The sequence below is a fragment of the Halorubrum vacuolatum genome, from assembly GCF_900188065.1.
Classification (GTDB): Archaea; Halobacteriota; Halobacteria; order Halobacteriales; family Haloferacaceae; genus Halorubrum; species Halorubrum vacuolatum.
The window spans coordinates 1-112371 of record NZ_FZNQ01000002.1 but is presented as its reverse complement, the minus strand read 5'-3'; the positions used below and the strand labels follow the sequence as shown (position 1 = coordinate 112371).

The following is a 112371-nucleotide window of genomic DNA, read 5'->3' as shown; positions in this document are numbered from 1 at the left end:
CGATCCCCGACGGATCGCCGATATCGTCGCCGGCGAGGCTCCCTATGCCGGGCTCGTCTCCGGCGAGCTCGACGTGGATCGGATGGACTACCTCGTTCGCGACGCCTATCACACCGGCGTGCCGTACGGCACGATCGACACCGAGCGGTTCGTTCGCGAGCTGACGTTCACCGACGACGACGGTTCCCCGCGGCTCGTGCTCGATGAGGGGAACGTTCAGACGGCCGAGAGCCTGCTTCTGGCGCGGGCGCTTATGAATCCGGTCGTCTACACACACCACGTCGCCCGGATCTCGAAGGCGATGTTGCGCCGCGGTGCGCGGCGGCTGCTCGATGAGACGGGCTTCACCGCCGAGCGGTTACGCCGGATGGACGATGCGGACTTCCTCGTCGCGCTTCGAACGAGCGAGGAGACGGCCGCGATCGCGCGCCGATACGACGAGCGCGACCTCTACAAGCGCTCGGTGTGGGCGGAGTACGACGACGTGCCCGAAGCCGTCCACGAGGCGGACCGGGAGGAGGAGCGCGAGTTGGAGCGGGAGATCGCCGAGGAGGCCGGCGTGGCGCCGGGGCGGGTGATCCTCGACGTCCCACCGGAGCCGTCGATGCGCGAGTCGACCGCGCGCGTGACCGTCAACGGGGAACTCAGGCGGCTCGAACGGCAGTCGCCGCTGGTCAAGGCCCTCCGAACCGTCCAGCGGAACCAGTGGCGACTCGGGGTATATACCCCCGCTGGCGACACCGAGCGCGTCGGGCGGGCCGCAGCCGCGGTGCTCGGGATCGAACCGGACGGGCTCGTCAGCGAGGTCCGCGGACGGATGCCGACGACGCTCGACGAGTTCGAGTAGGATACAATCACGGTCGACGCTATTTATATACGCCACGCAGATCGCCCGATATGGATCTACCGCCGGTCGGCCTCGGCACGATGGGGATCGACGACCCCGAGACGGTCTCGCTCGCGCTCGAACTCGGCTATCGCCATCTCGATACGGCACGGATCTACGACAACGAGGCCGTCGTCGGCGAGGGGCTCGCGAGGAGCGCCGTCGATCGCGACGAGGTGACGCTCGCCACCAAGCTCTGGGTCGATGACCTCGCACGCGAGGACGTCGCGCCCGCGGCACGTCGGAGCGCCGCGCGATTGGACGTCGAGGAGATCGACCTCCTGTACGTCCACCGGCCGTACGAGCCATACGACCCGGTTGAGACGATCGGTGCGCTAGCGGACCTCCACGAGGAGGGGCTCATCGACGCGGTCGGCGTCTCGAACTTCGAACCCGCGGAACTGGATGCGGCGATCGAGACCCTCGCGGACCGCGGGCTCACGCTTGCGGCCCACCAGACGGAGCTGCATCCGCTCTGGTACCGACCGGAGCTTCTCGAACATGCCCGCAAGCACGGCTACACGGTCGTCGCGTACTCGCCGCTTGCGGGCGGGGAGGCGGGGAGCGTCGACGCCCTCGTCGACATCGCGGACCGCCACGGCGTCTCACCGGCGACGGTCTCGCTCGCGTGGGTTCGCTCGAAGGAGCCGACCGTCGCCATCCCGAAGGCGTCGAGCGAGCCACACCTCCGGGCGAACCTCGCTGCGACCGATCTGACGTTGCGGCCCGAGGAGATCGACGCGATCGATTCGATCGAACGAACGGTGGAGCTGTACCCGGAGTGAGCGGGGGCGTCGCCGAGCGAGTGGGCGGGGGCGTCGCCGAGGGAGTGAGCGGGGGCGTCGTCGAGGGAGTGAGCGGGGGCGTCGCCGAGGGAGTGAGCGGGGGCGTCGCCGAGGGAGTGAGCGGGGGCGTCGCCGAGGGAGCGTCTACGACGATCCGTCGCCGCCGATCGGCGACTCGATGCTCGTCGCTTCGGTATCCCGATCCCCGTCGCCGCTGTCTTCGATCTCCATGCGAAGCTTTCCCGCGAGGAGATCGACGGCGACGCTGTTTGCCCCCTCGGGGATGATCAGGTCCGCGTGTCGCTTCGATGGCTCGATGAACCGTTCGTGCATCGGTTTGACCGTCGAGAGGTACTGATCGATGACGCCGTCGAGATCGCGACCGCGGTCACCGACATCCCGCCGGATGCGACGGAGGATGCGCACGTCCGCGTCCGTCTCCACATAGACCTTGAGATCGAGCAGCCCGCGGATATCGGCGTCATACAGCGCAAGGATACCCTCGAGGACGATGACCTCGGTCGGCTCGACCCTCACTCGCTCGGACGTTCGATCGTGGGTCTCGAAATCGTACTGCGGCATCTCGATCGGCTGGCCGGAAACCAGGGTCTCGAGATGTGTGTGAAGGAGATCCCACTCGAATGCGTCGGGGTGGTCGTAGTTAAGCTCACGCCGCCGCTCGAAGGTCAGGTCCGAACGGTCAACGTAGTAGTTATCGAGCGGGATCCGGGTGACCGCGTCCTCGACGTTTCGCGTCACGAGCCGGGAGATGGTGGTCTTGCCGGCTCCGGTCCCGCCCGCGATGCCGATCACGAACGAGGGGGTGGACATGTCGTGACCTCCGGCGGCCGACCCTTTCAACCCTCCCCTTCTCCCCGAAAATCCGATCCGTATTGTAGATTCTGTAGGGGTATAATAATGACGGGGGCAGCTTTTACACCCTCCGTGTGGAACGCAAGAGTATGCGTACCGATACCATGGTCCGGGACGTGATGCATAGGGAGTTTCTGGGGGTGAGCGAATCGGACGCGCTCCCGGACGCGGCGGAGCTGCTGATCGACGAAGGGACCGACTGTCTGATCGTCGTGCGTGGATCCGAGCCGATCGGCTGTTTGGAGGCGCGGGACGCGCTCGCCGCGGTCCTCAACGGCCACGACGACGCGACCGTCGACGCGGTCATGCGGGATCCGCTTCCGACCGTCACGCCGGCGGACCCGTTGTCGGTCGCCCGCGAACGGCTCGTCGCCGAGGGCGTGAGTCGGCTCGTGGTCATCGACGACGGCGAGGCTGTGGGCGTCGTCACCGAACACGATGCCCTTGCGGCGGAGATAGCACGTGAGGCGGATCCGCGCGACCCCGAGCGCGACTTCGGAATCGGCGTCGATCCCGCTGGCATGGAAGCCAACGAGATGCCGGGCGGTCAGCGCGAGGAGCGATCCATGTCGACGACGATGGCCGCCGATGAAACGAACGCCGCGGAACCGGTCTCACAGGGCGTCTGTGAGATGTGTGGATCGCTTACCTCCTCGCTGGCCAACTCGAACGGCCAGGCAGTCTGTCCGGCCTGTCGAGGGGTCTGAGTTCCGGAAGAAATCTCGCTGCTCGTCATTCTCTGGTGCTTCCCGGCCGGCAGGCTCAACATCCGCCGACGCGAAGGGCAACCATGGCGGCCGAGAACACGGTCCATCTGGTTCCGGCGCAGCCCGCGGATGTCGACGTCGTCGCGGACCTGTGGGTCGAACTTGTCCGCGACCAGCGAACACACGGATCGGAGCTGCTCGGGGCGGCAAACCGGGCGGTCGTGCGGGATTCCTTCGCGCAGGCCGCCGTCGCGGGAGAGTTGCTGCTCGCCCGCGAGAGCGATGACCTCCTCGGGTTCGTGAGCTTCTCGCTCGATCACGGACGCTACGAACGCGAACGGACACGTGGGACCGTCACCAACCTCTTCGTCGTCCCCGAGCGCCGTGGCGAGGGCATCGGGTCCCGGCTCCTCGATGCCGCCGAACGGGCGCTTCACGGTGCCGGCGCGACGACAATCACGCTCGAAGCGATGGCGGAAAACGAACGGGCTCGGGCGTTCTACCGGACACGCGGCTACGCTCCTCACCGGGTGACGTATACGAAGGACGTCGAAACCGTGGACCCAGACGGGACGGCGGGCGAAAACGACGATGACGGCGCCCCGGACGGCGGCTGACCGATCGACGGGACGATGAAAAACGATACCCTCTCAAAGGTGCACCGAGTAGCACCGTCCGCGCCAGAGGAGCATGGGCGGTTCATGCACTCGACTTGTAATCGAGACTTCCGGGGTTCAAATCCCCGCTCTGGCTTCCGAACCCGCTTCGTTCACGCTCAGGCGGTCGCGGTGACCGATCCCGCCGCTTCGACCGCCTCCAGGAAGATGGAGACGCCCAAGTCGATCTCGCGCTCGGTCGAATCGAGCGGCGGCAACAGCCGGATCGTCTTTTTGCCACACCCCAACGTCAACAGCCCGCGGGACAGCGCCTCCGCGACGACCGCATCACGTCGCGCCGGCGTGTCGAACTCGACGGCGAGCATGAGCCCCTTTCCCCGCACGTCGACGACCGAGTCGTGTGCGCCATCCCTGAGAAGCTCCTTCGCCTGTCGTCCGCGCGACCGCGCGTTCGCCAACAGGTCGTGTTCCTCGATTGCCTCGATGGTGAACGTTCCCATCATCGATCCGAGGAGGTCCCCGCCGCCGAACGTCGAGCCCAGCCGGTTCTTCTCGGCGGGGAACAGCTCCGAGCGCGAGACCGTCGCGCCCACGCGGAGCGCCTTCGCCGCGGCGATGACGTCCGGCTCGATGTCGTAGTGGTCGGCCGCCCAGAACTCGCCGGTCCGGCCGATCCCGGACTGGATCTCGTCGACGATGAGCGGGATGTCGTACTCGTCGCTGACCGCGCCCACCTCGCGCATGAACGCCTCGCTCGGGAAGCGGTAGCCGCCGACGCCCTGGATCGGTTCGAGGACGATGAACGCTACCTCCTCGGGGTTGACGTGGCCGCCCTCCGGCGAGAGCGACCGTCGGAGCTGTGAGCCGGATTCCGAGAGGAAGCCACACGCACACGTCTCGGCGGTGCACGTGCGGTCCGCACAGAACGGCACGGTTTCGATCCCGGCGATCTGTGGGTAGTGGCGGGTGTAGACCTCCTTGGATTTGGTGAGCGAGAGGGTTCCAAGCGTTCGCCCGTGGAAGCTCCCGCCGAACGCGTAGCCGTACTTCGCGGCGGGCTTGTGGTCGTGTGCGACCTTCATCGCGTTCTCGACGGCCTCCGCGCCGGAGTTCGAGAGGAACACCGTGTCCATCCCGTATTCGGCGGAGACCTCGGTCAGCCGCTCCATGAGGTGGCTGGATCCGGGCACGAGCGAGTCATCGGGGTCCGGACCCGCCCCGAAATAGAGGTCCTGACCCGCGATCTTCATCGGCTCGACGAGGTCGAACGCGGCGAGTTTATCGAGCACCTTCGGGTTGTTGTAGCCGAGCGGGGCGGCCCCGATGTGGCAGGTGAAATCCAACAGCACGTTGCCGTCGACGTCGGTGACGAACGGGCCGTCCGCCTCCCGAGTGATGTCCCAGACGAACTCGTGGGAGTACTCGCTCGGCGCGGCGTGTGTGCCATGGTATTCGACCCACCGGGCCGCGTTCGGCCCCGGTAACCCCCCGGTGTCGGGCTCCGCTGTATCCCTATCCATACACAGTAAGTGTGTACGGTGTCACCTAAAATGTTCTCCTCGGCAGCCAGCGAACGGCTGTGGACGGATCAGTCGTCGTCGCCGGTCGCGACCCGATCCTCCTCGGGTGGTTCGCCGAAGAGCCACGAGCTCTCCTGTAACAGGAGCGGCTCGCCGTCCTTCGAGAATCGGAGCAAGAGCCCGATCATCGCGAGCAGACAGACGAACGCGAACGGCGCGCCGGTGATGATGGCGGCCGACTGCAGCGCGTCGACCCCACCGAGCGTCATGAGGATCGCCGCGGTCAATCCGAGGATCGCCCCCCAGAAGATCCGGTTGATGTTCGAGGGAACGGCCTTGCCGCCGGTCGTCATCATCGAGACGGCAAGCGTGGAGGAGTCCGCCGAGGTAACGAAGAACGTCGTCACGAGGATCATAAAGGCGATCATGAACACGGTGCCGAGCGGGAACGCCTCGAAGAGGATGAACCCGGACACCTCAGCACCCAACTCGAAGGCCATCACCTGACTGAAGTCGGCGACCCCCTCGTGTTGGAAGAAGACGGCGGTGCCGCCGACGAAGACGAACCACGGGATCGTCGCCGCCGAGGTGGCGAAGATGCCGGTGAACGCGACCTCACGGACCGTTCGGCCGCGCGAGATCCGCGCGATGAACAGGCCGGCGAACGGTGACCACGAGAGCGCCCACGCCCAGTAGAACACGGTCCACGCGTTCATCCATTCGGTGCCGCCCTCGGTTCCTGCACCGGTGAAGAGGCTCATCGAGACGAAGTCGTTGAACATCCCGCCGATCGCCTCCGTGCCGACGAGCACGAGGAACGCGGTCGGGCCGACGATGAACGTCGCGAGCATGAGCGCGACGAACAACACCATGTTGAAATTCGAGAGCCGCCGGATCCCGCGATCGACCCCGAGCACCATCGAGACGGTGAAAAGCAGCGTCATGCCGGTGACGACGAGGATGATCCCGGTCGTGCCCAGATCGAGGCCCCACTGGAAGGCCAATCCCTCGACGAACTGGCTGCCGATGAACCCGAGCGAGGTCGCGACGCCGCCGATCGTCGCGAAGACGGCGAGCACGTCGATGAGCTTCGCAACCGGGCCATCGAGGTTCTCACGGCCCAAAAGCGGCGTCAGCGCGGAGGAAACCCGCAGCGGGACGTCCTCGTAGTTGTACGCGAAGTAGCCGATGGCGATCCCCATGATCGTGAAGACGGCCAGTTGGGGGATCGCCCAGTGGAACAGCGTCTGCTGGATGGCAATGGGGATCGCCTCGGCGGTTCCCCCCTCGACGGTGAAAAGCGGGGATGGGTTGTCGTAATAAAACAGCGCCTCCGTCGGCCCCCAAAAGACCACACCGGCGGCGAACCCGGCGGAATACAGCATCGCAAAGAACGAGAAGAAGCTATACTCGGGGTCCTCATCGCCGAACCTGAGCCGACCCCATGGCCCGAGGATGAGGAACACGAGGAAGGTCACGACGAGGAAAACGATGACGAGGAGCGCCCAGTTGAAGTAATCGAGCATGAACGCGTCGGCGACCCCGATCGCCGTCTCGACCCGCGCGGGGTCGATGAAATAGAGGGCAATAAGCCCGAGCGTGAGCCCCGCCCCGAAGAGGAACACCACCGGATCGAGCTCCTCGCGGAACCGTCCCAACGCCCCCAGCTCGCTCCCCGCCTCCGCGCCACCGTCGGTTCGGACTGCCGGCGAAGCCGTCTCCGTGGAGGCCTCCCCGACCGAAGACGGCTCCGCTTCGGTCGTCCCCGGCGTCTCCTCCCGTTCGCCGTCGCCCGCCACGGTTCCGTCCGACTTCTTTTCGCCCGTTCGATCAGCCATCGTGTCTCACCCCGAATGAATGGCCGCCTATCGATCGGTATCCTCTCGACTTTCGGTTCCCCCGCACAGATTTCGTGCCCTGCTGTGCCATACCACTGTGCTCGAAATTATCACACATAAGCGTTTCTGATTTTGTAGTTATGATCCACATTTTTCGTGTATCTATCTCCGATATCAACTCCGAGGAACGCCATGGAGCGCCGCACCCGCGGCTCACCGAGTTCATACCACGGGTAAATAAGGGAATGCTGCGTCCGCCCGCGCTGTGACGGGGAGTTCAGTTCGTCAGCTCCTCGACGGCGCGGTCACGGCGATCCTCACTGTCACGGATCTCGGTTGCGAACTCGTCGACCCGTTCTTTGATCCCCTCACGAGCGGCCTCCGGGGAGAGTTCGCCCGACAGCGAGAGCAGGCGGACGAACGCGCGAAGCTCCTCGTCGGTGATCCGTTCGAACTCGTCGGCTTCGATCTTCGCTATCACCTCGTCGACGTCGATCCGTCCGACCGGTTCGACGTTGAACTCCACCGTGACCATCCGATAATCCGAGCCCGCGAGCCGCTGTTCGGACTTCGCGACCCCCTCCGAGAGCATGTCTTTAAACGGGGTGACATAGCCCATCGTCCCCAGATGGAGGAACGCGAGCATATCGGTGATCCCCCGGGTGTAGGCGTCGCGGTCGGCATCGTCCGGGTCGAAGACGGTGCGGCGATCCCGGTCCTCCAGACATTCGTAGAGGATAGAGAAATCGAGGATCGCGTTTCTGACCCGCCGACGGATCCGGTTGCGTTTCTGTTTTTTCGAGTGTTCGGTGTAGTCGGTCTTCCGCCCGAGGAGGAAGTCCCGGTCGGAGGGCGTCAAGATCCCGCGCGGCCGCTCGGCGTCCGCGGCCGTCTCGAGCGCCGGAGGCACCTCGTCCTGTGACATACCCGGAAGGCGGGCGCTCTCGGGATTAACTGTTGGGGTCGATCTAAGGGTCGCGAGAGCGATGGAGCCCCATTGATGTCGAAAACGAACCAGTCATCGTCGGTCACGGCCGGTTCGCCGCGACGGTCACGAATCACGGACGGTTCGCTCCGACGTTTACGATCGCCGATGAGAGTAGCTCGACGGCGACCCCAAGCGATCGCTCGTCGACATCGAACGTGGGCGTCTGATGGGAGGTCGGGTGGTCGCCCCCGACGATGACGTAAGCGGCCCGTCCGCCCCGGTCGTGGACGTGTTTCATGAGGAAGGTCACGTCCTCGCTCGCGCCGAGCGGCGCCTCGGGGACGACCGAGTCGACGCCGTCGACCCCCCGAGCGACGTCCGCGACGAGGGCCCCGAGGACGGGGTCGCTATCGACGCGGATCGACTCGCTGATTCGGCGAATGACGACGTCACAGCCGTGGACCTCCGCGGCCGCATAGAGGATCCGCTCCAGTTCCGAACGGGTGTACTCCATGAGCGCGGTCGTCTCCCCGCGGACCTCGCCGTCGAGGGTGATCTCCTCGGCGATGACGTTGCTCGCGGAGCCGCCCGCGACCCGGCCGAAGTTCACCCGCGTCATTCCGTCGCCGTGGCGGGCGATCCCGTAGGCGTTCTGGACGCCCGTCGCCATCGCCTGCATCGCGTTCGTCCCGCCGCTCGGGTCCTTCCCGGCGTGGGCGGCAGCGCCCTCGAACGTCGCCGTGAGGTGCGCCATCGCCAGCGGCTCGGTCGCGCTCGCGACGACGGTTCCGGTCGGGTAGCCCAGCCCGAGATGGCACGCGAACAGGTACTCCACGTCGTCGACGTGTCCGCTCTCGGCCATCGGTTTGCCGCCGCCGGCGACCTCCTCGGCCGGCTGGAAGAAGCACTTGAACGTCCCCGAGAAGTCGCTCGCCTTCACCGCCTCGACGACGCCGAGTCCGATCGCGGCGTGGGCATCGTGGCCGCAGGCGTGCATGTAACCCGCCGTCTCCGAGCGGAACCCCTCGTCGGCGGGTCGATGGCCCGGCTCGTCGGATTCGACCATGGAGACGGCGTCCATGTCGACCCGGAGCCCGACCGTCGGGCCCTCCCCAAGCTCCACGACGGCGACACAGCCGGTGTGGCCGTCCGCGGTCGCCGCCAACACGTCGTCGTCGACGCCCGCTGCCGCCGCCCGGTCGTGCCATTCCGCGAGCGTCTCTTCGGAGGGAACCGCCATTCGATGATCGGAGGCGAGCGCGTCGCGGCCGATGGCGACCCGATCGACGCCGATCCGCGAGAGTTCCTCGACGATCCGCGCCGTGGTTTGGATCTCACACCAACTCGGCTCGGGATGGCGATGGAACTCCCGGCGGATCGCCGACAGTCGGGTGCGCACGTCGTGGGACATCGGTCGGTCGGCGGTATGCCATCGAGGTATATAACCTGTCCCGTCGGCCGGAAGCGGAGGGAGGCCGTGGGATCACGTACAAACGCTCACGACGACAGCTGCTATCACTTCCGCCATCTACCGAGCGTTTTTATACACCGATCGAACAGCCGCTGCTCGATGACTATTGAGCGGGTGATCTTGAATGACTGGACGATCGATCCGAGGTGTGCCGTATCGGATATAAAAGGGTTGGCGATGCGCCGCACCGAGGATAAAAGGCGAACCGTCCCGCCTACAGCGTGTGTTCGCTGCCACCGGCCCCGCCGACGATCGCGGCCGGGTCGGCCGTGGCGTGTTCGATCGCCTCGACGATGACGTCGAGCGCCGTGTCGGCGAGGTCCTCGGTCAACACGAGCGGCGGCAGGAGCCGCAGCACGTTCTTGTGCCGGCCGGCCTTCCAGACGAGGACGCCGTGTTCATAACAGTACTTCTGGATCGCCTTGACGATCTCGGCGCTCGGCTCGCCGTCGTCGTCGACGAACTCCGCGCCGATAAATAGCCCCTTGCCGCGTACGTCGCCGAGGTGATCGTTTCCGGCGGCGACCGCATCCAGGCGACCGCGGATATGGTCGCCGAGGTCGCGGGCGTGGGCGAGCAGGTCGTGTTCCTCGATGTATTCGATGGCACGCGAGCCGGCCTTCATCGCGACGACGTGCCCGCGGTAGGTGCCGGCGTGCCCGCCCGGCCCCCACGTGTCGAGGTCCTCGTGGTAGATCGTCGCCGAGAGCGGGAAGCCGATCCCGCCGAGCGCCTTCGCCGTCGTCATGATGTCGGGCGTGACGCCGTGCCACTCACAGCCCCACCACTTGCCGGTCCGGCCGAATCCGCTCTGGATCTCATCGAAGATGAGCGGGATGTCGTTCTCGGTGGCGATCTCGCGGAGCCCTTTTAAAAAGCCCTCCGGCGGGACGATGATGCCGCCCTCGCCCTGGATCGGCTCGACGAAGATGCCCGCGGGGTTCGCGAGGCCGCCGTAGGGGTCCTCGACGATCTCTTTGACTTCGCGGAGCGCCCGCGCACACGAGACGGCCCCGCAACACTCGCTCGCCGGGCGTGAACAGATCGACGCCGCATCCCCGGACTCGTGACGGTCGGCGTACGGCGACGGGTATTTGGCGTGGACGACGTCGGGGATGAGCGGGGTGTAGTCGTCTTTAAAACCCTTGTTCGAGGTGAGCGCCATCGCCCCGGAGGTCGCACCGTGATACGCCCCCCGGAACGCGATAAGGCCCGTTCCGCCGGTGTTGTACTTCGCGAGTTTGATCGCGGCCTCGACGGCGTCGCTGCCGGTCGGCCCACCGAAGACGACCTTGCTCTCGCCGCGCAGCCCCGGCGGCACGATCTCGCCGAGCTTCTCGATGAGTTCGAGCCGTTCCTCGGTCGGGAAGTCGACGGTGTGAACCAGCCGGTCGGTCTGTTCGTGGACCGCCTCCAATACGTACGGGTTCGAATGGCCGACGTTTAAGACGCCGATGCCCGCGAACATATCGATGAAGGTGTTGCCGTCGGCATCCCGAAGCGTCGCCCCCTTCCCCTCCGCGAAGGCGATGGGGATGTCGTTCGGATACGCGACCGCGCCGCTGTCGATCGATTCCTGTTTTTCCAAGAGCCGCGTGCTCTCGGGTCCCGGAACCGCGTCGACGTTCGGCGCGTCATCGAAGTGGATCTCCTCGATCGGTGGTCCTGCCGTCATACCCAGATCCACGGCGAACGCGGATAAATAGCTTATCCACGATTACGGAAAATAGTGTACACAATTATCGTTTTCGTGATGATCGGTCGGGGGTCCCAAAACGACCGATCGACTCGGCCGCTGGTCGGGGACGGATGATACCTCCTGGCCGCTTGCAACCCCTGCCCGGGTGCGGCGATTTAAGAACCGTGAGCGCGACGGGCGAGTATGAGCCAACAGCCCCCCCGATCGGAGGCCGAGTCGTCGGCCGACGGGGAGACGGACGAGCCGTTTGTCGGAAAAAAGGACCCGTCCCTGCGGAGCAACGACGTGACGGCGGGCGCCGAACGCGCCCCACACCGATCGATGTTCCGGGCGATGGGTTATGACGACGAGGACCTCGCCTCGCCGATCGTCGGCGTTCCCAACCCCGCCGCGGACATCACGCCCTGTAACGTCCACCTCGACGACGTCGCCGCCGCGGCCATCGACGGGATCGACGCCGCCGGCGGGATGCCGATCGAGTTCGGGACCGTCACCATCTCCGATGCCATCTCGATGGGAACCGAGGGGATGAAAGCGAGCCTCATCTCCCGGGAGCTGATCGCCGACTCGGTCGAGTTGGTCTCCTTCGGCGAGCGCATGGACGCGCTCGTCACCGTCGCCGGCTGCGACAAGAACCTTCCCGGCATGATGATGGCCGCGATCCGGACCGACCTCCCGTCCGTCTTCCTCTACGGCGGCTCGATCATGCCCGGCCAACACGACGGGCGCGACGTCACCATCGTGCAGGTGTTCGAGGGCGTCGGCGCGTACGCGCAGGGTGAGATGAGCGGCGAGGAACTCGACGAACTCGAACGCCACGCGTGCCCGGGGGCGGGCTCCTGTGGCGGGATGTTCACCGCGAACACGATGGCGTCCATCTCCGAGGCGCTCGGGCTCGCGCCGCTCGGCTCCGCCTCCGCGCCGGCCGAGGACGCCGAGCGCTACGAGGTCGCCGAACGCGCCGGCGAGCTGGTGCTCGACTGTATCGAGAACGACCGGCGGCCCTCCGACATCATCGACCGACGCTCGTTCGAGAACGCCATCGCGCTTCAAACCGCGATCGGCGGCTCGACGAACGGGGTCCTTCACCTGCTCGCGCTCGCCGCCGAAGCCGACGTCGACCTCGACATCGAGGAGTTCGATACGATCTCGAAACGCACCCCGAAGATCGCCGACCTCCAGCCGGGCGGCAGCCGCGTGATGAACGACCTCCACGAGGTCGGCGGCGTCCCGGTCGTGATCCGCCGGCTCCTCGACGCCGGACTGTACCACGGCGACGCCATGACCGTCACCGGCAACACGGTCGCCGAGGAGATCGAACGCTTGGAGGAGGACGGGTCGCTCCCACCTGACGAGACGATCGAGGCCGACTTCCTCTACACCGTCGAGGAGCCCAAAGAGGAGGAGGGGGCGATCAAGATCCTCACGGGCAACCTCGCGCCCGACGGCTCCGTGTTGAAGGTGACCGGCGACGACGAGTTCCATCATGAGGGGCCCGCGCGCGTCTTCGAGAACGAGGAGGACGCGATGGAGTACGTACAGACCGGCGCGGTCGACTCCGGTGACGTGATCGTGATCCGTAACGAGGGCCCCCGCGGCGGCCCCGGCATGCGTGAGATGCTCGGCGTCACCGCGGCCGTCGTCGGCGCGGGTCACGAGGACGACGTGGCGCTGCTCACCGACGGCCGCTTCTCCGGCGGCACCCGCGGCCCGATGATCGGCCACGTCGCGCCCGAAGCCGCCGTCGGCGGCCCGATCGGTATCTTAGCGGACGGCGATCACGTCGTCATCGACATCCCCGATCGCACGCTCGCGGTCGATCTCACCGACGCGGAGATCGCCGAGCGCGCCGACGACTGGAGCGAACCGGAGCCCCCCTACGAAGGCGGCGTGCTCGCGAAGTACGCCCGCGACTTCGCTTCCGCCTCCGAGGGGGCGGTGACGAATCCGCGGTTGACCCGGGAGTGACCCGGGCGTGACCCGCGACTAAGGTCAGAACAGCCCGCCGACTTTCGCCGCCAGCTTCGGGACCTCCTCGGCGATGGCGTGTCGTTTCAGGAGCCCGAAGCCGGCGACGATGACGAGGAACCCGAGGATCGTAAACGCGGTCACCGGCTCGGCGAGCAGCACGACGCCGGCGACCGTGGCGACGACGGGAACGACGTACGATACCAAGTTGATCTGGAAGGCGCCGAGACGCCCGAGGAGCGTGAAGTAGATGCTGTATGCGAGCGCCGAGGAGAAGATACCGAGGAAGACGAGCGCGACGACGGCTGGCAGCTCCGTGGCGGGGAGCCGCTGTCCCTCCCCGAGGCCGCGGCTCGTCGCGTGCATGACCACCGCGCCGAACAGCATCGCCCAGCCGGTGAGGGCGACGCTCGAGAAGCTCGTCTCCACGGTCCGCAGGCCGACGCTACCGATCGAGACGGCGATCACGCCCACGAATATCAGCGCGACGCCGATCGTCACGCCGCCCGCGAGGTTCGCCGGGTCCGGTTGGGCGACCAGTGCAACCCCGAGAAACGCGAGCACGACCCCGATCGATCCCCGAAGGTCGAGGCTCGACTCGCCCACCCAGAGGGCCGCCACCGCCGCGGTGACGATGGGAACGAGGCTGTACGTGATCGCGGCGATGCCGCTCGTCGTGTACTGCTGACCGACGAACAGCAACGTGTTGTTGGCCGCGACGGAGAGCCCCCCGCTGAAGAGGATGGCCATCGCGTCCCCACGCGTCCGTGGAAGCGGACCGGATTCGGTGAGGAGGACGTACGTCACGAGCAACGCCGCCGCGAGATAAAACCGATACGCTGCATACAGCACCGGTGGATAGTACTCGAGGCCGACCTCGATGGCGACGAACGACCCGCCCCACAGCCCCGCGAGCAGAAAAAAGAGGACGACGTCTCGGTACCGTGACACAGCCAAGAAAGGCGGCACGGATATAAATCGATGTTCGTTCCGGTCGAACGAGTACTGTCCGACCGGGAGCGTACCGCAGTAGCATCGCGCGGCCAGACCGACGGTACCCCGCGCAATCAGATGATCGGAAGCGCGTGATTAACGAATCAGAGATTCGCGGTCAGGTGATCAATAGCCCCGTGCGATCAGGTAGTCCGCGATGTCCTCCAAGAGCCGTCGGGATTCGTTCTCCGGCAAGACGTCGAGGTGCTCTTTGGACCGTTCGGTCAGGTCCACCGCCATCTCCCGCGCGAAATCGATGGAACCGGCGGCCGAAAGCGCGTCGACGGCCGCCTCGACCTCCGCCTCGGTGACGGCCGCCGGCGTCTCGGCGTCGACCAGCCCGTCGACGTCGACGCCCTGCTCACGGGCATGTAAAGTGATCAACGTCTCTTTCTCCTCGACGAGATCCGAGCCGCGCTGTTTGCCCAGCTCCTCGGAGGGGACGGTCAGGTCGAGGACGTCGTCCTGGATCTGAAACGCCCGACCGGAGTCGATCCCGTACTGATAGAGCGCGTCGGCGACCTCCTCGTCCGCGCCGAGCAGCACCGCGGGGGTCGCGGCGGCCGCGCCGTAGAGGACCGCCGTCTTCAACTCGACCATCTCGAGATACTCGTCGGGTTCGATATCGTCTCTCGCTTCGAAGGCGACGTCGAGCGCCTGGCCCTCACAGATCTCCGTACAGGTCGTTGCGAGCAGCCGCATGGCCTCCAGTCCATCGGTGGGATCCGCCCCGGTTTCGGTCATCATCTCGAAAGCCTTCGAATAGAGGGTGTCGCCCGCGAGGATGGCCGTTGACGTATCGTACTGCTCGTGTACTGCCGGAACCCCACGCCTGAGGTCGTCCTCGTCCATGATGTCGTCGTGGATCAGCGTGAACGACTGGATCACCTCGATGGAGACCGCAGCGCGCATGACGTCGACGGGATCCCCCGAAAGCGAGGGGAAGGATCGATAGTCCATCGACAGCGGATCGACGTCCGTCACCGCCTCGGCGGCCAGCATCGTCACCGTCGGCCGGAGCCGCTTTCCGCCCGCTTCGAGGATGTACCGCGACGCCTCATAGAGGCGTTCGGGACGCCGTATGGGAAGCTCCTCATCGATAGCGGCGTTGACTAAATCACGCCGCTCGCGGATGGCGTCCAGCACCCGCGCCTCCGTGGTCTCGCTCGTCATTCGACGAGCTGGATCGTGTTTCCGTTCTTCGTGACGTGGATGTCACGGCCGAGGCTGTACCCCTTCGAGGAGGCGAGATCGACGTACGGGGCGAACCCTTTGAGGTTCTGGTGGGCCGGGATGACGTGCTGGGGCTGGAGCGCGTCCAGCATCTCGTAGTGCCCCTCCTCGCGGAGGTGCCCGGAGACGTGGATGTCGTCGTAGATCCGCGCGCCCTGCATCCGAAGCAGCTGTTCGGACTGATACCGCTGTCCCTCGTTGGTCGGCTCCGGGATCACCCGCGCGGAGAAGACGACCTTGTCGCCGTCGTCAAGCTCGTAGGGCGTCTCGCCGCGGCCCATCCGGGTCAACATCGCCCGTGGCTCGCCCTGGTGACCGGTGACGATCGGGAGGAAGTTGCCCTTCCCCTCCTTCATGATCCGTTTGAACGTCCGGTCGACGGACTTCCGGTGGCCGTACATGCCGAGGTCGCCGGGGAACTCGACGAAGTCGAGCCGTTCGGCGGTCCCCGAGTACTTCTCCATCGAGCGGCCGAGCAACACCGGCTGGCGGCCGATCTCGCGGGCGAACTCGACGAGCGACTTCACGCGGGCGATGTGTGAGGAGAACGTCGTCGCGACGATGCCGCCGGAGTAGTCCTCCATCGATCGCAGGGTGTCACCTAAGTGTTCCTTCGCGACCGACTCGGAGGGCGTTCGACCCTTCCGACCGGCGTTCGTACAGTCCTCGATGTAACAGAGCACGCCTTCGCCCTCGCGACCGATCTCACGGAAGCGCTTCATGTCGATCGGGTCGCCGATGACCGGCGAGTGGTCCATCCGCTTGTCCAGCCCGTAGACGATGGCCCCCTCGGGCGTGTGTAACACCGGGTTGATCGCGTCGATGATCGAGTGGGTGACGTTGACGAACTCCAACTCGACCTGTTCGGAGTCACCGATGGCCATCGTGCCGCCCGCCTCCATCTTCACGAGGTCGTTGTCGACCTGGAACTTGCTCTCGCCCTGGATCTGCTGTTTGACGAGCTCGATCGTGTACGGGGAGGCGACGATGGGCGCGTCATATCGGTGCGCCAGTTTGGGGATGGCTGCGATGTGGTCGAGGTGACCGTGGGTGGGGACGATCGCCTGCACGTCGCCCTCGAGGTCGCTCATCACCCGGTCGTCGGGGATGGCGCCCATATCGATCAGGTCCAGACTGTGCATCTTCTCCGTCTCCACGTTGTCGTGGATCAGGACCTTGCTCAGGTTGAGGCCCATGTCGAAGATGACGATGTCGTCGCCCGCCCGCACCGCCGTCATCTGCCGACCGACCTCCTCATAGCCGCCGATTGTCGCGATTTCGATTTCCATAGTTGGTGTGTCTGGCGCCGCGAAACGGCGCGTTGTCACTGAAACCCGCATGGAGGGGCCGTCTGCCCCGGCGTTTTATCGCGCGTCGGTTAAGGCCCCGCTACGGCCGAGCCGCGATCGGCTCACCGTGTCCCGCGGGAGTGTGATGTGCGAGGGTACAGGGGCGCATCTTAAAAACTACCGGGTTCTACGACGGACGGGTCGCTCCACCCCGTCGTGGCGACCGGCCGCTTCGTCCCGCCGTGACCGCCGGCGGGGTCGGCCGGGTGTGCGGTCCTCCGTGGATCGGGAGGTTAAATACGGTCACGGTCCGACGGTGCGGATATGAGATCGAACGCGGACGACACGTCGATGAGCCGACGCGGGTTCTTCCGTGCGAGCGTCGGGGCCGCCGCGGCGACGGGCGCCGTGGCCGCCGGGAGCGGAAACGTGGCGGCCGCATACGACGGCTATCTAGATGATGTGTCGAACTACGAGGGAACGGTCGACTTCCGCGAGGAGGACGAGGTGACCGTCGAGGTCGGCGCGGGCGACGACGGATTGCTGTTTGAACCCGCGGCGGTCCTCATCGACGAGGGCGCGACCGTCGTCTGGGAGTGGACCGGTGAGGGTGGCGAGCACAACGTCGCCGCCGAGGACGGAAGCTTCGAGTCCGATCTCGTCGACGACGCCGGCCACACCTTTGAACACACCTTCGACGACGCCGAGGAGGGCGATTTCTTCAACTACGTCTGTACGCCCCACGAGGCGGTGGGCATGAAGGGAACGGTCGCGGTCGGTGACACCGAGGACGAGATCATCGACCCCGACGGCGACGAGAACGGCGCCGGCCGACAGCTCACCTCGGACGATATCGGCGCGCTCGCGCTCGCGTTCGGCGCCGCCGGCGCGCTGCTCGTGCCGCTGTTCTACGCGGCACACATAAAGAGCCAGCACGACTGACGCGACGTGGCCTCCTCATAAGACGATCGGAGCAGGGAGGGGTCGTGTGGTTCATTGTCATCTATCCGCTCCCGCGGTCGGCCGTGTACCCCTCTCGTTCACGCCTCGGTTTCGTCTTCGAGTTCCAGGCGTTGTTTCAGATTCTCCAACGCCGTTCGGAGCTCCCGTTCGTTGTACTTGATCGCGAACGGCTCCACCACCGCGTTCAGCACACGGCCCGGAATCTCATACGTTGCGGTGTATGTCACCTCGGTCCCGCCGTTCGCCTCCGCGAACTGGAGGTCTATCTCCCCGTCGACCCCACTGCGCATATCGAAGACCATCCGGTGATTCGGCTCGTGTATCGTCTGTTCGAGGACCGTCTCCAGACCAATGCCCGCCATCTTGTACCGGCAGTCCAATCGTTTTCCGCCGTTGTCGAGACGTTCGACGTTCTGTACGTCCGACACGCTGGGAGTGACTTCGGCGTGATTGTGTGGGTCGTCGAGATACTCGAACGCCGTTTCGACCGGCACATCGATCCGTATCGACTCGCTAACCACGGTCATATGCGACAGGTTTGTGATCGGCCTACTTTATATTTCCCTCGGAGCGGAAGGTGGACAACAGCACCGACCGGCCGGAAGCAACGAAGCACCTGCGTTATAGGCGACCTCCGGATCGTACACGATAACCGATTTCATGTCCCTGGTCGATATAAATGGGGCGCGGAAGCGCTCGCATCCGACAGCGGTATCCCTTCGACGGCCTAATCGACTCCAATGGACCGGCGCGTCCTCTTCGCGGGCCTGATCCTTTTTGCCGGCGGTGCTGCCGGCGTTGGCGTCGCCGTATTTGCCTTCGTCGGCCTCGATGCTGACACTGCCGGCGCCGAGATCATCTGGGAGTCGGATCCCGCAGAAGGCGACGACGGAACCGGGGCCGTCGTCGCCACCGTCGACGGCGATCCCTCGGTGATACAGCCGGCCATCGATGACGACGCGGCCGCGATCCGGGCGCTCGATATGGCCGGGGAAGTCGCGTGGACCGTGTCGGTCCCCGGAGACGTCGAACCTGACGGGACGAGCGATCTCGTCGCTACCGAAATGAACGATGAGCCCGTCATCGCGTTCACCACCGAGGCGGGCGACCTCGTCGTCCTCGATGCCGCCGATGGCGAGGCGCGCCTCACGGTGTCGCTCGGCTCCGGTTCGACGCTGGCACCGGTCGCCACCGACCTGACGGACGACGGCGAGCCCGAGTTCGTGGTGCTTCGCGACGACGGGACCGCCCTCGCTATCGGTGGGGACGGCGAGACGTTCTTCGAGACGGAGATCGAAGGCGACGCGGCGCTGCAACCGCTGGCCATCACGGGCGAGGAGTCGGCGGTCGACGATTCGGCCGACGCTGACTCCGGGACGCTCGTCGACGACGGGATCGCCCTTCTCACCGATGGCGACGGCGTCCAGCAGGTCACCGTTCTCGACGCGGCCGGCGAGGTCGTTTGGGCCGAAGCGCCCGAGGGGACGACGTTGAGCTGGAACGCAGCGGACAGCCGTCGGGGCGGGATCATCGCCCTCGGAAGTTCGGACGGCATGCTGGAGACGATGGAGGCGTCGGACGGCTCGACGCGGTACGACGTCGGCCTGCAGGACGTGCCCGTCGACGTCGGGGACGCGGATTCGGGGCGGGTCCACGTCGGCGGCGTCGGGGACATCTGGGCGGTTGATCTCCTCGACGGCGAGGTCGTCTGGAAACAGCAGTACGGCGGTGAAACCCGGGTGAACGAGCCGGCGGTCGGCGACGTGACCGGCGACGGATCCGCCGAGGTCGTCGCGGTCAACCGGGGGGGCGAGGTCACGGCAATGAACCGAAACGGCGAGGTGGTTCTCCGCGGGGACGCCGGCTCAGTCGTCGTCTACGCCGCCCCGCTGTTTGCCGACGTGACCGGGGACGGGACCGATGAGACGCTCATCGTGACCGAGGACGGAACCGTCATCGCATTGGCGGCGTGACGACAGGATCGAGGTGTGAACCTATGTATCACATGTATCACGGACTGATTTTTCGCTGCTATTTTACCCCCTGCATACTTACACTCAGTTGTCATGTACGACCATATCTGTTACCCGACCGACGGCAGCGAGGGCGCGGAAGCGGCCGCTGAACACGTCGAAGCGCTCGCTTCGAGCTTCGACGCCACCGTCGACGTGGTCTATGTGGTCGAGGATCGGCCGGTCGATTTCGGCCTCATGGCGACCGGCATCACCGACGTCTCTCCCGGAATGAGCGGCGATCATCACGGGGCCGATGCGGTCGCGATGGGGGGCTCACAGGCCGACCCTGAAGCCGAGCGGGAACAGCTCGTCAAGGAGTCCGAAGTGGCCGTCGCCGAACGTGCCGAAGCGCTCGATGCGGACGCCGAGCCCGTCGTCCTCACCGGTACCCCGCACGCCGCGATCACCGAGTACGCCGACCAGGAGGACGCCGATCTCATCGTGATGGGCACACACGGCCGGACGGGACTCGATCGGATCCTGATCGGCAGCGTGACCGAGAAGATCGTCCGAACCGCCGACACGCCCGTCGTCACCGTGCGACCGGACGGTGACGTGAGCGAAAGGTAACGACGCGCGCCACGAACGAAGAGCGTACTCGCGGAGACGTCGGATACAGCGACACGAAAACGGCGGATCGGGAGCTATTCTTCGTCCTCGTACACCCAGACCGCGGTGTCGAGGTCGTACTCGACGAGTTCCGACTCGTCGAAGAAAAGGGCGATCTCGCGCTCGTTCGCGCCTTCGTCCTCGTGATCGGAGGCGTGGATGACGTTGTGGCCCAGATCGAGGCCGAAGTCGCCGCGGATGGTGCCGGGCGCGGATTCGGCCGGATCGGTCTCGCCGACCATCGAACGGACCTGCCGCGTCGCGTCCGCTCCCTCCCAGACCATCGCGAAGACGGGTCCGGAGGTGATGAACTCGACGAGCCCGTCGAAGAAGGGCTTGTCCGCGTGTTCGCCGTAGTGATCGTGTGCGAGGTCCTCGTCGATCTGCATCAACTTGCCGCCGACGAGCTTCAGACCGCGCGCCTCGAACCGCGAGACGATCTCGCCGATCAGTCCGCGCTGGACGCCGTCGGGCTTGACCATCACGAAGGTGCGCTCGTCGTGGTGGCTCATTCGTTACCGCCCTCCGCGCGTCCCTCCTCGGTCCACTCCAGGTCGCGCGCCTCGCGGCCGAGGAAGTAGTTCTTCTCCGCCTTCGAGTCGACGAAGTGGAGGACCGTTCCGTCGACCTTCACGTACATCGTGCCCGTGCCGGGTTCGATCTCCTCGCCGGTGAAATCGCAGGTGCGTTTCTCGACCATGTTATCGTCCTCCGATGGAGTCCGCATCACGCTGGGTCTCACGCAGCTGAAGCACGTCGCCCAGCCGCACGGGACCGATGACGTTTCGGGTGATGATACGTCCCTGGTTTGATCCCTCCTGGATGCGGCATTTGACCTGCATGGCCTCGCCGTGCATCCCGGTTTTGCCGACGACCTCGATCACCTCCGCGGTGGTCGAGTCGCTGGTTCCCTCTTCTGCGCTCATGGTGGGTTATCGAAGCTCCGCGACCTTTTCGGCGATGTCCTCGACGTCGTCGCTCGCGTCGCCGGCGTCGACGATGGCGGCGGCGGCCGAGCCGACTTCGAGGCCGGCGGCGAGGCCGACTTCGTCCTGCGTGTCGACGAAGACGACGCTGATCCCTTTCTCGTCGGCGAGTTCGGGGAGGTGCATCACGATCTCCTCGGGGGAGACGTCCTCGGCGACGAAGACGAGGTCGGCGTTGCCGCGCTCGACCGATTTGGTCGTCTCGTTGGTTCCTTTCTTCACGGTACCGGTGTCTCGGGCGACCTCGAGCGCCTCGAGGGCTCGCTCTGCGAGGTCGGCTGGGGTGTCGTAATCTACGTAAACTGCCATGGTTGTTCACCTATCCTCCCCGCGGGCTCGCGTGTCCGTCCCGTGGTCGGTCCCTAACGGAACGGCACATCATCAACCCCGAAGAGGCTGTAGCCCGGAATTGGCAAGGGCATCATAAAAGCGTGTCCAATGCGATCCGGGCATGTGAGCCGGACGCACGCCGTCCGTTGCGTGCGGTTTCGTCCGCTTCGTCGACATGTCGATCGACTCTCGCCGCCGTCCTCCTTCGAGTCCTTTGCCCCCCGTGCCGTCCTCCTTCGAGTCCTTTACCCGCTTCGGGCGACTCGATCCGGGTAGATGGCCCGGTTGGTCCACTACTCCGATATCGAGAACGTCTTCGACGCCCCCGAGCGTGCGGCCCGACTCGCCGGGCAGATCCGGGCGCTTTCGGGCCCCGACACGCTCGTCGTCGGCACGGGCGACACGACCGCCCCGGGCGTGCTCTCGCTCGTCGCGAAGGGACGGCACATCCTCGAGTTCTACGCCGCCACCGACACCGCCCTCGACACCTTCGGCAACCACGAGTTCGATTATGGGCCGGATCCGCTCCGCGAACTCGTCGCCGACGCACCCGTCGAGTTCGTCTCCGCGAACGTGCGCGATGAGGAGGGCGGGCCGTTCGGCCGTTCCGAGGGCGTCGTGCCGTGGACGACCCGTCGAGTCGACGGGACGAGGGTCGGATTCGTCGGACTCACGGATCCGGCGACGGACTCGTTGAACCCGATGGCCGCGCCGCTCTCGTTCGATGAGCCCGTGACGGCCGCCCGGAAAGCGATCGCCGACCTCCGTACGACGGCCGGCGAGCCGGATCGCCTCGTCGTCCTCTCCCATCTCGGCGGGGGCGATGACGACCTCGCGGCCGCCCTCGACGTCGATGCTATCCTCGGCGGACACGTTCACAGCCGACGAAACGAGTACGTCCACGACACGCTGCTCGTGCGGCCGGGTGTGAACGGCGAGACGGTGATCGAAGTCGACCTCGACGGGTCACGCGCGACGGCGACGCTACACGAACCGACGGGTGCATCCCCGTATGAACCGCTCAAAGGGACGCTCGAAGCGCGGATGGCCGCCGCCGACCTCGACGAGGTGATCGGCCGGGTCGAGACACCGATCGAACGAACCGGCGCGGTCGTCCACGGCGGGGAGTGTCGCGTCGGGAACTTCGTCGCGGACGCGTTCCGATGGGCCCACGACGCCGATGTCGGCCTCTCGAACGCCGGGGGGTTGCGTCAGGGCGATCCGTGGCAGGGCGAGGTGACCAAAGCCGACCTGATCAGCCTGATCCCCTTCGAGGAGCCGGTGGTGCTCGTCTCGCTCTCCGGGCGGGAGCTTCGGGCGGTGTTGCGGGAGATGGCGGCCCCCGACGTCGACTTCGGCGAGGCGGACTGGTGGCACGGACACGTCTCGAACGCCCGGGTCGTTTGGGATGCGACGGCGGACCGGCTCGTCGAGGCGACCGTCGGCGGGAAGCCGATCGATCCCGACGGCCGATACACGCTCGCGACCTCGGAGTACCTGTTGCACTCCGAACACGAGTTCCCGACGCTGCAACAGCGTCACCGGATCGGCGAGGCCGACATCCAGTACGAGGTGCTCGCCGACTACGGCCGTGAACACGGCATCGACCCGGCCATCGAGGGTCGGATCGAGATCCGCAACCGCGTCGAGGGTCACCCGCACGCCGAGTGAGTGGCTCGATTGCGAGGGCCACCCACGCGCCGGCGGGCGGACCCGGCCGTGACATCCTCTCCCAGTTGGACGCCGACGACTTTTGTACTCGGGCACCGATCCGTACGGTATGACGCTTGACCGCTACGCCTCCGCCATCGACGGCCTCGATCCCGAGGAGGGGACGGCCGAATCCGCCGAACTCGTCGTGACCGACGACGTCCTCGTGAAGGCGTTCGTCCTCGCGCCGGGCGGGGAGATCAACCCCCACGAACACGCCGACTCGACGAACGTCTTTCACGTCATCGAAGGCGAGCCCACGGTGATCCGCGACGACGAGACGGAGACGCTCGCGGCACCCGCGGTCGTGTTGAACGAGCGTGGGGCGATCCACGGGGCCCGCAACGAGACGGATCGGCGCGCCGTGATCACCGCCAGCCTCTGTCCGCTTCCATGACGGTCGCCGAGATCGAGGTCGAGGAGCTTGCGACGCTCCTCGAGGGGGACGAGCCGGTTCGGATCGTCGACATCCGCGACGAGCGAGCGTACGATCGGGGTCACCTTCCGGGAAGCGAGTCGATCCCGTTTCCGGAACTGACCACGCGGGTCGCCGAGCTAACCGGCGCGGAACGGATCGTCACCGTCTGTCCCCACGGGATCGCCAGCCGACAGGCCGCACAGCTGATCGGGAGCTACGAGGGGACCGTCGATGCACACGTCGAGAGCCTCCGGGGCGGTATCGAGGCGTGGGAGGCCGCGGGGAACGAACTGGAGCCGACCGAGCCGTCTGGCGCTGCGGGATCCGACAGTGGAGAGGGCGATGGACACGCACACGAGCCGGACGAGGGACCCGCCGCACCCTTTTAATCCAGGTCGTCGGTTCCGATCGAGTTGCCGGGTCGTCGGCTCGATGGATGCCTTGAGTCGGTCGATAGTGGTTATCTGTCGATTTCTCCGACCCGATTTATAAGCCCAAGCCGCTACCGCTGTTTATATACCGATCCGCCGGAGTCGTTTATATACCGATCTCGTCGGTATGAGTTATATATCGATCTCGACCCATTGGTTATCTACCCAGCTCCCAGCCGTCCGCGCTGATCGGGTCCCGGTCACGTCGCGGCTCAGCGCTTCCGCCGAGCGAGGGCTGCGGTCGAGAGGAACGCGATCACCGCAACGATGGCGGCGACCGGACCGAAGCCGGGGACTTCATCGACCGTCTCCACGAGGTCGTCAGCGACGCCGCCGAGCGGGCCGTCACCCTCAACCGTCACGGTCGCCGTCGCGGCGTCCGCAGGCCCGACGGCCTCGACCTGGATCGTCCCCGGGCTCTCAAGCGTGATCTCGTGTTCGAGCGTCGTCGATCCGTCGACGTCCAGCCGAACTGTGTCCGTCGCGACGGCCTCGCCATCGACGAGCAGTTGGATCTCGCCGCCCGCCGGCAGATCCGCGTCGTTGCGCACCGAGACGGTCGCGACGACTTCGTCGTCGACCTCGATCGTACCGGGCTCGACCGAGAGGTCGTCGACGGTCACGGATGCGGGTTCGGCGACGACGACGGAGACGGTCTCGTCACCGACTGTGACCTCGTGTTCGCCGGGCGTCTCGAACGTGTGGGTCAGCTCCACCGTCCGCTCGGTGTCGGGCTCGATGGTTCCGTCCTCGGCGGCGACCACCTCGCCGTCGACCCGCAACTCGACGTCGTACGCGCCCGGTTCGCCGCCGGTGTTGCGAACCGACACCTCCAGCGCGAGCGTCTCGCCGGCGACGAGCCGAACCGGGTCGTGCTCGGTAGGTCGATCCCGATACTCGCCAGTGGCGCGGACGCCGTCCTCGGCGACCTCGTACCCTACCTGTGCCGGCGGCGCGCCGAACGCCTCGGCGTGTGTCCCCCGATCCCAGACCGTGGGGACGGCATCAGTCGTCGTGTAGCGTTCGGCATCGTCCCGGATCGCGGCCGCAGTTGACGCGTCTGCGTGTTCGGCCGCGGCGGCTTCGACGGCGTCGAGGAAGTCACGGTTCGTGACCGGCTCGGATGCGGCGTTGAGCTCACGGAAGACGGTCGCGAGCGAGGCCCGGCCGTCGGTCGCGACGCGCAGCTGTCGATCGACTTCGCCCGCGACGAGCGCGCCCTTGGTGTAATCCGGCGTCCCTCGCCAGGTCGTCGGGTCATCGAGGATCGCCGTCGCCGCGGGCTGGCGCTCGCCACGGACGAGGATCCGCTGGAACTCGTCGAAATCGGCCTTGCCGCGGTCCACGGCAAAGAGCGCGGCGTAGTAGGTCGCGGTCGCCTCGGTGAACCACCGGGCGCTCCCGTCGGCGGGGATCTCGTCGGTCGAGGTCTCCCCCGCCGTGTCGTACCCCTGGCGCGTGTGGACGTACTCGTGTGTCCAGACGTCGTCGGCGGTTCCCACGGGTTCGTCCGCGGCAACCCAGAGGTCGCGGTCGCCCGCCTGCACCCCGCGGGCGGCCCAGTCGACTTCGTCCGTCGGCGCGACGATGGCGACCACTTCGGTATCACGGGCACCGACCTGCAACGCCGTCGCCGCGTACTCGAACGCGTCGAACACCTCCTCCGGTGATGCGACCGGGTCTGCCGCCTCGGGAACGACGAGTCGGAATCGTTGGCCCGCCGCCTCGTGAACGTACTCTTCGTGGGGTCCGAGGAAGGCCATCGCCTGGGAGGCGACCCCCTCGCCCTCGACGCCGCGCTCGCGGACGACTGCCACCTCGCCACCGCCGGAGGAGTAATGCAGGTCCGAGACCGGCGTCCCGACGAGCGCCCAATCGCCGGCGTCGACGAATCGATAGGACCCGCCGCCGTCGAGGGGACCCTCGCCGTCGGCCGCATGGTCGGCCGCCATGCGATACGTCACCGAGGGTCGGTCGGTCTCCCCGTCCCACTCGAAGGTTCCTTCGCCCTGTTCGGCGTCCTCGACGCGCTCGAAGCCGTTCACGTCGATCGGATCGCCGCTGGCGTCGTGCAGGGTGATACGCAGCGCCGGAACGGTTTCGGGGACCTCGACGGTCGCGCGCACCCCGACGTAGCCCGGCTCGTCGATGAGAAAGAGCTCGTCGTGGAGGCGGATCGGGTCGGGATGAAACACGGCGGAACGGGTCGACCCGGCGGTAGATACGCCGTGATTCGGATCGGTCGTCCGGACGGTGGGATCAGCCCCGATCGCGTCGTCGCCCAAAAGGCCGGATTCAGTTGTCGCGTCGACCTCAGCCCCCGCCGCCTCCCCAATGGCGACCCCAACTGTCCCGTCAACCGCCGCAACCCCTGCTGCGCCCCCGACGACGAGGAGGGCGAGCACGAGCGTCCACAACACCAGGATCAACGGAGATCCCTCGGTGATGTTTGGGGACTGTGACCGATTCATACGGGCCCCACGTCGTGACCAAATTTATCCCTATCCGTTCGATTACATCGGGTGAGAAAGGGGGGAGGGAGCGTGTGACGGGTCCCTCCACTGTGCGCTATGGCTTCAAATAACATAGGTTTTGGCCGAATCTTTCGGCCGAAACACGATGAACGGATGAGCGACTGCCCCTATATCGCGTGGATGCGGGCGGTCCAGAAGTCCCGAAACGCGTCCGAGAGCGCCGCCTCCGGCGAGCCGGTCGCGTCGGAGACGTCGGTGTGATCGGCGTGTGAACGGACCTCCCCCAGCACGCTCCGTTCGCCGACGATGATGGTCCGCTCGACGTCCTCGACGGCTTCGAGCGCGTCCCTGACGTCGCCGAGGTGGTCGGCGATCTGTCCGTCGCGACGGCGCTCGAACCGGCCCTGCGAGAAGCCACCCTTCGAGTGGGCCTCCTTGACGTCCGTGGTGAACCCCTCGAAGGAGACGCGCTCGTCGCCCTCGTAGACGCCGAGCGCGAACGTGTCCGACCGCACGAGCGCGAAGGCGAACCGTCCGGTCGGCAGGAACCACTCCGCGGGGAGCCGGAAGCGGTCGTCCCAGCCGTCGAAGGGCTCCGGGGGCAACGCGGGCGAGATCGCCGCGCTCAGGATACCGAGTTCGTCGGCGAGGACGACCGTCGGGGCGGCACGTCTGACGAGCCGGCTGCGGTCGCCAAGCAGGTCCGCCACCGATCCCGGGACGGCGTCCTCGTCCACGACACAGGCGGTAAAGAGCGCCTCGGGGTCGTCGCTGCGGATCGACCGGAGCCGGCCGAGCACGTCCCGGAGCCGGCCGCCGCGGAGGTCGCTCACCCGCCGAAACTCGACGTCGACCTCGCCCGATTCGGCCCGCTCGATCCGATCTTCAAGCTCGACGATCCGGTCCTCCAGCCGGTTGACCCGCTCCTCGGCCTGCTGTCGGTCCGCGACCGCGTCCGCACGGCGCTCCGCCTCGGCCTCTGCGCGCCGTTCGAGGTGCCGTTTCTCCTCCTCCAACTCGGCGATCCGCTCCTTCAACTCGGCGCGCCCGAGCAGCTCGTCGATCATGCCGAGAGAACGGGTCCGGCGTGGGTTAAATGGTTGCTTCCGGAGGGGACGCTCCGGCCCGAGACGCGGTTTCGCTGGATGGGATCGTCTCGGCCGACGACGGCCGTGTCTCGACCCCAGAAAACGGCACCTCGATCGCCGAAAACGGCACCTCGATTGCCGAAAGCGGAAACCGCTACGCCGCGGCCCGCACACGGAGGAGCATGGCTCTCGAAATGCGCCCATACGACGCGACAACGGACGCCGACGGACTGTACGACTGCAAACTCGCCTTCGAGCGTGGATTGGGGGAGGGAACCGGCGGCGAGGAGAAAGCTGCCGTTTATGATCGGAAGCTAACCGACGCCTACCGGGAACGCTGGCTTCAGTGGGTGGACCGCTGTGTGGCCGACAAGCCCCGGTGTGTCACCGTCGCCGTCGACGACGAGGGCGCGGTCGTCGGCTACGTGTTCTGTCTCCCGGAGCGACTGTCGATGATCTGGGACGCCGCCGTGATCAACGAACTCTACGTCGCACCGGCACATCGGGGCACGGGGCTGGCGGACGACCTCATGGACGAAGCGCTTGCGCTTGCCGATGACCAGGACCTTCCTCTGGATCGGATCCTCCTCGACGTCGACCCGGCGAACGAGCGGGCCCGTGCCTTTTATGATCGTCACGGGTTCGACCCGTGGGGCGAACTCATCGTCCGAGCCGTCGACGACAAATAGGATCACAGAGCAGGTGCATCGGCCCCGATCCTATCGCGGCTCACCCAGACAACGCGGGACGAGCCAGTCGGCCGCCATCTCGGCGACGGTGCCCGTCTGGCCGACGAAGAAGTGATCGCCTTCGACCGCGACGACGTCGGCGCCGACCTCCCGGGCGCGATCGACGACGGGACGCCACTCGGCCGTCTCATCACGGGTGCCGTAGATGACCTGCACCGGTGTCGTTGGGGAGTCGAGCGCGGCGACCGCGTCCACGTCGGGATTCAATCGGGCGGTGGGTGCGAGCGCACAGGTCCCGACACACTCGGGACGGCTCGTACCCGCGACGAGCGCGATACACCCGCCGAAGGAGTAGCCGAAGAGCGCGACCCGGTCGTACCGCTCCAGCGCCCAGCCGACCGCCCGATCGGCATCGGTCGATTCGCCGTAGCCGTCGTCGTGGGCCCCGTAATCGAACCGTAGACAGTCGACGCCGCGGGCGGTGAGGACGTCGCTCACCGCCCGGAGCCGTCCGTCACCCCGGTGGCCGCGTTGCCGTGGATCCGGCGGACACGCGACGACGATCGAACCCGTCGCTTTCCGGTCAGCCGCGTTGCTCGTCCGGTCAGCCGCGTTGCTCGCCCGGTCAGCCGCGTTGCTCGTCCGGTCAGCCGCGTCGGTCGACTTCTCCGCTTCGAACCACCCCTCGGTACCGTGTACCGCCCGATCGAGGCTCGCACGAACGTCCCGTGCGCCGGGGATCAAGACGGTTTCGGACATGGAGGAACACGGCTACCCAAGGGCAAAAACCGTTTCATGCACGCGCATCATCTCACACCGGCCGGAACGCCGTCCAGGCTGCAAAGCTTCAAGCCACCGGGCCTCATGAGGGAAAACATGACTGCCCCCCGGGGGCGATCGGAGCAATGAGCGACGACGACGAGGATTGGTTCGAACGGACTCTCCGCGAACTCGAGGAGTCGGACGAGAGCGACGAACTCGTCGAGTTGGAGGAGTCCCTTGAAGACGCCGACCGCGACGCGAATGAGGCGATGAGGATCGACGACGGGCTCGATGGAGCGCAACAGTCCGACGGCGACGGCGCGATCGATGAGGGTCCGGAAGTTGACAGCGACGATCCGGGTGCCGACAGCGACGAGAGCGAGGTCGGCGGTAGCGACGAGAGCGAGGTCGGCGGTAGCGAAGAGAGCGAGGTCGGTACCGCTCGAACGACTGAGGCGGACACCGCATGGCGTTCCTCCGGGGACGACGGGGTGGATCCGTTCGGCGGCGCTCGGGAGGACGACGAGGTGGATCCGTTCGGCGGCGCTCGGGACGACGATGAGACGCCACCGAGCCGGAGCGCCGGGGACGTCACCGATCCGTTCGTCGATGGCACCGGCGCCGATGCTGCCCCGTTCGGCGGGGGCGTTCAGGGTGGGGCGGATCCGTTCGGTGGGGACACCGGAGTGGGAGCCGGCCCGACGGACAGTAGCCCGCTCGGGGGCGCCGAGGATCCGTTCGGCGGCTTCGCCGGCGGCGACGACTTCGGCTTCTCGGAGTTCGGCGGTCGGGACGGAACCGGCGTCGAAACGTTTGACGACGAGGAGTTCGACTCGGAGATCGATCGGATCGTCCTCGGGATCGACGGCCTCGATGAGATGATCCTCGGGGGCGTCCCCCGCCGATCGCTCATGTCGATCATCGGCTCCGCCGGGACGGGCAAGACGACCTTCGCGTTGCAGTTCCTCAACGAGTCGCTTCGGAACGGCGAAAAGGGCGTCTACATCACGCTTGAGGAGAGCCGAGAGGCGATCATCGACACCGCCGAGGAGCGTGGCTGGCCGTTCGAGGAGTACATCGATGACGGCCTGCTCGCGCTCGTCTCGCTCGACCCAGTCGAGATGGCGAACTCGCTCTCATCGCTCCGGAACGACCTCTCCCGGCTGATCACCGACTTCGGGGCGGAGCGGCTCGTCCTCGACTCCGTCTCGCTTTTGGAGATGATGTACGATCACCCCGCGAAGCGACGCTCGGAGGTCTTCGATTTCACCCGATCGTTGAAGCGTGCGGGGGTGACGACGCTTCTCACCTCCGAAGCCAGCGACGAGAGCCCGTACACCTCGAGACACGGAATCGTCGAGTATCTCACTGACGCTGTGGTCATCCTCCAGTACGTTCGTACCTCGAACTTTCAGGAGACGCGGCTGGCCGTTGAGATCTTGAAGATCCGCAACGCGAATCACTCCCGGGAGGCCAAGCCGTACGAGATCACCGACGACGGGATCTCCGTGTATCGACAGGCGAATATTTTCTGAGAGGCACGGACGGATCCCGTCGGATGGGAGACGCCGTCCACTTTTATCCCGTCGCGCGCTGAACGGTCGATTATGTACGACCGAATACTCATTCCGACGGACGGCAGTGAGGGCGTCGACCGTGCAGTCGATCACGCGATCGACGCGGCCGACCGCTACGACGCGACGCTACACGTCCTGTACGTCGTCGACAGCGACATCGTCAACGCCTATTCCGGCGACGAGTACGTCGACGAGGCGGAGGGTGCCGAGTCGACGCTGGAGGAGAACGGCCGTCGGGCGGTCGAGACGGTCGCCGAACAGGCGGCCGCCGCCGGGGTCGAAGCCACCACGGCGATCGTGTACGGGGTGCCACACGAGGAGGTCCTCCGGTACATCGACAAGGAGGATATCGACCTCACGGTGATGGGCTCGAAGAACCGCCCGGGCGATTACCGACGGATGCTTGGATCGGTCACCGAGCGCGTCTCGCGGCTGTCGGCGGCCCCCGTTAGCATCGTGAAGACGACCGTCGGCTAGGGACGGCCGTCCGCCAGGGACGACCGTCGGCTGTCGCCGTACGGTGGACCCGCCGAACGGGACCGGCCACCCGATGTGACGACGATCCGCTTCACGGGACCGACCATCCGATCTGGCGGCAACCCGCCGACGGGATAGCTCCCGTGGCGGCGACGCCGTCCGTGATCTTCAAGACTTTACGTCCGGGGAGCCACCGCCACGTATGAGCCATCGAATCCTGTTATTAGGGGCACCGGGTGCCGGCAAGGGGACACAGAGTAAGCTGCTCGCGGATGCGTACGGGATCGACCACGTCACGACGGGCGACGCGCTCAGGGCGAACAAGGACATGGAGACCGAGTACGGTACGCCCCGATCGTTCATGGAGGCGGGCGAACTCGTCCCGGATCCGGTGGTCAACGAGATCGTAAAGGTGGCACTGGAGGAGGCCGACGGCTTCGTGCTCGACGGCTATCCACGAAACCTCTCACAGGCGGAGTATCTCTCGGAAATCACCGATCTCGATGCGGTCATCTTCCTCGACGTGAGCGAGGAGGAGCTCGTGGGGCGGCTTGCCGGCCGGCGGATGGACCCCGAGACCGGCGAGATCTATCACGTCGAGTACGACTGGCCCGAGGACGAGGCGGTCCAAGAGCGGCTCGTCCAGCGTGCGGACGATGAAGAGGACACCGTTCGCGAGCGGCTTCGCGTCTATCGGGAGAACACCGAACCCGTCATTTCACACTTCCGCGACCGAGGGGACCTCGTCGAGGTCGACGGCGAGGCCCCTCCGGAAGAGGTCTTCGAGCGTCTGAAAGCCGTCATCGAGGGATGATATCCGCCGGGAGATCCTGTAAGGTTCTTAACCGTCGACCGCCAATCCCGGCGTAATGAGCAAGGTCGAACGGCGTGTCCGCTCGTTGGTCCGTGAGGACCGCGAGCTCCGCGGCGCCATCGAAGTGGTCCTCGATGCCGCCGAAAACGGCGAGGGCGTTGACGACGAGGTGCGGTGGATCGACGTCCGCGATGAGATCACCAGCGGACAGTGGGGCCGACTGATCGAAAAGGAGATCCTCGTCGACGGCGAGAGCGGGTTCGCGCTGGCCGACCGCGAGGGGATCGAGGACGGGTTGGACGTCGAGGACGACCTCACCCAGGGGAGCGACTTCGAGGCCCCGGAAACGACGACATGGACGACGTGGGACAAACTCGCCGCGCTGTCGACGGTCGGGTTCTTCGTCGGCTACGCCTTCGAACCCGTCAGAGCCGTTATCGCTGGGGCCATCGACCTCGTCTTCGGGCCGCTCATGGCGCTCGTTCCCTTCTACGTCGTGATCATGGTGGTCGCGCTCGCGACTGGCCTCTACTCGACGCTGTTGCGCGCCGGGCTGATGGACATGGAGAAGATGAGCGTCTATCAGGACCGCATGAAAGACATTCAGGAGCGTCGCAAAAAAGCCAAAGAGCGGGACGACGACGAGGCGATGGAAGCCATTCAGGAGGAGCAGATGGAGGCGATGGGCGATCAGCTCGGCATGTTCAAAGAGCAGTTCCGCCCGATGGTCTGGATCATGTTCCTCACCATCCCGGCGTTCCTCTGGATGTTCTGGGTCGTCGGCTACCGCGGCACCGAGGCGCAGTACTCGCTTGAGACCCTCGTGATCCCGTTCGCCGGAACCGTCGAGTGGACGACGGGCGTGATCGGGCCGATCCAGGTGTGGATCGTCTGGTACTTCCTCTGCTCGATGGCGTTCACCCAGATCGTCCAAAAGAGCCTGAACATCCAGATGACGGCCTCGTCCTCGTAGGTCGTTTCCGGCCCGTTTCGGCCCCGTGTCGGCTGCTCCGGTGACTTCCGGACGAACAGACGGGTTGTCCACCTGCATCGATCGTTCGGTGAGCGAGCGTGCTCGATTCCCATCGATCGGGAACGATGACCGCGCTTGAAGGGGAACGTACATTAAATACTACATGTCGCCCGGAGGTGATAGCGGTCGGACGGCCGCGAGCCGAGCCGGGAGGACGCTCATCATGACCGCATCCACAACCGAGATCATCACCGAGCTCGAATCGATATCAAATCCCGCCATCGACGGCGATATCGTCGAGACGGGCCTCGTCGTCGACGTCACTCGCGACGGCTCCGAGGTAACCGTCACCCTCGCGGTGAACACCCCGTTTGCGCCCATCGAGACCGAGCTCGGATCCGAGATCCGCGAGGCGATCGAGGCGCTCGGCTTCGACCCCACACTCCGTGCAAGCGTCACTTCCGAGCAGGGGTTCGACGATCAGGTCCTCCCCGGCGTCCGCAACGTGGTCGCGGTCGCCTCCGGCAAAGGCGGCGTCGGGAAGACGACCGTCGCGGGCAACCTCGCGGCCGGCCTCGACGACCTCGGCGCACACGTCGGGCTGCTCGATGCCGACGTACACGGTCCGAACGCTCCCCGGGTCCTCCCCGTTGAAGGGGACCCGGGAGTCACGCCGGAGGGCGACATGATCCCTCCGGATTCCGCGGGGGTGAACGTGATGAGTGCGGCGTTCCTCATGGACGATGACGACCCGGCGATCCTTCGTGGGCCGATGGTGAACGACGTGATGCGCCGGTTCGTCGAGGACGTCGAATGGGGACGGCTCGATTATCTCGTCGTCGACCTGCCGCCGGGGACCGGGGACGCCTCGTTGAACCTGCTCCAGACGCTTCCGCTCGCCGGCGTCGTCACCGTGACGACGCCACAAGAGATGGCCGTCGACGACACCCGAAAGGGAATCCGTCTGTTCGAGCGGCATGACGCCCCGCTCCTCGGCGTCGTCGAGAACATGAGCGGGTTCACCTGCCCGTCCTGTGGCGACGCACACGACCCGTTCGGCGAGGGACAGGTCGGGATGTTCCGTGAGCGCTACGGCGTCGACGTGCTGGGACGACTCCCCATCCATCCGGCGTTCGACACCGAAGCGAACGACGGGCCGGCGATCCGGACCGCGGGCGACCAGCTTCGAGGGACGCTGCGATCGCTCGTCGAGGACATCGTGAACGCGATAAGCGAGGCGAACCTCAGGAAGGTGGCCGAAAGCGCGGATGAGGAGACGGCGGGATCGGCCCCCCTCACGGCACAGTAGGTCGCCCGTGTCCACTCGGAGGCAGGACCGGTGTTCCGCCCGGGGATTATAAAAACCGAAACGCATGAAGGGGTATTGAGAGGGTTTCTGGGTACGTCGGTCAGGATAATGACGCGTGAGCACACTTCGAGTCGCCCGTGGATGGCTGGCGTCCCCCGCGAACGGCCGTATTCCGGGCGACGACCGACCGCCGTCCGTGCAGACGTGGCGGTGAGGGCCTCAGCCGGGAAGACGCTCGACGACAGTGGGATCCCTGGCCGGGAAAGGGCGGTCGATGAACCGGGGGTGTCCGAATGAGCGAATCCCGTCTCGTCCGTCGGGCCGGCCCGGAGGCTCGTGCCGCCGCAGCGTTTTATCGATCGTTGAACGACGCGGCCGAACGACACGGGATCGTCACGCTCGCGTGTACGTATCGGTGTGCATCGGGCGGACGGCGTTCCGGGGAGTGGCGCGGGGTTCCTGTCGCCGATCTGCTCGCCGACGCACCGCCCGAGACGACCCATCTCCGTGCCGTCTCGGCGGACGGCTATCGGGCGCCGGTGGCGATCCCCGACGCGCTCACGGCGATCGTCGCGACCGAACGGCTCGACGAGGCCTCCGACGGACTCCCGCGTCTCATCGGGGAGTCGATCCCGGGTCCACGGACCGTCCAGAATCTCGTCCGGCTAGAGCCGGTGGCGTTCCCACCCGGATCCGACACGGATCCGGAATGGATCGACGACCCGGACGCGGTCGGTCACGATCCGGCGGATACACCGGGGGTGCTTGGCTGATGGGGATCGAGGTGACCCCCGTCGTCGTCGCCGGGGGAAGCTCCCGGCGGTTCGGCACGGCGGACAAGCTCGTCGCGCGACATGCGGGACGCCCCCTCATCGACCACGTCGCGACGGCGGCCGCGGAGGCCGTCGGCTCCGACCCGCTGCTTGCGACCCACGACGGGACACACGAAGCGCGACTCGTCGGCGCGCTTCGGGATGTGGAGGCTCGTTTCGTTCACGATCACCCGGAGTACGCCGGCCCCGTGGCCGGGATCGCCGCGGCCATTCCACACGTCGACACGCCCTGGACGTTCGTCTGCGGTGGCGACATGCCGTGGCTCTCGAAGCGAGCGATCCGGTCGCTGTGTACCCGGTGTGAGCGGCTGCAACCGGACGGTGTCGTCCCGGTTCGCGACGGTCGGCCCGAGCCGCTCCATGGAGTCTATCGGACCGATGCCCTCGAACGGGCGGTCGCCGACGCCTGTGAACGGACGAGCCTACGAGGGGTGATCGAGCGGCTCTCGCCGCTCGTGACCGTCCCGGCGACACACGCTGGGAAGTCACTCCGTCGATCGCTCGTCGACGTCGACGAGCCTGACGACCTCCCGACCGCCCGATCCGAACCCGCCGTGGGATGACCGACACGTCACTGTCGGTCGGATGTTTCACCGAAAACGGCCGTCGAAAAACGTCTCTGCCGCCCTGCTGGGGCCACGCCGATCCGTCTTGGAACCGCGGCGATTCGCTTGAAAATCGCGGCGATTCGCTTGGAACCCGCGCCGGTCCGCCATCGGAACCGTGCCGATCCGCTACTGGAACCCGATCCGACCGGAGCCGGTATCACGAAGCGTGTCCCTCGCGCCGCCTTTGAACTCCTGTTCGACCTCCTCGTAGTAGGACATGAGGTCGTCGGTGATCGTGGGCCGGACCGACTCCATCGCCCGGCGGAAGTGTTTCATCTCCACCTCCGTCGCCGTCTCGTCGTCGCGGAGCGCTTCGATGGCGGCCTCACGGGCGATCCCCTCCAGATCGGAGCCGACGTAGCCGTCGGTGATCTCGGCGACCTCCCGGAGGCTGACGTCGGGGGCCAACGGGGTGTCGCGGGTGTGGATCTCGAGGATGCGTTCGCGACCCTCCTGATCGGGCTCGCCGATCATCACGAGCCGGTCGAACCGACCCGAGCGCAGGAGCGCGGGGTCGATCATGTCCGGGCGGTTCGTCGCGCCGATCACCATCACGTCGCCCATCTCCTCTAACCCATCGAGCTCGGTGAGTAGCTGGTTGACGACGCGCTCGGAGACGTTGTTGCCCACCTCCTGGCCGCGGGAGGGTGCGAGGCTATCGAGCTCGTCGAAGAAGATGATCGTCGGGTTCACTTGTCGGGCCTTCCGGAACGTCTGTCGGATCGCCTTCTCCGACTCGCCGACCCACTTCGAGAGCAGCTGCGGGCCGCGGACGGAGATGAAGTTCGCGTTCGTCTCGTTGGCGACCGCCTTCGCCATGAGCGTTTTACCCGTGCCCGGCGGACCGTACAGCAACACCCCCTTCGGGGCATCGACGCCCATCCGGTCGAACCGCTCGGGCGAGGAGAGCGGCCACTCGACGGACTCTTTCACCTGCTGTTTCGCGTCGACCAGCCCGCCGACGTCGTCCCAGGATATCTTCGGCAGTTCGACGAGCACCTCGCGCATCGCGCTCGGTTCGACCTCGCCGAGCGCGCCGCGGAAGTCCTCCCGTTTGACGATCATCCGGTCGATGAGGCTCGGCGGGATGTCCTCCTCGTCAAGGTCGATCTCCGGGAGGTACCGTCGCAGCGCCTTCATCGCGGCCTCCTTGGTGAGGCTCTCGATGTCGGCACCGACGAATCCGTGTGTCTCATCGGCGAGGTGATCGAGCGAGACGTCGTCGGAAAGCGGCATCCCGCGGGTGTGGATCTGGAGCACCTCCTTGCGGCCGATCTCGTCGGGGACGCCGATCTCGATCTCGCGGTCGAACCGTCCGGGACGGCGAAGCGCGGGGTCGACGCTGTCGACGCGGTTCGTCGCGGCGATGACGATCACTTGCCCGCGGGTCTCCAAGCCGTCCATCATCGTCAACAGCTGGGCGACGACGCGACGTTCGACCTCGCCAGTCACGTCCTCGCGTTTCGGCGCGATGGAGTCGAGTTCGTCGATGAAGATGATCGACGGGGACTCCTCCTTGGCGTCCTCGAAGATCTCCCGGAGTTGCTGTTCGGACTCGCCGTAGTACTTCGAGATGATCTCGGGGCCGGCGATGGAGAAGAACGACGCGGAGGTCTCGTTGGCCACGGCCTTTGCGAGCAGGGTCTTCCCGGTGCCCGGCGGGCCGTGCAGGAGCACGCCCTGTGGGGGCTCGATCCCGAGCTTCGAGAAGATCTGCGGGTGTTTCATCGGCAGCTCGACCATCTCGCGGACGCGCTGGATCTCCGATTGGAGCCCGCCGATGTCCTCGTAGGTGATCCCGCTTCCCGTCTTTTCGAACCCGGAGATCGGCTCCTCGCGGAGTTCGACGTCCGTATCCTCGGTGACGAGACAGACGCCCTCGGGCTCCGTCTCGATGGCGATGAGCGGGATCGCCTGTCCGGGCGAGCGCATGAAGGGATGGTTCGTCGAGCTCATCACGGGGACGATGTCGCGTTCGACGACCGGCCGCTTGAGGATCTGGCGTTTCACCATGCCGGCGGCGTCCGAGCCGAACTGGACCGACGCCTCCTCGGGCGGGGCTAACACGAGCTTGTCGGCCTTTTCGGCCTCGGCTTTGCGGATCGTGACCCGCTCACCGATGCCGACGTCGGCGTTCTGCCGGGTGAACCCGTCGACCCGAACGGTGTCGGTGTTCCAGTCCTGCCGGTCCGCACGCCACACCTTCGCCGCGGTCGTCTCCGTTCCCTCGATCTCGATGATGTCGCCGGGGGACAGCTTGAGATGTAACAACGTGTCGGGGTCGAGCCGTGCGATTCCCCGTCCCGAGTCGTTCGGGTACGCCTTCGCCACTTCGAGTTGGACTTCGTTCATGATTCCTCGCGGGGGGTATCGATAGGTGGATGTGGGGCGGCCATAAGCCTGTTGCTCATGGGGGTTTCACCCGAAAAACGGGTGGTTCCCCGCCCGCGTTCGCCGCAGTATGTCATCATGTAACACGATATGGAAGGCGTGGTTAAAACCCCGTCGTCCATCCCGTGTTTCGCCGGCAACACCGACCCGTCCGTCACTCTTCACCCGTCCGTCCGTCACTCTTCACCCGTCCGTCCGTCACCCATCCCGGGCGACCCCGGAGGCGACGTGTTCCGGCACCCATCGCCGCGCCCATCGCGTTGAGGAGAACGTCGCTCCAGGCGAACGTCCGCCACGGGATGATCCCCTGCACGAGTTCGATCCCGAACCCGTATCCGGTCGCAAGGAGGACCGCGATCGCCAACCCACTCAGGTTGACCCCGGTTACCCCGACGAGCAGCCACGCGAGCACGGCATACCCGAGGAGGTGAAACGGGTCGGTGAGGCCGACGCCGAACGGAAGCCCTGGGCCGCCGCCCGCGGAGCCAGGTATCGGCACGATCGACGCGATCAACACGAGTAGCGCGAAGCCGACGATCGGACGGATGCGGCCGTTGCCTCGGGTGGCAGCGTCCTCGCTGGTCCCTGCCTCGGAGCGGGTCTCAGCGGCCGAATCTTCCATGCATCCGTTTCGGGCGGATGAATGTTTAGGTGGTTCGGATCCGTGGGTCTCGACCGCCTGTGTAACCATTATCACTTACTCAAGGGGGTCAACAGCTAACACGCTGTGGCACTAATATAATAATCGTACATTACATGACCGACTTAGGTGGATATCGAGACCGCGTGGCACAGGTCGACCTCACTGAGGGTGAGGTGAACTATCAGGGCATCGACGACGAGGACGCAAAGAAGTACATCGGGGCCCGGGGACTGGGCGTCAAATACGTCTTCGAGGCGGGGCCCGACGTCGAACCCCTAAGCCCGGAGAACCGGCTTGCGTTTATGACGGGACCGCTCACGGGAACCCAGACCGTGATGAGCGGCCGGATCGCGCTCGTGACGAAATCGCCGCTGACCGGAACCGTAACCGACTCCCACCACGGTGGGTGGTCCGGGGCGCGCCTGAAATGGGCGGGTCTCGACGGCATCCTCATGGACGGCGCGAGCGACGATCCGGTCTACCTGTACGTGAAAGACGGGGACGTGGAGATCCGTGACGCCTCCCATCTGTGGGGCATGGGTGTCCACGAAACGATCGACACCATCGACGAGGAGTTCGACGCCACCGTCGGCCGCAACCTCTCGGTGATGGCCATCGGTCCGGCCGGCGAAAACGGCGTACGCTATGCCTGCGTGATGAACGAGGACGACCGTGCCTCGGGCCGGGGTGGGACCGGCTGCGTGATGGGCTCGAAGAACGTGAAAGCGGTCGTCGTCGAGGCCGGCACGCGGATGCCGAAGCCCGCGAAACCGGAGCTGTTTCAGGAGGGCTACCAGCAGGCGATGGAGGTCATCCGCGAGTCCGAGGTGACCGGCCCCAACGAGGGCGGCCTCTCGGTGTACGGAACGAACGTCTTGATGAACGTCACCGAGGAGATGGACGGCCTCCCGACGAAGAACGGGAAGTTCACCTCCACGGAGGCGTACAACGGCGGCGAGGGGATCGACATCGACGCGGAGCGGGTCTCCGGCGAGAACGTCCGTGAGAACATCCTCGTTGACGAGCCGACCTGTCACTCCTGCCCGGTCGCCTGTAAGAAGGAGGTCGAGGTGCAGATGCACCACAAAGGCCAGGACATGAACGTCCGGACGGAGTCCTACGAGTACGAGTCGGCGTGGGCGCTCGGCCCGAACGCCGGGCACACAAAGCGCGACGAGATCGCGCTCATGTTGGAGCGGTGTAACGACACCGGCATCGACACCATCGAGGTCGGCAACATGTTGGCGATGGCGATGGAGATGTCCGAGGAGGGAAAACTCGAGGAGGGGATCGACTGGGGCGACGCCGAGCGCATGATCGACATGATCGACGAGATCGCCCACCGCGAGAACGACCTCGCGGACCTCCTCGCGGAGGGCGCAGAGCGCATCGCCGACGCGGAGGACGCCCACGACAACAAGCTCTCGGTGAAGGGCCAGACGATCGCCGCCTACGACCCCCGCTGTATGAAGGGGATGGCGATCGCCTTCGCGACCTCGAACCGCGGCGCCTGCCACCTGCGCGGGTACACCCCTGCCGCCGAGATCCTCGGCATCCCGGAGAAGGTCGATCCGTACGAGTGGGAGGGCAAGGGTGAACTCACCGCGATCTTCCAGGACCTCCACGCCATCTCGGACTCCTTCGACATCTGCAAGTTCAACGCCTTCGCGGAGGGTATCGAGGAGTACGTGCTCCAGTACAACGGCATGACCGGCCGTGACGTCACGGAGGACGAGCTCTTCGAGATGGGCGAGCGGATCTACAACCTCGAACGCTACTTCAACAACCTCGCCGGCTTCGACGGCGAGGACGACACCCTCCCAGGACGATTCGTCGAGGGGCATCCGGACGCGATCCCCGGTCAGGGCGCGAGCGAGGGCGAACTCGCCGAACTCGACGAGATGAAAGCCGAGTACTACGAGCACCGCGGCTGGGTCGACGGCGTCGTCCCGGACGAGAAACTCGAGGCGCTCGACATCGACATCGGCCCCGGAACGGGCGTCTCCGCGGGCGACTCGGCCGCTCCGGCGGACGACTAGCGACGCAACCCCGACACCGAATTTTTATCGGACTGCACCGCAAGCGTCGCGTATGGTCCACGATCCGCTCTCCCCCTCGGAAGCCGTTCGCACGCCGGTCGGTGCCGTCGCGGGAATAAGCAGCGCCTTCATCCTCCTCTACTCGCTCGTTATCATGAGTCAGATACTCATCGGGCTCGCATTTGCGGGTGTCCTGACGGCTGGGGCCTATCTCTGTTACCGCGTGCTCGCCGTGCTCGATTCGATCGCGGACGCCGCACAGCGTGTCGCGGCCGTTCGCGAACACGAAGCTTCCGTCGAGTGAGGGGTTGTCCACCAAGCCCAGCAAGGCCATCATGCCACCAGGGTCAACAACCCACCAAGCGCACCGAGGCCGAAGGTATTTGCAACGCCCCGGCCTTCGGTTAGTATGAACAGGCGCGGTCGGCTCGGTCGGTCCGGACGGCTTGGACGACTCGGTCGGCCCGGGCGACCCGGGCGTCTGTCGCTCCTCGTGGCTGTCTGTGTGCTCATCCCGCTCGTGGTGTTTTCGGGAGCGGCCGCCGCGGATCCGGGTCTTACGACCGCACAATTGAACGCGACCGACGAGCCGATCGAGTTTGCCGACACGCTGGAAACGACCGATCCGCTTGAAAACGAGACGGGGACGACGGAGGTGATCGTCAGATTGACGCCCATAGGTGAACCGGACGCCGAGGGCGACGAGGCGCTCACGGAGCTTCGCGAACACGCCGAAACCGAGCAGGTCGCGTTCGAGTCGTTCGCCGAGGACCATCCCGAGGTGACGATCGAGCGGGAGTTCTGGCTCGCGAACGCCCTGCTCATCCACGTCGACGCCGAGGAGATCGGAACCGAGGAGCTGCTCGCGACGGAGAACGTCACCGCGGTGCATGAGAACATCGAGATCCGGACGCACGCTGCCGCCCAGCCGACCGTGACTCCGACGGGTCAGAGTAAACCGATCGACGAGGTCACCACCCCGTCGGACGAGTACACCCCGGGGCTCGAACTGATCGGCGCGCCGGAGGCATGGGATCGATTCGACACACGGGGGGCTGGTGCGACCGTCGCCGTGATCGACACCGGTGTCGACCCGAACCACCAGGACCTCGACCTCGTCGCGTGGGCGGAGTTCGACGAAAACGGGACCGTCGTGAGCGACCGCGTCGCCGACGCGAGCGACCCCGACGGACACGGCACACACGTCGCCGGCACCGTCGCGGGCGGGGACGCCTCGGGCACGCACATCGGGGTCGCCCCCGACGCCTCGCTGTACGGGATGGACGCCTTCGGCGAGGACGGGACGGCCACCTTCGCGAGCGTGCTCGCCGCGATGCAGCGGGCGACCGCCGATGACGACGTGGACGTCCTGCAGATGAGCCTCGGCTCCGACGGTACGTTCAACGGGTTCATCGCGCCGGTTCGAAACGCCCGTGCCGCCGGGGCGGTCGTCGTCGCCGCCGCGGGGAACTCGGGCCACGAGACCTCCTCTACACCCGCCAACGTCTACGACGCACTCGCGGTCGGGGCGGTCCGTGACGACCGGGCGGTCGCGACGTTCTCGGCCGGCGAGTCGATCAACAAGACGGCCGCGTTCCGCGACCCGCCCGCGGCGTGGCCCGACCACTACGTCGTCCCCGACGTGACTGCACCGGGGGTCGGCGTACTCAGCGCCGAGGCCGGAACGACCGACGGCTACGTCGAACAGCAGGGGACGAGCATGGCGGCCCCACACGTCGCCGGGGTCGCTGCGCTCGCAGTCTCGGCGACGGACGGCGAGGTCACCGACGACGACCTGCAGGCCGCGGTGATCGACACCGCGGTCCACCCCAACGGGGCGACCGAACCCGATGATCGCCACGGCCACGGCGTCGTTGATGCTCCCGAGACGGTGGATGCGGCGGTGTCGGCCGTCCAGCCGGAGCCCGAGCCGACGGAGACGGATTCGTCATCGAACGATACCGCGGACGACGCCCCGGGGTTGGGTGTCACGGTCGCGCTGGTCGCGCTGGCTGTCGCCTCGCTGGCGGCCGTTGGACGTGGTCGTCGGCCCTGATGCCAAGCCGACTCCGGTGGCCTGGGGTGATACACTGACGATGGGCCTACGAGGAAAAATCAGAGAGGCTGCCGGTTGACCGATCGTCCGTTGATTCCGTGTCCGACTCCTCGTCGTGGTGCTCGTTGTCGTGGTGCTCGTCATGGCGATCCTCGATGGACCCACTCGGATCGGTGTCGTTTCGGCCAGTTTCGGTGTTCGGGTCCTTCTCGGTATCAGGGCCGTCTTCGTGGATGGACGTCGCCCATGGATCGTTCGGGTCGACTGGTTCGACGGCGCGATCGAGTTCATCGGCGGTGTAGTCGCGGTCGGGGTCAAGCAGCATGGCGAGCCGCTGCCAGCGCGCGCTCCGTTCGTCCTCGCCCTCCGGCCCGACGCGAGCGCCGTGGGTTTTAAAAAAGCGCGTCCCGCGGCCGCGTTTCGATCCCTCACCGGTGTGGCCGTCGAAGATCGCATCGAACTTCCCGTCCGGTTCGAGGTCGCCGACCGGGAAGTCGTGGGTGGGTTCCTCCCCGCTCTCGATGGCCTCGGCGCGGCGGTCGGCGACGCGTCGGAAGTATTCGTCGGCGTTCGCGGCCTCGCGGGTTGATCGGGCGCGGGCGGCCGCGAGCGCGCCGTGGATCGCACAGAGTCGCCCACGCCACTCGTCGGGCTCGTAGCGTTCGGTGGCGAGTTCCTCGTAGCGCGCGATCGTCGTCGCCACCGGGTCGCCCGCGCGGAGGTCCTCGACGACGTAGAGGTTCAGTCGGTCCCAGAGGTTCCAAGCGTAGCCGGAGCGGGCGAGCTCCCAGGCGGCCCACGCGGCGACCTCCTCGTCGGACCGCCGAACGGCCTTTTGAAGCAGGCTGGAGACGGCATACCGGCTATAGCCGCCGTCGGTCTCGTTCGGCTCTTTGGGCTCGCCGAAGTCGTTCTCGCCGGTCGCCTCCGGCGGCGTGTCGGTTTCGAGGCTGCCGTCGGCCCCGAAGGTCGCCTGTCGGTCGTCGCTCATACGTTCGGTCACCCCGGCTGTGACTTAAAAGCGTTCGCGTCGCGGGCGGCCGGCGAGGCCGCGTTGACCCGACGCGGATCGGCGCCGAAAGAGAACCCTTAAGACGGATCCGTCGACTACGATACGATGACCGCTCTTAGCTCAGCCTGGTAGAGCAGCCGACTGTAGATCGGCTTGTCCCCCGTTCAAATCGGGGAGAGCGGACTGTTGCTGCGAACAACGTGAGCAGTCAACAGTCCACGGACCGATTTTGAGCAGACGAGTCGCAGGCCCGCGCAGCGAAGCGAGCAGGAACGTCTCGGCGAGTTCAAATCGGGGAGAGCGGACTCGTTTTCAAGCCGATACCGAATCACAAGAGGGCTCTAGCTTGTACTTAAGCGTCTCCCACGCTCCGCGTGAGAGGTGGGCTTGCTCCAAGCCACACCCGCTCCCGTCATGCGCTCCTAAGAGTTGAGAGCGCGTCATACGTTTTAGCTCTATGCGTCCCGTCAGAGCCCTCTGAGCTACCCAAAGGGATTACTCACACCTTCACCAACGGACGGGAGAATAGTATGCAAGATGGAAATGAGCTCGTCCCATGTCCCCGGTGTGGAGAGCGCTACAAGCGCATTGAGCACACAAAGGAGGGAGACGTGTATATTCACCATACAGAGACAGGGAGGGAGGAGAGGCGGTGTCTTGTCCGACAAGAGTAGCCCTCTCCTCACGTGATTTCTGGAAGCGCAAGGCATACTCGAAGAGACCACCGGTAGGCAACGGTACCAGGAGTTCAAGGCCGTGGACATCTTTGAAATCCTCACCCGATTGTTTGACTGGGTCGGCCCCGAATTTGGGTTAGACCGTACCGCGCGGATGTCTATTTAATATACCCTGCGGAACGCTAACCTTCTAACTAAAATTTCAGGACCAAATTTTTGATTACATCTCCTGAACAACCGCTGAGTAAAATTTGAATCCTGGTAGTGCCATCGTGCCAGCGAGAAGCCATCGAGCGGTCCAGCCGCTGAACGGGTGGCCCATGCGGTGCCATCCTCCGAGGTGAGTGAATCGACCGTGTTGGTGGACTGCATCGGCGGTCACCCCAGGGTCGCCTCCTCGGCCGTCCCTGGATCGACTGGGCCGGGGTCGTGTACGAGAGTCATGATCCGGTGTGACCTCACGTCAAGGGAGCCGGTGACCATCCGCATGGCCGTGGATTGGATTATCCGAGGGTTTCAAGCCGTGAATTAGCGGTGCTTCGCTCCGCGTGTCCCTCGTTCATGTGAGCAGAGCGGATCAGGCCTCAAAAGACGTGTCGCGTGCCCGCACAACCCTATATCAATCTCCATCGAAACCCGTGTATCACGATGACGGCCGCGATCCCGAAGATCGTCAACACGACCATGTAGAAGATCATAATGATCCCCATCTGCTTGGTCGTCATCTCCCCTTCAAGAATGTCCGTGATCCCCATGATCGGATGCGATCCTCCGGCACAATAAGTTTCACTGACATTGCCCCGTGCACCGAAGCACGTTATCGCTCCCGTATAGCTAAAGGCGGGTACTTGAGACGGGGCGATCCCGATCGGGTCATCAACGCCGGGGGGATCCGCTCTCCGCTGGCATTATCTCCGCCGTTTCCCTAGCAGTGAATAGCAATGCCTGGACGGACCGTCGCTGGGGTCGATTGGGCCGGAGGAGCGTGGCTCGTGGTGATGAACGAGGACGATGGGATCGACTGTACCGTTGAATCGAACCTGGAATCGCTCTGGGACGCAAATGCGGGGTTCGATCGGATCCTGATCGACGTGCCGATCGGGCTCCCGAGCGACGACGACACGCTCGCGAAGCGCGAGGAACTCGACTCGTGTGCCCGGTCGGTGACGGGTCGACCGAGCAGCGTCTTTCCCGTCCCCTCGAGGGATGCGTGCACAGCTGCGGGGGATGGCGAGGACTACGAAACCGTTGCTGAGCGGAACCGGGACGACCTCGACAAAGGGCTCAGCACGCAGTCCTACGCCATCGCCGGGGCGATAGCCGAGATCGACGAATTCCTCCGGAACAACGAGGGCGCCGAGCAGCGCGTGATGGAGGCACACCCGGAGGTGTGCTTCCGTGGCCTGCTCGGGGAGCAGTTGGAGCACTCGAAGACGAGCGCACGGGGGATCGGAGAGCGCCTCAGCGCGCTCGACGGATACCTGGACGAGCCCGGAGCGACGCTGGGTCGACTCTGTCGCCAGCTAGACACCGAGACCGCGGACGTCACCGTCGACGACGTGGTCGACGCGCTCGGGCTGTGTGTCATCGCGGGTCGCCCCGAGGACGACCTGATGACCCTTCCGGAGACGCCCAGCCTCGACGATGAGGGGCTCCCGATGCAGATGGTCTACTGGAGCGACGAGTCGCTGATCTGAGCGAGGGGTGTGAGTTACCAGTCCCCAGCGACGGTTTCTCGGACCGCTCCAGCGGCGGACCTGCGGCTGCCGTGCTCAGGCTTATTCGTCTTCGGGGGCGAACGAGTCGAAGACGAACGCCTCCAGCGCCTGCTGTGCCTGTTCGGGGGCCTCCTCGTGGCCGAGCGAGATCCGTCGCCCGCGGGCGGCGTGGATGACGTCGGTGACGAGCTGACCCATCAGATCGGGGTCGACCTCGCGGAACGTGCCGGATTCGATCCCCTCCTCGATCACCTCGATGATGCTGCCGCGGATACGGTCGTAGTGCTCGTTGAAGATCGCCCGGTGGGTCTCGTCGTTCTGGGCGTAGGTGTAGAGCTCGTGGTAGACCTTCATCCGGTCCCAGTGGGTGAACTCGCCGAACTCCGGCCCGAAGAGGCACTGATCGACCCGGGCGCGAAGCTCGGTGTAGGGGTCCGCGTCGTCGTCAAGCTCCACGCTCCCCTCGTACTGTTCGATCACGTATTCGAGAAACGAGGAGAGGAGGTCGTGTTTGCCCTCGAAGTGGTAGTGGATCACCTGCCGGGTCAGCTCCATCTCCTCGCCGATGTCGCGCATCCGGAGGTCCGTATAGCCGTGTTTGCTCAGCGCACGGAAGGTCGCCTCCATGATCACCTCCCGGGTGTCCTTCGCGGAGGGTGTTTCGCGTGACTCGCTCATGACACCTCCTCCGCCGGTGAGCTATATAACTGGACTGCCCGAGGGCCCCGACCTTTACCATCCAGTACATTTTTAGCCTCAGTATCGGTTGAATAGATCGGTCGGTGAGGGGTTCGAATTGAGCGGTCGGGTACGCCGGTTGTTTATAAACGGTCATGGGGGGACGTCCGCCTGTTTATAAAGGCTGATGATGATCGGGGGCAGTCGGCGGAGCGACGAACGAGAACCGAGGATCGATCGCCGCCGCCGTACTCACACCGCAGCCTCACGCCTCCCCAGCCTCGCCACGGCTGGTTTCTCAACCAGCCGTGGGCTCCCTCGCGCTCGGTTTCGCGCCCTGCGGGCGCTCACCGGAGCGCGCCGACCGCCGCCGGTCGAGTAGATGGTATATCCTCACCCAGTCGGAGGCGTATGTAACCGACCGACGGGTCGGGTTCGCTCACCACTCCTCGGGAGCGACGATCGGTTCCGAACGCTCCTCGCCGGTACAGGAGTGCATCGAGAGGGGCCGTTCCGTTCGCTCTCGACCCGCCGGGTCGTCGATGGTTTCGCGGGTGATCTCCTCGTCGACCCGGTACATGTCGATGTCCGTGAGCCGGTCGCCGTCCGCCGTCCCGTACGTCTCACAGAGATATTCCGCGAGGTGGTCGGCGACGGGAACGTCGTCACCGTCGTCCGGCAGCGACGCCATATAAAAGCGCTCGCGGTAGGTGTCGTGTTGGCGCTGGAGCTGATCGTACGGTCGGTCCGCACGCAGTTCGTCGCCAGTTCTGAGGTCGATCACCTCACCGTCGGCCGTCCGCGCCGGGAAGACGTAGTATCGGTCGGTCGTCCGGGGGTTCGGCGCGAAGATCGACCAGTCGGTCTGGAACTCGTACAGGGCGGTCGCACCCGTCTCGAGCTCCGCACCCGGCGAGTCCTCGTCGATGACGCCGACCGCTGATGCCGCGGCGGCCATGCCGAGTACGACCCCCGCGCACACGATCACCACGAGGAGCGCGTGTCGGCCGGTGAATCGGTCGGGGGTGACGAAGGGGAGTCGGGCGGACAGGCCGACACGAAGCCGGCTCGACAGTCCATGCGTCGGATGGGGTGCCAGCCGGGCGATAGCGACGATGTGGTCGCGGGCCGTCGTGAGTCGACCGGATCGGTCGGCGGAGGCGGTTCGGTTCGGGGAGAGCCGTGAACGCAGACGACCCACATCCCGCCACGTCGAGACGGGTACAAACAGCGACAGGCCGGCGAGACAGACGTAGGAGAACGCGCCGATCCGGGTCGTGAGCGCGAGCGAGAGGTGGACACCGGCGAACGCCGCGACGAGGAGGGTCCGCGGGCGATCCCGAAGGATCAGAAGCAGCGGGGAGGCGAGCAGCAATCCGAACCAGACGAGCCCGCCGAACTGTAACGCCTCGGGGAACGCGCGAAGCGAGTCGCCGAGGAGGAAGGTGATCTCGTCGATCCCCATGATAAGGACCGTGGCCTCTCCGGACCACCAGAGCGGCGATTCAGTCTTGTGGATCCCGTTGACGAGATACATCGTCACCATCTGCGCGAGGATGAGGGCGGTCGCGATGCCGGCAACTGAGGACCGACGCGGACGGTCGGCGACCGCGGCGTCGATCGACCAGCGCTCGCCTAGCGGGAGGAAGATCGCCCAGAAGAGGAGCGTGGCGAACAGCGTGTCCGCGAAGCTCAACACGAACGGGTTTCGGAGGTCGAGCGAGACGACGAGGAGGAACGCCGCGATGGTCGCCACTCGCGTGTAATAACCCACGGCGAGCGCGAGGCCGACGAGTCCCGTCAACGCGAACAACGCCGCGGTGGCCTGCGGGGTCGACACCAGCATGTACACCGAGTACGCCGCGGCGGGTTCGGCGGCGATCGCAAGCGACCTCGGCACGACACCCTCGTCAATATAAAAGAACGAGAGGTTCCGCGACCGCAACAGTACGTCCGCGACGATCAACAGACCGGCGAGGAGACGAAACAGCGCCAGCGAACGCGTGTCGATCCGGATCCGCTCCCGTATCGAGACGCGGAGCCACGTCGCCGCTCCCGCGAGCGACGACGATATCTCACCCGGAACGGACGGCTGTGAAGACACGGGTCTACAGCCCTTCGATCCGGTGATCGTATAACGGTTGTGTCCCCCGAAGACGATGGTTTGGTCACCGGCGCGTGCGTCTCATCCCCGTCCACGGATCGCGACGGCGACGGCGCCGACGATGGCGAGGAAGCCGGCGAGGAACGCGACCGGCTGTAAGGCCAAGCGCTGTGCAACCACGATTCCCGGCTCACGTTCGACGGTACGGGTCCAGAACTCGTACTCCTCGCCCTCGTGTGCGACGATCAGGAGCCCATCGCCGAGTGTCGGCTCCGTGGGATATGTGAGCGAATCGACGCGCTCGCCCGGTTCATCGATGACGAACGCGCCCTCGGGATCCTCACGGGCGCGGTCGAAGGCCGCCCGTGCGTCCGCATCGAGGTCATCACGGTCCCTCACATCGGTCCCGTCGAATGTCGGGGTGTCCGGCCCGGCCGGCTGGACGGCATGGGTGTACACCGGGTTCGGGTCGTCGACCGCGACCGGGAGGTACAGCGGGTTCGCCATCAGCGCGGTCCCGGCGACGACCAATACGACGATGAGGACGCGGTCGTCCATGGGGACAGGAGGACGGCGGTGCGTATGAGCGTTCGGTCGAGGCTGCGTGTATGCGTGTGCAATCCAGTGACGTCCATCACGTGGACGCGATCACGAACGAACACGAGGCGACGGGATTTACAACGCTCCCCAGAGGCGACGGGATTTACAACGCTCCCCAGAGGCGACGGGGTTTACTATCGTCGGGCGGTAACATGGGACATGAGCGTACGGTTCGACTTCGCGGGTGACGTTGCGGTGGTGACCGGTGCATCGGGCGCGCTGGGGAGCGCGGCGGTCGAGACCTTTCGGGAGGCTGGGGCGACGGTTGCCGCCGTCGACGTACGTGGGCCCGAGGACGACGGCTCCCTCCTCCAGCCGGACGACGGAACCTCGTTTTATGCGGCTGACCTGACCGACGAGGACGATGTCGAGGGCACGATCGACGCCATCGTCGAGGAACACGGTCGGATCGATCACCTGCTCAACATCGCCGGTACCTGGCGTGGCGGGGATCCGATCGCGGGGACGGACGAAGAGCTGTTCGACCTGCTTTTCGATGTCAACCTCCGAACGATGTTTCTGACCAGCAAACACGCCCTGCCACACCTCCGTGAGCGCGAGGGAGCGATCGTCTCCGTCTCCGCGCGGTCATCGTTGGAGGGCGGTGCCGGCGACGGACTGTACCGGGCGACCAAGGCCGGGGTTCGGATCCTCACAGAGACCATCGCCGAGGAGAACGAGGGAGTCGTTCGTGCGAACGCGGTGATGCCGAGCGTGCTCGATACGCCGATGAACCGGGAGATGATGACCCCGAGCGACGATTGGGTCGACCCACATGACGTGGCGCGGGTGATGGCGTTCCTCTGTTCGGACGCCGCTGACGTGACGAGCGGCGCGGCGGTGCCCGTCTACGGCGAGGCGTAGCCTTCGACCCTATTTTATGCATAAATAGCCGACCGCGAGATCGCGTTCGCTTATCGAGAGCAACGAGCGAAGAGGTCTATCGACGGAACGAGCGAAGAGTACTTTACCGTTGAATGAGGGTAGAGTCATGTAAAGGTAACACATGGGCATTGTTGAACGTACACTTAGCAGCCGACCGTCGACCGACACGCTCGTCGTCGGGTTCGTCGCCGTCGTCGGCACGGTGTTGCTTTTCGATCTCCTCGCTCGATTCGCGGCGATCGAGATCCCGCTGTTTTGGGGAATGACCTTCGGCGGCCGGACGACGTTCGTGGGCTTCGCCGGACTGTTGTGGAGCGGGATCGTCGTCGGACTGATCTTCGGGCTCGCAGGGATCGGCCTCTCGATGACGTACAGCATCCTGAACTTCGCAAACTTCTCACACGGGGATCTCCTGACGACAGGCGCGTTCACCGGGTGGGGGGCCGCGCTCCTCGTCGCCGGGTGGGGGCTCGCCGATGCCGGCTACCTCCTCACGGTGCGTGCCGGAAGCGGACCCGGACCGACCGAGATCGGCGCGTCGGTGGTGAGCGCACCCGTTGCGGTGCTCATCGGAGCGCTCGTCGCGGCCCTGCTCACCATCGCGGCGGCGCTCGTCATCGACCGGACTGTATATAAACCGATGCGCGACCGCGGCGGCATTCCGCTGCTCATCGCCTCGATCGGGGTCGCGTTGATCCTCCGATACGTGATACAGTTCGTCTACGGAAGCCGAAACCGCGGGGTCACGTCCACGGAGGGCGTTCGCCGGGATGTTCTCGGCGTCTCCATCAACCTGCATGACCTCTCGCTGGTGATCGTCGCCGTGGCGTTGATGCTGGCGATGCACCTCCTCTTACAGCGAACGAAGCTCGGAAAGGCGATGCGGGCGATGGCGGACAACAAAGACCTCGCGCTCGTGACGGGGATCCCAACCGAGCGCGTCGTGCAGGCGACCTGGATACTCGGCGCCGGACTCGCTGGCGTTTCGGGATACCTCTACGTGCTCGAACGGGGAACCGCGGAGTTCAACATCGGCTGGTTCCTCCTGTTGTTCATCTTCGCTGCCGTCATTCTCGGCGGGATCGGCTCCATCTACGGGGCGATCGCCGGCGGCCTCGTCATCGGCCTCGTTCACGAGGTCTCGCTCATCTGGCTCCCCTCCGATTTCAACGCGGCCGCGGCGTTCGCGATCATGATCCTCGTGTTGTTGTACCGACCTGAAGGGATCTTTGCGGGGGTGTCGACGGCATGACGGACGGATCGGGCTCCGAGCCGCAAGGGGGCGAGCAGTCGCCCGGAGCCGAACCGCCCGGGGACGGAAGCGTTCGGGCGGTGTTCGACGACATGTTCGGCCGGATCGAACGCAGCGACGTGCTGATCGTCGCCACGGCGATGGTGGCGGTGTACACCCTGTTTACGATATTCGTGCTGTTACGGCTCGGGATCACGACGGGAACGCCGAACGCCATCGCCTCCGCATGGCGTGAACTCACCTTCCTCTTTGCCGCCTACGCGATGTTGGCGCTCGCGTTGAACCTCCACTGGGGCTACACCGGGCTGTTCAACATCGGCGTCGCCGGCTTCATGGCCGTCGGCGTCTACACGATGGCGCTCCTCTCGACGCCCGCGGATGCGATCTCGGGACAGGGCCTCGGGCTTCCGCTCCCGATCGGCGTGATCGGTGGGATGATCGCCGCGGCACTGGTTGGGCTCGTGGCTGCGGTACCGGCGTTGCGTGTCCGCGCGGACTACTTCGCGATCGTCACCCTCGGGCTTTCCGAGATCATCCGTCTGACGCTGAACTCGCGGACGCTCTCGGAGTGGACCCTTGAGCGCTTCGGCTTTGCGACCGGTGGTGGGAGCGGGATCGACCTTCCCGACCGGCCGACAGACGCGTTGTTCGACACCGCCGTGGGCGAGGCGCTCATCGAGCTGTTCGTCGTCGAGATCGGCGGCGAGGAGGTCACGCTCGTCGCCGCGTCGGTGCTTCGACGGTTCACTTGGGCGGTCGTGATGCTCGCGATCACGGTCGGCTTCTACTGGCTGTTGCGACGGATCGGTTTCTCGCCGTTCGGGCGGGTGTTAAAATCCATCCGTGAGGACGAGTTGGTCGCACAGTCGCTCGGGAAGGACACGCGGATCTTCAAGATCAAGGTGTTCATGCTCGGCTGTGCGCTGATGGGGCTTGCCGGTATTCTCTGGCAGGGAAGTCAGGGCTTCGTCAGCCCCGACTCGTTCCGCCCCATCGTGACGTTCTACGTGTTCGTCGCCGTCATCATCGGGGGTTCGGGGTCGAACACCGGCAGCGTGATCGGGGCGCTGTTTTTCGTCTCGTTGCTCTTCCTCGCACCGCGTCGGGTGGGCGGGATCGTCGACGCGAGACTCGATCTGCTCGATGCGCCGGGGACGTTCGCCGGGGCCGTTGATCCCCTGATCACCGTCTTCAACGCCGAACCCATGCTCGCGTATGCGATCGACAACATCTCCGCGCTCCAGTTCATTCTGCTCGGCGTCGTGTTGATCCTCATCGTCCAGTACCGGCCCGACGGCGTGATGGGCCACCGCACCGAGACCGCGGCGGCAGCCGATCTCGACCGCCCGAACCGGGGTGAGTCCGATGAGTGAATCGCAGGGATCGCCCACGGCAGCGGCCGAACGCGACACGGCCACTGCGGACACCGCCGAATCCGATGGCAGTCGTGCTGAGGCCGTCGAGACACCGCTTCGCGTGGAGAACCTTCGAAAGACCTTCGGGGGGATCGTCGCCGTCGACGACGCGAGTTTCGTCGTCGAGTCGGGAAGCCTGACCGGCCTCATCGGGCCGAACGGCGCCGGAAAATCGACGACGTTCAACTGTATCACTGGTGCACACAAGCCCGACTCGGGCGTCGTCGAGTTCAAAGGGGAGGCGATCACGGGGTTGCGCCCGGACCAGATCGCGACCCGTGGGCTTGTTCGGACGTTCCAGATCGCCCGGTCGTTAGAGGAGATGACCGTCCTCGAGAACCTGATGCTCGCGCCGAAAGGGCAGATCGGCGAGACGCTCTGGCGGTCGGTCCTGCCGGGTGCCCGGGGGCAGGTGATCAAACAGGAAGAGGAGCTTCGCGAGCGGGTCTGGGAGACGCTCGAATTCTTCGAGATCGACCACCTTGCACAACAGCAGGCAGGGACCCTCTCCGGCGGTCAGCGAAAGCTTCTGGAGATGGCGCGGGCGCTGATGACGGATCCGGACATGCTGCTTCTCGACGAGCCGCTCGCCGGCGTGAACCCAACGCTCGAACGCAAGCTATTGGCGCGAATTCACGACCTGCAGGCAGAGGGCTACACCTTCCTCCTCGTCGAACACGATATGGACGTCATTATGGAACACTGCGAACGGGTGATCGTGATGCACCAAGGGTCGGTGTTGGCCGAGGGCGACCCGAGCGTTATCCGTCATGACGAACGTGTGATAGAGGCCTATCTTGGTGAGGACGTATGAGCGAGGACGTGAACTCGACAGCGACGGACGACGAACCGACCGATAACCCGCCAACGGACGGACCGGTATCCGCAAACACCGATCCGTTGGCCTCCGCACCGGAGTCATCGCTCCTGGAGGTTCGCGACCTCGACGCCGGCTACGGCGACCTGCAGATCCTAAACGGGATCGACCTCGATGTCGGCGAGGGGGAGTACGTGACCGTCGTCGGTCCGAACGGCGCCGGAAAATCGACCGTGATGAAGTCGGTCTTCGGGCTGACGACCTTCATGGGCGGGTCCATCGAGTTTGCCGGCGAGGCGATACACGGGCTTGCCCCCGAGCGGATCATTCACGAGGGAATCAGCTACGTCCCCCAAAACGAGAACGTCTTCTCGGCGCTGACGGTGCAGGAGAACCTCGAAATGGGCGCGTACATTCTCGATGAGGTCCCCAAAGACCGGATCGAACACGTCTATGACCGGTTTCCGGTGCTTCGCGAGCGGAAGACACAGAAGGCCGGATCGATGTCCGGCGGCCAGCGACAGATGGTCGCCATGGGGCGGGCGCTGATGCTCGATCCGGACCTGCTTCTCCTCGATGAGCCTTCCGCAGGGCTCGCGCCGGACCTCGTCCAGGATATGTTCGATCGGATCGACCGCGTCAACGACGACGGGACCGCGATACTGATGGTCGAACAGAACGCGAAGGAGGCGCTGCGTCGATGTGACCGCGGCTACGTCGTGGCACAGGGGAAAAACGGCTACGTCGACACCGGCGACCGGCTTCTCGCCGACGAGGAGGTCCGTCAGCAGTTCCTCGGTGGGTGAACACGACGCGGGTTTCTCAATACGCGAAGCCGACCGCCTCGGCGTCCGGTTTGAGCGGGCTTTTCGGATACGGCGGTTCGGCCTCGGGGTCGTTAAACACGCCTGGGGCGACGTCGTTCGGTGCGTCAGGATAAAAGAGCGCCGCGAGCGTCTGGATCTGATCACGGCCACACGCGAGTTCGAACTGCCCACCGCCGTAACATGTTATCCCCTCCCGTTCACAGTACGCAAGCGTCTCGAAGAGCGACTCCACGGTCCCAAAGCGTGACGGCTTGATGTTACACCAGCCGGGCTCGACGGGCAGCGAACGGAGGCTCTCCACGCCGTCGATCGGGTAATCGAACGCGAGCCGCTCCGCCTGTGGCTCCAAAAGCGGCGTCGTCTCCGAGGTGAATGCGGCATCCTCGACGACGGCGTGCGGGAACGCCGCGAGGACATCTCGATACAGCTCCGGATCGGCTTCGACGTCGACCTCCGTTCCCTCGTACCAGCCTTTTAAATCGAGCACGCGGACCGCGCCGGTCTCGCGAAGCGTCACGAACAGGTCATCCGGCCAGTCGGGGGTCGGATCCAATTTGAACTCCAGATTCGGGTCGACATTCAGTAGCCCCGTGACCCGCTCGGCGGCCGGTGGATCGCCCAACCGTGTGGAGACGGCGAACCGGACCGGCTCCGGATCGATCCCGAGCCGCTCACCGAGCGACTCGTCGGCCTGTTTGAGGCCGAGATCGAGCGCGGCGCTCTCGACCGCCCAGCGTCGGTAGTTGCGTGCGGCCGGTCGGGATGGCTCCTCGCCGTGAAATAAGTCGCGCTCGTCGAGGACGGCGGAAAGCTCCGCAATCGTCCACTCCCCTTCCAAATCGATCGGGTCGACCGCCGCGAGTGCGTCGTGATCGGCCGTGTCATAGGTCACGTCCTCGCCGCGTCCCATGAGCCCGTCTCCCGCCAGCCGAAACTCCGTCGTGGTCCGCTCGAACCCGCTCGTCGTGTTCGCCGTATATCGCCGGCGTGCGACCGACTCGATCGTCACGGTGAGATCGGCGATCCGCTCGTAGGCGCTCATACCATACCGAAATCGCCTGAGGGTTTAAATTGGATGCCGCTCACGCGGACTCAGCGCGACGAACACGGAGGATGGCGATCCGCGTCGAAAGCGCCCAAAACAGCGGGATGACGGTAAGGACCACGGCGCCGGCGGCGGCGACCTGCAACACCGTCGTGGTAAACCACGGCTCGGTACCGGCGTATGGCAGCGGCGTGTGGGTGACGTCGCCGACGATGGGCACGAAGTAGTCCATCAGGAGATCGAGGGTGTACCACGCGGCCGCGACGGCGACCGCCTTGATCGGGAAGTCGGTCATCCGATGGAGGACGAACGCCTGCAGCGCCATCGCGAGGTGACTCACGAACAAAAAGAGGTACATCGGCGTCGAGGAGGTCGCGAGAAAGCCGGGCGCGAACGCGACGAGGACGTACGGCGTCCAGAGCCCGAGTTTGATGTTTCCGAAGAACGCGAGCGCCGCGAGGTAGTCGTTCGGTTTCCCGATCGCCCACGAGGCGAGCGCGAGCGCGATAAACAGCGTCGCCATCGGGCTGTCCGGCACGAAGATCCACATCTCGGGGACGACCCGGCCGAACTGGAACCGGTAGTACCAGAAGCCGAAGGCGGTCCCCGCGAGGTTGATGGCGACGATGACCCAGACGAACCGAAACGCGACGTCCTCAAGCGCCTTCGGCAACGGGGCGACCCATCGGGGAAGCGGGTCGCGGTCGGGCGGGTCGCGACCGAGCGCGCCGACGAGGTTCATATCCGTCGGTTGACCCGGTCGCTGAAAGCGATGGCGGTCCGCGGGAGGCCGGTTCAGCGTCTTCCCCCGTCGCCGACCGGGACGAAAAGGGCTATCCGTTCCCGGCCGGAAGGAGGTGACATGCGCCCGCGAACGCTGCTCGCGTTGCTCCTCGTCGTCCCCTTCGTGGACGCCCTCTTTCTGATCTACGTCGCGACACGGCTCGGGGCGGTGCTCACCGTCGCGCTCGTCGTGCTGACCGCCATCCTCGGAATGTTGCTGTTGCGCGCGGAGGGCCGCGCCACGATCGCGCGCGTCCAGCGAAAGCTCGCGCGCGGGGAGCCGCCGACCGACGAACTGCTTGACGGCGGGCTCCTTATCGCCGCCGGCGCGCTCCTTTTGACCCCGGGGCTCGTGACCGACGCGATCGGCTTCCTGCTCGCGCTCCCGATCTCGCGGGTCCCGATCCGGGTGGCGTTGAAGCGATACGTCGTGATCCCCTACATCGACCGGGAGACGGACGGATTCATCACCGGTAACGTCTACGTCGGCGGCTTTCCGGGCCAAAACGACGGCGGATTCGAGGGGTTCGAGCCTGGAGCCGGCGGCTGGACGGGCGGTCCGGGTGGTCCCGATGACCCGGACGACCCCTTCGGACGGGAGGGGCCGACCGACGGGGATCGGTTCGCCGACGAGGACCGTGCGGACGACGTCGTCGACGTGGATTACACCCTTGAGGACGAGGAGCGATCGCCGTGAGGACGCGTTCGTGAGTCACACGCCGTGTGGTCGCGAGCGGACGCTTCGGGTGGTCGTGAGCGCACACGCCGTGTCATCGCCTCGTGTGTATGCGCCACAAAACCGCCAGACAGCGGGGCGACACCTGAAAAGAAACCCTTAAACACCTCCCTACGCAACGACTGAATGCGCTCGCCTGGGCCAATAGCTCAGTCAGGTTGAGCGCTCGGCTGATAACCGGGAGGTCCGCGGTTCAAATCCGCGTTGGCCCACCTCCTTCCCTGGCCTTCATCGGCCACGGGAAATTGGGGCCGGGAACTCCCCAGCCACCCAATTTCGATATTCCGTGCCGTCTGAGCGGTTGCCCTCGATTGATTTCCGAACATCGACGTATTCGGTTGTACCTGCCGTCCGACGACCGCCGGGAGCGAGGCACATGGTCCTCGAACGTTATGGATGCGAGGTTTGGCGGCACCCTTCTACAACACTATCGTACTGTTGCTGGGCCTAGGGAGCGGCTCCTCCCGTGAAACGAACATCATGAACCGTTACACAGCGGGGTTTTTGACCCTCGGTGACGACGGTGCTTGCATGACCGAACTCGACATCGACCTCGTCCTCGTGCCGGTCGACGGCAGCGAGGAATCCCACGAGGCCGTCGATTACGCCATCGCCATCGCCCGCGAGTATGGTGCGAGGGTGCATGCCCTCTACGTCCTTGATGAGGACGTCGTCCGGGCGATAGAGACCGGAGCCGTCGACGAGGCCGACATCGCCGACGACACCGAATCGTTCACCGACTCCGTCATCGAGCGTGCGGACGCCGCGGGTGTTCCGCACGGAAACTCCATCGCCTACGGCTTCTCGACGAAAGTGAAAACCGTTCATCCCGGGAGCGTCGTGCTCGACACCGCCGAGGAGATCGACGCGGACTTCATCGTCGTGCCGCGCGAACCCGTGACCGGTGGGCCCGGCGAGGTCTTAGAGAAGGCGGCCGAGTACGTCCTGCTGTATGCGAGCCAGCCGGTGCTTTCGGTCTGAGCCGTCGACACAACGACACGCCTTTTTCCGACCCCCGTCTGGACCGTGATATGGATCCGAAGCGGGAGCTTTCGAGCATCGACCTCCGCGCGCTCGTCACCGAACTCGGTCGGTACGAGGGGGCGAAAGTCGACAAGGCGTACCTCTATGACGACGACCTCGTTCGGCTGAAGCTCCGCGACTTCGATCACGGCCGCGTCGAGCTGCTCATGCAGGTCGGCGAGATCAAGCGGGCACACGTCGCCGACCCCGCACACGTCGCGGACGCCCCGGAGCGTCCGCCGAACTTCGCGAAGATGCTCCGAAACCGGCTCTCCGGGGCCGATTTCGCGGGCGTCACGCAGTACGAGTTCGACCGCATCCTCACCTTCGAGTTCGAACGCGAGGACGCGAATACGACGGTCGTCGCCGAGCTGTTCGGGCAGGGCAACGTCGCGGTCCTCGATGGAACCGGCGAGGTGGTCGGATCGCTCTCGACGGTCCGGCTCCGCTCACGCACGGTCGCACCCGGCGCGCAGTACGGCTATCCGACCTCGCGGCTCAACCCCCTGGAGGTGAGCCTCGATGCGTTTATCCGGCACATGAACGAGTCCGACAGCGACGTCGTCCGAACCCTCGCGACCCAGCTCAACCTCGGTGGGCTCTACGCCGAGGAGATCTGTGCGCGTGCAGGGGTGGAGAAGGAACTTCCCATCGAGGAGGCGGACGAGTCGACCTATCGGGCGCTTCATGAGGCCATCTCGGACGTCGCCGAGCGGCTTCGGGCCGGCGAGTTCGACCCGCGGATCTACGAGGAGCCGGTCGAAGGGGCTGCGGACGGTGCGGGAGAAGCCACGGAAGGTGCGGACACCGACGACGCCGAGATGCGCGTCGTCGACGTCACGCCATTCCCGCTCGTCGAGCGTGAGGGGTTGCCGAGCGTCGGGTTCGACTCGTTCAACGCCGCCGTCGACGAGTACTTCCGGCGGCTCGAACGGGACCCCGCGGCCGACGGCGAGCCGGCGGATTCGGGGCCGTCCCGGCCCGATTTCGAGGCGGAGATCGCCAAACAGGAGCGGATCATCGAACAGCAGGAGGGCGCGATCGAGGGGTTCAAAGAGGAGGCGGCCGCCGAGCGCGAGCGGGCGGAGCTGCTGTATGCCAACTACGAGCTGGTCGACGAGGTGCTCTCGACGGTACAGGGGGCCCGTGAGGAGTCGATCCCGTGGGCGGAGATCGAGGAGACGCTCGCGGCCGGGGCCGAACGGGGGATCCCGGCGGCGGAGGCGGTCGTCGACGTCGACGGCGGCGCGGGCACCGTGACCGTCGAGATCGGCGGAACCCGGGTCGAACTGGAGGCCGATGCGGGCGTCGAGGTGAACGCCGACCGGCTCTACGGCGAGGCGAAACGGATCGAGGAAAAAATGGAAGGTGCGGAGGAGGCGATCGAGTCCACCCGGGCCGAACTGGCGGCCGTGAAGGAACGCAAAGCGGAGTGGGAGGCCGCCGATGGCGACCCCCGGGCCGAGGATGACGACGAGGAAGGCGAGGACCCGCCGGAGATCGACTGGCTCTCGCGGAGTTCGATCCCGATCCGGTCGCCGGACGACTGGTACGAGCGCTTCCGGTGGTTCCACACCTCGGACGGCTATCTGGTCATCGGCGGGCGCAACGCCGACCAGAACGAGGAGCTGGTGAAAAAGTACATGGGGAAATACGACCGGTTCTTCCACACGCAGGCACACGGCGGGCCGGTGACGCTCTTGAAGGCGGCCGGGCCCTCCGAGTCGGCCGACCCTGTCGACTGGCGCGAGGAGACGCTTCGGGAGGCCGCCCAGTTCGCCGTCTCGTACTCCTCCGACTGGAAGGACGGGCGTGGCGCGGGCGACGCGTACATGGTCGAACCGGAGCAGGTGTCGAAGACGCCCGAGAGCGGCGAGTACATCGAGAAGGGGAGTTTCGTGATCCGCGGCGAGCGGACCTACTTCGAGGACGTTCCGTGCCGGGTCGCCGTCGGGGTTCAGTGTGAGCCCGTGACGCGGGCGATCGGCGGGCCGCCGTCGGCCATCACGGAACGGGCGGAGACGACGGTGACCGTTGAACCCGGAATGTACGCCCAGAACGACGCCGCGATGATGGTCTATCGGGAATTAAAAGAGCGGTTCGCCGACCAGTCGTTCGTCCGCAAGATCGCAAGCGCGGATCAACTCCAAGAGTTCCTCCCGCCGGGTGGCTCCGAGATCAGGGGCTGAGCGGTGGCGTTCATCCAGGACAGCTGACGGGGGTTCGTTATAAACTAACGAGTTCGATTTATCAGCAATAGCGGGAATCGTATTTTAAAAGGCGACTGACCGGTACGCACACTCAAAACACTCCGCTCAAAGAACACCCTCCGGCGCGCGCGAGAAACGCGCGCGAGGGTCCGACCGACGCCCGCCGCACGCATCGCGGCGGGCGTCGGTCGTCGGCTGGGGAGGGTGAGGTCGACGGATACGCCAAATCCGCGGAGACGACCCTGACCGCTCAATCCCGGAAGAACGCTTCATCCTCGAACGGCTCCGCCTCGCCCTCCACGGCGAGCACATCGAGCGCGGTCACTTCCGCCCCCACACCCAACAATCCGGCGAGGCTCGGTTCGGTCCGCCCCTCATCCCCGGAGATCAGCTCCTTTATATACAGTCCGCCCGCGCCGTGGACCTCGACGGTCGCCTCCCGGGGCCCTTCCAACTCGGCGGTCAATTCATACACCTCGCGCTCGCGCGTGAGGCTCGCCCGCCGATGGTCGACCCGGTTCGGCGTGTACTGTTCGATCGTCGCCCCGGAGAGCCGCTCCGCGGCCGCCACAAGCGACTCCTCGGCCACGTCCGCATCGAAGGCGACCGCCGCGCGGTAGCGCTTCGACGCCTCCAGTTCCTTCACCCGCGCCACCATATCGTACGTCGCGAGCCGCAACCCTTCGACTTCGATCGCCCCCTCCGCGAGCGCGTTGATGTCGCCCTCCAGCCGCTCGACGTCGACCCGGCGGCGACGTGGCTCCTCGATCTCGACGACGAACGGCCGTCCCGTCCCGAGCATGAGCGCGTCGACGTCCTCGCGTCCCGCGCCGTGAAAGACCGCCTCGGTGCCGTCCATCACGTCCTCAACGATCGGCGCGACGTAGCCTTCGACGCTCTCATCGTAGAGATAGCCGCTCCCGCCGCAGTGATCACACGGCTCGCGTCCCCGCCGACCCGACGCGTGACACTCCCGACAGGGCCACTCCGTCTGCGGGATATCGCGCTCCAGTTTCCGATAGCGGCCGTAGACGAACGTCGAGTTCACCTTCGTCCCCAACTCGTCGTCGGCCAGATCGATCGTGAACTGCACGTCCGGCCGATCGAACGAGACCGTCGCGCCGGTCAACGAGCCGAACCGTTTGCCGACCTCGCGGTTGAACGCCGATTTAAACAGCTCGCCGGCCTCGGGGTTCAGCCCGACCTCCTCACGGAGCAATCGGTCGTTCTCCTCGATTAACGGCGAGGGACGGGTGCCGACGTTGTACGTGGCGAACTCGATCCCGTCGACCGCCTCGGCGGCCCGTTGGGCCCATCGGTCGTGGGTTCCACAGTGGCCCTCACAGACCCAGCAGTCGGCCGGCCCGACCGGCTCGTGATCCATATCGGCCGCCAGCTCACGGGCGACACGAAGCGCCCGTCCGCGGTCGGCGTTCGACAGCCCGAAGCTCCGGTCGGCGACGAGTCGACCGAGGCAGGCGTCACAGACCGGACCCGTCGCGGTCGCATCGGCCGCGACCTCCAGTACGTCCATGCGAGCGAAAGCGCACCCGGCGCTAATTGTCTTGTGGAACGCGCCGGGCCTCCCGGCCCGTGAACCGCTCACGGTTACGTCCGGCCGCTCGGCTTCGCGTCCTTTAACCCACCGAGCGTTCAATCGGGGATATGGTTCAGCCACGCGTCCCCGGTGGCGACGAGGACGCCCTTGAGCTTCCCTGTGGCGAGTCCGTCCGGCTCGGGGCGCTCGATCTCGGGATGCGCGAGTATCACTGCGATTGCGGCGGAACCCACGCGGTCGTCATGGACGTTCACCCGCCCGAACGGTTTCTCCCGGAATTTCTCGTCGACGTGCTTCGTGAGGCGATCGAGACGACGAGCGAGGAGATGCCGGAGTTCGACACGCCCCACCTCCTCGGCATCGTGTTAGAGGAGTTTCCGGAGGGTGTCGTCACACACGACGCGAGCGAGAATGCCGACGTCGGCTACGCGATGGTTTGGGTCGCGGACTTCGACGCGCGCCGACTCCACGAGGTGATCGTCGAACTCGTCGTCGAACTGATGGAACACGCCGTCAGTCACGCGAACGACGACGACGCGCTGGCCGCCTTCGAGGAGGAAATGGCCGCCTTCGACGTGGCCGAGTTCGTCGAGCGATACCGTGCCGAACGCGACCTCGACGCCGTCGATCCATACGCACAGGACGGGGGCGTCTGACGATCGTCTGACTCCTGTCTCACTGAACGCTATAGGTGTGGGGGGTGTACGTAAGACACATGCACACCCATGAATACGAGCGGTTACGCGGTGTGCTCGCCGAGGCCGACGAGCCGTTGACGGCGCGGGAGATCCTCACGCTGTTGGACGAGCGTGAGGGGATCGATAGCCCGCATCGTGTCGCTACCGTGTTGGGGCGGTGGGCCGAACGTGGCGAAGTGGAAGTCATAACCAAGCGACCCTATCGGTATCGACTGAACAACTGACGGATCCTGACGAGGACCGACCGGGCGACAGCTCTTGGTGACCACCGACGAGTGCGGTATGTGACACCATATCTTTCGATTATCGCAAACAGGCTACGATAATCGTATTTTATCGCCGCCCTTATTACGATGAACGCACTTCGTCGGGATAATGAGCGAGGACCGGACCATTCTGCTCATCGGCAGCGGGCCGATCCAGATCGGACAGGCTGCGGAGTTCGACTACTCCGGCGCGCAGGCATGCCGCGCGCTTCAGGAGGAGGGCGCACGGGTCGTGTTGGTGAACTCCAACCCGGCGACGATCATGACCGACCCGGACACCGCGGACCGAGTCTATATCGAGCCGATCACCCCTGAAGCCATCGCCGAGGTGATCCGGATCGAAGAGCCCGATGGGGTCATCGCCGGCCTCGGCGGACAGACCGGGCTCAATGTCACCGCGGAGCTGGCCGAGCAGGGAATCTTAGAAAAGTACGATGTCGAGGTGATGGGAACGCCGCTCGATACCATCTACGCGACGGAGGATCGCGATCTGTTCCGTCAGCGGATGGAGAAGATTGGCCAGCCAATGCCGAAGTCGACAACGATCTCACTTGGTGAAGATGAGTCCGTCACGGACTTCGACGAGGAGTCGTTCCGCGAACGTGTCCAGGCGGCCGTCGACGAAGTCGGTGGCCTCCCCGTCATCGCGCGGACGACGTACACGCTCGGCGGATCGGGCTCAGGGGTCGTCGACGACTTCGATAACCTCGTTGAGCGCGTTCGGAAGGGACTGCGTCTCTCGCGTAACGGTGAGGTGTTGATCACCGAGTCGATCTCCGGCTGGGTCGAGTTGGAGTACGAGGTGATGCGGGACGCCGATAACTCCTGTATCATCATCTGTAACATGGAGAACATCGATCCAATGGGGATTCACACGGGCGAATCCACCGTTGTCACTCCCTCGCAGGTCATTCCCGACGATGGCCATCAAGAGATGCGTGACGCTGCCCTTGAAGTCATCCGGGAACTCGGCATTCAGGGCGGCTGTAACATCCAGTTCGCGTGGCATGACGACGGCACGCCGGGTGGAGAGTACCGCGTCGTTGAGGTCAACCCGCGCGTCTCACGCTCGTCGGCGCTCGCCTCAAAAGCGACCGGGTACCCCATCGCACGTGTCACCGCGAAGGTCGCGCTCGGCAAGCGGCTCCACGAGATCAAAAACGAGATCACCGGCGAGACGACTGCCGCCTTCGAACCCGCCATCGATTACGTCGTCACGAAGGTGCCCCGTTGGCCCATCGACAAGTTCGAGGATGTCGACTTCGAGCTCGGGACGGCGATGAAATCGACCGGCGAGGCGATGGCGATCGGCCGGACGTTCGAGGAGAGCATGACGAAAGCGCTCCGCTCCTCGGAGTACGACCCCGCCGTCGACTTCGAGGACGTATCCGACGAGGAGTTGGAGACGGAATATCTCGTCCGCCCAAGTCCCGATCGCCCCTACGCGATCTTCGAGGCGTTCGACCGCGGCTATTTGGTCGAGGACGTCGTCGAACTCACCGACATCCACGAGTGGTACGTCGAACGGTTCGAGAACATCGCCGATGCGACCGCAAAAGCCGCAACCGGTGAGTTCACGCCAGCCGCCTCCGCGGGTCGGACGAACGCCGAGATCGCGGCGGTCGCCGCCGCTGGTGGCGTCGATGCCGACGTGAGCGACGTGGAGACCGCGGTTCCGGACCGTACGTTCAAGCAGGTCGATACCTGTGCCGGTGAGTTCGAGGCCTCCACACCGTACTACTATTCCGCGCGGCTGCCGGAGTTCCTGATGGACGCCAATACTGCTGGCGCGGCGAACGAGGTTCGTGTCGACACCGACGTCGAAAGCGTCGTCGTGGTCGGTGGCGGCCCGATCCGTATCGGTCAGGGTGTGGAGTTCGACTACTGTGCGGTCCACGCGGTGCGTGCGCTCCGTGAGTTGGGAATCGACGCACACGTCGTTAACAACAATCCAGAGACCGTCTCGACGGACTACGACACCTCCGACGGGCTCTTCTTCGAGCCGATCTCCGCCGAGGAGATCGCCGACGTCATCGAGACGACGGGTGCCGACGGGGTGATGGTCCAGTTCGGTGGCCAGACGTCCGTGAACGTCGGCCAGCCCCTACAGGACGAGATCGAGCGCCGCGGGCTCGACTGTGAGATCCTCGGGACGAGCGTTGAGGCGATGGATCTCGCGGAGGACCGCGACCGCTTCAACCTCCTCATGGGCGAGATGGACGTCGCACAGCCGGAGGGTGGAACCGCGAGGAGTCGCGAGGAGGCGTTACATCTCGCCCACGAGATCGGCTATCCAGTGCTCGTGCGCCCGTCGTACGTGCTCGGCGGTCGGGCGATGCGCGTCGTTGAGGACGACGAGGAGCTCGAACGGTACATCGAGGAGGCGGTCCGCGTCTCGCCCGATAAACCGATCCTGATCGACCAGTATCTCGCGGACGCCGTGGAACTTGACGTCGACGCGGTAGCTGACGGCGATGACGTGCTGATCGGCGGCGTGATGGAACACGTCGAGAGCGCCGGCGTCCACTCCGGTGACTCCGCGTGTATGATCCCGCCGCGGTCGCTCTCCGAGGAGACACTCGCGAGGGTGCGTGAGGTGACCGAGCGGATCGCCCGTGCGCTCGATACGGTCGGCCTGTTGAACGTCCAGCTGGCGGTGACCGGCGTCGGCGACGACGACGTCGAAAGCACGGTATACGTACTTGAGGCGAACCCGCGCTCCTCGCGGACGGTTCCGTTCGTCTCGAAGGCGACAGGCGTGCCGATCGCGAAGCTGGCCGCGAAGGTGATGACCGACGATCTCACTCTCGCGGACTTGGAGGCCGAGGAGCGGATCCCCGAGCACCGTAGCGTGAAGGAGGTCGTCCTGCCGTTCGACCGGCTGCCCGGATCGGACCCGCGGCTCGGGCCGGAGATGAAATCCACCGGTGAGGTGATGGGGACGGCCCGCTCGTTCGGGAAGGCCTACGATAAGGCGCAGGACTCGACGGGCAAGTCGATCCCGCGGAGCGGGACGGCGGTCGTCGACCTCTCGGCCGATGAGTTCCCGGATCCGGGCGCCGAGGCGGGCGAGGCGCTCGTCGAGGGGTTCGCGGAGCACTTCGAGCTGTCGACGGCGACGGATCTCGTGGAGGCGACCCGGCGCGGCGAGGTCGACCTCATCGTCTCACGTCAGCGTGAGCTGTTGGAGGTGGCCGTTGAGGAGGAGATCACCTACTTCTCGACGCACGCATCGGCGAAGGCGGCGCTGGAGGCGCTCGCACATCAGGACGATGACCTCGACGTGATGGCCGTCTCCGACCGCCCACAGCGCGTCGCGAACTGGGGCGAGTAGCCGGGCTGGCGGCTCGAAACATACCGCGAGCGGGTTGGCGAACAGACGGTGCGTGCGACCTGCTTTCCACGACGGCGCACCGCACACCCGCCTCGACCGACGTGGACTGTCTGTTAAACCACGGGGAGTGTGGGGCCGTTTTCGTTTATAAGGGTTCACCAGCCCGTCCGCACAGCATGGACGGGCGACCCCAGGTCGGTGTGACCCTCCGGCGCGCGCGAGAAACGCGCGCGAGGGTCCGGCCGACGCCCGGAGCGACGCGGCGGGCGTCGGTCGTCGGCTGGGGAGGGTGAGGTTGACCGAGGCTGGCGCGTGTGCCGAAGCGATTTATATACAGAGCGGCCCGATCCGGCATGCTGGAGACGCTAGTATATGATCGAACGAACCGCGAAGCCGGGACAGACAACGTTTAGCGCCGCCCGATTGAGAGACCAGATATGCGCTTCTTCGAGACGCTGGCCGACCGGATCGATACAACCGACAGCGTCGTCTCCGTCGGCCTCGACCCCGACCCGAGCCGACTCCCCGACTTCCTCGCGGACGCCGACCTCCCGCGATGGGCGTTCAACCGCCGGATCATCGACGCGACCCACGAACACGCGGCCTGTTATAAACCGAACGCCGCCTTCTACGAAGATCCCGACGGCTGGCGCGCGCTCACCGAAACCATCGCTTACGCCGACGGAAAGGGCGTTCCCGTCCTCCTCGATGCGAAGCGGGCCGACATCGGAAACACCAGTCGACGGTACGCCGAAGTCCTCGAAACCGTCGACGCGATCACGGTGAACCCGTATCTCGGCCGCGATTCCCTCCAGCCGTTCCTCGACACCGACGCCGGCGTGTTCATCCTCTGTCGAACCTCCAACCCCGGCGGGGCCGACCTCCAGGACCTCGAACTCGCCTCCGGTGAACCCCTCTACGAGCGGGTCGCGGCCCTCGCCGACGTCTGGAACGCGAACGGGAACGTCGGCCTCGTCGTCGGTGCGACCGCACCCGAGGAACTCGAAACCGTCCGGGGTATCGTCCCCGAGATCCCCTTCCTCGTCCCGGGGGTCGGCGCGCAGGGCGGCGACGCCGAGGCGGCCGTCGAATACGGGCTCGCCGAGGTGCCCGGAACGAGCGTCGACGTCGGCCTCGTGAACTCCTCGCGGGGGATCATCTTCGCGGGCGAGAACGCCGCCCGGCCCGAGGACGAGGCGACCTACTTCGGCGCGGCCGGTGACGCCGCGAAGCGCCTGCAAAAGCGGCTGAACCGGTATCGATAGCCCGCGAGAGGGATCCAGACGGCCACGTCCGCCCGCACGGGTCTGGTCACATCTCGCCGCCGGTCCCGCGGGCACAGGCGAGACAGACGCCCGTCGTCGATCGCCAGTGATCCCTACAGACGGCCTGCCCGCATAGCTCGCAGGTGTGCCGGGCGGCGGCCGATTCACAGACGTGACAGATGCCGGTGACGCTCATGTCTCCGCCGTGGGTCGCACGGCTTATGTCGATTTGGGCTGACGGTCCCGTATGCGCCAGTTCATCGTCGTTGGGCACGACGTGCCGACGACGCCGGATCCGATCTCGCTCGATGACCTCCCCGGTGCGGGCCGGCTCGACCTGCTCTGCCGCTGTGTCGCGACCGGCGTCTTCCTCTCACACGGGATCCGCGAGGACGTGCGCGTCCACCTGATCTGTGGCGACGCGCTCACGGTGACGTTCGATTCGAACCGGCTGCGACACCTCCACCCCGACGAGCGCAACGTGGCCGCTCGGATCCGGGACGCACTCGCCGCGCGCGCCGACGCGATCGGCCACATGCCCGCCGACGTCTCCCCCGGCGTCGAGCTGCGCCGGATGGGCCTCGAAGCGACGCTCGACCGGGTGGCCGCCGACGGCTCGCTCGTGACGCTGCACGAGGACGGCGACCCGCTCGTCGATGTCGACCCGCCCGCGGACCCCGTGTTCGTCCTCTCGGATCACGGCGATTTCACCGTCGATGAGGCCGACGTCCTCGCGGAGCGTGGCGACCACGAGCTTCGGGTCGGTCCGAAGCTGCTCCACGCCGATCACACCGTCTCTGTCGCGCACAACTGGCTCGACACCGACGGTTACACGGACTACTGAGCATGTGCGACGGCGAGGACGCAGTCGTGGACGACGTAGATGGGGACGATGCGGTCGGGGACGACGCGGATGGTGAGGATCGCGGTTCGGCCGACGATCCGGACCGACGGACGACCCGTCCACCGGCCCTCGACGGGCGGTTTTCGGTGCCGGTGCGGGGCGTTGCGGTCGACGCCGAGACGCGGTGTGCACACTGGGACGATCCGGTGGACGTGGTCGCGTTGCGGTGTGGTCGCTGTGCGGTGTATTATCCCTGTTTTGCGTGTCACGACGTGGTGACGAACCATCGGATGGCGCCGTGGCCGCGGGATCGGTTCGACGAGCCGGCGGTGTTGTGTGGGCGGTGTGGATCGACGCTCACCGCGCGGGCGTATCTCGGGTGTGGGGACGCGTGTCCGGCGTGTGGCGCGGCGTTCAATCCGGGGTGTCGGCGGCATCGGGATCGGTACTTCGAGGGGTGACGGATTCGGTGTGGGTGCCGGCTCGCGGGCGTGTTCGGAAGCGTTAAAAGATGTGCCGGCCTCCCTTCGCATGCGGGCCGGTGGGGTAGCCTGGTATCCTTCGGCCTTCGGGTGGCCGTAACCGCAGTTCGAATCTGCGCCGGCCCACTTTTACCCCACGTCGAAGCGACGAGCGATAGCGAGGAGTCCGACGTGGGGTGAAATGACGAGGCGGAGATTCGAACACGCGAGTCGCAGCGTCCGAGCGAAGCGAGGACGACCGTCTCGCATCTGTTCGATATCTGCGCCGGCCCACCTTTTGCATGTTTTATATACTGATCGGTGCGAGCCTGCCTCCCACCGACTTGGTGAGCTGGTCGCTCCGCTGGATCGACGCGTGCCTCTACACGGTGACGGGATCCCGCGTCGATCCGGTGGTGTTCCGTCTGATATTAGCCGCTCGTCGTCCGATCGGTCGTTTAAAAAGAGACTTGATAGACTATTACTAGTCGTTGTAATCCTGACTACTCAGAGTGGATGACGAACCTCCGCTCTCCCAGACAAGTCTCAGGGTGTTATCACTACCCTCACTGGCACCGAGTCCATCGGTGGTGATCGTATCACCTGCAGTGAAGTTATCTCCGGCATTGAACTCTTCGTCTAGATCATCGTCAGATATGTCAGTTAGTGATTCATCGTAGGGGCTAGGCCCGGAGAGTCGCAAATTGTCCACCGCGATGTTCTGTCCGCTCTCGTGTGTAAACCTGACTTCCTCGTCGACGATCTCCGAGTTGATCGATGCCGATGGCGTCGTATCACGGACTTGATCACCGAGTCCGAGCACGAACGTGCCGATGACGGCGGCGAGAATCACGGTGATCGCGACCATCAGGATAACCCCAATGACCGGCGACACCGCCTTGTCGTCGTTGAATAGCTTGCTGAGTTGCATTGTTTGGTCCCCAGCGGGGGTGGGGATTGGGGACGTCTTCGACGCGACCGCCGATCCCGTCTAACTCCCGATCCCCGTCTGGTTGGTTGAAGGGAGTGGTGGGGTACATATAAGCGGTCCCATTCAAATATCTCAATTGATAACATCCGCGACCGGCCGCGTTCCGCATCGCTGATCGGCGGCTCATGAGGAGGTACTCCACAGTCCGCGACAACGAGTCGGAGACGGCTGAGCAGGCGAATGCGAACGGAGCCGGAGATCGCCGGGTACGCGGGTGTCCGAGGGCTCGGAAGCGTGGCCATGAGGGTTCGTGACGATGTGGCTGAACGCGCGGTTTGACCCACCCCCACCGTTAAGTGACGGTCAATTTAACTGCTAATCGGCAATGCCCGCTAACGACTATCTTGACGCCCTCTCGATGCGACAGCAGGTCGCGATCGTCGTCGTGGTGGCTACGGTGGTGGCGGCGGTGTTCGTTCCCGTCGTCTACGGCACCACCAGCGATCCGTCCGACACGGTCGCCGTTGTCGAGGTCGAAGGAACGGTCAACGCCGCCCTCGCGGACGACGTTGAAGCAGAACTCTCCGAGGCACGGAACAACGACTCCGTCGGCGCGGTCGTGTTGAAACTCGACACGAGCGGCGGCCAACCCGTCGCCTCCGAACGGATGTACAAATCGGTCCAGCGAACCAGCGCGGAGATGCCCGTCATCGCCAGCGTCCAGGACATCAGCGCCTCCGGCGGTTACTACGCGATGGCGCCCGCCGACGAGATCTACGTCCTACCGACCTCCACCGTCGGCAGCATCGGTTTGAACGCCCCGGCACCCGCCTCGTCGCCACCGGTCGAAGGCCCGAGCGGCCCCGACAAGACCGGCAGCAACGAGATCGAACAGTGGGCCCAGCAACAGACGCTCGCCGACACGTTCGTCGATGCGATGATGGAGGAACGCGGTGACGAGTTCGAAATGCCACGCGAGGAGGTCGCACACGCCGACGTCTATCTCGGCACCGAGGCGGTCCACAACGGCTTCGCCGACGAGATCGGCTCGCTCGACGAGGCCGTCCACGAGGCCGCCGACCGAGCAGGCATGCGAAACTACGAGGTCGACACCCGCGAGACCGGCATGGACGGCGACCTGCCGATCCTGATCCAGACGGACGATGAGCTCGTCGCCGTCTACTCGAACGACCCCGGCTACGCCGAGGTCGAACCGATGCCGTTCGCGTACGTCTATGAGGGAGCGGTCCCGCACATCGACACCATCGAACGCTTCGCCGCCGACGACATCGAGTCGGCCGCCGGTGACGGCGACACGGCCGGAAGCGGAGCCGTGAACGGCGACGAAACCGACGGAACGAACGAGACCGATGAGATCGAGGACCGAACGGATGAGACCGACGGCGAGACGCGCGAGGACGGGGAGACGAACGATGCACCCTCGCTTTCAGGGGAGGTGAGCCCATGAACCGCGCCATGACGCTCGCCGTCGCCTTCGTCGCGACGTTCGCGCTGATCCTCGGTGGCGCTGCGGGCATCGGCTACCTCACGGCCGACGGCGCGGAGACGCCCCCCGAACTGGAGAACGATCACTACCTCGATGAGGACCTGGTCCACGACGGTACCCCCGGCGAGGCCGACGTGGAGATGTCGAGTACGGCTCCGCCACAGACGATCCTCATCGATCCCGGCGCGGCGGCTGACGGCGGCGTGGCCGCCGACCCCCTCGCGCTGCTCGGGCTCGGTGCCGACGGCGCCGCGGACCGCGACGTTCGGCCGTTGGTGAACGCGCTCATCGAGAACGGCCACGAGGTTCGGATCCACACGCCGGAGCCCGGCGCACAGCCGCCCGGAGACGACGAACCGACCGCCCTCGGTGCCGACCTCGCCGAGGCCGACGCGTTCGTGACCTTCCGTACCGAGTACGCCGACGCGGAGGTCGAGGACATCGAGACGTTCGCCGAGAACGACGGCCACGTGCTGTTGGCGAGCGATGGGGATGCGGAGTTCGACCAGCCGGGTGCTGCGGCCCTCGATGCGGCGCTCGGCGTGACGACCGAGCCCGGATACGTCTACAACATGGAGGACCACGACCTGAACTACCAGCGTGTCTACGCCGAGCCCGACGCCGAGTCGCCGGTCACGGACGGCGTCGATCGCGTAGTCTTCCAATCGGCGACGCCCGTCGGAACCAACTTCGCCAACGCCGAGTTGCGCCCGAGCGACGGCAGCCAGCTCTCGACAACCCGTGCCTCAACCGAGAAGCCGCTTCTCATCCACACCGGCAGCGTGGTGATGGCCGGCGACAGCGACTTCATGTCGCCGGAGAACGCTCAGCGCGTCGACAACGACGTGCTGATCGGGAACCTCGCGGACTTCCTCGTCGAAAACGATCGGAACGCCGCACAGCAGCCGCCCGAGAGCTCCGGCGACGAAGCGCCGCCGGGTGAGCCGGTTCCGCCGGAGGAGTTCCCCGAGGAGGAGCCCCCGCAGGGATAGTCCGGATCGGCTCTTCCGGCCGCTACTCGACGGAACGTGCAGCCAATGACCGCGCGCTGAGCGCCGACTCCCCTTCGTTCGGAACGGTTGCTTATCGGCCGTGCCGCTTCCACGGCGATCGGGCACCTCGGTATCGTTTCAGTCGATCCGCTCCGCCGCGTCCCGCTTGACGAGCGGTTCGGCGTTCGCCGCCGGCAGGCTCACCACGTCCTCGCTCGTGAGGTGATACTCCCGCTCGTCGGTGCCGAGTATCTCCCCCACGTCCGCGGTGATCCGAACGGTCGTCCGATCCTGGTCGGCCGTTGCCGTGGACACGGATGGGGTCGGCCCGTCCTTTTCACCACTGTCCCGGGGAGTGGCCGCCGATGCGTTCGACCCGTCATCGTCCGTCGACACGGGTGGCGTTTCGGCGGTCGGATCGGTCTCCACCGCACCCGGCGGAGCCGGCTCCGGATCGACCGGCACCGGACCGTCCCCACGTCGCGTGGACACATCAGCCTGTTCGCCGGCGGCATGGTCCGGTCCGGGATCGCCGACAGCGTTCGGATCCCGATCAGCGACAGCGTTCGGGTCAGGATCAGCGATAGCGTTCGGATCCCGATCAGCGATAGCGTTCGAGTCAGGATCAGCGACAGCGTCGGGGTCGGGCTCGGTGATCGGGGAGTCCGTCGGACGGGCTGGCTCCTCAACGGATGGCTCGACGGTTGGCTCGGCGGGTGATTCGGCGGACTGTTCGGGGGCGACGTCGTGCGTGTCGGTCGACGCGCCCATCGCCTCCGCGAGCGCCCCATCCGGTTCGAATGCGGGATCGGGGGCCTGCGCGTCCGTCGCTTCCGCCGTCGGGTCGGTTTCGCTTTCGCCAGGCGTCCCCCTCCCCGGTTGTTCCGGGGTCGTCACACCCGAGAGCGCGTCGAGGACGGTCGATTTGTTCGCGACGATGTGCTCGACGAGGTCGTCGAACAGCTCCCGCTCCTGGCTCGTCATTCCCTCCGTCTCGACGGGCATGTCGGCGGCCGCGAAGGACGCGAGCTTGACCACCTTGCCGACACGCCGTTCATACAGCGCCTCCGCGACCTCCTCGGCCGTCCCGACCTCATCGGACAGCCGGCGCACGTCGTCATCCGAGAAGGGGTTGTCCACCTCGCTCGCACGTCGGTCGCGCGCGGCCCGGAGGTCCGCAAGGTATGCCGCGACGTCGTCATAGAACGCATCGCGCAGGTGCTGGAGGCTGTCCTTGCGTCGCTCCTTCGCCTGCACCGATCGGAGTTCGTCGAGGTTCATGTCGCGGTCATCGTTCAGGGGCCTTTCGCGCCTCGCCGCGGGTCATCAGGAAGATGCCCACGAACTCGGGGACGCTGCTTCTACCGGACGGTACTGACACGCGCCGTCCGCTTAGTTCTACCGTCCGCTCGGTATCGGTCTCGATCGCGATCTCGCGGCCGACGAACCGCTCGGGGATCGCGTCCACGAGCGGGTCGAAGTCGTCGAACTCCTCGCGCGGGATCCGGGTCACGACGAGCCCCGATCCGCCGTGAAGCGTTCCGGGAAGCCGGATGAGCCGCCTGATGTCCGTCGTGACCGGCTCGTCGATCGGCGCGGTCTGGGTCGCGCGCACCTGTGCGGCCAGCGCCGAGACGAGCCGGCGAACACCTGGGCCACCCGCCTCGACGTTGCCCTCGCGGACCGCCCGTGGGTTGCGCTCGAACGCGCCGAGGATCGTCTTCGCGCGCCCCTCGCCGATCCCGTCGAGTTCCATCAGGCGTTCGCGCGCCGCCGCCTCGTCCATCTCGCGCAACTCGTCTGCGTACGCGACGAGTGCCTCATGCACGCGTGCGCCCCAGCCGCCGTTCGTGCGGAGGACGCGCTTCGTCGTCCCCCGCTCGGTCACGGTGTGGATCAGGTTCTCGGTGTCGAGGTCGATCGCCCGCACGTAATCGACGATCTCCCGACGCGCTTCCCCGTCGAGTTTCCGTATCGATTCGTCGCGGACGTGGACGTGATAGCCCCGGCCGCCCGAGAAGACGATCGTGAGGTCCTCGAAGGCGAAGTCGTCCTCCAGGAACGCGAGCAGCCGATCGAGTGCCTCCTTACACGCCGCAAGCATCCCCGCATACGAGGTCGTCTCGGGGTCGACGCCCGGGAGGTGATCGGCGTCGAGGTCGAAGACGAGGTCGGCCGACTGCCAGCCCTTCTTCGACATCGTGGATGCGCCGGGGTCGTCGTAGCGCGCGGCCGAGAAGTAGGCATGGCGAGGTGCCTCCTCGGCGAAGAACGTGTCGAAGTCGCCCAGATCGTACGCCGAGTTGTGTCGGACCATCGTCGTTCCCGACCCCGGCGTCCACGGGATGTGTCCCCACTCGCGGAGATGGGCATCGGGTGGCGGGGACAGCGAGACGCTCCGGTAGTAGTCCCCGAAGCGGCCCGCGAGATATGAACGCGTCCGGTCGTCCATCGTCTCTACGGGTACCGGCGGTGCCGATAAAGGCGTGTCGCTCGCCGGATCGGATCGGAACGAACGTCGGGATGAGGGCGTCGCTGACGACACCGCTTTAGCCGCGGAACGACTCCTTCCGACAATGAGCAAGCCGAGCCCCGACGCCTACGAGCAGGGGCGCGGGATGGACGCACACAACGCGGTGATGCGTGACATCCGCGCGGAACGGACCGAGACGTACGACCCGACCCAGCCCACCCGCGTCTGGATCGACGAGGACAACACGCCCGACGGCGTCGTGAACTCGCTCACGATCATCTTGAACACCGGCGGCTGTCGCTGGGCCCGCGCCGGCGGCTGTACGATGTGCGGCTACGTCGCCGAATCCGTCGAAGGTGGCAGCGTCAGCCACGAGGCGCTCCGTCAACAGATCGAGGTGTGTCTCGACCACGAGCGCGAGCACGCCGACGGGCCCGCCGAGCTGATCAAGATCTACACCTCCGGCTCCTTCCTCGACGAGCGCGAGGTGCCCGCGGAGACCCGCAAGTCGATCGCCGAGACGTTCGCGGACCGCGACCGGATCGTCGTCGAATCGTTGCCCGACTTCGTCGACCGCGGGAAGCTCGCGGACTTCGCTGCCCACGGGCTCGCGACGGACGTCGCGGTCGGGTTGGAGACCGCGACCGACCGCGTCCGCCGCGACTGTGTGAACAAGTACTTCGATTTCGCCGACTTCGAGGACGCCTGCGCGGAGGCCGCCGTCGCCGACGACGAACACGACGCCGACGTTGGGGTGAAGGCGTATCTCCTGATGAAACCCCCCTTCCTCTCGGAGCCGGAGGCCGCAGCCGACATGATCGACTCCATCGAACGCTGTGCGGCCGTCGACGGCTGTCACACCGTCTCGATGAACCCATGTAACGTCCAGCGGTACACGATGGTCGACGAGCTCTTCTTCGAGGGCGGCTACCGGCCGCCGTGGCTCTGGTCGGTCGCACACGTCCTCGAGGAGACGGCCCACGTCGACGCCATCGTCGTCTCCGACCCCGTCGGGCACGGCTCCGAACGGGGCGCACACAACTGCGGCGAGTGTGACGACCGGGTGCAGACGGCGATCAAGGACTTCGACCTCCGGCAGGACCCGTCTGTCTTCGAGCAGGTCTCGTGTGCATGCGAGGCGACGTGGGAGTTCGTGATGGCCGAGGAGACGAGCTACAACATGCCGCTCGTTCGGTGATCGGGGATGGCGACGGCGGGCGGGCTTATTCGGAGCTACCGCGCTCCTCGATGCTGAAATCCGCGAGCGTCCGATCCGTTCGGGTGATCCGCTCGGCGACAAGTAGCTTTTCAAGCCTGTCAAGGCGGTTCCACTCGAACGCTTCCGGCGGCTCCGCCTCGTAGGCCTCGTACTGCTCGATGACGGCGCCGTTTATCAACCGGGTGAAGGAGCCACACGCCGGACATCGCGCCATGAGGTGTGCGGTGTCGAATGAGCGGGTCACCGCGCCCTCGAGACACTCGCTGCATCGGTACGTCACGGTCCGGGTCATGACGTGACTACGTCGCGGACGGCCCTATATCCGTCGACAGCGACGGGTTGTCAAAAGCGACGGGCCGTCGACAGCGACGGGTTGTCAAAAGCGACGGGCCGTCGACAGCGACGGGGTGTCGAGAACTTCTTCGTTGACTACGCCGACGGCGACGTCGCCTCGCCGGTCTCCGGGTCGATCACCACACGCTCGGGGAGGTCGGGCTCGGGCTCGCGACCGACGGTGAAAAACCGCTCCGTGCGGGTCAGCTCCTCGGTCGCCGGGCTGGGCTTCCGTTCAGCCTCGTATTCGACGACGATCCCATCGGCCGTCTCGGCGATCCGTACCGCCGCGAGTTGATAGGACGGATAAAACACCGGCGGCAATATGCCGATGGCCCCATCACGACGGTGGAGCCGTTTCAGCCACGTGCCGGTGTTCACCATCACGCCACCCTCGATGTCACGGACGAGCGGTCGGTGGGTGTGCCCGTAACAGTAGATCACGGCGTCGGGGTTCTCCTCGAAGACCTCCCGGGCGGCCGGCTGGTACGGGCCTTCGGCGTCGACGGTCAGCGACGTTTCGAGGACGCCGAAGCGCTCGATCGTCTTCCGGACGTCGCGTCTGATGAAATACAGCGGGATCGCGACGAGCAGGATGACCCCTGTGACGACGACGTTGATCGCGAGCAGGAACCAGACGGCGGTGCCCGCGGTTCCGAACTGTCCGAGGAACGCTGTCGTTCGCTCGACCGGCATCGACCAGATCCCGGCGATGTCGGCCGCCGCGAGCAGCGCGAGCAGGATGCTGATGTTGAAAAACAACAGGAACGGGACGAGCGCGTACCGCAAGACGGGATTCATCTCCCGGTAGAAGTACTTCGAGACGAGCCAGATCGGCATCCGTTCGGTCGGCGTCACCGCCTGGACGTCCTTCAACCAGTTGTACCGACCGCGGTCCGAGAGCCGACCCGCCCGGCTGGTCACGAGTGTGTTATAAAAGTAGCCGAGCGGTGTCGCATGCGGGCTCCCCCAGTCATCGATGCGGTTGTTCGGGTCGTGTTGATGGCCGTGTTCGAAGTGGATCTCCCGATCACCGATCGGCCGGGTGATCGACGGCTCCTGGACGAGATCGATGTTGTACGCCGCCAGTCGATCGACGTACTCCTCATAGGCGGCGAGTTCGTGGTCGTGGTTGCCCGGCAGCAACGTGATCTGCACGTCCTCGCCGACGCGACGGAACGTCTCGAACAGCTCCGGGTACGTCTCCTCCAAGACGTCGAGTTTCTCCGTGCCCTCGACGGTCGTGAACTCCCAGAGGCCGAAGGCGTCCCCGTTGATGACGATCTCCACGTCGTCGTCGGTCCCTTCGAATCGGTCCAAAAACTCGAGAAGTTCATCGAGGAACTCGACCTCCTCCAACTGTTCGTCCCCACCGATATGCAGGTCGCTGATGACGTAGTACTCCCGACCCTCCTCGTCCATGGACCCGACGTTTCGACGCAAGCGGTAAAACCGTTATCCAATCGAAGGCCGGCCACCATTCGGGTGCCGTTGTCGGATCTCGGGCGCCGCCGTCGACCGATCGGGAGCCGTCGTCCGAAGCGTCGATCGCGCTCAGAGAGCCGTCGAGGCGACGTCCCGTCGGTCCGTTCGCCGTCGGAGCAGGAGGAGGATTGCCGCGCCGAGGAGGACGAGGAGGCCCGCGACGCCGAAGCCGATCCCGTAGCTCGTCGCCGCCACCCATCAGCCGAGGACGCTTCCGATGCCGCCCGCCAGCGCACTGAGCGCCGCATACACCCCGAGGGCCTCCCCACGGATCGCCGGTGGAGCCAGCCGTGTAACGAGCGTCCCGGCCGTCACCGCGATGACCGCCCACGTGAGTCCGATCACGGCGAAGACGACGGCGAGGCCCGCGAACCCGCCCGTCGACATCCCGAAGAGCGCCCCGACGACGGCCACGCCGGGGAGCGCGAGCGCTCGAACGGTGAGCCCGGCCGCCTGCAGGGTGACCGTATCGTGTTTCGCGCTCAACCGCCCGGCGCGCTCGAAGAAGACCGCAGCGGCGACGCTGCTGACGAGATAGAGAACGAACACGCCGTCCGAGCCGATCCCGATGTCGGTGAGATACGCGGGCAACGGCGCGAAGAAGGCCGAAAAGCCGGTGAAAAAGCTCGTCACCGCGAGGAAGTAGATCGCCAATTCCGGGGTGAACCGATTGGCGATCCGCCGCGGGCGGAGCCGTCTAACGTCCATCCGTGCGGGCGTGAACGGGAACGTCGCCGTCCGAACGCTGAACCGGTCGGCCCGACGAAGCGCCCGCCCGAGCCGTCGGGCTGACACGGATCCCTCCGCCGTGTCGGGATCGGGATCCGGCGGAAGCAGCCGAAGGCCCGCGAGGAGCGACGCAGCCGCCATGACCGCGAGTACGAGCAGGAAGCCCTCGAGCGCGCTCGTCCCGATCGTCCGGATCGCGACGGCGGTCCAGATCGCCCCGAGCAGCAGCCCCACCGCCCAGCCGACCCCCTGGTACTTGTTCAGTTCGCCGATACGCTCGCTCCATGCGTGCTCGGGTGCGCCCACGACCGCGAGCAGCGTCACCACCGGCGTCGCCGCGGCGAACGCGAACCAGACGATCCCGTTGGCGAGGATCACGACGGCGATGCGTTCGGTGAACGGGACCACCGCGAGCGCCGCCGCCGCACTCGCGAGCGCCGCGAGCACGAGCACCCGTCGGCGGCCCGTTTGGTCGGCGATCCGGCCGAAGACGAGCGCACCCGGGACGCCGACGAGCGCCGCCACGCCGGCGAGGACCCCGAGCGTCGTCGCCGTCCCGCCGAGCGCGACGACGTACAGCGGGATGATGAGCGACGCGCCACCGAACGCGACCGACCCGAGCCCCCACGCGTACAACCAACGATCCGACATGGTGACACCGCAGACGCCGGGGGACTTAATGGGCGGTGAAACACCGAGGAAGCGGACGTACCTGTCCTCACCTCGGGTTCCCCGGCTTCAACCGGGAGCTCACTCCGTCGGTGGTGCACGCGCCGCCAACACCGGGATCTCACCGAGTCGCTTCTCCTCAAGCAGGTCCCAGTCGACGCCCACCGGACGCGGGTACGGCGTCTCCGTGTGCCGGAGCCCATCCGGCGGTGCGACGATGTCGATCGGGACGTCGTGTGGGTCCGGGTTCGGTTGGGTTTCATCCGCCGGAAACGGGGAGGCTGGGCCGTCGAGGACCTGTAACTCGTGAACCGTCGTTGCCAACACCGTGTCGTCGTCGACGGCATCGAGTTCACGGAGGACGGCCCACTCGAGGTCGCTGTAGCCCTCACCCTTGCCGAGACGGACGCCGTCAGTCGTCACCGCGACGGACCCGGCCACGACGAGATCGATCTGGGGGACATCTTCGGGGGCGACCGGCACGCCGTGTTTCGAGACGCCGGAGACGGTCGTCGCCTCGTCGATGTCCGTCACGACGGCCGGATCGAGTTCGAGGAACGGATCGGGGTCACGAAGCCGCGGCTGGGCCATATAGACGACCTTGCCGGCCCGCAGCGCCGCACGCCGTACGGGGAGCTGTGGGGCGTCCGGATTGCACTTCAACGTCTCGGCGGCCCGCCATGGCCTCGTTTCGACGAGCCGGTCGCGGGCCGCCTTCGCGCCCGCGAAGTTCGGGATCCGGCCATGGGGTGGAAACGGAAAGCGGGCCTCCCCACGCTCCTCCAAGGCGTCCCAGATCAGCTCACGAACCGCCTGTTTGTCCATACGGGTGTGACGGGAAACCGCCACCTAAAGCCGACGACACAGGCTTTATATAGCGCATTTGTGTCAGTAGATGTATGCTTGAGGACGGTCTCTCATACCCGGTTCGTGATGACTGGCTCGGGCGGGTGCTCATCGGCGGCGCGCTGGGCTTTTTCTCGTGGCTCGTGATCCCGGCGTTCCTGTTGCTCGGATACCTGGTCGCCGTGCTTGAATCGACGGTGCACGGCGAGGACATTCCGCCGGCGTTCACCGATTGGGGCACGCTGCTCGTCCGTGGCGTCATCGCGACGCTCATCGGGATCGCATACGCGATCGTTCCGCTCGTCGGCTATTCGCTCCTCGTCGTCGTCGTGCTCGGTGCGGGCGGCGCCGTCGGTGGGGATGCCGGCGTGTTCATCGGCGGCCTCGGGCTCCTCGCCGCGCTCGCGTTCATCCCCGTAGTGCTTCTCATTTATTATGCCGTGCCGGCCGCACTTACGGCGTACGCGGTCGACAACCGGATCGGCGCGGCCTTCGCTCCGTCGCGGTTGGCTCCGACGCTTTTGAGCGTGGAGTATCTCATCGCCGTGTTGATGCCGCTCGTCGTGAGCCTCATCCTGTGGGCGGTGACGGGCGTCCTCGCGATCACCGTGATCGGGCTCGTGCTCATCCCGTTCGTGCAGTTTTACGGACAGGTCGCCATCTTCCGGATGTTCGGCCGTGCCTTCGCCGCGCAGGACGACGGGCCAGTGGATGGGTCGTCCACGACGCCCACGCCGGAGACGGTGTCCTGACCCGTTCCCGCGCTTTTAAACCGCCGAGTCGCGTTGCATCGGCCATGTTCGAAGACCGGCCGGACCGTGACGTGGAGGTCGTCCTCGTGGGACGCTCGAACGTCGGGAAGTCGACGCTGATGCGCGAGCTCACGGGTCACGACTTCTCGACGGGGAAGAAACCCGGGGTGACCAGACAGCCGAATCACTTCGACTGGGCGAGTGAGTCGTTCATGTTCACGGACCTCCCCGGCTTCGGCTTCATGTCCGGGGTGGAAACGGACCAGCGGGAGGCGATCAAGACCGACATCGTGCGGTACGTCGAGGAACACGCCGACGCAATCGTCGCCGGCGTTCTCGTGCTCGACGGCAAGAGCGCGGTCGACATCATCGATCGGCATACTGAGCGGGGGGAGATCCCCCACGACGTCGAGATGTTCGAGTTCCTCGTCGACGTCGGCATCGACCCGATCGTCGCCGTCAACAAGACCGACAAGATCGACGACCTCGACGGCCGTCTCGATGCGATCGCCGACCGGCTCGGGCTGTATCCGCCGTGGCAACAGTGGTCGGGGACGATCGCGCCGATCTGTGCGAAACGCGGCGAGATCGATCCGCTGCGTGCGTGTCTGCGCGACCGGTTCCACGAGCACAAGCGCGATGACCTGTTGAAGTTCGTCTCCTGACGTTCCTGCTGTTCGTCTCCTGACGGTCCTGCTGTTCGTCTCCTGACGCTTCCGCAGTTCGTCTCCTGAAGTTCCTGACGTTCGTTTTAAAAGATCGTCCGGTTCGCGGGCCGGCTCACTTGATCAAAAAGACCGGAACCGAGGCGTCGTCGGCGACACGGTCCGAGACGCTCCCGAGCGAGCGAAGCCGTTCGCGGGGTGATTTTCCTTCCGGACTCATCACGATGACGTCGATCCCGGCCTCATCGGCGTATGCGACGATCTCCGTATCGGGCGTCCCGCGACGGACGACACGTTCGGCTTCCAGCCCGGCCGCCTCGGCCCGCTCGACCACGGCCGTCACGGCCGCATCACCTTGGGTCTCGAGATCGGCGACGACTTCGTCGTGGAGGTCACCTGAGTTCGCCGTCACGATCCGTTGATCGACGACGTAGAGGGCATGTATCCGCGCGTCATGATCGGTCGCCAATCGGATCGCGTGTTCGAGCGCCTGCTCAACCGCCTCGCTGCCGTCGGTCGGGACGAGTACGTCGTCGTACATGTGGCGGCATTCGCGTGCGGGGATCTTTAAGAATGGGGATCACTCGGCGTTCAACGTTGGAGATCACTCGCCACGCCAGCGACCGCCGAGCTCCGTACGGGTATACGTGTGTGCCTCGCCGTCACGGAAGACGCTGACGCGGCCGCTCTCCTCGCTCAGGGTGACGGTGGCGACGACCTCCGGACGGACGGAGGTCTCGATGGCGCTCATGTGCCGTGATCCCATCCACGGCTCGTACTCGACGCCGTTCATCAGGTCGGCCTCGTCGGCGTGCGCACCGAGATCGCGGAACCGAACCATCTGTGCTTGCACCTCGCCGTCGACGGCGACGACCACACCGCCGTCGCGTGCGAGGCCCACGCGTTCGGCGGCATCGACGAAGGCGTCCTCCGAGAAGACGCTCGCACACTCGCCACGCGGCCAGCGGTTCTCGCCCATCGGATCCGCATACGCCCCGTATTCGCGATCGGCGACGACCGCGAAGTACAGCCCCGGCCCCTTTACGTGCGGCTCCTCCCAGCCGTCGAACGCGATGCTGACGTGTTCCGCGGCGTACGCCAACCGGTCGACGATCTCCGTGACGCCGTCGTGATTCCGGTAATCGATCGAGAGCCCGCTCATCGATACTCCCCACGCACGCACGACTGTCTCCCCTGATCGGTCATATGATGGATCACGTTCCCCTGATCGGTCATATGATGGATCACGTCGCTCGCGATATATGTGACCGTCGGGACGGCCGTCGCGTCCATCCTCGAGCCCCGGTCGGGTCACAGCTGCGCTTCGATGTAGCGGTTGATCTCCCGTACCTTCTCCGTTCGATACGTCCAGAGGCCCTTCCACATGCGCGGGCGGGTTTCGAGCGCGACGAGGGCGGCATGCGGGAGCGACTCGTCTTCGGGGACGTGGACGACGAACCACGAATGCCGGAACTCACCCTCCCAGCCGCCGTGCATCGTGAGATCGAACTCCGGCGGAGGCGTCCAGTCTGGCATCCCATAAACGTGGACGTCGATGTCCGTGTCGGCGAGCATCTCGTAGACGGCCCGCGTGCCGCGTTCGTCCTCGATCCGCGAGAGACGCTGAAACGAGGCCCGGTGTTTTCCGCCGCCGTGTATAAACGACAGCCGTTCGATGTAGCGGGAGATAACGATGAGGAGAAGCTTCTCCTTGTGCGATTCGGGATAGCCCCGGAGGTGAAAGGGCACGTCGGTGAGGCCGGCGATCACCTCCGGGGGATCGACCTCCTCGAGCGTGTGTGTCCCCGTGATATATAGGTCGGAGTTGACGGTGAGGATCGCGTCCGCGACCGCCGACAGCGGGGACTTCGCGATCACCTCCTCGCCGTCGAGGAGGTAGACCATATCCTCCGTCTCCTCGTCCCGATCGACCTCCATCACGTCGACCTGCTGGTGGTCGAACAGCTTCTCGAGGATGCGCTGGAGCGGCTCCGGAGACGTTCGATTCACCACGGCGAGCGACAGGTCGGCAATCTCCGCGTCCTCGAAGACCGCGTCGAGACCGTCCATTCGAACATAAATGACGCCGGTTCGTAACTTAAACCTTCACGTACGGCGGGTGGGGTACCCCGTCGCTACACGACATGGCTTCCGCCGACGGCTAGTGAAACGAGAGCCGCACCGCGTCGCCGGATTCGAGATCGCCTTTATCCACGACGTGATCGCCGGCGGCGAAGGCGGCGTGGAGGTGGTCGTAGGTCCGTTCGAGCCCCTCGACGATCACCTTCGTTTCCCCCACGACGGGCATGAAGTTCGTGTCCCCGCGCCAGCGTGGAACGACGTGCGTGTGGAGGTGATCGAGCGAACCGCCGGCGGCGTCACTGCCGAGGTTGAGCCCCGTGTTGAACCCTTCCGGGTCGAGGTCGCGACGGGTCGCCTCGATGGTCGCCGCCTTGAGCCGGCCGTGATCCACCATCACCTCGTCGTCGAGGTCGGTCCAGTCCTCGATATGGCGGTTCGGAATGATCATGACGTGTCCCGGGTTGTACGGCGCGTTGTTGAGCAGGGCGTAGTTGTGGTCGCTGCGCGCGACGATCCGTGCCTCCCGGTCATCGTCCCGCTCGGGAAGGACACAGAACGGACAGCCGTCTATCGGGTCCTCCTCGCGTTCGACCCAGTGGATCCGCCATGGCGCGTAGATCCGGTCCATTCAGTCGAACGAGTGAATGCCGGCGGTCGTCACCTCGACGCCGTCCTCGGTGATCAACAGCGTGTGTTCCGCCTGGCTCACGAGTGACCCCTCGGCCTCCTTTAAAACGGGATAGCTCGTGATCACGTTCGACTGTTTCAGCCGGCGCAACGCCATGTCGGCGCCGTCGCCGTCGAGCCACCGCGCCGCAAAGGGGAGGCCGTCGAACTCGGCGATCTCCTCGAGCGCCTGGCGTGCGCGGCGGTCGCGAACGCTCCGCTCGCGTTCGAGCTCGTAGATCTCCTCTACGGTCCCCTCGCCAACCTTCCCGCGGCCGTCGGTGGCGAACGGCTCGATGGCGACGGCCTGTCCGGGCTCCAACTCGACGGAGCGGTCGACCCCACGGTTCGGGACGTTCGGGGCGGTGTGTGCGTCATATCGCTGGACGCCGTGCCCCGAGAGGTTCAATACTGGCGTGTAGCCGTACCCGCGGATCACGTCCTCGATCGCCTGCCCCACGACGCCGACCTCGACGCCCGGGCCGGCCTCGTCGATCGCGGCTTCGAGCGCCATCTCGGCCGCCTCAACGAGTTCGACCGTTCCGGTGTGATCGACGGTGACCGCCGCGTCGGCGATGTAGCCGTCGATGTGGACCCCGATGTCGAGACAGACCATCCCCTCGCCGAAGGTGGTCTCGTCCTCGCGGGCGGGCGTCGCGTGGGAGGCCTCCTCGTTCACGCTGATGTTGACCGGAAAGGCGATCCCCGCGTCGGACTCACGAATGAAGTCCTCCGCCCACTCGACGACCTCGAGGTGGGTCCGTCCGGGTTCGACCATCTCGCGGGCCTCGTTCATCGTCTCGACCAACACCGCACCCGCCTCGCGGTAGCTCTCGACTGCGCCGTCCTCGAAGGCACTCTCGCTCATGGGGACACTTCGATAAGGGGGCGCAAAGAGGTTGCGGGATGCCTGGAGATGGCAACCGGAGGGGGTCTCGTCGATCAGTCGTCGGCGACGAGCGGCTCCCGGCCACCGTCGGATCGGGAGGCCATCGACTCGAGGCCGACGCCGAGCGTCCGGTTCGTCGTGGCTATCGAGTCGGCGGGCGACTCGTCGGTACACATCGCGCGGATCGCATCGATGTTCTCGGGAACCACGTCGGCCTCCTGATGGATGTTCTGGAACAGGTAGAGATCGCGCCCGACGACGTTTATCGACTCCTCCCAAATGCAGTTCTCCCAGAGGTCCCCGCGCGATCGGCCGACGTCGCGCGCGAACTCCTTGAGCTTCCCCGCACCGTCGATGGCGGCCGTCTCGGGGATGAGGAAGAGCCGATCCTCCTCACGGAGGAGCTCGCGAACCGACGCCGTGTCCGGCTCGCACGACAGGGTGACGTTGAGACTGTGGGTGTGCATCTGTGTCGCGGGCACGGTGAGCCCGAGGGTGTCGATGTCGACGTCGGGAAGGATCGTGTTGACGTCTGGACCGTGGTGGGACGGGACCGTCACCGGGTCGGGCAACACGTCGTTTATCGGGCCCCGCCCGGTCTCGGCCGGGTCGCCGCCGCGTCGAACGAGGGTCGCACGGACCTTTTCGACGCCGTAGGTCTCATCGAGGGGAGCGATGACCCGCGAGAGCCCGGTCGTGTTACAGGAGACGACGCGGACGTGATCGGCACCGCGGGCGGCCTCGAAGCGTGCGCGGGCGTTGAACGACGCCTCGGCGACCGTCGCGTCCTCGCCACCCTGATAAATGGCTTTGACGTCGTGTGCACGGTAGATCTCGCGGTTTCGCTCGCCGACTCCCGAGGGGCAGCAGTCGACGATGACGTCCACGGCATCGAGCAGGTCCGCGAGCGTCCCCGCCACCTCGATCCCGGCCTCCTCGAAGGCCGGAAGGCGGTCGCCGATCGCCGCATAGAGGTCGTATCCCCGTCGGCGGGCGGCGTCCGCCTCGAAGTTCGGCCGGGTCTTCGTCACGCCGATGAGCTCCATGTCCGGCTGCACGTCGACGGCGTCGGCGACGCGCTTTCCGATCGTCCCGTATCCGTTCACACCAACGCGTATCATTGTCGGGTCATCCTCCGGCACCGGGTATAATTCTTTCGAGAAATGGTGTAATAAATTAACTACGCGCTGAGTAACGGCTCGGTTAATTCGACGGATCGTCGCCTGTAACTCAAATACGTAATAGGGTATTTTACTCCTACAAGGGGGTTACACCGAGCCCGCCGGGTAGGTCGCCGGGATGACAAGGGCTAACGCGTTGGATCCCCCACCGTGGACTATGAGCGACCAGCTCGCCACCGCGGCCCGAACGGCGATCGAACAGTGTCTGGCGGTCGGGTCCGATGAGACCGTCACCGTGATCACGGACGACAAGCGGCAACGGATCGGCGAGGCGCTGTACGAGGCGGCGCGGCGGACGACCGACGACGTGAGTCTGCTCCGATATCCCCCGGGCGAACAGCACGGCGCGGAGCCGCCGGCCCCGGTCGCGGCCGCGATGGCCGCCGGGGACGTGTTCCTCGCGCCGACGACGAAGAGCCTCAGCCACACACGTGCCCGGGGGGCCGCCTGCGATGCCGGCGCGCGTGGATCGACGTTGCCGGGTATCACGGAGGAGGTGTTCATCGCGGGACTCGATGCCGATTATGAGGCGATCGCCGAGCACAGCGCCGCGGTGTTGAAGCAGGTCGCGGACGCCGAGGAGATCCGCGTCACCGCGCCCGCGGGCACGGACATCACCTTCGGGATCGGCGACCGCGAGTGGCTCTCGGATACCGGGATCGTCCACGAGCCGGGCTCCTTCTCGAACCTCCCGGCCGGCGAGGTGTTCGTCGCACCCGAGACGGCCACCGGAACGTACGTCGTCGACGGGACGATGCGCCCGCACGGCCGGCTGGAAGCGGGCGAGACGCTCCGGTTCGAGGTCGAAGACGGCTTCGTGACCCACATATCGGACGAAGCGATCCGCGCACAGGTCGAAGCGGGTGCGGAAGCCGTCGGGGACGACGCCTACAACCTCGCGGAGCTCGGCATCGGAACGAACGTCGGCGTCGAAGAGCTTGTCGGGTCCGTCCTCCTCGATGAGAAGGCCGCCGGAACCGTCCACATCGCCATCGGGGACAACGCCGGTATCGGTGGCGAGACCGAAGCGCCCCTTCACCTCGACGGGATCCTCACCGATCCGACGGTGTATGCCGACGGCGAGGCGGTGACGCTTCCGGCGTAGTTAATATAGCAACTCGTCGTCGTTTTCGATCATATACAGCGACCGTGCCGCGATGTTCACGGCGTGATCGCCGACACGTTCGAGGTCGCGGATCGTGAGCAGCAACCGGGAGACGTTTTCCATCATCGTCTCGATGTCCTCATCGGCGTCCAACTCATCACGCGTGATGAGGTCGCGGACGACCACGTCGCTCGCGGTCTCACACAACGCGTCGAGATCGTCGTCCATCTCGGCGACCGCATAACAGCCGTCCACGTCCGATTGCTCGTAGGCCGCCATCGCACCCTCCAACATCTCGAGGGTCATCTCCCCGATCCGCTGGACGTCGACGTCCGGATAGACCTCCCGGTTGCCCGCACGCGCGTATCGACCGAGGTGCGTCGCGAGGTCGGCAATACGTTCGAGGTCGGTGATGATCTTAAACGAGGCCGCGATGAACCGAAGGTCGCCGGCGACGGGCTGTTGAAGCGCGATGAGGTCGGTACACTGTCCCTCGAGGTCGAGGTAGAGGTCGTTGATCTCGGCGTCGCCGACGATCACCTCCTCGCCGAGGTCGGCGTCGCGCCGCTCCAGTGCATCGAGCCCGTTCCTGAGCGCCTCGGCGACGACCTCCGACATGTACAGGACGTCCTCACGGAGGTTCTCGAGTTTCGTCTGATACTGTTCGCGTGGCATCTCTTGGCTTGTCAGGGACGGTGAAGACACTAAAACACGTCGCACTTCGGGGAAAACGCGGGTTTGCGGCGGCCGCGGCGACCGACGAGGGGGCGCAGCCGTCGAATCGGGTCAGAAGCCGTGGCTGATCGCCTCGCCCGATGCGGTATCGAAGAGATGGAGCCGGGACCGGTCGAAGACGACGTCCATCTCCTGATCCTCCTCGACGGGCACGTCCGGATCGACGCTCATGAGCACCTGATCGTCGGCCGCCTGGTCGTCCATGCGAACCCGACCGGGTTCGCCGAGTTTGAGGTAGACGAAGATCTCGTTCCCCATCGGCTCGATGACGTCCGAGTGCGCTTCGAACCGCGCTGAGCGGTCCTCGACCGCGGATGAGGAATCGGCGATGTAGACGTCCTCCGGACGCACCCCGAGCGTGACCTTGTCACCGACGCGTGCGGCATGGTTGTCGACGTCGAATTCGATCTCGACGTGTTCGGAGCTGAATCCGGAGTCGGTCACCTCGCCCTCGAGGAAGTTCATCGACGGCGATCCGATAAAACCGGCGACGAAGATGTTCGCCGGCTTGTTATAACAGACCAGCGGCGGGTCGATCTGCTGGAGCTGTCCGGCATTGATGACGGCGATCCGATCGGACATCGTCATCGCCTCGGCCTGGTCGTGAGTGACGTAGATGATCGTCGTATCAAGCTCCTTGTGGAGCCGCTGGAGCTCCGTTCGCATGTGGACGCGGAGCTTCGCGTCGAGGTTCGCCAACGGCTCGTCCATTAAGAAGACATCCGGATTCCGAACGATCGCGCGGGCGATCGCGACGCGCTGGCGCTGTCCGCCCGACATCTCGTCCGGCATCCGGTCCATCATCCCCTCCAGCTGGACGACCTCCGCGGCGTTCTCGACGCGGCGGTCTATCTCCTCCTCCTCGTACTTCCGCAGCCGAAGCCCGAAGGAGATGTTGTCATAGACGTCCATGTGCGGGAACAGCGCGATGTTCTGAAAGACCATCGAGATGCCCCGATCCTTCGGTGGAAGGTTCGTGACGTCGCGGTCGCCGATCGTCACCTTCCCGTCCGTGGGAAGCGTGAGGCCCGCGATCGTCTCCATCGTGGTCGATTTCCCACACCCCGACGGACCGACGAACGTGACGAACTCGCCGTCCCGTATCTCGAGGTTCATATCATCGACTGCCGTTACGTCACCATACTCCTTCGTGATGTGTTGTAGTTGTACGTCCGCCATGGATTACTCCTTGAGTGCCCCCGATGTGAGTCCGCTTACGATCTTCTCCTGTGCGACGACGACGAGCAGCGCGACGGGGATGACCCCGGCGATGCTCGCGGCCGCCATCAGGTTGAACAGTACCTCGTGTTGCCCCTGGTAGCGCAAGATTCCCTCGACCAGCGGCGCCCAGTTGTGCTCGCGGCCGTCCGTCATCAACGAGGAGAAGAAGTACTCGTTGTAGACGGCGATGAAGGTCAACACCCCGGCGGTTGCGACGCCGGGTGCCGACAGCGGCGCGATGACGCGGAACAGCGCGCCGACGCGGGTCGTTCCCTCGACGCGGGCCGCATCCTCAAGCCCGTCCGGGATCTGTGAATAGAAGGTCGTGAGGATGAAGATCGAAAGCGGCATGAACAGCGCCGAGAACGGGATGAGCATCGCGTACGGCGTGTTATATAGCGATCCGTCCGTGAGGACGGGTCGCAGGATATCCACGTTCGTGTTGAACAGTTGGTTCAGCGGGATGAAGAACGCCGCCGGTGGGAAGAACGAGACGATGAGCACCAACAGCAGCAGGGGTCCCTTGAACTTGAACCGTAACCGGCCGAAGACGTAGCCCGCGAGGCTCGCGACGACGATGACGATCACCGTCGTCACCGAGGCGATGACGAAGCTGTTGAAGATGTACCGATGGAACGGCACCGTCGTGAACACCTCAACGAACGCCAGGAAATTGATCCCCATGGTGATGTCCCCCTCCGCGAGCAGCGCGGGATCGAAACTGCCCGGCACGAAGACGATGTTCTGTAGATTTCCTTGGCGGGTTAGCGCCACCATGAGCAGCCAGTAGAACGGGAACAGCGTCGTGACGAGGAAAAACACCGTCGCGGTGTAGAACATCGCCTTGTACGCGCGCTCGGGGTTCGAGATCATCTTCGCCGCCCACTGCTCCAGTGGACCACGGTCCAGTTCGGGCTCCTCACCCGGCGAATACTCCTTCAGTCTCTCAGCTGCGCTCTCTTCGCTCATTAGGCGAACCCTCCTTCGGTTTCACGGAAGCCCCACAGATAGACGATCACCACCAGCCCGATGATGACGGCCGTCATGAACGCCACCGTCGCCGCCGTCGCGTATATTCGCGTTCCCCCGAAGAGACCGTCGACGACGAGACAGGTGAGCGACGGAACGGTCGAACAGCCGACCGTCGAGTCGATCACCCCGTAGACGCGCATCGCGTCCAGGGTGCGGAACAGCATCGCGACGATCAGCGCCGGCATCACGATGGGCAGCGTGATCAGCTTGAACCGTTGCCACGGGGACGCTCCCGACACCCGTGCGACATCGTAGAGGCTTCGATCGACGCTCTGGAGCCCGGCGAGAATGAGCAGGGCCATGAACGCCGCCGTCTTCCAGATGTCGGCGACGAGAACGATAATGAACCCATCTCGACTGCTCGCGAGCGGCGACGATCCGAAGATCCCCAACCACTGCATCAGATCGGAGGCGAATCCGACCGTCGGCTGGAAGATCAGGAAGAACAACATCCCCTGGATCGCGACCGGGATCGCCCACGGGAGGATGATCGCGACGCGCACCCAGCGGCGGCCACGGAACTCCTTGTCCAGGACCAGTGCCTGTCCGAACCCGATAAGGGTCTCGAAGATGACGCTCAAGATCGCGAACGCGAGCGTGACGAACAATGCCTGTCGAAGGAACGGTGTTCCGAGTTCGAGGAACGGGAACGATCCCGTGAGACCGACGTCGACGAACTCACGCGTCAGGCGGGTGTTTCCGGTGAGCACGTCGATGTAGTTCTGAATCCCGACGAATTCGCCGAAGGGGTCGGGACCCGCGGTCTCGTCCGACAGCAGCGACATCCGGAAGGTATCGATGAGCGGATAAAACGCCACGATCGCCAGCAGAATGAACGCCGGGATCAACAGGATGTACGCGTATGCGGCCTCGCTGAGCGTCTCCATCCGGTTGACGGGTCCGTATATCAGACGCCGCAAGGCGGTTGGGCCGTCTTTCGAGCTATCTGTGGCCATCTCTCCGTCAGTCCTGATCGCTCGTTTCGAGCTGTTCTTGCAGGTCTTCCATCGCCTCCTCAGGTGTCTTCGTCTGCGTATAGGCGTCGTGGACCTCCTGATAGACCTGTGCGGCTTGTTGTGGCCAGACGTCGGTGACTGGACGCGGAATCGTGTGTTCCCCTGCCACGGCAAGCGTGTCGAGGTAGCGGCCGATCGGGCCGAGTTCGCCTGGATCGGCCGCTTCGACGACCTCCGGAACCGGCGGCAGGTTGCCGTTCAGTTCGAAGATCGTGAGCATGACGTCGTCGTCGACGAACGCCTCGAGGACCTCGAGAGCGGCCTGAACGTTGTTGGAGTTCGGGTTGACTGCGAGATGCCAGCCACCGAGCGCGTGCTGGGTGCCGCCGAGGCCGTCGTACTGGGAGTCCCCCGGTGAGACACCGTACGGAAGCGGCATCGTGCCCAGGTCCTCGCCGAACGCGTCCTCCTCGCCGTTGATGACGACCGAGTAGGGCCAGTTACGGTGGAAGATGGCGTTGCCGTTCGTGAACGGCTCACGGGCGTCCTCCTCGGTGTACTGCACGAGGTCGTCGTTCGTGATCTGCGGGAAGTCCGGGTGGGCCTCCTCGTCCTCGTCGCCGTACATGAACGCGCGCATCATCCGGATCGTCTCGATGACCGGCTCCTCGGTCACCGTCACCGGCCGATCGCTGCGGTCGAAGAGGTTCTCGCGGCCGCCGAAGAACGCGCCGCCGAACGAGGACATCGTCTCGTTGAACGTACAGCAGGCGAGCCCCTCGTAGGCGGCCGCCTGGGTGGTGAACCCGTAGGTGTACTCGTCCTCGCCGCCGTGGTAGTCCCACACGTCGGCGACCATCTCGGCCCACTCCTGCCAGGACATCGGCTCGGTCGCCCAGTTTTCGCCCTCGGGATCGTAGCCGGCCTCCTCGACGAGATCCTTCCGGTACTGCATAACCGGATAGTCGGGGAAGAACGGAAGCGCGAAGAGCTCCCCCGTCTCCGGGTGCGTTGCTGTATCGACGGCAGCCTCCAGGTACTCGTTTTCGACCCGCGAGAGGACGTCATCGGACAGTTCCTCTTCGAGGTTGAGAACCTGTTCACGCAGGATGAACGGGATCGTCCATCCGCTGTCCATCATGAAGATGTCCGGGTCGCCTCGGCCGGCGTCGAGCGCCGCCTGATAGTCCTCACGCCGGGAGTCGGTCTCGAAGTCGCCGGGAAGGACCTCGAGTTCGATCTCCTCCGACAGGCCGGCGTCGTACAGCGCGGCCTCGATCTCGTCTTCGATCTCCTGAAAGTCCGCGTCGGCTGACAGTTGGATCGTCGTCGGTCCGTCCTCGTCGTCATCCCCGCCCAAACACCCAGCGATCCCCATCGCCGCGCCCGTTGCACCGGTCGCCGCCATGAAGCGACGTCGGGAGACGCTGCTCTCTCTCAGGTCACCGTTTGAGTCAGTATCGACCATTACGTTTCGAGTGTTATGTAGAGCCGCTAAATATAACTTTTGACTGTGTTACTACTCCTGTTGTAGTCAATTAGCAGTCCTCGAGGGGGGGCGAACGGTCGGCTGATGAAGAACTTACTATCTATATCAAAAAAACATTGCGGTCGGGCTGATCGGACGTCAGGGTTTGGACACACGGGGCGTCCCCACCTGGGGGCTCATCCGCCGGTGGTCGATCCACCCACCGATCAATCCGCGATCCGTGCCGGAAGCGGTCCATCGTATCCTTCCGGAACGTACGGACAGAGCGGGTCGCTTCCGGCCGGGTCGCCGGTCTCGGCGTACGCACGCGATCGACTCCCGCCACAGACGTGTCTGAACTCGCAGGCCCCACATTTGCCAGTAAAGCCGTCCGGATTTCGAAGCGAGCGGAAGAGCGCCGACTCACGGTAGACGTCCACGATCGACGACTCCCGCACGTTTCCGGCCGAAAGCGGGAGGAACCCCGAGGGATACACCTCGCCGGTGTGGCTCACGAACGCGAACCCACAGCCGGCCCTGACCCCCGCCCGTCGACGGCTCCCCTCCCGGCCGCCGTCTTCGCGCTGAAGTCCGACCCGTCGATAGAATGGAGCCTCGGTCGTCTTCACGCCGAACGGCTCCTCGGCGTCGACATCGTGGAGCCACTCCATGATCCCCTCGGCACGGACGGGTGAAATGGGTGTCAACACGCCCCCGCGTCCGACACGAACGAGGAAAAATACGCTCCACAACACGACGCCGACCTCGCCGACCAGCTCACGGATCGCCGGGAGTTCCTCGACCGTATCGGCGCAGACGGTCGTGTTCACCTGCACGGGGATCCCGTGTTCCCGTGCGGCCTCCGCCGCGGCGATCGTGTCGGCGTAGCTCTCCTCGCCACGGAACGCGTCGTGTGACTCGCGGGTCGCCCCGTCGAGGCTGACGGCCATGCGGGCCATCCCGGCGTCGGCGAGTTCGGCAATGCGCTCGCGTGTGAGCGATCGTGTCCCGCTCGGCGTGACCGCCATCCGCAGCCCCCGATCGGTTCCATAGCGAACGAGTTCCGGGAGGTCCTCTCGCATCAGTGGATCGCCGCCGGAGAGCACGACGAGTTGTCCGTCACCGAATTCGGCGGCGTCATCGAGCAGCGCCTTGGCCTCCTCGGTGTCAAGTTCCTCGGGATGTCGGCGGGGAACCGCGGCGGCCCGACAGTGGCGGCAGGCCAACCCACACGCCTGCGTCACCTCCCAGATCAACACGAGCGGCGACTGGTCCACGTCGATCACACCAAACATACGGGCTACTTGTGAGGGATTACCGAACAAACGACACCCCTTTTCCAACGGGATGAGAACGGGAGCGAAGATGTTCGCCATGTCGCGGATCTTGGCTCACCGCATGGGATGGATCTTCGGCGAAGCGAGGTACACAAAGGTGGTCCGACCGGCCGTCGATTTAAAAATCTGGATGCGTGAAGGGCTACTCAGAGGGTCACGGACCGCGATGATCGACTATGGTGTACACACGCATTGCTCGGTCACAGCGATCCCTCGGCACGATACGGGGAGGACGACGATGACGTGGGTTCGGATCCGGCTCTCGGTTCCGGAGGATACCTGGCTCGGCGATATCTCTCGACGGCATCCGCGGACGGCGTTCCGCTTGCGCGGTGCCGTCGGGAATGGGACCAGCCACCTGCTCGCCTCACTCGTTACGGCCGACGGCGACGCGATAATCGCTGAACTGGAACGACATGATGGGGTCGAATCCGCGGCGGTCGTCGGTCGGACCGATCACGAGGTGACGCTTAATCTCACCGCGGAGCCGCCACGCTTCGTGGCCGCCGCAGATGCATCCGGTCTTCCCTTGGAATTCCCCATCGAAGTCATCGATGGGGGGACGACCGTGGAGGTCCTCTGTGATCAGGAGCGCCTTTCGGCGTTCGGCCGAGCACTCGCGCGGGAGGGGGTTTTATTCGATGTGAACTGTGTGAGCCGCTCCGAGGGCGCAACCCGGCTGCTCACCGAGACACAACACGACCTCCTGACGGAGGCGGTGGACGCCGGATACTACGATACTCCACGTGAGTGTACGCTCACCGAACTCGCCGAACGGTACGGGATCGCCAAATCGACGTGTAGCGAAACGCTCCACCGTGCGGAGGAGCGACTCGTCAAGCGCTTTGTTGCTGATCTCCCGGTGCAGGAGACCCCCACCGAAACCGATGAGCCGCCGACGAGCGACACCCAACCCGAACTCGTGGGGGAGGAGTCCGCTCAACCGGAGCGTGAGCAGCTCCTCATCAAATCCTAGGGACAGGCTCCCCCGTTCGCTGTTCCGCTTCGATCATCGACGGCAGTCTCCGCACACTGCTTGGGGAATGTGATCTCGGTAAAAAACAGACCGGGACGGGTTTGACCCACCGGACGGCAAGCCGTCCGAGCCCGCACCTCGCTGCGCTCGGTGCGGATGCCGGCCTCCACAAGAGGATCGTGGTTGCGCTGCTCAGTGATGTACAGTGTGGAAGTAAGTGGGTTGGGGCAGATTTGAACTGCCGGCCTCCTCCATGTCAAGGAGGTGTCATAACCGGACTAGACTACCAACCCGAGTGGGCTTGCTTACGCATTCATCGATTTCCGTGGGACGTAATTGAACCTTTCGGATCGGGGGCCCGTGTGGTGATTTTCTCACACACACCGCGACGGTCGACCGTGCGAGGCTTCACGCGGGCGCTTCCGTCCGTTTTTATCCACCCCGTTCACAGACCTCGATATGGTCGACCTCTCCGCCCGCGCCGATCGGCTCGATGAGTACCTCACCTCGCGGGGGCTGGAGGCGGTGTGGTTCGCCCGCCCCAACGGGTTCGCGTGGCTCGTCGGGGGCGACAACGTCGTTGATGCCGACGCGGATATCGGGATCGCCGCCGCCGGCTATGACGGCACGTTTCGAGTGGTGACCGACAGCATCGAGGCCGACCGGCTCGCCGAGGAGGAGCTGCCGTCGGCGGTCACCGTCGACGCCTTCCCGTGGTACGCCGACTCACTCGCCGAGGCGGTCGCTGCGCGATCGCCCACGCCCGCCGCCGCCGACTTTCCGGTTCCGGGTTTCGAGACGATCGATCCGACCGAACTTCGACAGCCACTCACCGACGACGATGTCGAACGCTATCGCGAACTGGGCCGTGAGGCCGCCATCGCGGTCGAAACGGTCTGCCGCAACCTCGAACCCGATGACCCCGAATACGAGGTTAAAGCGGGCATCCAGATCGCGTTGGCCTCCCGGGACGTGAACACCCCCGTCGTGCTCGTCGGTGGGGCCGAACGCGCTCAAACGTACCGCCACTACACCCCGACCGATGCACGGCTCGGCGACTACGCACTGATATCGATCACCGCCGAGCGCGACGGGTTATACGCCTCGCTCACCAGAACCGTGGCCTTCGACCCGCCGGAGTGGTTCGAGCGACGCCATCGAGCCGCGGCCCGCGTCGAGGCCACCGCGCTCGCCGCGACGCAGGCGGCCGCCCGTGGCGATCTCGGGGAAAACACCGCGGGCGACGTCTTCACGGCGATCCGGTCCGCGTACGAGGCGGTCGGGTTTCCCGAGGAATGGACCCATCATCATCAGGGTGGGGCGGCAGGGTACGCCGGTCGGGAGTGGATCGCCACCCCCGACGGAGCCGATCCCGTCCACACGCCGATGGGCTATGCGTGGAACCCGACGGTGCAGGGAACGAAAAGCGAGGACACCCACCTCGTCGCCGCCGATCGGATCGAGACGCTCACGAAGACCGGTCGATGGCCGACCCACGAAGTGACGCCGGTCGATCTCGAGGGCGTTCCGAGCGATCCACTCGCGCTTCACGCGCCCGTTGTTCGGTAGTCGACCGAGTCCAAAGACGCAACACCACCTCGGATCAGTAGACGTATTCGTCCTCGTCGATGCCGACGTAGTTCCGTTTCGTCCGTCGTTTGAGCCACTTATAGGTCAACAGCAACTTGGCCGACTCCCAGCCGGAGCGGTATGGCTGTGAAAGTAGTCCGTCGCCCGTCTCGGCGGCGAGCATCGCGTCCGCCGCGCCGATGATCCGGTTCCAGTCGTCGGGGTCGTAGTCGGCCACGGCGTCCGCCATCGTCACGTTCCGAACGATCTCGTCGCCGATCGCCTCCTTCCAGCGTCGGTTGTACGCGGCCATGTCGCCGCGGGCGGCCAACTCGCCGGCGATCGCGCCCGTCCGAACGGCGACGTGGTCGCCACCCTCATGGAACGCCGAGGTCGTTCCCATCGCGCCGCCGACGACGGCGACCCCGGCTTTCGTCGGCGAATCGATCGGCCGTGTCGAGGAGATCGCGTACGTCTCCGTTCCGCCACGCTTGCCCGCATCCTCGACGAGCGGGAACGCCTCGTCGACGTCGTACTCGTCGCCGTACTGCCATTCGAGCAGTCGGCGGATATACTCCGAGCCCTTCGGAATGGACTCGTCCTCCGGCGTGAGGAGGTGATACGCCTCCCGATCGAAGTCGTCGATGTCGAGCCCGATGGGCATCGTCAACCCGATCCGGCAGACGCGATCCTGATTCGGGAAGATCCAGGGATAAGCCGTCTCGCCGGGCATTACGCCCCACCAGAAGACGATGGCGTCGTCGACCTCCTCATAGACTTCCTCGGGCACCCGGCGATACTCCTGATAGGCGATATGGTTGACGTCGTGGGACGCGAGCCGCTCCGACGCCTTCGAGCCGTCCGGAAGGAACCGGTCGAGCACGCGGTTCGTGACGGTTCGCTGTGGCCCGTCCGCGAGGACGACGAAGTCGGCGCCGACCTCGTCGCCGGAGGCGAGTTCGACGACGTGTCGTGGCTCCGAACCGTCCGGGTGAACGTCGAGGTCGCTCCGTACGTCTCGGACGGACGCACCGACACGATACTCCGCACCGGCGTCCTCGGCCCGCTCCCGCATCCAGTCGTCGAACCGTGCGCGGTGGAAAGTGTAGCCGAAGTGGTCGTAGGAGGACTCGATCCCCGTCGAGTACAGCGTCGCCTGCGTGTCGGGCCCCCGAAACTCCGCGCGGTTCAACTTACACTGGAGGACCCCCTCGTCGAACTCGTCGGGATGGATCCCCATAATGTCGACCCAGTAATCGAGGATGCCGGCAGCGTCCGTCGAGTCCGGCCCGATCTCCTCACGGTCGGCCCGCGGAACGCCCTTCTCGAGGACGAGCGCGTCGGCACCGGCCTCCGCGGCCGCATGTGCCGCGGCGGCTCCGCCGGGCCCGCCGCCCACGATCGCGACGTCTACTCGTTCCATATCCCGAGAGGTCTCCGTCTTAGTATTAATCTCACGGTCCTCGCGTTTTTTATGGACCGAAATGAATCCTCGAAGGGATGAACGGCAACGACGGCGGCATCGCCCGATTCACGATGGTCGGCCACGGCGTCTTTCACGGCCACGAGCTCTCCATTCCGGTCTTTCTCGTCGTCTGGCTCGCCGTCTTCGATCTCTCGACGTTCGCATGGGGACTCGCCCTCGGCGTCGCGTTCGGGCTGGTCGGGGTCGGCTCGCCCATCGCCGGCGTGTTGGCGGACCGCTATCCCGCCCGCCGATTGGTCTCGCTGTCGGCGGGCGGCATGGGGCTCGCGCTCGCGCTGATGGCGCTCGTGGGAACGTTGCCCGCGGTGCTCGTCGGCCTCGCCGCGTGGGGTGTCGCCGCAAGTATCTACCACCCCGCCGCGCTCGCCCTTATCAGTCGGGGGGCCGACCAACGCGGCACCGTGCTCGGCTATCACGGCGCGGCCGGGAGCCTCGGGACGGTGATCGGGCCACTCGCGGTCCTCCTCGCGCTCGCGGTCTTCGACTGGCGACCCGTGATGCTCGCGCTCGCCCTGCCCGCGCTTGCGGTGCCGCTCGTCGGCGCGTTTTCGGCGTTCGACGAGCGGGCCGCGGTCGACGCCGAACGGGCGAGCTCGGTAAGCACCCCGCGTGAGTTCCTCGCGGACTCCCGCGTGCTGTTCACGAGCGGCTTCCTCGTCGTCTTCGCGGTCGTGTTGACCTACGGGATCTTCTACCGTGGGTTCTTCACGTTCCTCCCGGACGTGCTCTCCCGAGTAACGGTCTTTCAACCCGTGACCGTCGGCGGGGAGACGATCGATGCCGACCAGTTCGCCTACTCGGCGCTGCTGCTCGTCGGCGTGATCGGCCAGTACGCAGGCGGTCGGCTGAGCGACCGCCATCGACCCGACCGGATACTCATCGCCCTCCTGCTCGCCGTCATCGTGGGGACGCTTGGGTTCCTCCCGGCGAGTGCGGCCGGGGTTATTCCGTTACTCGCGGTCTGCGGGCTGCTCGGGTTCACCATCTACGCGGTTGCACCCATCACACAGACGCTCGTCGCCGAGCACGCCCCCGCTGAACACCACGGCATCTCCTTCGGATACACCTATCTCGGGACGTTCGGGTTCGGCGCGCTTGGGGCCTCGATCGGCGGCGCGGCGCTCACGCTTGGGGGCGAACCCGCGCTATTTCTTGCGCTTGCGGGCGCGGCGGCCGTGTGTGTGATCGTCGCCGCCGTCCTCTCGCTCCGCGCTCGTTGAGGCGTGCGTATAAACGCTATCGCCCGTTTTTATACCGGGTGTCGCTCGTGTTTATAAAAACCGTCACTCCTCTCCGCCCCAGTCGCGAGCCACCGGCGTCTCGCTCGCGTTCACGTTCGCCAGCAACCACTCGCTCGCGTCTTCGACGGTTTCCGCGTCCGTCGCCGTGATCTTCAACCGGTTATGTCGCTTTTCGCGGTCCGGATAACAACCCACGACGACGTCGAACCGCTCCATCGCCTCCCGCAACGCCGGGATGATGTTCGCCTCCGGTTCGACGGTGTAGAGAAACCGCGAGGTGCGATCGCCGGAGAACTCCTCGGCGACGCCGTCGAACATCGACTTCAGTTCCCCCGGGATCCCCGGCATCACGTAGACGTTCTCGAGGACACAGCCCGGGGCCAGCCCCGCTTCATTTAAAAGCGGACGGGCTCCCGTCGGGATCGCCGCCTCGGCTTCTGTATCGACCGCGAGGTCACGGTTCGGGACCCGCTCACGGATCTCGGCGAGCCGCTCCTCCACCGCGGCTCGCGTCGTCTCCGTTGAAGCCAGTCCCCGATCGAAGGCGTCAGCGACCGCTTCCATCGTTACGTCATCCGGCGTCCCGCCGATCCCGCCGGTCACGATGACGGCGTCGAACCCGTCGGCGTACTCGCGAACGTGGTCGGCGATAACCGCCCGATCGTCGGGCAGCGAGAGGATCCTGTCGACCCGCGCGCCGCGTTCCGCGAGCCGTCCGGCAAGCCAGTTCGCGTTCGTGTTCACCGTGTCGCCGGAGAGCAACTCGTCGCCGACCGTGATCAGCGCCACCTGCATACCCTGATAACGTGTACGACCGATAAAAGCCCGTCCGAAACCGATCGTCGACGGCGACCCGTCCCTTATATACCCTCCCGGCCCGCCCATCGGGTATGCTCATGACGCCGGGGCCGACCGCGGTCCCAGAACCCGTCCGCGAGGCGATGGCTGCGGAGTTGATAAATCCGGACGTCGATCCACGGTTTCAGGGGATCTATGGCGATGTGGTGACCGATCTGGAAGCGATTTACGGGATCGCCGACGCCGACTCCCACGACGTCGTCGTTCCCGGCGGCGAGGGGATCCTCGGGCTCGAAGCCGCCGTCGCGTCACTCGTCGAACCCGGCACGGAGGTCCTCTGTCTCTCGAACGGACTCTACGGGGACGGCTTCGCCGACCTCGTCGAATCGTACGGTGGGGAGCCGACACTGGTGACGACGGGATACGACGAACCGCTTCCGATCCAGGAACTCGAAGCGGCGTTAGCGGACGGGACGTTCACGGTCGCCACGATGGTCCACTGTGAGACGCCGACAGGGACCCTCAACGACCTCGACCCGGCGCTTGACCTGTTCGAGGAATACGAGGTCCTCACGGTCGTCGACGCCGTCTCCTCGCCCGGCGGTGTTCCGGTTCCGACCGACCGGATCGATGTCTGTCTCGGGGCCTCACAGAAGTGTTTCAGCGCGCCGCCCGGCCTGACCACCGCCGCGATCTCCGATCGAACGTGGGAGGCGATGGAGGCGCGGGAGCCGACCTCGCTGTACACCAACTTCCTCCCGTGGCGTCACACGACCGACGGCTTCCCCTACACCCATCTGACGACCAACGTGGTCGCCCTCCGGGAGGCGCTCGCGCTGCTTCGCGAGGAGGGCCTCCAGGAAACGTACGAACGGCACGAGCGTGTGGCCGACTACTGCCGTGAGCGTGCAGGCGAGATCGGTGTTCCGCTCTATCCCGACCCGCAGCGAAGCTCGCCGACCGTCACCGCCCTCCGCCTGCCGGGCGAGGCGGAGCACGTCCAGCGTCGGATCCGGAACGAGCACGACATCACCCTCGCTACGGGCCTCGGTGACCTCGCGAACGACATCCTTCGGATCGGACACATGGGTCACGCCGCACGTCTCGACCGGGTCGAGGAGACGATGGACGCGTTCGCCGCGGTGACCGAGTAGCCCCTCGTCACTGGCGTAGGCGCTCCCGGATCACTCGATGGGTTCATAGACCACAATATGTTCGGTCGCCTCGGCGTGTCGTCGTGTGAACGACTCCGCCGCGGCCGCGGATTCGAACACCTTCTCGGTGCGGCACTCGCGACAAACGACGTGATATCGGTGGTGGGTGTCGGCCTGTACCATAGGTATCTGTCCGGTACATACACCTTAGTTATGCGCCGCTTGATGTGGGGGTAACGTCGGCTCACCGATCTTCAGGCACTCCTTGATGGTCAGACGACGGCTGCCGATTCGTTAGGGGTTCCCGGTAGATCGCCTCGAATCGATCCAGCGCGACCTCGAGCATGTCCGGGCTCACCGGCGTGAATTCCTCGCGTTCGTGTTCCGGAAGGTACCCACGCACGCCGTTCCAGGACTCCCGGGCGTATCTCGCATCGAGGAGGGCCCGGACGCCTCGTTCCTCACGGCCACGGATCACCCGGCCGATCGCCTGTCGGGCCTTTCGAACCGCAGGGACGGTGAGCGCGGTCTCGAAACCGTCCTCGAAGCGGCGGTCGTAGGCGGTGATTACCGCACGGGTTCGTGGGCGGGCCGTATTGATGATGGGCACGCCACAGACCACCGCCGCCGAGAGCCGGTCGCCCCGATAGTCCACACCCTCCGTAAGCGTCCCCCGGAGACTGGTGACGAGCACCTTTCCGTCGCCGGCGAAGAAGTCGTCCTTTAACGACTCGGTCGCACGGTCGCCGGTGGATTCATCGAGCAGAACGGGCTTTTCGACCCGTTCTCCCAACGCCTCCGCCATCCACGTCGCCTCCGCGTAGCTCGGCATTCCGACGAGCACGTTCCCCGGACGCGCGGCGATCCGTGCCGTCGCGTCGAGATGCGCGAGCCGGGTCCCGTTCCGCTCACCTGGAGGTCCGCGGTTATCGTGGATGAACTTGGGCACGTCGACCGCGAAGCTCGCACGGTTCGATTCGGGAAACGTCAGGCCGTACGTCCGCTCCTCGACGGGCCGACCGGCGCGTTCGAGATGGTCGAGCCCGGTCACCGCACGGAAGACGTCCATCGGCTCAAGCGTCGCGCTCATCAACACCCCGCCGCCGAACTCCGCGAGCCGGTCGCCGATCGGTTCGCTCGGCAGGCAATTGTAGAGCGCGAGGCTCGCGTTGTAGCCGTGTCGCCAGGAATCCGGCGGTTCCGACGCATCGACGGTCCGTTCGAGGTCGATGGCGCGGAAGAACTCCTCGTGTCCCTCGCGATACCACGCGTTGAGCGTCCGACCGACGCCGGGTGCGACCCGTTTTTTGTCTTCCTCCTCAAGCGAGTCCAAGATCCGTCCGGCGACCGCGCCGACGGTCGCGGCACGCGCCCAGACGCGGTCGCCGTATCCCGCACGGCGCGCCCACGCCGTGATCGCGTCCTCGGCCGGTTCTTCGGGGTCCCGAAGCGGGATCTCCACGTCCTCAAGGGAGTCCATCGATACCCGCCAGTCCGGACGCTCCCGGTCGAGATGGTCGGTGATGCGCCGGTCGAGTTCCGCTCGAAGGTCGTGACAGAACTCCCTGAACTCTTCGATCTCCTCGACCGTCACGTCGGTCTCGGCGAGTTCGCCACGAACGAGGTCCGCGTCCTCCCCCGCGTCCGCACCGTCCTCCTCGAAGGTGACCGGCTGAATGACTCGGGTAAGCTCCGTCGTCGCATCCCGGAGGCTCGTGTCCGCGATCGCATCGCTCACGAGGTCGCGCACGCGCGGCTCAAGCATGTGCGCTTCATCACAGACGAGGAACGTCGATTCATCGAGCAACGCACCGGTGAACGTCGATGTCGTCACGGGGTCAAAGGCGTGGTAGTAGTTCCCGATGACGACCTCGACTTCCGGCACGAGCGCCCCCATCACCGAATGTGGACAGGAGCCGCGGCCGGCCGCGAGCCGGACCAGCTCGGTCGGCCCGAGGTGTCCGACGTCGCTGAGGTCGACCGGAACGGCCTCCAAGGGATCTCCGTCCTCCGGGAGGTCATCGAGAAAGCCGGCGTAAAACGGACAGAACTCCGTGTCACGGAACTCCTCGGTCTCCGGGCGATATGGAGTCGGTTCGCCATCGACGGTGAGATAGGAGGCCGACGCGGTATCCGCTCCCGAATCGAGCAGGCCGACCTGTTGCCCACGCGCCTCGCTCACCAGGTTGGACGTGGTGGTGACACCGCCCTCGCCGACGAGCGATCGGGTGCGCTCACGGAGCCCCTCACACCGCTCGTAGACGTTCTCGGCGTCGATCCCGCCGCGGTTCTCGCGGGCGTACGGGCAGACATCGGCTTTACCGACGAGCGTGAGCCCGGAGATCGGATCGTACCCGTCGGGCAGGTTCGCGTTTATCGTCCCGAGGTCGGTCTCGAACTGTCGGAGCTGTTGCTTGACGCTCGTGAGCACGAGGACGCGCTCGAACGGGGAGTCCGGATCGCGAACGCGGTCGAGCCCGGCGGTCAACGCGAGCATCGTCTTTCCGGTCCCGCAGGCACCCTCAAGCACGAGGAAGCCGCCCTCCTCGGCGACGTCGATGGCGGCAGCTATCCCGTCGGCCTGTTCGGGGTAGGGATCTTCATGGCCGAACACGTCGGCCCACGGCGGGGAATCGGTCACTGTGGCGGGATTGTGCGCCACCGAATTTAAGCCTTGAGAGCGGCGGCGTTTCACGGCGTCATCCCGGTCGGGTGATCGAATGGGACCACACGAACGCCGCCGGTCGTCGTTCGGGGTTCTTCCGTGCTGTCAGCGCCGACGGCAGGTTACGGGCAGCATTCGCTGTGGGGTCGAAAGCGACGTGCGCGATGACGCATATGAATGGTGGACGACCGGGGTTGCCCGGCGTTCCGGAACGGGGTATCCCGGTTGCCTTCTCCACCCCGCGACCCGACGAGCGACTGGCGTCCGACGGTGGGCTGCTCGCTTCCGCGCCTGACCCGGTGTCGCCGGCGAACCACGACGGACCGCCCCTGCGGGCGGGCGCCGTGGACCGCTGTCCCCGGCGGACGAGGCTTCCACGTTGGCTCCCGAGGCCCGTCCCGGTCTGACCGGACGTGCCCGGTGTTCGGTCCCCGCTAAAGACTCCCTCACGGGTTACGAGCGGGGCCTAACCGCCCGACCTAGTCCATCCTGACCTATTCGGGTTCGACTTAAGGGCCTTTCGCTACCGTCCCGGCGGCGGTAATGGAGGAAGCGAAGTCGCCGCCGCTACAGCAACTCCCGTGCGTAGAGCCCCGCACAGGCGGGCAGCGGGAGCGAGACGGCGAGCACCGCGGGCGCATGCCACTCGAGCCACTGATACTCCGGCGGGAAGCTGAAGAGCACGTTCGGGTCGATGGTGAGATACCAGAGCAGCGCGGCGACCGTCGTCGCGATCGAGAGCACGACGGCGACCCCGGCGAGGGTTCCCGGGTCGACGTTCCCCTGCTCGATGGACGCGAGGACGACCGCACCCATCAACGCGAAGAGGCCGATCCCGCCGGCGCCGATCGGGCCCGCGGAATAGTACGAGATGAGCAGGTTTTCGTGGCCGGAGATGACCGCGTACGGCGCGGCCAGAACGATCACCGTGACGATGGCGGTGGCGACCCCGACCGTCCGGGAGACCTTGCGGACGTTCATGACCGAAACCTCCGCACGCGGGGCGGTAAAAGGAACGGATCCGTCCCGGATCCGGTGTCAACCCCGACGCCGACCTTACTCCTCGGTTTCCTCGAACGCCATCGCGACGGAGTTGATACAGAATCGCTTGCCGGTCGGTTGCGGGCCGTCGTCGAAGACGTGTCCGAGGTGTGAATCACAGCTCGCACACTTCACTTCCGTCCGCCGCATCCCGTGGCTCGTATCGAGCGCCGTCGTCACCGCCCCGTCCTCGGCGGCATAAAACGCGGGCCACCCGCAGCCGGACTCGTACTTGGTTTCGGCGTCGAAAAGCACCGCGTTGCACGCCGCACAGCGGTAAATCCCGTCCGCCTTGTGATTCACGTACTTACCGGAGAAACGGGCCTCAGTTCCGCTTTCACGAAGGATGCGGTATTCCTCGTCGGTCAGTCGCTCGCGCCACTGCTCGTCGGTGAGTTCGGCGGGATCTGCGGGCTCTGCAGGGTCGCTCTCGCTCATGTTTCCCGTTCGGACCGCACGGATAAGGCGGTTGTGCCGACAGCGGGTGTGAAGGTTGTGCCGACAGCGGGTGTGAAGGTTGTGCCGACAGCGGGTGTGGCATCGGCGAGAGCTGGCATGACATCGGCGAGAGCGGTACTGATTCGGAAGTGGTCCCACCAGCCGACTTTGACCACCCACGTATTTTAGCTGTCCCCGCGATCATGTATGTGTATGCCACGCGAGGTAACCCACGAAGCGAAGGGGCCGCAACGGCTCGACGAGTCGGACATGGGCGATGACGGCGCGATCTACGTCTGTCGCTGTGGGCTCTCGAAGAACAAACCGTTCTGCGACGGCTCACACAACGCCACGGCCGACGAGGATGCCGACGCCTTATATAAATACGAGAACGACGACGCGGACGGCTCGCGACGGGAGATCGCCGAGATCACCTACGTCGAGGAGTGACGGCGTCCGGCGTCGATGTCGCCATCGACGTCGTCGCCGGCGTCCAGTTCACCGTTTCTCGAGCGCGGCTCGGTAGTGGTATTCGCTTCCCGCCTTCCCGCGGACGACCTCCGCGACCGACCAGCCGGTGCCGATCGCCGCCTCGCGCAGCCGGTCCGGGCTGAACAGCCGGAGCTGTAAGATCGGGTCGCGCTCGCCGTCGTACTCGAAGTACATCACGCGATGTGCAAGCCCCGGCGTTGGGTCGTGACGATAGCCGAGGAGGTCGCGGGTCGCGTCGTGATCGGGGTCATAACAGTCGAGGACGGCGGTCGCATCGGGGGCGGTGACGTATGCGAGGTCGCCGAGGAACGCCGACAGTCCTTCCATCGACCCAGCCAGCCCCAGCTGTGTCCCGTTCGACAGCGCCGATCGAAACCGGTCACGCCCGAAGGTCTCCCGGAGCGCGAACATATCCCCCTTGCGGGCGTCGTACACGCCGCGATCCCGCATGGTCTCTACGAGCGCCGGGCTCGGTTCGAGCGCGACCGTCTCGAACCGGTTTTGGAAATACAGCGCGTGTCTCCCGGTTCCAGCACCGAGGTCAACCAGAGGCCCTTGGAGCCATTTCGTCATCCACCCGTGTAGATCGCTTTCGGGGTCGAACTCGGTGAAATAGTAGGACTCGATCGGATGTTCGACCGTCTCGCGCCCATCGTGGTGAAGGAGGGGTTCACTCCGCCTTCCGTGATAGTGATCGCGGATCGCGCGGCCGAACGCGTCGGTCATATCCATGCGATCGGGACAGATATACAAAAGCGCACGTGGGGGGCGTGCCACCGGGGCTCAACCGACGGTCACATGTCGCCGAAGGCGTCGATCCCTCGACCGGTCGAAGAGACCTTCGCGATCCAGCGCGTGGCGATCGCCTTTTTCAACAGTTTGGCGGGTACCCCGCCGAAGGTCGTGATCGGCATCCCGACAACATCGTGTGCGACCGCCTTGTTGCCGACGGAGACGACGGTTCCTTTATCCTTGAAACGCCAGGACCGTAGTGGCGCACCGCGGGCGGCCCGCGCGAGGTTCTCCCCGGCGACCTCCGCGGCTTGCCATGCGGCCTGTGCGGTCGGGGGGGCGACGTCGCTGTCGCCCTGATCGACCAATGCGGTGTCGCCGATGGCGAAGACGCGCTCGTCGCTCGTCGTGAAATCAGACCCGGCATAGACCCGGTTCGACCGCTCGTCCTTTTCGAGTTCCACGCCGTCGAGCTCCTCTTGGCCGGTGATCCCGCCAGTCCAGATCAGCACGTCGTATTCGACTTCGCTGGGCTCCTCGTCCTCCCCACCGCCGAGATAGACGCGTTCTGCGTCGGCCCGGGAGATGAACTCGCCCGTGAGGATCTCCACGTCGGCCTCGACGAGCCGCTTTCGGAGCGCGCCCTGGATCTCCGGATCCTGTCCCGGGAAGATCTCGTCCATTCCCTCGATCAGGGTGATCTCGATCGGCGCTCGGTGTTTGTCACGGTATTCGGCGACCTCCCCGGCCGTCTGGATGCCCGAGAGTCCGGCGCCGCCGACGACGACGCGCGCGGGAGCCGATTGGGTCGCCGCGGCCACCGCCTCGCGTACGTCCTCGTGGATCGCCTTCGCATCCGCAAGTCCCTTCAGCTGATGGGCGTTTTCGGCGAGCCCGTCGATACCGAAGAAGGCGGTCGAGGAGCCGACCGCGATGAGCAGGTAGTCGTACTCGACGGTCGTGCCGTCATCGGTCTCGACCGTTCGACCGTCGGTGTCGACGTCGACGACACGACCCTGCACGAAGTCGGTGTCGGGGGACGTTATCTCCTCGACGGGGATCGTGATCTTCGATTCGACGGCGGGATTTCGGATCACCCGATGGACCTCATGTAACACGAGGTGATAGTCGTGTTCGGCGACCCACGTCAACTCGGCTTCACCCTCGCCCACCTCGTCTTCGAACGCCTTCACCGCCCCGGCGCCGGCGTACCCGGAACCGACGACGACGACCTGAGTAGTCATGCTCTTCGGTCGGGAGTCAGCAGATAAAGGCGCTTTGAAAGGCGTCCCGTCGAACCGGACCGATGGCCTCTCGAAAAGGGGACTCATCCCGATTGCGGGATGCGATCTACCCGCCGCAGGGGATCTCGTAAGATAAATCGATCGGGTCGATCCGTCGGTGCTTCCGCATCAGATCGTGAGGCCGGCGTGCCACCGATCGACGCCGGCCTCCCGTTTCACCTCGTCCATCCGTGCGAGCAGCTTCACGGCGAGGCTGGCGGTTTCGGCCGCCCGCGACGCACCTTCGGTGCGGAACTCACCGGTGACACGGTTCGCATACACCGAACAGACGGCTCCCGCTCGAAGGCCATAGAGGCTCGCGACGGTGAGGATGGCGGCGGCCTCCATCTCGACGTTCTTCACGTTCGCCGCCTGTAGTTCCTCGATGAGCGCATCGGAGCCGGCGGCCTCGAAGCCGCCGAAGCCCGGCCGACCCTGTCCCGCATAAAAGGAGTCGGCGCTCATCGTGACCCCGACGTGATAGTCGTAGCCGAGCCGTTCGGCGGCGGCCACGAGCGCGGAGACGACCTCGCCGTCCGCCGTGGCCGGATAGTCCTCGCGGACGTACTCGTCGCTCGTTCCCTCCTGTCTGACGGCGCCGGTCGTGATCACGAGGTCGCCGACGGCCATGTCCGGTTGGATCGCCCCGCAGGATCCGACCCGAATGAACGTCTCGACGCCCACGCGAGCCAGTTCCTCCACCGCGATCGTCGCCGACGGCGACCCGATCCCGGTCGAGGTCACGGACACCGGCGCGCCGTCGTACGTTCCGGTGGCCGTCCGGTACTCCCGATGGTGGGCGACCTCCTCGTGATCCTCCCAGAGCGCGGTCACCTTGTCGACGCGATCGGGATCGCCTGGAAGCAGCACCGCGTCGGCGACGTCGCCGGGTCCGACCGCCACGTGATACTGAACCTCCGCGTTCGGGTCTTCACTATCTCCGGGCATATGTCCCGTCTTCTGCCCGCTTCGGTTTATATATGGCCGACTCGATTTCAGCCACGGTGTCTTCCCGAAGAGCGGTCTTCCGAGCCATGAGGGACGGTATCATCCGTGACGACGAGGCCGCAAGAGCTAAGTTACCGATCGCAAAATCCGGCTCACGTATGGCAGTTCTCCTCTACGTCGACGATGATCCTGCCTTCTTAGAGCTCGTCGAGGCGCAGCTCGACCGTCGATTGGACGACGTCGCCATCGAGACGACCACGGATGCGAGCGCCGTCCTCACTGATCTGGAGGGCTTCGGGAACGTCCACTGCGTGCTTACCGACTACGACATGTCTCCGCTCGACGGGATCGAGCTTCTCGAGGGGATCCGGTCGACCGCCGCTGACCTCCCGGTCGTGTTATACACCTCCCGCGGCAGCGAGGCGGTCGCCAGCGAGGCCATCTCAGCGGGCGTCACCGATTACGTCCGAAAGGGTGGCACCTCGGATCACTACGACCTCCTCGCCAATCGGCTGCGGAGCGCGATCGATCACTACCGCACCAGGCGGGAGGCGACTGCCCTGACCCGGCGACAATCCCGGATCCTCCGGCACACGACTGAGCGCTTCCTCTTTCTCGATCGCGACTGGACGATCGTCGACCTCAACGACAGGACTGCGGAGGTTTTCGGTGCCGAAAACGGGGACCGGGAGGCACTTCTCGGTGAGAACTTCCTCGATCTGGCCGCGGGGATCGTCGATGATCCCGAGGACAACCCGTTCCTCACGGCGTACCGGTTCGCGATGGCCAACGACGAGCCGACCGAGGTGGTTGGCCGCCCGGAGGCGAAGGGCGAGCCGGGTCGGTGGATCGAGGCGCGTGTACGCCCCTCCCCTGACGGACTCGCGATCTTCGTCCGGGACGTCAGTTATCGGGAACGGCATCGACGCCGGTTCCGGCGGCTCCTCCGGGAGGGATCGAGATTCAGCGATCGTGAGACGGCGGCGGCCGTGTACCGGACGGTCACGGACCTCGCGACAGCCGAGCTCGGCTTCGACGGGTGTGCCGTGTTCACCTCCGAGGAGGGCCGACTCGTTTCGGTGGCCCGTTCGCTCGGCGGGTCCGCGAGCGACGACGCCGTTGCCTTCGATGAGACGGCCGCGGCAGCGTCGCGTCGCCACGGGAGGGCACGGCGAGGTGGGGAGGATCGACCCGTCCCGGACGCCGATGTGGCTGCCCCGTTCACGATCAGCGTTCCGCTCGGTGACGATGGAGTCGTACAGGTGGTCTCGACGGAGCGGACAGTTCCCGATGAGTCGGATGTCGAACTGGTCGAACTCCTGGCCGACCGCGCCGGGACCGCGCTGGATCGGATCGACCGTGAGCGGTTGCTCGTCGAGCGAAACGAACGGATCGCGTCCTTACAAGCGGAGCTGCAGGCGGGAACGAAGCGCCCGGCGACTCGGCGGAGCTGATCGTCCCGTCCTGTCGACGTCCCGTTTTGTTTCGATCAGCCGTCCGAGGCGTCCTCGAGCGTCCGCAGCGAGATGGCGTTCGGAAGGAGTTCATCGAGGCGATAGTCGCTGACCTCGCCGTCGCCCTCATCACAGATCACGAGGAGGTCGCCGTCGGCGAACTCCGCGAGCGTCTGTCGACACATCCCACAGGGGGTGACCCCGTCGCGGGCGTCGGAGGCGACGGCGACCCGGTCGAAGGAGTCGTGGCCGTTTTTTACCGCTTCGGCGATGGCGACCTCCTCGGCGTGCAGGCTATTGGAGTAGTTGGCGTTCTCCAGGTTACAGCCCGTATAAACCGTACCGTCGGCGGTTTCGACGGCGGCCCCAACGCGATACTCGGAATACGGGACGTACGCGTTCGAGAGCGCGTCACGGGCGGCCTCGATGAGCGGATCCATGCGCGGAACTCGGCGGCGGAGTTCATAAGCGGCCGGGTCGCGGGCGCGACGTCCACCCCGACGAGAACCGCCTTCGATTCGTTCACCCCCGACGAGAACCACCTTCGATTCGTTCACGTCGTCGATAGGCTTAGGACGCCGCTCCGGGTATCGCGGAGTCATGGGAACCGATCACGGAGTCCGCTCCGAGGAACCAATGGGCGGGGAGGGATCGGACACGCTCGACCTCGCTCACGAGGAGCTACGGGCGACCTTCCAGTATCAGGTGGAGCGCCTGCGGGAGATCGACAGCAAGGCGATCGAGATCCTCAAAGCGAACCTGCTGCTCATCGGCATCGTCGTCACCGGCGGCTCGGTCCTGACACAGACCGACCTCGAGGTCGGCCTGTTTATCAATTCGTTCACGGTCGCCGGCGGCGTCCTGCTCCTCGTCTCGACCGGGTTGGCGTCCGTCACGTACACCTCCTCAAACCTTCGAGGTGGGATCGGCACGGCCGCCGACGAGATCGAACTGGCGATCGCCGAGGAACGAGCCCGTAACGGCATCGACGGCGTCGGAAACGCCGATGTCGACGCCGGTGGCCCCGGAGGCTCCAACGGCTCGGACGGTTCGGGCGCCCCCTCGACGGACACGACCTTCGAGGAGCGATTGCTGAGGAGCTACGCCGGGTGGATCGACTACAACGCCCGGATGACGGCCGTCAACGATATGCTCGTCACGGTCACGGTGCTCTCGGTGTTCGTCGCCTTCGTCTACGTCGTCGTCGGGGTCGTGATCGCCGCGCTTCGGGTTCCACCACTGGCGTCCTGGGTGATCTTCATCGGGTTGAGCGCGCTCTCGCTCGGCTTCCTGTGGCTCACCTACCACATGGACCACCTCGGTGTCGCCGAGGAACGACCCGACCGGACCTTCCCGGGGGTTCGCCTCTCGAAGGGAACGACCCGGCGCCGTGGGCTCATGACCCTCCGCGAGATGCTCGGCCGCTCGCCTGCGCCCGAGGATCTGGAATCCGAAACGGCTGTCTTCCGGGAGGACGACGATGACGGCCGACACGATGGGTGAGCGAACGCCGTGTTTATGGAAGTTGCAAGGCTAAAACCCCGCCCTTCAGGGCGGGGATACAGCCGACAACGCCTCCACTAACCACACTCGATGGCACTGCTGGATATT

The 112371-nt window shown here is 65.6% G+C and carries 108 protein-coding genes, 5 tRNA genes and 1 other RNA gene (1 of these 114 only partly in view); 54 read left to right on the top strand and 60 right to left on the bottom strand.

Annotation, left to right across the window (positions count from 1 at the left end):
- Both CHB65_RS02955 and CHB65_RS02950 read left to right on the top strand, forming a co-directional pair.
- A protein-coding gene (locus tag CHB65_RS02955) for an HD domain-containing protein (RefSeq protein ID WP_089383571.1) crosses the window boundary here: on the top strand, window positions 1-847 show its 3' portion. The gene continues 386 nt to the left of window position 1, outside the view; the window shows 847 of its 1233 coding nt (coding positions 387-1233); its start codon lies off the left edge, out of view; the stop codon is at window positions 845-847.
- A gap of 50 nt (window positions 848-897) precedes the next feature.
- Window positions 898-1671 carry an aldo/keto reductase gene (locus CHB65_RS02950; RefSeq protein ID WP_089383570.1) on the top strand — a complete coding sequence of 258 codons (774 nt, stop codon included), beginning with the start codon at window positions 898-900 and terminating at the stop codon, window positions 1669-1671.
- A 144-nt stretch (window positions 1672-1815) separates the two neighbouring features.
- Here the strand turns inward: CHB65_RS02950 and udk are convergent, their stop codons facing one another.
- Complete coding sequence (gene udk / locus CHB65_RS02945; RefSeq protein WP_089383569.1) at window positions 1816-2502, bottom strand: uridine kinase; 687 nt, start codon at window positions 2500-2502, stop codon at window positions 1816-1818.
- Window positions 2503-2633: 131 nt separating this feature from the next.
- Here udk and CHB65_RS02940 point away from each other — a divergent pair, with 131 nt between their 5' ends.
- The 3 genes from CHB65_RS02940 (at window position 2634) to CHB65_RS02930 (ending at window position 4004) form a co-directional block, all read left to right on the top strand.
- The gene (locus tag CHB65_RS02940) at window positions 2634-3251 is read left to right on the top strand and encodes a CBS domain-containing protein (protein ID WP_089383568.1); all 618 of its coding nucleotides are present in this window, start codon (window positions 2634-2636) and stop codon (window positions 3249-3251) included.
- An 83-nt stretch (window positions 3252-3334) separates the two neighbouring features.
- The gene (locus tag CHB65_RS02935; RefSeq protein ID WP_089383567.1) at window positions 3335-3868 is read left to right on the top strand and encodes a GNAT family N-acetyltransferase; all 534 of its coding nucleotides are present in this window, start codon (window positions 3335-3337) and stop codon (window positions 3866-3868) included.
- Between the two features lie 62 nt (window positions 3869-3930).
- A tRNA-Thr gene (locus CHB65_RS02930) sits at window positions 3931-4004 on the top strand.
- Window positions 4005-4026: 22 nt separating this feature from the next.
- Here CHB65_RS02930 and CHB65_RS02925 read toward each other — a convergent pair.
- The 5 genes from CHB65_RS02925 to CHB65_RS02905 form a co-directional block, all read right to left on the bottom strand.
- A complete protein-coding gene (locus CHB65_RS02925) occupies window positions 4027-5388 on the bottom strand; it encodes an aminotransferase class III-fold pyridoxal phosphate-dependent enzyme (protein WP_089383566.1) in 1362 nt (453 codons plus the stop codon).
- A gap of 68 nt (window positions 5389-5456) precedes the next feature.
- On the bottom strand, window positions 5457-7226 hold the full coding sequence (locus CHB65_RS02920; protein WP_089383565.1) for a BCCT family transporter: 1770 nt from the start codon (window positions 7224-7226) through the stop codon (window positions 5457-5459).
- 277 nt (window positions 7227-7503) lie between these two features.
- Window positions 7504-8151 carry a hypothetical protein gene (locus CHB65_RS02915; protein WP_089383564.1) on the bottom strand — a complete coding sequence of 216 codons (648 nt, stop codon included), beginning with the start codon at window positions 8149-8151 and terminating at the stop codon, window positions 7504-7506.
- Window positions 8152-8284: 133 nt separating this feature from the next.
- Entirely contained in the window at window positions 8285-9565 is a 1281-nt protein-coding gene (locus tag CHB65_RS02910; RefSeq protein WP_089383563.1) for an amidohydrolase, read from the bottom strand.
- Between the two features lie 274 nt (window positions 9566-9839).
- Window positions 9840-11300: an aspartate aminotransferase family protein gene (locus CHB65_RS02905; RefSeq protein WP_089383562.1), complete on the bottom strand. Its 1461-nt coding sequence runs from the start codon at window positions 11298-11300 to the stop codon at window positions 9840-9842.
- A gap of 207 nt (window positions 11301-11507) precedes the next feature.
- On the opposite strand from CHB65_RS02905, the gene ilvD reads away from it, so the two are divergent.
- Window positions 11508-13292, top strand: coding sequence for a dihydroxy-acid dehydratase (gene ilvD, locus CHB65_RS02900; protein WP_089383561.1), 1785 nt, complete (start codon window positions 11508-11510; stop codon window positions 13290-13292).
- A gap of 24 nt (window positions 13293-13316) precedes the next feature.
- Here the strand turns inward: ilvD and CHB65_RS02895 are convergent, their stop codons facing one another.
- The 3 genes from CHB65_RS02895 to CHB65_RS02885 all read right to left on the bottom strand — a co-directional run bounded on the left by CHB65_RS02895 (window position 13317) and on the right by CHB65_RS02885 (window position 16807).
- The gene (locus tag CHB65_RS02895; protein ID WP_089383560.1) at window positions 13317-14243 is read right to left on the bottom strand and encodes a DMT family transporter; all 927 of its coding nucleotides are present in this window, start codon (window positions 14241-14243) and stop codon (window positions 13317-13319) included.
- Window positions 14244-14411: 168 nt separating this feature from the next.
- Window positions 14412-15458 carry a geranylfarnesyl diphosphate synthase gene (gene idsA3, locus CHB65_RS02890; RefSeq protein ID WP_089383559.1) on the bottom strand — a complete coding sequence of 349 codons (1047 nt, stop codon included), beginning with the start codon at window positions 15456-15458 and terminating at the stop codon, window positions 14412-14414.
- A complete protein-coding gene (locus tag CHB65_RS02885; protein ID WP_089383558.1) occupies window positions 15455-16807 on the bottom strand; it encodes a ribonuclease J in 1353 nt (450 codons plus the stop codon). The genes idsA3 and CHB65_RS02885 overlap by 4 nt, the downstream gene beginning before the upstream one ends.
- Before the next feature lie 324 nt (window positions 16808-17131).
- On the opposite strand from CHB65_RS02885, the gene CHB65_RS02880 reads away from it, so the two are divergent.
- Entirely contained in the window at window positions 17132-17749 is a 618-nt protein-coding gene (locus CHB65_RS02880) for a halocyanin domain-containing protein (RefSeq protein ID WP_089383557.1), read from the top strand.
- A gap of 98 nt (window positions 17750-17847) precedes the next feature.
- Here CHB65_RS02880 and CHB65_RS02875 read toward each other — a convergent pair whose 3' ends face one another.
- Window positions 17848-18297, bottom strand: coding sequence for an SRPBCC family protein (locus CHB65_RS02875; protein WP_089383556.1), 450 nt, complete (start codon window positions 18295-18297; stop codon window positions 17848-17850).
- Window positions 18298-18510: 213 nt separating this feature from the next.
- Here CHB65_RS02875 and CHB65_RS02870 point away from each other — a divergent pair, with 213 nt between their 5' ends.
- Window positions 18511-19743 (top strand): outer membrane protein assembly factor BamB family protein, encoded by a 1233-nt coding sequence (locus CHB65_RS02870; protein WP_089383555.1) that lies wholly within the window; start codon window positions 18511-18513, stop codon window positions 19741-19743.
- Window positions 19744-19836: 93 nt separating this feature from the next.
- Window positions 19837-20355, top strand: a complete 519-nt coding sequence (locus CHB65_RS02865; protein ID WP_089383554.1) for a universal stress protein — start codon at window positions 19837-19839, stop codon at window positions 20353-20355.
- Window positions 20356-20429: 74 nt separating this feature from the next.
- Here the strand turns inward: CHB65_RS02865 and ndk are convergent, their stop codons facing one another.
- From ndk to rpl7ae, 4 genes are read right to left on the bottom strand one after another with little or no spacing between them, the layout of a single operon-like run.
- Complete coding sequence (ndk, locus tag CHB65_RS02860) at window positions 20430-20906, bottom strand: nucleoside-diphosphate kinase (RefSeq protein ID WP_089383553.1); 477 nt, start codon at window positions 20904-20906, stop codon at window positions 20430-20432.
- Window positions 20903-21094 (bottom strand): 50S ribosomal protein L24e, encoded by a 192-nt coding sequence (locus CHB65_RS02855; protein WP_089383552.1) that lies wholly within the window; start codon window positions 21092-21094, stop codon window positions 20903-20905. The genes ndk and CHB65_RS02855 overlap by 4 nt, the downstream gene beginning before the upstream one ends.
- A 1-nt stretch (window position 21095) precedes the next feature.
- Window positions 21096-21320, bottom strand: a complete 225-nt coding sequence (locus CHB65_RS02850; RefSeq protein ID WP_089383551.1) for a 30S ribosomal protein S28e — start codon at window positions 21318-21320, stop codon at window positions 21096-21098.
- 6 nt (window positions 21321-21326) lie between these two features.
- Entirely contained in the window at window positions 21327-21689 is a 363-nt protein-coding gene (rpl7ae, locus tag CHB65_RS02845; protein WP_089383550.1) for a 50S ribosomal protein L7Ae, read from the bottom strand.
- Window positions 21690-21986: 297 nt separating this feature from the next.
- On the opposite strand from rpl7ae, the gene CHB65_RS02840 reads away from it, so the two are divergent.
- From CHB65_RS02840 to CHB65_RS02830, 3 genes are all read left to right on the top strand, one after another.
- Window positions 21987-23381 (top strand): bifunctional metallophosphatase/5'-nucleotidase, encoded by a 1395-nt coding sequence (locus tag CHB65_RS02840; protein WP_089383549.1) that lies wholly within the window; start codon window positions 21987-21989, stop codon window positions 23379-23381.
- A gap of 109 nt (window positions 23382-23490) precedes the next feature.
- Window positions 23491-23817, top strand: a complete 327-nt coding sequence (locus CHB65_RS02835; protein WP_089383548.1) for a cupin domain-containing protein — start codon at window positions 23491-23493, stop codon at window positions 23815-23817.
- Window positions 23814-24227: a rhodanese-like domain-containing protein gene (locus CHB65_RS02830; RefSeq protein ID WP_089383547.1), complete on the top strand. Its 414-nt coding sequence runs from the start codon at window positions 23814-23816 to the stop codon at window positions 24225-24227. The genes CHB65_RS02835 and CHB65_RS02830 overlap by 4 nt, the downstream gene beginning before the upstream one ends.
- A 254-nt stretch (window positions 24228-24481) precedes the next feature.
- Here the strand turns inward: CHB65_RS02830 and CHB65_RS17260 are convergent, their stop codons facing one another.
- Together CHB65_RS17260 and CHB65_RS02820 are read right to left on the bottom strand one after the other, a co-directional pair.
- Window positions 24482-26740, bottom strand: coding sequence for a hypothetical protein (locus CHB65_RS17260; protein ID WP_089383546.1), 2259 nt, complete (start codon window positions 26738-26740; stop codon window positions 24482-24484).
- Window positions 26741-26910: 170 nt separating this feature from the next.
- Entirely contained in the window at window positions 26911-27810 is a 900-nt protein-coding gene (locus CHB65_RS02820) for a Vms1/Ankzf1 family peptidyl-tRNA hydrolase (RefSeq protein ID WP_089383545.1), read from the bottom strand.
- A 203-nt stretch (window positions 27811-28013) separates the two neighbouring features.
- On the opposite strand from CHB65_RS02820, the gene CHB65_RS02815 reads away from it, so the two are divergent.
- Complete coding sequence (locus CHB65_RS02815) at window positions 28014-28520, top strand: GNAT family N-acetyltransferase (RefSeq protein ID WP_089383805.1); 507 nt, start codon at window positions 28014-28016, stop codon at window positions 28518-28520.
- A 30-nt stretch (window positions 28521-28550) separates the two neighbouring features.
- Here the strand turns inward: CHB65_RS02815 and CHB65_RS02810 are convergent, their stop codons facing one another.
- Window positions 28551-29279, bottom strand: a complete 729-nt coding sequence (locus CHB65_RS02810; protein WP_089383544.1) for an alpha/beta hydrolase — start codon at window positions 29277-29279, stop codon at window positions 28551-28553.
- A 146-nt stretch (window positions 29280-29425) separates the two neighbouring features.
- Here CHB65_RS02810 and CHB65_RS02805 point away from each other — a divergent pair, with 146 nt between their 5' ends.
- The 7 genes from CHB65_RS02805 (at window position 29426) to mobA (ending at window position 35828) form a co-directional block, all read left to right on the top strand.
- Window positions 29426-30817 carry a KaiC domain-containing protein gene (locus CHB65_RS02805; RefSeq protein WP_089383543.1) on the top strand — a complete coding sequence of 464 codons (1392 nt, stop codon included), beginning with the start codon at window positions 29426-29428 and terminating at the stop codon, window positions 30815-30817.
- A 72-nt stretch (window positions 30818-30889) separates the two neighbouring features.
- Window positions 30890-31336: a universal stress protein gene (locus CHB65_RS02800; RefSeq protein ID WP_089383542.1), complete on the top strand. Its 447-nt coding sequence runs from the start codon at window positions 30890-30892 to the stop codon at window positions 31334-31336.
- A gap of 202 nt (window positions 31337-31538) precedes the next feature.
- Entirely contained in the window at window positions 31539-32150 is a 612-nt protein-coding gene (locus CHB65_RS02795; RefSeq protein WP_089383541.1) for an adenylate kinase, read from the top strand.
- 55 nt (window positions 32151-32205) lie between these two features.
- Complete coding sequence (locus tag CHB65_RS02790; RefSeq protein WP_089383540.1) at window positions 32206-33123, top strand: DUF106 domain-containing protein; 918 nt, start codon at window positions 32206-32208, stop codon at window positions 33121-33123.
- A gap of 223 nt (window positions 33124-33346) precedes the next feature.
- The gene (locus CHB65_RS02785) at window positions 33347-34432 is read left to right on the top strand and encodes an Mrp/NBP35 family ATP-binding protein (protein ID WP_089383804.1); all 1086 of its coding nucleotides are present in this window, start codon (window positions 33347-33349) and stop codon (window positions 34430-34432) included.
- A 293-nt stretch (window positions 34433-34725) separates the two neighbouring features.
- Window positions 34726-35205 carry a molybdopterin-binding protein gene (locus CHB65_RS02780; RefSeq protein WP_089383539.1) on the top strand — a complete coding sequence of 160 codons (480 nt, stop codon included), beginning with the start codon at window positions 34726-34728 and terminating at the stop codon, window positions 35203-35205.
- Window positions 35205-35828, top strand: a complete 624-nt coding sequence (gene mobA, locus CHB65_RS02775; RefSeq protein ID WP_179213563.1) for a molybdenum cofactor guanylyltransferase — start codon at window positions 35205-35207, stop codon at window positions 35826-35828. The genes CHB65_RS02780 and mobA overlap by 1 nt, the downstream gene beginning before the upstream one ends.
- 171 nt (window positions 35829-35999) lie before the next feature.
- Here the strand turns inward: mobA and CHB65_RS02770 are convergent, their stop codons facing one another.
- Window positions 36000-38225 carry a CDC48 family AAA ATPase gene (locus tag CHB65_RS02770; RefSeq protein ID WP_089383537.1) on the bottom strand — a complete coding sequence of 742 codons (2226 nt, stop codon included), beginning with the start codon at window positions 38223-38225 and terminating at the stop codon, window positions 36000-36002.
- A 193-nt stretch (window positions 38226-38418) separates the two neighbouring features.
- Window positions 38419-38886, bottom strand: a complete 468-nt coding sequence (locus tag CHB65_RS02765) for a VanZ family protein (protein WP_089383536.1) — start codon at window positions 38884-38886, stop codon at window positions 38419-38421.
- A gap of 134 nt (window positions 38887-39020) precedes the next feature.
- Between CHB65_RS02765 and CHB65_RS02760 the strand changes: the two genes are divergently transcribed.
- The 3 genes from CHB65_RS02760 to CHB65_RS02750 all read left to right on the top strand — a co-directional run bounded on the left by CHB65_RS02760 (window position 39021) and on the right by CHB65_RS02750 (window position 43002).
- Window positions 39021-40946, top strand: coding sequence for an aldehyde ferredoxin oxidoreductase family protein (locus tag CHB65_RS02760; RefSeq protein WP_089383535.1), 1926 nt, complete (start codon window positions 39021-39023; stop codon window positions 40944-40946).
- Between the two features lie 52 nt (window positions 40947-40998).
- Complete coding sequence (locus CHB65_RS02755) at window positions 40999-41250, top strand: hypothetical protein (protein ID WP_089383534.1); 252 nt, start codon at window positions 40999-41001, stop codon at window positions 41248-41250.
- 105 nt (window positions 41251-41355) lie between these two features.
- Window positions 41356-43002 carry a S8 family serine peptidase gene (locus CHB65_RS02750; RefSeq protein WP_089383533.1) on the top strand — a complete coding sequence of 549 codons (1647 nt, stop codon included), beginning with the start codon at window positions 41356-41358 and terminating at the stop codon, window positions 43000-43002.
- Between the two features lie 46 nt (window positions 43003-43048).
- On the opposite strand, the gene CHB65_RS02745 is transcribed toward CHB65_RS02750, so the two are convergent.
- The gene (locus CHB65_RS02745) at window positions 43049-43993 is read right to left on the bottom strand and encodes a hypothetical protein (RefSeq protein ID WP_089383532.1); all 945 of its coding nucleotides are present in this window, start codon (window positions 43991-43993) and stop codon (window positions 43049-43051) included.
- A 130-nt stretch (window positions 43994-44123) separates the two neighbouring features.
- Between CHB65_RS02745 and CHB65_RS02740 the strand changes: the two genes are divergently transcribed.
- Window positions 44124-44197, top strand: a tRNA-Tyr gene (locus CHB65_RS02740).
- 1108 nt (window positions 44198-45305) lie between these two features.
- Here the strand turns inward: CHB65_RS02740 and CHB65_RS17255 are convergent.
- The gene (locus tag CHB65_RS17255) at window positions 45306-45446 is read right to left on the bottom strand and encodes a hypothetical protein (RefSeq protein WP_179213562.1); all 141 of its coding nucleotides are present in this window, start codon (window positions 45444-45446) and stop codon (window positions 45306-45308) included.
- Window positions 45447-45632: 186 nt separating this feature from the next.
- Between CHB65_RS17255 and CHB65_RS02735 the strand changes: the two genes are divergently transcribed.
- A complete protein-coding gene (locus CHB65_RS02735) occupies window positions 45633-46388 on the top strand; it encodes a DUF429 domain-containing protein (RefSeq protein WP_089383531.1) in 756 nt (251 codons plus the stop codon).
- Window positions 46389-46469: 81 nt separating this feature from the next.
- Here the strand turns inward: CHB65_RS02735 and CHB65_RS02730 are convergent, their stop codons facing one another.
- The 3 genes from CHB65_RS02730 to CHB65_RS02720 form a co-directional block, all read right to left on the bottom strand.
- Window positions 46470-47087: a TetR/AcrR family transcriptional regulator gene (locus CHB65_RS02730; RefSeq protein WP_089383530.1), complete on the bottom strand. Its 618-nt coding sequence runs from the start codon at window positions 47085-47087 to the stop codon at window positions 46470-46472.
- Between the two features lie 439 nt (window positions 47088-47526).
- Window positions 47527-49191 carry an HTTM domain-containing protein gene (locus CHB65_RS02725; protein WP_089383529.1) on the bottom strand — a complete coding sequence of 555 codons (1665 nt, stop codon included), beginning with the start codon at window positions 49189-49191 and terminating at the stop codon, window positions 47527-47529.
- A gap of 81 nt (window positions 49192-49272) precedes the next feature.
- The gene (locus CHB65_RS02720) at window positions 49273-49749 is read right to left on the bottom strand and encodes a hypothetical protein (protein WP_089383528.1); all 477 of its coding nucleotides are present in this window, start codon (window positions 49747-49749) and stop codon (window positions 49273-49275) included.
- Between the two features lie 201 nt (window positions 49750-49950).
- On the opposite strand from CHB65_RS02720, the gene CHB65_RS02715 reads away from it, so the two are divergent.
- The 5 genes from CHB65_RS02715 to CHB65_RS02695 all read left to right on the top strand — a co-directional run bounded on the left by CHB65_RS02715 (window position 49951) and on the right by CHB65_RS02695 (window position 54966).
- Entirely contained in the window at window positions 49951-50655 is a 705-nt protein-coding gene (locus tag CHB65_RS02715) for an SDR family oxidoreductase (RefSeq protein ID WP_089383527.1), read from the top strand.
- Between the two features lie 142 nt (window positions 50656-50797).
- Window positions 50798-51928: a branched-chain amino acid ABC transporter permease gene (locus CHB65_RS02710; protein ID WP_089383526.1), complete on the top strand. Its 1131-nt coding sequence runs from the start codon at window positions 50798-50800 to the stop codon at window positions 51926-51928.
- The gene (locus CHB65_RS02705; protein ID WP_218818911.1) at window positions 51925-53301 is read left to right on the top strand and encodes a branched-chain amino acid ABC transporter permease; all 1377 of its coding nucleotides are present in this window, start codon (window positions 51925-51927) and stop codon (window positions 53299-53301) included. The genes CHB65_RS02710 and CHB65_RS02705 overlap by 4 nt, the downstream gene beginning before the upstream one ends.
- On the top strand, window positions 53294-54157 hold the full coding sequence (locus CHB65_RS02700) for an ABC transporter ATP-binding protein (RefSeq protein ID WP_089383525.1): 864 nt from the start codon (window positions 53294-53296) through the stop codon (window positions 54155-54157). The genes CHB65_RS02705 and CHB65_RS02700 overlap by 8 nt, the downstream gene beginning before the upstream one ends.
- Window positions 54154-54966 carry an ABC transporter ATP-binding protein gene (locus CHB65_RS02695; protein WP_089383524.1) on the top strand — a complete coding sequence of 271 codons (813 nt, stop codon included), beginning with the start codon at window positions 54154-54156 and terminating at the stop codon, window positions 54964-54966. Before CHB65_RS02700 ends, CHB65_RS02695 begins: the two co-directional genes overlap by 4 nt.
- Before the next feature lie 16 nt (window positions 54967-54982).
- On the opposite strand, the gene CHB65_RS02690 is transcribed toward CHB65_RS02695, so the two are convergent.
- Complete coding sequence (locus tag CHB65_RS02690; RefSeq protein WP_089383523.1) at window positions 54983-56029, bottom strand: hypothetical protein; 1047 nt, start codon at window positions 56027-56029, stop codon at window positions 54983-54985.
- 40 nt (window positions 56030-56069) lie between these two features.
- Complete coding sequence (locus CHB65_RS02685) at window positions 56070-56774, bottom strand: DUF1405 domain-containing protein (RefSeq protein WP_089383522.1); 705 nt, start codon at window positions 56772-56774, stop codon at window positions 56070-56072.
- 120 nt (window positions 56775-56894) lie between these two features.
- Here CHB65_RS02685 and CHB65_RS02680 point away from each other — a divergent pair, with 120 nt between their 5' ends.
- The 4 genes from CHB65_RS02680 to rqcH all read left to right on the top strand — a co-directional run bounded on the left by CHB65_RS02680 (window position 56895) and on the right by rqcH (window position 60763).
- Window positions 56895-57512, top strand: a complete 618-nt coding sequence (locus CHB65_RS02680; RefSeq protein ID WP_089383521.1) for an FxsA family protein — start codon at window positions 56895-56897, stop codon at window positions 57510-57512.
- A 177-nt stretch (window positions 57513-57689) separates the two neighbouring features.
- Window positions 57690-57763: transfer RNA gene (locus CHB65_RS02675), tRNA-Ile, on the top strand.
- A gap of 319 nt (window positions 57764-58082) precedes the next feature.
- On the top strand, window positions 58083-58532 hold the full coding sequence (locus CHB65_RS02670; RefSeq protein ID WP_089383520.1) for a universal stress protein: 450 nt from the start codon (window positions 58083-58085) through the stop codon (window positions 58530-58532).
- Window positions 58533-58582: 50 nt separating this feature from the next.
- Window positions 58583-60763 carry a ribosome rescue protein RqcH gene (gene rqcH, locus CHB65_RS02665; protein WP_089383519.1) on the top strand — a complete coding sequence of 727 codons (2181 nt, stop codon included), beginning with the start codon at window positions 58583-58585 and terminating at the stop codon, window positions 60761-60763.
- Window positions 60764-61034: 271 nt separating this feature from the next.
- Here rqcH and CHB65_RS02660 read toward each other — a convergent pair whose 3' ends face one another.
- Window positions 61035-62318, bottom strand: coding sequence for a tRNA pseudouridine(54/55) synthase Pus10 (locus tag CHB65_RS02660; RefSeq protein WP_089383518.1), 1284 nt, complete (start codon window positions 62316-62318; stop codon window positions 61035-61037).
- A 131-nt stretch (window positions 62319-62449) separates the two neighbouring features.
- On the opposite strand from CHB65_RS02660, the gene CHB65_RS02655 reads away from it, so the two are divergent.
- The 4 genes from CHB65_RS02655 (at window position 62450) to pyrF (ending at window position 67905) form a co-directional block, all read left to right on the top strand.
- Window positions 62450-62998, top strand: coding sequence for a DUF5815 family protein (locus CHB65_RS02655; RefSeq protein ID WP_089383517.1), 549 nt, complete (start codon window positions 62450-62452; stop codon window positions 62996-62998).
- Between the two features lie 59 nt (window positions 62999-63057).
- Complete coding sequence (locus tag CHB65_RS02650) at window positions 63058-63264, top strand: hypothetical protein (RefSeq protein WP_089383516.1); 207 nt, start codon at window positions 63058-63060, stop codon at window positions 63262-63264.
- 151 nt (window positions 63265-63415) lie between these two features.
- Window positions 63416-66640: a carbamoyl-phosphate synthase large subunit gene (gene carB / locus CHB65_RS02645; RefSeq protein ID WP_089383515.1), complete on the top strand. Its 3225-nt coding sequence runs from the start codon at window positions 63416-63418 to the stop codon at window positions 66638-66640.
- Between the two features lie 437 nt (window positions 66641-67077).
- On the top strand, window positions 67078-67905 hold the full coding sequence (gene pyrF / locus CHB65_RS02640) for an orotidine-5'-phosphate decarboxylase (RefSeq protein WP_089383514.1): 828 nt from the start codon (window positions 67078-67080) through the stop codon (window positions 67903-67905).
- A gap of 46 nt (window positions 67906-67951) precedes the next feature.
- On the opposite strand, the gene CHB65_RS17250 is transcribed toward pyrF, so the two are convergent.
- Window positions 67952-68101: a hypothetical protein gene (locus tag CHB65_RS17250; protein WP_179213561.1), complete on the bottom strand. Its 150-nt coding sequence runs from the start codon at window positions 68099-68101 to the stop codon at window positions 67952-67954.
- 51 nt (window positions 68102-68152) lie between these two features.
- Here CHB65_RS17250 and trmY point away from each other — a divergent pair, with 51 nt between their 5' ends.
- From trmY to CHB65_RS02625, 3 genes are all read left to right on the top strand, one after another.
- Window positions 68153-68749: a tRNA (pseudouridine(54)-N(1))-methyltransferase TrmY gene (gene trmY, locus CHB65_RS02635; protein WP_089383513.1), complete on the top strand. Its 597-nt coding sequence runs from the start codon at window positions 68153-68155 to the stop codon at window positions 68747-68749.
- 2 nt (window positions 68750-68751) lie between these two features.
- Entirely contained in the window at window positions 68752-69210 is a 459-nt protein-coding gene (locus CHB65_RS02630; RefSeq protein ID WP_089383512.1) for a CHY zinc finger protein, read from the top strand.
- A gap of 74 nt (window positions 69211-69284) precedes the next feature.
- Window positions 69285-69357: transfer RNA gene (locus tag CHB65_RS02625), tRNA-Pro, on the top strand.
- Window positions 69358-69694: 337 nt separating this feature from the next.
- Here the strand turns inward: CHB65_RS02625 and CHB65_RS02615 are convergent.
- Complete coding sequence (locus CHB65_RS02615; RefSeq protein ID WP_089383510.1) at window positions 69695-70141, bottom strand: type IV pilin; 447 nt, start codon at window positions 70139-70141, stop codon at window positions 69695-69697.
- Window positions 70142-70526: 385 nt separating this feature from the next.
- Here CHB65_RS02615 and CHB65_RS02610 point away from each other — a divergent pair, with 385 nt between their 5' ends.
- Together CHB65_RS02610 and CHB65_RS02605 are read left to right on the top strand one after the other, a co-directional pair.
- Window positions 70527-71609, top strand: coding sequence for a S49 family peptidase (locus CHB65_RS02610; protein ID WP_089383509.1), 1083 nt, complete (start codon window positions 70527-70529; stop codon window positions 71607-71609).
- Window positions 71606-72640 (top strand): hypothetical protein, encoded by a 1035-nt coding sequence (locus CHB65_RS02605; RefSeq protein WP_143420337.1) that lies wholly within the window; start codon window positions 71606-71608, stop codon window positions 72638-72640. Before CHB65_RS02610 ends, CHB65_RS02605 begins: the two co-directional genes overlap by 4 nt.
- A gap of 138 nt (window positions 72641-72778) precedes the next feature.
- Here the strand turns inward: CHB65_RS02605 and CHB65_RS02600 are convergent, their stop codons facing one another.
- Both CHB65_RS02600 and priS read right to left on the bottom strand, forming a co-directional pair.
- Window positions 72779-73921, bottom strand: a complete 1143-nt coding sequence (locus CHB65_RS02600) for a DNA replication complex subunit Gins51 (RefSeq protein WP_089383507.1) — start codon at window positions 73919-73921, stop codon at window positions 72779-72781.
- Between the two features lie 7 nt (window positions 73922-73928).
- On the bottom strand, window positions 73929-75092 hold the full coding sequence (priS, locus tag CHB65_RS02595; RefSeq protein ID WP_089383506.1) for a DNA primase small subunit PriS: 1164 nt from the start codon (window positions 75090-75092) through the stop codon (window positions 73929-73931).
- A 124-nt stretch (window positions 75093-75216) separates the two neighbouring features.
- Between priS and CHB65_RS02590 the strand changes: the two genes are divergently transcribed.
- Complete coding sequence (locus CHB65_RS02590) at window positions 75217-76311, top strand: archaeosine biosynthesis radical SAM protein RaSEA (RefSeq protein WP_089383802.1); 1095 nt, start codon at window positions 75217-75219, stop codon at window positions 76309-76311.
- A 25-nt stretch (window positions 76312-76336) separates the two neighbouring features.
- Here CHB65_RS02590 and CHB65_RS02585 read toward each other — a convergent pair whose 3' ends face one another.
- From CHB65_RS02585 to CHB65_RS02570, 5 genes are all read right to left on the bottom strand, one after another.
- A complete protein-coding gene (locus CHB65_RS02585) occupies window positions 76337-76624 on the bottom strand; it encodes a hypothetical protein (RefSeq protein WP_089383505.1) in 288 nt (95 codons plus the stop codon).
- 137 nt (window positions 76625-76761) lie between these two features.
- Window positions 76762-78087, bottom strand: a complete 1326-nt coding sequence (locus tag CHB65_RS02580; RefSeq protein WP_089383504.1) for a metallophosphoesterase — start codon at window positions 78085-78087, stop codon at window positions 76762-76764.
- 132 nt (window positions 78088-78219) lie between these two features.
- The gene (locus CHB65_RS17695; RefSeq protein ID WP_245809891.1) at window positions 78220-78345 is read right to left on the bottom strand and encodes an LPXTG cell wall anchor domain-containing protein; all 126 of its coding nucleotides are present in this window, start codon (window positions 78343-78345) and stop codon (window positions 78220-78222) included.
- A gap of 3 nt (window positions 78346-78348) precedes the next feature.
- Window positions 78349-79530: an MFS transporter gene (locus CHB65_RS02575; RefSeq protein WP_245809890.1), complete on the bottom strand. Its 1182-nt coding sequence runs from the start codon at window positions 79528-79530 to the stop codon at window positions 78349-78351.
- Window positions 79531-79629: 99 nt separating this feature from the next.
- Window positions 79630-80373: a 5-formyltetrahydrofolate cyclo-ligase gene (locus CHB65_RS02570; protein WP_089383503.1), complete on the bottom strand. Its 744-nt coding sequence runs from the start codon at window positions 80371-80373 to the stop codon at window positions 79630-79632.
- A gap of 74 nt (window positions 80374-80447) precedes the next feature.
- On the opposite strand from CHB65_RS02570, the gene CHB65_RS02565 reads away from it, so the two are divergent.
- Together CHB65_RS02565 and engB are read left to right on the top strand one after the other, a co-directional pair.
- Entirely contained in the window at window positions 80448-81146 is a 699-nt protein-coding gene (locus tag CHB65_RS02565) for a DUF4013 domain-containing protein (RefSeq protein ID WP_089383502.1), read from the top strand.
- 44 nt (window positions 81147-81190) lie between these two features.
- Window positions 81191-81811, top strand: a complete 621-nt coding sequence (engB, locus tag CHB65_RS02560) for a GTP-binding protein EngB (RefSeq protein WP_089383501.1) — start codon at window positions 81191-81193, stop codon at window positions 81809-81811.
- Window positions 81812-81926: 115 nt separating this feature from the next.
- On the opposite strand, the gene CHB65_RS02555 is transcribed toward engB, so the two are convergent.
- The 6 genes from CHB65_RS02555 to CHB65_RS02530 form a co-directional block, all read right to left on the bottom strand.
- The gene (locus tag CHB65_RS02555) at window positions 81927-82352 is read right to left on the bottom strand and encodes a universal stress protein (protein WP_089383500.1); all 426 of its coding nucleotides are present in this window, start codon (window positions 82350-82352) and stop codon (window positions 81927-81929) included.
- A 63-nt stretch (window positions 82353-82415) separates the two neighbouring features.
- A complete protein-coding gene (locus tag CHB65_RS02550; RefSeq protein WP_089383499.1) occupies window positions 82416-82973 on the bottom strand; it encodes a diadenylate cyclase in 558 nt (185 codons plus the stop codon).
- A 149-nt stretch (window positions 82974-83122) separates the two neighbouring features.
- Window positions 83123-83881: a histidine kinase gene (locus tag CHB65_RS02545; protein ID WP_089383498.1), complete on the bottom strand. Its 759-nt coding sequence runs from the start codon at window positions 83879-83881 to the stop codon at window positions 83123-83125.
- Window positions 83882-83972: 91 nt separating this feature from the next.
- A complete protein-coding gene (locus tag CHB65_RS02540; protein ID WP_089383497.1) occupies window positions 83973-84521 on the bottom strand; it encodes an HIT family protein in 549 nt (182 codons plus the stop codon).
- Entirely contained in the window at window positions 84522-85427 is a 906-nt protein-coding gene (map, locus tag CHB65_RS02535; protein ID WP_089383496.1) for a type II methionyl aminopeptidase, read from the bottom strand. It abuts the gene before it with no gap.
- Window positions 85428-85501: 74 nt separating this feature from the next.
- Window positions 85502-86569, bottom strand: coding sequence for a type II glyceraldehyde-3-phosphate dehydrogenase (locus tag CHB65_RS02530; protein ID WP_089383495.1), 1068 nt, complete (start codon window positions 86567-86569; stop codon window positions 85502-85504).
- A gap of 217 nt (window positions 86570-86786) precedes the next feature.
- Here CHB65_RS02530 and CHB65_RS02525 point away from each other — a divergent pair, with 217 nt between their 5' ends.
- Window positions 86787-87734 (top strand): aminopeptidase, encoded by a 948-nt coding sequence (locus CHB65_RS02525; RefSeq protein WP_089383494.1) that lies wholly within the window; start codon window positions 86787-86789, stop codon window positions 87732-87734.
- Here CHB65_RS02525 and phoU read toward each other — a convergent pair whose 3' ends face one another.
- From phoU to CHB65_RS02495, 6 genes are all read right to left on the bottom strand, one after another.
- Window positions 87735-88409: a phosphate signaling complex protein PhoU gene (phoU, locus tag CHB65_RS02520; RefSeq protein WP_089383493.1), complete on the bottom strand. Its 675-nt coding sequence runs from the start codon at window positions 88407-88409 to the stop codon at window positions 87735-87737. It abuts the gene before it with no gap.
- A 111-nt stretch (window positions 88410-88520) separates the two neighbouring features.
- A complete protein-coding gene (locus tag CHB65_RS02515; protein ID WP_089383492.1) occupies window positions 88521-89648 on the bottom strand; it encodes an ABC transporter ATP-binding protein in 1128 nt (375 codons plus the stop codon).
- Between the two features lie 3 nt (window positions 89649-89651).
- Complete coding sequence (locus tag CHB65_RS02510) at window positions 89652-90659, bottom strand: carbohydrate ABC transporter permease (RefSeq protein ID WP_089383491.1); 1008 nt, start codon at window positions 90657-90659, stop codon at window positions 89652-89654.
- Window positions 90659-91678, bottom strand: coding sequence for a carbohydrate ABC transporter permease (locus CHB65_RS02505; RefSeq protein ID WP_089383490.1), 1020 nt, complete (start codon window positions 91676-91678; stop codon window positions 90659-90661). Before CHB65_RS02505 ends, CHB65_RS02510 begins: the two co-directional genes overlap by 1 nt.
- 7 nt (window positions 91679-91685) lie before the next feature.
- Window positions 91686-93146 carry an extracellular solute-binding protein gene (locus CHB65_RS02500; protein ID WP_089383489.1) on the bottom strand — a complete coding sequence of 487 codons (1461 nt, stop codon included), beginning with the start codon at window positions 93144-93146 and terminating at the stop codon, window positions 91686-91688.
- A 227-nt stretch (window positions 93147-93373) separates the two neighbouring features.
- The gene (locus tag CHB65_RS02495; protein ID WP_089383488.1) at window positions 93374-94441 is read right to left on the bottom strand and encodes a radical SAM protein; all 1068 of its coding nucleotides are present in this window, start codon (window positions 94439-94441) and stop codon (window positions 93374-93376) included.
- Window positions 94442-94721: 280 nt separating this feature from the next.
- On the opposite strand from CHB65_RS02495, the gene CHB65_RS02490 reads away from it, so the two are divergent.
- The gene (locus tag CHB65_RS02490) at window positions 94722-95459 is read left to right on the top strand and encodes a helix-turn-helix domain-containing protein (RefSeq protein WP_179213560.1); all 738 of its coding nucleotides are present in this window, start codon (window positions 94722-94724) and stop codon (window positions 95457-95459) included.
- Between the two features lie 218 nt (window positions 95460-95677).
- Here the strand turns inward: CHB65_RS02490 and CHB65_RS02485 are convergent.
- Window positions 95678-95752 (bottom strand) — tRNA-Val (locus tag CHB65_RS02485).
- A 166-nt stretch (window positions 95753-95918) separates the two neighbouring features.
- On the opposite strand from CHB65_RS02485, the gene CHB65_RS02480 reads away from it, so the two are divergent.
- A complete protein-coding gene (locus tag CHB65_RS02480; protein ID WP_089383486.1) occupies window positions 95919-97028 on the top strand; it encodes a M24 family metallopeptidase in 1110 nt (369 codons plus the stop codon).
- A gap of 34 nt (window positions 97029-97062) precedes the next feature.
- Here the strand turns inward: CHB65_RS02480 and CHB65_RS02475 are convergent, their stop codons facing one another.
- Window positions 97063-98451 carry an NAD(P)/FAD-dependent oxidoreductase gene (locus tag CHB65_RS02475; protein WP_089383485.1) on the bottom strand — a complete coding sequence of 463 codons (1389 nt, stop codon included), beginning with the start codon at window positions 98449-98451 and terminating at the stop codon, window positions 97063-97065.
- Window positions 98452-98528: 77 nt separating this feature from the next.
- On the opposite strand from CHB65_RS02475, the gene CHB65_RS02470 reads away from it, so the two are divergent.
- The gene (locus CHB65_RS02470; RefSeq protein ID WP_089383484.1) at window positions 98529-99734 is read left to right on the top strand and encodes an MFS transporter; all 1206 of its coding nucleotides are present in this window, start codon (window positions 98529-98531) and stop codon (window positions 99732-99734) included.
- Window positions 99735-99797: 63 nt separating this feature from the next.
- Here CHB65_RS02470 and CHB65_RS02465 read toward each other — a convergent pair whose 3' ends face one another.
- Window positions 99798-100550, bottom strand: coding sequence for a competence/damage-inducible protein A (locus CHB65_RS02465; protein ID WP_089383483.1), 753 nt, complete (start codon window positions 100548-100550; stop codon window positions 99798-99800).
- 95 nt (window positions 100551-100645) lie between these two features.
- Between CHB65_RS02465 and CHB65_RS02460 the strand changes: the two genes are divergently transcribed.
- Window positions 100646-101707 carry a pyridoxal-phosphate-dependent aminotransferase family protein gene (locus CHB65_RS02460; protein ID WP_089383482.1) on the top strand — a complete coding sequence of 354 codons (1062 nt, stop codon included), beginning with the start codon at window positions 100646-100648 and terminating at the stop codon, window positions 101705-101707.
- A 30-nt stretch (window positions 101708-101737) separates the two neighbouring features.
- Here CHB65_RS02460 and CHB65_RS17245 read toward each other — a convergent pair whose 3' ends face one another.
- The 5 genes from CHB65_RS17245 to msrB form a co-directional block, all read right to left on the bottom strand.
- Complete coding sequence (locus CHB65_RS17245; RefSeq protein ID WP_179213559.1) at window positions 101738-101890, bottom strand: hypothetical protein; 153 nt, start codon at window positions 101888-101890, stop codon at window positions 101738-101740.
- 61 nt (window positions 101891-101951) lie between these two features.
- Window positions 101952-104348, bottom strand: a complete 2397-nt coding sequence (locus tag CHB65_RS02455; RefSeq protein WP_089383481.1) for an ATP-dependent DNA helicase — start codon at window positions 104346-104348, stop codon at window positions 101952-101954.
- Between the two features lie 202 nt (window positions 104349-104550).
- Window positions 104551-104862: signal recognition particle sRNA (gene ffs / locus CHB65_RS02450), an RNA gene on the bottom strand.
- A gap of 77 nt (window positions 104863-104939) precedes the next feature.
- The gene (locus CHB65_RS02445; protein ID WP_089383480.1) at window positions 104940-105353 is read right to left on the bottom strand and encodes a DUF7548 family protein; all 414 of its coding nucleotides are present in this window, start codon (window positions 105351-105353) and stop codon (window positions 104940-104942) included.
- A gap of 75 nt (window positions 105354-105428) precedes the next feature.
- Entirely contained in the window at window positions 105429-105851 is a 423-nt protein-coding gene (msrB, locus tag CHB65_RS02440; RefSeq protein WP_089383479.1) for a peptide-methionine (R)-S-oxide reductase MsrB, read from the bottom strand.
- A 213-nt stretch (window positions 105852-106064) separates the two neighbouring features.
- Here msrB and CHB65_RS02435 point away from each other — a divergent pair, with 213 nt between their 5' ends.
- A complete protein-coding gene (locus CHB65_RS02435; protein WP_089383478.1) occupies window positions 106065-106301 on the top strand; it encodes a CDGSH iron-sulfur domain-containing protein in 237 nt (78 codons plus the stop codon).
- 48 nt (window positions 106302-106349) lie between these two features.
- Here the strand turns inward: CHB65_RS02435 and CHB65_RS02430 are convergent, their stop codons facing one another.
- The 3 genes from CHB65_RS02430 to CHB65_RS02420 form a co-directional block, all read right to left on the bottom strand.
- Complete coding sequence (locus tag CHB65_RS02430; protein ID WP_089383477.1) at window positions 106350-107069, bottom strand: class I SAM-dependent methyltransferase; 720 nt, start codon at window positions 107067-107069, stop codon at window positions 106350-106352.
- Window positions 107070-107137: 68 nt separating this feature from the next.
- Entirely contained in the window at window positions 107138-108319 is a 1182-nt protein-coding gene (locus CHB65_RS02425) for an NAD(P)/FAD-dependent oxidoreductase (protein WP_089383476.1), read from the bottom strand.
- 168 nt (window positions 108320-108487) lie between these two features.
- On the bottom strand, window positions 108488-109306 hold the full coding sequence (locus CHB65_RS02420) for a nucleoside phosphorylase (RefSeq protein ID WP_089383475.1): 819 nt from the start codon (window positions 109304-109306) through the stop codon (window positions 108488-108490).
- 158 nt (window positions 109307-109464) lie between these two features.
- On the opposite strand from CHB65_RS02420, the gene CHB65_RS02415 reads away from it, so the two are divergent.
- Window positions 109465-110760, top strand: coding sequence for a response regulator (locus CHB65_RS02415; protein WP_179213558.1), 1296 nt, complete (start codon window positions 109465-109467; stop codon window positions 110758-110760).
- A gap of 35 nt (window positions 110761-110795) precedes the next feature.
- Here the strand turns inward: CHB65_RS02415 and cdd are convergent, their stop codons facing one another.
- On the bottom strand, window positions 110796-111200 hold the full coding sequence (gene cdd / locus CHB65_RS02410; RefSeq protein WP_089383473.1) for a cytidine deaminase: 405 nt from the start codon (window positions 111198-111200) through the stop codon (window positions 110796-110798).
- A 160-nt stretch (window positions 111201-111360) separates the two neighbouring features.
- Here cdd and CHB65_RS02405 point away from each other — a divergent pair, with 160 nt between their 5' ends.
- The gene (locus CHB65_RS02405; RefSeq protein WP_143420336.1) at window positions 111361-112263 is read left to right on the top strand and encodes a hypothetical protein; all 903 of its coding nucleotides are present in this window, start codon (window positions 111361-111363) and stop codon (window positions 112261-112263) included.
- Window positions 112264-112371 lie beyond the last annotated feature (108 nt).

Excerpts from the sequence above, each read along its gene's own strand:
- CHB65_RS02500 (WP_089383489.1), bottom strand. The coding sequence starts at position 93,146 with ATGGTCGATACTGACTCAAACGGTGACCTGAGAGAGAGCAGCGTCTCC.
- CHB65_RS02405 (WP_143420336.1), top strand. The coding sequence starts at position 111,361 with ATGGGAACCGATCACGGAGTCCGCTCCGAGGAACCAATGGGCGGGGAG.
- CHB65_RS02700 (WP_089383525.1), top strand. The coding sequence starts at position 53,294 with ATGAGTGAATCGCAGGGATCGCCCACGGCAGCGGCCGAACGCGACACG.
- CHB65_RS02910 (WP_089383563.1), bottom strand. The coding sequence starts at position 9,565 with ATGTCCCACGACGTGCGCACCCGACTGTCGGCGATCCGCCGGGAGTTC.
- priS (WP_089383506.1), bottom strand. The coding sequence starts at position 75,092 with ATGGACGACCGGACGCGTTCATATCTCGCGGGCCGCTTCGGGGACTAC.
- CHB65_RS02460 (WP_089383482.1), top strand. The coding sequence starts at position 100,646 with ATGCTCATGACGCCGGGGCCGACCGCGGTCCCAGAACCCGTCCGCGAG.
- CHB65_RS02735 (WP_089383531.1), top strand. The coding sequence starts at position 45,633 with ATGCCTGGACGGACCGTCGCTGGGGTCGATTGGGCCGGAGGAGCGTGG.
- CHB65_RS02670 (WP_089383520.1), top strand. The coding sequence starts at position 58,083 with ATGACCGAACTCGACATCGACCTCGTCCTCGTGCCGGTCGACGGCAGC.
- CHB65_RS02525 (WP_089383494.1), top strand. The coding sequence starts at position 86,787 with ATGAGCGACCAGCTCGCCACCGCGGCCCGAACGGCGATCGAACAGTGT.
- CHB65_RS02475 (WP_089383485.1), bottom strand. The coding sequence starts at position 98,451 with ATGGAACGAGTAGACGTCGCGATCGTGGGCGGCGGGCCCGGCGGAGCC.
- CHB65_RS02555 (WP_089383500.1), bottom strand. The coding sequence starts at position 82,352 with ATGTACGACGACGTACTCGTCCCGACCGACGGCAGCGAGGCGGTTGAG.
- CHB65_RS02760 (WP_089383535.1), top strand. The coding sequence starts at position 39,021 with ATGACCGACTTAGGTGGATATCGAGACCGCGTGGCACAGGTCGACCTC.
- CHB65_RS02705 (WP_218818911.1), top strand. The coding sequence starts at position 51,925 with ATGACGGACGGATCGGGCTCCGAGCCGCAAGGGGGCGAGCAGTCGCCC.
- CHB65_RS02680 (WP_089383521.1), top strand. The coding sequence starts at position 56,895 with ATGCGCCCGCGAACGCTGCTCGCGTTGCTCCTCGTCGTCCCCTTCGTG.
- carB (WP_089383515.1), top strand. The coding sequence starts at position 63,416 with ATGAGCGAGGACCGGACCATTCTGCTCATCGGCAGCGGGCCGATCCAG.
- CHB65_RS02765 (WP_089383536.1), bottom strand. The coding sequence starts at position 38,886 with ATGGAAGATTCGGCCGCTGAGACCCGCTCCGAGGCAGGGACCAGCGAG.
- CHB65_RS17250 (WP_179213561.1), bottom strand. The coding sequence starts at position 68,101 with ATGAGCGTCACCGGCATCTGTCACGTCTGTGAATCGGCCGCCGCCCGG.
- udk (WP_089383569.1), bottom strand. The coding sequence starts at position 2,502 with ATGTCCACCCCCTCGTTCGTGATCGGCATCGCGGGCGGGACCGGAGCC.
- CHB65_RS02565 (WP_089383502.1), top strand. The coding sequence starts at position 80,448 with ATGCTTGAGGACGGTCTCTCATACCCGGTTCGTGATGACTGGCTCGGG.
- CHB65_RS02695 (WP_089383524.1), top strand. The coding sequence starts at position 54,154 with ATGAGCGAGGACGTGAACTCGACAGCGACGGACGACGAACCGACCGAT.
- CHB65_RS02605 (WP_143420337.1), top strand. The coding sequence starts at position 71,606 with ATGAACCGCGCCATGACGCTCGCCGTCGCCTTCGTCGCGACGTTCGCG.
- CHB65_RS02770 (WP_089383537.1), bottom strand. The coding sequence starts at position 38,225 with ATGAACGAAGTCCAACTCGAAGTGGCGAAGGCGTACCCGAACGACTCG.
- CHB65_RS02580 (WP_089383504.1), bottom strand. The coding sequence starts at position 78,087 with ATGGACGAGGAGGGTCGGGAGTACTACGTCATCAGCGACCTGCATATC.
- engB (WP_089383501.1), top strand. The coding sequence starts at position 81,191 with ATGTTCGAAGACCGGCCGGACCGTGACGTGGAGGTCGTCCTCGTGGGA.
- CHB65_RS02545 (WP_089383498.1), bottom strand. The coding sequence starts at position 83,881 with ATGGACGGTCTCGACGCGGTCTTCGAGGACGCGGAGATTGCCGACCTG.
- CHB65_RS02415 (WP_179213558.1), top strand. The coding sequence starts at position 109,465 with ATGGCAGTTCTCCTCTACGTCGACGATGATCCTGCCTTCTTAGAGCTC.
- CHB65_RS17260 (WP_089383546.1), bottom strand. The coding sequence starts at position 26,740 with ATGAATCGGTCACAGTCCCCAAACATCACCGAGGGATCTCCGTTGATC.
- CHB65_RS02810 (WP_089383544.1), bottom strand. The coding sequence starts at position 29,279 with ATGTCCGAAACCGTCTTGATCCCCGGCGCACGGGACGTTCGTGCGAGC.
- CHB65_RS02750 (WP_089383533.1), top strand. The coding sequence starts at position 41,356 with ATGAACAGGCGCGGTCGGCTCGGTCGGTCCGGACGGCTTGGACGACTC.
- CHB65_RS02655 (WP_089383517.1), top strand. The coding sequence starts at position 62,450 with ATGGTTCAGCCACGCGTCCCCGGTGGCGACGAGGACGCCCTTGAGCTT.
- mobA (WP_179213563.1), top strand. The coding sequence starts at position 35,205 with ATGGGGATCGAGGTGACCCCCGTCGTCGTCGCCGGGGGAAGCTCCCGG.
- CHB65_RS02505 (WP_089383490.1), bottom strand. The coding sequence starts at position 91,678 with ATGGCCACAGATAGCTCGAAAGACGGCCCAACCGCCTTGCGGCGTCTG.
- pyrF (WP_089383514.1), top strand. The coding sequence starts at position 67,078 with ATGCGCTTCTTCGAGACGCTGGCCGACCGGATCGATACAACCGACAGC.
- CHB65_RS02940 (WP_089383568.1), top strand. The coding sequence starts at position 2,634 with ATGCGTACCGATACCATGGTCCGGGACGTGATGCATAGGGAGTTTCTG.
- CHB65_RS02730 (WP_089383530.1), bottom strand. The coding sequence starts at position 47,087 with ATGAGCGAGTCACGCGAAACACCCTCCGCGAAGGACACCCGGGAGGTG.
- CHB65_RS02650 (WP_089383516.1), top strand. The coding sequence starts at position 63,058 with ATGCACACCCATGAATACGAGCGGTTACGCGGTGTGCTCGCCGAGGCC.
- CHB65_RS02420 (WP_089383475.1), bottom strand. The coding sequence starts at position 109,306 with ATGCCCGGAGATAGTGAAGACCCGAACGCGGAGGTTCAGTATCACGTG.
- CHB65_RS17255 (WP_179213562.1), bottom strand. The coding sequence starts at position 45,446 with ATGGGGATCACGGACATTCTTGAAGGGGAGATGACGACCAAGCAGATG.
- rqcH (WP_089383519.1), top strand. The coding sequence starts at position 58,583 with ATGGATCCGAAGCGGGAGCTTTCGAGCATCGACCTCCGCGCGCTCGTC.
- CHB65_RS02465 (WP_089383483.1), bottom strand. The coding sequence starts at position 100,550 with ATGCAGGTGGCGCTGATCACGGTCGGCGACGAGTTGCTCTCCGGCGAC.
- CHB65_RS02515 (WP_089383492.1), bottom strand. The coding sequence starts at position 89,648 with ATGGCGGACGTACAACTACAACACATCACGAAGGAGTATGGTGACGTA.
- CHB65_RS02885 (WP_089383558.1), bottom strand. The coding sequence starts at position 16,807 with ATGGAAATCGAAATCGCGACAATCGGCGGCTATGAGGAGGTCGGTCGG.
- CHB65_RS02835 (WP_089383548.1), top strand. The coding sequence starts at position 23,491 with ATGACGCTTGACCGCTACGCCTCCGCCATCGACGGCCTCGATCCCGAG.
- CHB65_RS02590 (WP_089383802.1), top strand. The coding sequence starts at position 75,217 with ATGAGCAAGCCGAGCCCCGACGCCTACGAGCAGGGGCGCGGGATGGAC.
- CHB65_RS02815 (WP_089383805.1), top strand. The coding sequence starts at position 28,014 with ATGGCTCTCGAAATGCGCCCATACGACGCGACAACGGACGCCGACGGA.
- CHB65_RS02865 (WP_089383554.1), top strand. The coding sequence starts at position 19,837 with ATGTACGACCATATCTGTTACCCGACCGACGGCAGCGAGGGCGCGGAA.
- CHB65_RS02790 (WP_089383540.1), top strand. The coding sequence starts at position 32,206 with ATGAGCAAGGTCGAACGGCGTGTCCGCTCGTTGGTCCGTGAGGACCGC.
- CHB65_RS02780 (WP_089383539.1), top strand. The coding sequence starts at position 34,726 with ATGAGCGAATCCCGTCTCGTCCGTCGGGCCGGCCCGGAGGCTCGTGCC.
- rpl7ae (WP_089383550.1), bottom strand. The coding sequence starts at position 21,689 with ATGGCAGTTTACGTAGATTACGACACCCCAGCCGACCTCGCAGAGCGA.
- CHB65_RS02795 (WP_089383541.1), top strand. The coding sequence starts at position 31,539 with ATGAGCCATCGAATCCTGTTATTAGGGGCACCGGGTGCCGGCAAGGGG.
- map (WP_089383496.1), bottom strand. The coding sequence starts at position 85,427 with ATGAGCGAGAGTGCCTTCGAGGACGGCGCAGTCGAGAGCTACCGCGAG.
- CHB65_RS02710 (WP_089383526.1), top strand. The coding sequence starts at position 50,798 with ATGGGCATTGTTGAACGTACACTTAGCAGCCGACCGTCGACCGACACG.
- CHB65_RS02615 (WP_089383510.1), bottom strand. The coding sequence starts at position 70,141 with ATGCAACTCAGCAAGCTATTCAACGACGACAAGGCGGTGTCGCCGGTC.
- ndk (WP_089383553.1), bottom strand. The coding sequence starts at position 20,906 with ATGAGCCACCACGACGAGCGCACCTTCGTGATGGTCAAGCCCGACGGC.
- CHB65_RS02920 (WP_089383565.1), bottom strand. The coding sequence starts at position 7,226 with ATGGCTGATCGAACGGGCGAAAAGAAGTCGGACGGAACCGTGGCGGGC.
- CHB65_RS02840 (WP_089383549.1), top strand. The coding sequence starts at position 21,987 with ATGGCCCGGTTGGTCCACTACTCCGATATCGAGAACGTCTTCGACGCC.
- cdd (WP_089383473.1), bottom strand. The coding sequence starts at position 111,200 with ATGGATCCGCTCATCGAGGCCGCCCGTGACGCGCTCTCGAACGCGTAC.
- CHB65_RS02715 (WP_089383527.1), top strand. The coding sequence starts at position 49,951 with ATGAGCGTACGGTTCGACTTCGCGGGTGACGTTGCGGTGGTGACCGGT.
- phoU (WP_089383493.1), bottom strand. The coding sequence starts at position 88,409 with ATGCCACGCGAACAGTATCAGACGAAACTCGAGAACCTCCGTGAGGAC.
- CHB65_RS02875 (WP_089383556.1), bottom strand. The coding sequence starts at position 18,297 with ATGACCGTGGTTAGCGAGTCGATACGGATCGATGTGCCGGTCGAAACG.
- CHB65_RS02855 (WP_089383552.1), bottom strand. The coding sequence starts at position 21,094 with ATGGTCGAGAAACGCACCTGCGATTTCACCGGCGAGGAGATCGAACCC.
- CHB65_RS02430 (WP_089383477.1), bottom strand. The coding sequence starts at position 107,069 with ATGACCGACGCGTTCGGCCGCGCGATCCGCGATCACTATCACGGAAGG.
- CHB65_RS02915 (WP_089383564.1), bottom strand. The coding sequence starts at position 8,151 with ATGTCACAGGACGAGGTGCCTCCGGCGCTCGAGACGGCCGCGGACGCC.
- CHB65_RS02610 (WP_089383509.1), top strand. The coding sequence starts at position 70,527 with ATGCCCGCTAACGACTATCTTGACGCCCTCTCGATGCGACAGCAGGTC.
- CHB65_RS02720 (WP_089383528.1), bottom strand. The coding sequence starts at position 49,749 with ATGGACGACCGCGTCCTCATCGTCGTATTGGTCGTCGCCGGGACCGCG.
- CHB65_RS02600 (WP_089383507.1), bottom strand. The coding sequence starts at position 73,921 with ATGAACCTCGACGAACTCCGATCGGTGCAGGCGAAGGAGCGACGCAAG.
- CHB65_RS02870 (WP_089383555.1), top strand. The coding sequence starts at position 18,511 with ATGGACCGGCGCGTCCTCTTCGCGGGCCTGATCCTTTTTGCCGGCGGT.
- CHB65_RS02820 (WP_089383545.1), bottom strand. The coding sequence starts at position 27,810 with ATGATCGACGAGCTGCTCGGGCGCGCCGAGTTGAAGGAGCGGATCGCC.
- ilvD (WP_089383561.1), top strand. The coding sequence starts at position 11,508 with ATGAGCCAACAGCCCCCCCGATCGGAGGCCGAGTCGTCGGCCGACGGG.
- CHB65_RS02570 (WP_089383503.1), bottom strand. The coding sequence starts at position 80,373 with ATGGACAAACAGGCGGTTCGTGAGCTGATCTGGGACGCCTTGGAGGAG.
- CHB65_RS02530 (WP_089383495.1), bottom strand. The coding sequence starts at position 86,569 with ATGATACGCGTTGGTGTGAACGGATACGGGACGATCGGAAAGCGCGTC.
- CHB65_RS02550 (WP_089383499.1), bottom strand. The coding sequence starts at position 82,973 with ATGAGCGGGCTCTCGATCGATTACCGGAATCACGACGGCGTCACGGAG.
- CHB65_RS02490 (WP_179213560.1), top strand. The coding sequence starts at position 94,722 with ATGACGTGGGTTCGGATCCGGCTCTCGGTTCCGGAGGATACCTGGCTC.
- CHB65_RS02785 (WP_089383804.1), top strand. The coding sequence starts at position 33,347 with ATGACCGCATCCACAACCGAGATCATCACCGAGCTCGAATCGATATCA.
- trmY (WP_089383513.1), top strand. The coding sequence starts at position 68,153 with ATGCGCCAGTTCATCGTCGTTGGGCACGACGTGCCGACGACGCCGGAT.
- CHB65_RS02925 (WP_089383566.1), bottom strand. The coding sequence starts at position 5,388 with ATGGATAGGGATACAGCGGAGCCCGACACCGGGGGGTTACCGGGGCCG.
- CHB65_RS17245 (WP_179213559.1), bottom strand. The coding sequence starts at position 101,890 with ATGGTACAGGCCGACACCCACCACCGATATCACGTCGTTTGTCGCGAG.
- CHB65_RS02585 (WP_089383505.1), bottom strand. The coding sequence starts at position 76,624 with ATGACCCGGACCGTGACGTACCGATGCAGCGAGTGTCTCGAGGGCGCG.
- idsA3 (WP_089383559.1), bottom strand. The coding sequence starts at position 15,458 with ATGACGAGCGAGACCACGGAGGCGCGGGTGCTGGACGCCATCCGCGAG.
- CHB65_RS02425 (WP_089383476.1), bottom strand. The coding sequence starts at position 108,319 with ATGACTACTCAGGTCGTCGTCGTCGGTTCCGGGTACGCCGGCGCCGGG.
- msrB (WP_089383479.1), bottom strand. The coding sequence starts at position 105,851 with ATGAGCGAGAGCGACCCTGCAGAGCCCGCAGATCCCGCCGAACTCACC.
- CHB65_RS02575 (WP_245809890.1), bottom strand. The coding sequence starts at position 79,530 with ATGTCGGATCGTTGGTTGTACGCGTGGGGGCTCGGGTCGGTCGCGTTC.
- CHB65_RS02445 (WP_089383480.1), bottom strand. The coding sequence starts at position 105,353 with ATGAACGTCCGCAAGGTCTCCCGGACGGTCGGGGTCGCCACCGCCATC.
- CHB65_RS02685 (WP_089383522.1), bottom strand. The coding sequence starts at position 56,774 with ATGAACCTCGTCGGCGCGCTCGGTCGCGACCCGCCCGACCGCGACCCG.
- CHB65_RS02495 (WP_089383488.1), bottom strand. The coding sequence starts at position 94,441 with ATGTTTGGTGTGATCGACGTGGACCAGTCGCCGCTCGTGTTGATCTGG.
- CHB65_RS02880 (WP_089383557.1), top strand. The coding sequence starts at position 17,132 with ATGAGATCGAACGCGGACGACACGTCGATGAGCCGACGCGGGTTCTTC.
- CHB65_RS02480 (WP_089383486.1), top strand. The coding sequence starts at position 95,919 with ATGGTCGACCTCTCCGCCCGCGCCGATCGGCTCGATGAGTACCTCACC.
- CHB65_RS02470 (WP_089383484.1), top strand. The coding sequence starts at position 98,529 with ATGAACGGCAACGACGGCGGCATCGCCCGATTCACGATGGTCGGCCAC.
- CHB65_RS02690 (WP_089383523.1), bottom strand. The coding sequence starts at position 56,029 with ATGAGCGCCTACGAGCGGATCGCCGATCTCACCGTGACGATCGAGTCG.
- CHB65_RS02950 (WP_089383570.1), top strand. The coding sequence starts at position 898 with ATGGATCTACCGCCGGTCGGCCTCGGCACGATGGGGATCGACGACCCC.
- CHB65_RS02660 (WP_089383518.1), bottom strand. The coding sequence starts at position 62,318 with ATGGACGTACTGGAGGTCGCGGCCGATGCGACCGCGACGGGTCCGGTC.
- CHB65_RS02850 (WP_089383551.1), bottom strand. The coding sequence starts at position 21,320 with ATGAGCGCAGAAGAGGGAACCAGCGACTCGACCACCGCGGAGGTGATC.
- CHB65_RS02745 (WP_089383532.1), bottom strand. The coding sequence starts at position 43,993 with ATGAGCGACGACCGACAGGCGACCTTCGGGGCCGACGGCAGCCTCGAA.
- CHB65_RS02830 (WP_089383547.1), top strand. The coding sequence starts at position 23,814 with ATGACGGTCGCCGAGATCGAGGTCGAGGAGCTTGCGACGCTCCTCGAG.
- CHB65_RS02755 (WP_089383534.1), top strand. The coding sequence starts at position 40,999 with ATGGTCCACGATCCGCTCTCCCCCTCGGAAGCCGTTCGCACGCCGGTC.
- CHB65_RS02935 (WP_089383567.1), top strand. The coding sequence starts at position 3,335 with ATGGCGGCCGAGAACACGGTCCATCTGGTTCCGGCGCAGCCCGCGGAT.
- CHB65_RS02800 (WP_089383542.1), top strand. The coding sequence starts at position 30,890 with ATGTACGACCGAATACTCATTCCGACGGACGGCAGTGAGGGCGTCGAC.
- CHB65_RS02805 (WP_089383543.1), top strand. The coding sequence starts at position 29,426 with ATGAGCGACGACGACGAGGATTGGTTCGAACGGACTCTCCGCGAACTC.
- CHB65_RS02540 (WP_089383497.1), bottom strand. The coding sequence starts at position 84,521 with ATGGACCGGATCTACGCGCCATGGCGGATCCACTGGGTCGAACGCGAG.
- CHB65_RS02510 (WP_089383491.1), bottom strand. The coding sequence starts at position 90,659 with ATGAGCGAAGAGAGCGCAGCTGAGAGACTGAAGGAGTATTCGCCGGGT.
- CHB65_RS02435 (WP_089383478.1), top strand. The coding sequence starts at position 106,065 with ATGCCACGCGAGGTAACCCACGAAGCGAAGGGGCCGCAACGGCTCGAC.
- CHB65_RS02630 (WP_089383512.1), top strand. The coding sequence starts at position 68,752 with ATGTGCGACGGCGAGGACGCAGTCGTGGACGACGTAGATGGGGACGAT.
- CHB65_RS02905 (WP_089383562.1), bottom strand. The coding sequence starts at position 11,300 with ATGACGGCAGGACCACCGATCGAGGAGATCCACTTCGATGACGCGCCG.